At 51.8% G+C, this 115,343-nt stretch carries 102 protein-coding genes, 1 pseudogene and 1 other annotated feature (2 of these 104 cut by a window edge); of the genes and pseudogenes, 68 read left to right on the forward strand and 35 right to left on the reverse strand.

The genetic code is table 11. From position 1 onward, the window contains the following. The 8 genes in view from ACFOLF_RS21615 to ACFOLF_RS21650 are tightly spaced (at most 57 nt apart) and all read left to right on the forward strand, a layout consistent with a single transcriptional unit that may run on beyond the window. Positions 1–269, forward strand: partial view of an IucA/IucC family protein gene (locus ACFOLF_RS21615; protein ID WP_210045826.1) — the 3' portion only. The gene continues 1,558 nt to the left of window position 1, outside the view; only the last 269 of its 1,827 coding nucleotides appear in the window; the start codon falls outside the window, past its left edge; its stop codon occupies positions 267–269. Then, positions 266–2,137 carry an IucA/IucC family protein gene (locus ACFOLF_RS21620; protein WP_210045825.1) on the forward strand — a complete coding sequence of 624 codons (1,872 nt, stop codon included), beginning with the start codon at positions 266–268 and terminating at the stop codon, positions 2,135–2,137. The genes ACFOLF_RS21615 and ACFOLF_RS21620 overlap by 4 nt, the downstream gene beginning before the upstream one ends. Continuing rightward, on the forward strand, positions 2,131–2,931 hold the full coding sequence (locus ACFOLF_RS21625) for an HpcH/HpaI aldolase family protein (protein ID WP_210045824.1): 801 nt from the start codon (positions 2,131–2,133) through the stop codon (positions 2,929–2,931). Before ACFOLF_RS21620 ends, ACFOLF_RS21625 begins: the two co-directional genes overlap by 7 nt. Continuing rightward, on the forward strand, positions 2,928–4,166 hold the full coding sequence (locus ACFOLF_RS21630) for a type III PLP-dependent enzyme (protein WP_210045823.1): 1,239 nt from the start codon (positions 2,928–2,930) through the stop codon (positions 4,164–4,166). Before ACFOLF_RS21625 ends, ACFOLF_RS21630 begins: the two co-directional genes overlap by 4 nt. Beyond that, positions 4,163–6,139, forward strand: a complete 1,977-nt coding sequence (locus ACFOLF_RS21635; RefSeq protein WP_210045822.1) for an IucA/IucC family protein — start codon at positions 4,163–4,165, stop codon at positions 6,137–6,139. Before ACFOLF_RS21630 ends, ACFOLF_RS21635 begins: the two co-directional genes overlap by 4 nt. Before the next feature lie 42 nt (positions 6,140–6,181). Next, a complete protein-coding gene (locus tag ACFOLF_RS21640) occupies positions 6,182–7,813 on the forward strand; it encodes an AraC family transcriptional regulator (RefSeq protein WP_210045821.1) in 1,632 nt (543 codons plus the stop codon). A 57-nt stretch (positions 7,814–7,870) separates the two neighbouring features. After that, positions 7,871–8,500, forward strand: a complete 630-nt coding sequence (locus tag ACFOLF_RS21645; protein WP_210045820.1) for an RraA family protein — start codon at positions 7,871–7,873, stop codon at positions 8,498–8,500. After that, a complete protein-coding gene (locus ACFOLF_RS21650; protein WP_210045819.1) occupies positions 8,475–9,170 on the forward strand; it encodes a hypothetical protein in 696 nt (231 codons plus the stop codon). Before ACFOLF_RS21645 ends, ACFOLF_RS21650 begins: the two co-directional genes overlap by 26 nt. Positions 9,171–9,383: 213 nt before the next feature. On the opposite strand, the gene ACFOLF_RS21655 is transcribed toward ACFOLF_RS21650, so the two are convergent. Continuing rightward, the gene (locus ACFOLF_RS21655) at positions 9,384–10,001 is read right to left on the reverse strand and encodes an NAD(P)H-dependent oxidoreductase (RefSeq protein WP_210045818.1); all 618 of its coding nucleotides are present in this window, start codon (positions 9,999–10,001) and stop codon (positions 9,384–9,386) included. Positions 10,002–10,166: 165 nt separating this feature from the next. Between ACFOLF_RS21655 and ACFOLF_RS21660 the strand changes: the two genes are divergently transcribed. The 16 genes from ACFOLF_RS21660 (at position 10,167) to ACFOLF_RS21735 (ending at position 29,020) form a co-directional block, all read left to right on the forward strand. After that, positions 10,167–10,844 (forward strand): winged helix DNA-binding protein, encoded by a 678-nt coding sequence (locus ACFOLF_RS21660; RefSeq protein WP_210045817.1) that lies wholly within the window; start codon positions 10,167–10,169, stop codon positions 10,842–10,844. Positions 10,845–10,927: 83 nt separating this feature from the next. After that, positions 10,928–11,623 carry a response regulator transcription factor gene (locus tag ACFOLF_RS21665; RefSeq protein WP_210045816.1) on the forward strand — a complete coding sequence of 232 codons (696 nt, stop codon included), beginning with the start codon at positions 10,928–10,930 and terminating at the stop codon, positions 11,621–11,623. Between the two features lie 107 nt (positions 11,624–11,730). Continuing rightward, positions 11,731–12,651, forward strand: coding sequence for an ATP-binding cassette domain-containing protein (locus tag ACFOLF_RS21670; protein WP_210045815.1), 921 nt, complete (start codon positions 11,731–11,733; stop codon positions 12,649–12,651). After that, positions 12,648–13,406, forward strand: a complete 759-nt coding sequence (locus tag ACFOLF_RS21675) for an ABC transporter permease (protein ID WP_210045814.1) — start codon at positions 12,648–12,650, stop codon at positions 13,404–13,406. Before ACFOLF_RS21670 ends, ACFOLF_RS21675 begins: the two co-directional genes overlap by 4 nt. Before the next feature lie 15 nt (positions 13,407–13,421). Next, entirely contained in the window at positions 13,422–14,330 is a 909-nt protein-coding gene (locus ACFOLF_RS21680; RefSeq protein WP_379113706.1) for a sensor histidine kinase, read from the forward strand. Positions 14,331–14,925: 595 nt separating this feature from the next. Continuing rightward, positions 14,926–16,686 carry a peptide-binding protein gene (locus ACFOLF_RS21685; RefSeq protein WP_210045813.1) on the forward strand — a complete coding sequence of 587 codons (1,761 nt, stop codon included), beginning with the start codon at positions 14,926–14,928 and terminating at the stop codon, positions 16,684–16,686. A 75-nt stretch (positions 16,687–16,761) separates the two neighbouring features. Further along, entirely contained in the window at positions 16,762–17,733 is a 972-nt protein-coding gene (locus ACFOLF_RS21690; protein ID WP_210045812.1) for an ABC transporter permease, read from the forward strand. Beyond that, on the forward strand, positions 17,730–18,728 hold the full coding sequence (locus tag ACFOLF_RS21695; RefSeq protein WP_210045811.1) for an ABC transporter permease: 999 nt from the start codon (positions 17,730–17,732) through the stop codon (positions 18,726–18,728). The genes ACFOLF_RS21690 and ACFOLF_RS21695 overlap by 4 nt, the downstream gene beginning before the upstream one ends. Then, on the forward strand, positions 18,695–19,756 hold the full coding sequence (locus ACFOLF_RS21700; protein WP_210045810.1) for an ABC transporter ATP-binding protein: 1,062 nt from the start codon (positions 18,695–18,697) through the stop codon (positions 19,754–19,756). Before ACFOLF_RS21695 ends, ACFOLF_RS21700 begins: the two co-directional genes overlap by 34 nt. Positions 19,757–19,791: 35 nt before the next feature. Continuing rightward, a complete protein-coding gene (locus ACFOLF_RS21705) occupies positions 19,792–20,724 on the forward strand; it encodes an ABC transporter ATP-binding protein (protein WP_210045847.1) in 933 nt (310 codons plus the stop codon). Between the two features lie 610 nt (positions 20,725–21,334). Next, positions 21,335–22,978: an extracellular solute-binding protein gene (locus ACFOLF_RS21710; protein WP_210045809.1), complete on the forward strand. Its 1,644-nt coding sequence runs from the start codon at positions 21,335–21,337 to the stop codon at positions 22,976–22,978. A gap of 71 nt (positions 22,979–23,049) precedes the next feature. Then, the gene (locus tag ACFOLF_RS21715) at positions 23,050–23,940 is read left to right on the forward strand and encodes an ABC transporter permease (RefSeq protein ID WP_210045808.1); all 891 of its coding nucleotides are present in this window, start codon (positions 23,050–23,052) and stop codon (positions 23,938–23,940) included. Positions 23,941–23,957: 17 nt separating this feature from the next. Continuing rightward, entirely contained in the window at positions 23,958–24,851 is an 894-nt protein-coding gene (locus ACFOLF_RS21720; RefSeq protein ID WP_210045807.1) for a carbohydrate ABC transporter permease, read from the forward strand. Positions 24,852–24,953: 102 nt separating this feature from the next. Then, positions 24,954–26,336, forward strand: coding sequence for a response regulator transcription factor (locus tag ACFOLF_RS21725; protein ID WP_210045806.1), 1,383 nt, complete (start codon positions 24,954–24,956; stop codon positions 26,334–26,336). Then, positions 26,330–28,066 carry a cache domain-containing sensor histidine kinase gene (locus tag ACFOLF_RS21730; protein WP_210045805.1) on the forward strand — a complete coding sequence of 579 codons (1,737 nt, stop codon included), beginning with the start codon at positions 26,330–26,332 and terminating at the stop codon, positions 28,064–28,066. The genes ACFOLF_RS21725 and ACFOLF_RS21730 overlap by 7 nt, the downstream gene beginning before the upstream one ends. A gap of 78 nt (positions 28,067–28,144) precedes the next feature. After that, positions 28,145–29,020: a sugar phosphate isomerase/epimerase family protein gene (locus ACFOLF_RS21735; RefSeq protein ID WP_210045804.1), complete on the forward strand. Its 876-nt coding sequence runs from the start codon at positions 28,145–28,147 to the stop codon at positions 29,018–29,020. Positions 29,021–29,240: 220 nt separating this feature from the next. Here ACFOLF_RS21735 and ACFOLF_RS21740 read toward each other — a convergent pair whose 3' ends face one another. Next, on the reverse strand, positions 29,241–29,624 hold the full coding sequence (locus ACFOLF_RS21740) for an ArsR/SmtB family transcription factor (protein WP_210045803.1): 384 nt from the start codon (positions 29,622–29,624) through the stop codon (positions 29,241–29,243). Then, on the reverse strand, positions 29,611–30,036 hold the full coding sequence (locus ACFOLF_RS21745; protein ID WP_210045802.1) for an SRPBCC family protein: 426 nt from the start codon (positions 30,034–30,036) through the stop codon (positions 29,611–29,613). Before ACFOLF_RS21745 ends, ACFOLF_RS21740 begins: the two co-directional genes overlap by 14 nt. A gap of 220 nt (positions 30,037–30,256) precedes the next feature. Between ACFOLF_RS21745 and ACFOLF_RS21750 the strand changes: the two genes are divergently transcribed. From ACFOLF_RS21750 to ACFOLF_RS21790, 9 genes are all read left to right on the forward strand, one after another. After that, the gene (locus ACFOLF_RS21750) at positions 30,257–32,077 is read left to right on the forward strand and encodes a sensor histidine kinase (RefSeq protein WP_210045801.1); all 1,821 of its coding nucleotides are present in this window, start codon (positions 30,257–30,259) and stop codon (positions 32,075–32,077) included. Beyond that, positions 32,052–33,641, forward strand: a complete 1,590-nt coding sequence (locus ACFOLF_RS21755) for a response regulator (protein WP_210045800.1) — start codon at positions 32,052–32,054, stop codon at positions 33,639–33,641. The genes ACFOLF_RS21750 and ACFOLF_RS21755 overlap by 26 nt, the downstream gene beginning before the upstream one ends. Positions 33,642–33,957: 316 nt before the next feature. Further along, positions 33,958–34,503 (forward strand): hypothetical protein, encoded by a 546-nt coding sequence (locus ACFOLF_RS21760; protein ID WP_210045799.1) that lies wholly within the window; start codon positions 33,958–33,960, stop codon positions 34,501–34,503. Between the two features lie 202 nt (positions 34,504–34,705). Beyond that, on the forward strand, positions 34,706–35,116 hold the full coding sequence (locus ACFOLF_RS21765) for a MerR family transcriptional regulator (protein ID WP_210045798.1): 411 nt from the start codon (positions 34,706–34,708) through the stop codon (positions 35,114–35,116). A gap of 202 nt (positions 35,117–35,318) precedes the next feature. Then, positions 35,319–36,230 carry a carbohydrate ABC transporter permease gene (locus ACFOLF_RS21770; protein ID WP_210045797.1) on the forward strand — a complete coding sequence of 304 codons (912 nt, stop codon included), beginning with the start codon at positions 35,319–35,321 and terminating at the stop codon, positions 36,228–36,230. Between the two features lie 13 nt (positions 36,231–36,243). After that, positions 36,244–37,083 carry a carbohydrate ABC transporter permease gene (locus ACFOLF_RS21775; protein WP_210045796.1) on the forward strand — a complete coding sequence of 280 codons (840 nt, stop codon included), beginning with the start codon at positions 36,244–36,246 and terminating at the stop codon, positions 37,081–37,083. 108 nt (positions 37,084–37,191) lie between these two features. Further along, positions 37,192–38,577 (forward strand): extracellular solute-binding protein, encoded by a 1,386-nt coding sequence (locus tag ACFOLF_RS21780; RefSeq protein ID WP_210045795.1) that lies wholly within the window; start codon positions 37,192–37,194, stop codon positions 38,575–38,577. Positions 38,578–38,672: 95 nt separating this feature from the next. Continuing rightward, complete coding sequence (locus ACFOLF_RS21785; protein WP_379113704.1) at positions 38,673–40,328, forward strand: MGH1-like glycoside hydrolase domain-containing protein; 1,656 nt, start codon at positions 38,673–38,675, stop codon at positions 40,326–40,328. A gap of 26 nt (positions 40,329–40,354) precedes the next feature. Further along, on the forward strand, positions 40,355–41,245 hold the full coding sequence (locus ACFOLF_RS21790; protein WP_210045794.1) for a glycoside hydrolase family 43 protein: 891 nt from the start codon (positions 40,355–40,357) through the stop codon (positions 41,243–41,245). 98 nt (positions 41,246–41,343) lie between these two features. On the opposite strand, the gene ACFOLF_RS21795 is transcribed toward ACFOLF_RS21790, so the two are convergent. Next, positions 41,344–42,000 (reverse strand): nitroreductase family protein, encoded by a 657-nt coding sequence (locus ACFOLF_RS21795; RefSeq protein ID WP_210045793.1) that lies wholly within the window; start codon positions 41,998–42,000, stop codon positions 41,344–41,346. A 280-nt stretch (positions 42,001–42,280) separates the two neighbouring features. Then, entirely contained in the window at positions 42,281–42,868 is a 588-nt protein-coding gene (locus tag ACFOLF_RS21800) for a TetR/AcrR family transcriptional regulator (protein WP_210045792.1), read from the reverse strand. 242 nt (positions 42,869–43,110) lie between these two features. Here ACFOLF_RS21800 and ACFOLF_RS21805 point away from each other — a divergent pair, with 242 nt between their 5' ends. Further along, complete coding sequence (locus tag ACFOLF_RS21805; protein ID WP_210045791.1) at positions 43,111–43,860, forward strand: SDR family NAD(P)-dependent oxidoreductase; 750 nt, start codon at positions 43,111–43,113, stop codon at positions 43,858–43,860. Between the two features lie 242 nt (positions 43,861–44,102). Here ACFOLF_RS21805 and ACFOLF_RS21810 read toward each other — a convergent pair whose 3' ends face one another. The 4 genes from ACFOLF_RS21810 to ACFOLF_RS21825 all read right to left on the reverse strand — a co-directional run bounded on the left by ACFOLF_RS21810 (position 44,103) and on the right by ACFOLF_RS21825 (position 50,429). Continuing rightward, the gene (locus ACFOLF_RS21810) at positions 44,103–45,692 is read right to left on the reverse strand and encodes an ABC transporter substrate-binding protein (protein ID WP_210045790.1); all 1,590 of its coding nucleotides are present in this window, start codon (positions 45,690–45,692) and stop codon (positions 44,103–44,105) included. A 280-nt stretch (positions 45,693–45,972) separates the two neighbouring features. Beyond that, positions 45,973–46,863, reverse strand: coding sequence for a carbohydrate ABC transporter permease (locus ACFOLF_RS21815; RefSeq protein ID WP_210045788.1), 891 nt, complete (start codon positions 46,861–46,863; stop codon positions 45,973–45,975). 17 nt (positions 46,864–46,880) lie between these two features. Beyond that, positions 46,881–47,864, reverse strand: a complete 984-nt coding sequence (locus ACFOLF_RS21820) for an ABC transporter permease subunit (protein ID WP_210045787.1) — start codon at positions 47,862–47,864, stop codon at positions 46,881–46,883. Between the two features lie 228 nt (positions 47,865–48,092). Then, on the reverse strand, positions 48,093–50,429 hold the full coding sequence (locus ACFOLF_RS21825) for a helix-turn-helix domain-containing protein (RefSeq protein ID WP_210045786.1): 2,337 nt from the start codon (positions 50,427–50,429) through the stop codon (positions 48,093–48,095). A 308-nt stretch (positions 50,430–50,737) separates the two neighbouring features. On the opposite strand from ACFOLF_RS21825, the gene ACFOLF_RS21830 reads away from it, so the two are divergent. The 3 genes from ACFOLF_RS21830 (at position 50,738) to ACFOLF_RS21840 (ending at position 53,538) form a co-directional block, all read left to right on the forward strand. Further along, positions 50,738–52,822 (forward strand): right-handed parallel beta-helix repeat-containing protein, encoded by a 2,085-nt coding sequence (locus ACFOLF_RS21830; RefSeq protein WP_210045785.1) that lies wholly within the window; start codon positions 50,738–50,740, stop codon positions 52,820–52,822. Positions 52,823–53,011: 189 nt separating this feature from the next. Then, entirely contained in the window at positions 53,012–53,245 is a 234-nt protein-coding gene (locus tag ACFOLF_RS21835) for a helix-turn-helix transcriptional regulator (protein ID WP_210045784.1), read from the forward strand. Next, positions 53,242–53,538, forward strand: a complete 297-nt coding sequence (locus ACFOLF_RS21840) for a hypothetical protein (RefSeq protein WP_210045783.1) — start codon at positions 53,242–53,244, stop codon at positions 53,536–53,538. Before ACFOLF_RS21835 ends, ACFOLF_RS21840 begins: the two co-directional genes overlap by 4 nt. A 136-nt stretch (positions 53,539–53,674) precedes the next feature. Here ACFOLF_RS21840 and ACFOLF_RS21845 read toward each other — a convergent pair whose 3' ends face one another. Beyond that, positions 53,675–54,226 (reverse strand): GNAT family N-acetyltransferase, encoded by a 552-nt coding sequence (locus ACFOLF_RS21845; protein ID WP_210045782.1) that lies wholly within the window; start codon positions 54,224–54,226, stop codon positions 53,675–53,677. Positions 54,227–54,450: 224 nt separating this feature from the next. Here ACFOLF_RS21845 and ACFOLF_RS21850 point away from each other — a divergent pair, with 224 nt between their 5' ends. From ACFOLF_RS21850 to ACFOLF_RS21865, 4 genes are all read left to right on the forward strand, one after another. Beyond that, entirely contained in the window at positions 54,451–55,476 is a 1,026-nt protein-coding gene (locus ACFOLF_RS21850; protein WP_210045781.1) for a GyrI-like domain-containing protein, read from the forward strand. 134 nt (positions 55,477–55,610) lie between these two features. Further along, the gene (locus ACFOLF_RS21855; RefSeq protein ID WP_210045780.1) at positions 55,611–56,651 is read left to right on the forward strand and encodes a phosphotransferase enzyme family protein; all 1,041 of its coding nucleotides are present in this window, start codon (positions 55,611–55,613) and stop codon (positions 56,649–56,651) included. 180 nt (positions 56,652–56,831) lie between these two features. Beyond that, entirely contained in the window at positions 56,832–58,109 is a 1,278-nt protein-coding gene (locus ACFOLF_RS21860) for an MFS transporter (protein WP_379113702.1), read from the forward strand. A gap of 123 nt (positions 58,110–58,232) precedes the next feature. Continuing rightward, entirely contained in the window at positions 58,233–59,690 is a 1,458-nt protein-coding gene (locus tag ACFOLF_RS21865; protein WP_210045778.1) for a sensor histidine kinase, read from the forward strand. Between the two features lie 21 nt (positions 59,691–59,711). On the opposite strand, the gene ACFOLF_RS21870 is transcribed toward ACFOLF_RS21865, so the two are convergent. The 10 genes from ACFOLF_RS21870 to ACFOLF_RS21915 all read right to left on the reverse strand — a co-directional run bounded on the left by ACFOLF_RS21870 (position 59,712) and on the right by ACFOLF_RS21915 (position 70,038). Continuing rightward, entirely contained in the window at positions 59,712–60,953 is a 1,242-nt protein-coding gene (locus tag ACFOLF_RS21870; RefSeq protein WP_210045777.1) for an MFS transporter, read from the reverse strand. A 139-nt stretch (positions 60,954–61,092) separates the two neighbouring features. Next, on the reverse strand, positions 61,093–61,857 hold the full coding sequence (locus ACFOLF_RS21875) for a sugar phosphate isomerase/epimerase family protein (protein ID WP_210045776.1): 765 nt from the start codon (positions 61,855–61,857) through the stop codon (positions 61,093–61,095). A gap of 88 nt (positions 61,858–61,945) precedes the next feature. Beyond that, positions 61,946–63,103, reverse strand: coding sequence for a Gfo/Idh/MocA family protein (locus ACFOLF_RS21880; protein WP_210045775.1), 1,158 nt, complete (start codon positions 63,101–63,103; stop codon positions 61,946–61,948). Positions 63,104–63,137: 34 nt separating this feature from the next. Beyond that, on the reverse strand, positions 63,138–63,833 hold the full coding sequence (locus ACFOLF_RS21885) for a hypothetical protein (RefSeq protein WP_210045774.1): 696 nt from the start codon (positions 63,831–63,833) through the stop codon (positions 63,138–63,140). A gap of 29 nt (positions 63,834–63,862) precedes the next feature. After that, on the reverse strand, positions 63,863–64,747 hold the full coding sequence (locus ACFOLF_RS21890; protein ID WP_210045773.1) for an HAD family hydrolase: 885 nt from the start codon (positions 64,745–64,747) through the stop codon (positions 63,863–63,865). Further along, positions 64,719–65,885 (reverse strand): ABC transporter ATP-binding protein, encoded by a 1,167-nt coding sequence (locus ACFOLF_RS21895; RefSeq protein WP_210045772.1) that lies wholly within the window; start codon positions 65,883–65,885, stop codon positions 64,719–64,721. Before ACFOLF_RS21895 ends, ACFOLF_RS21890 begins: the two co-directional genes overlap by 29 nt. Before the next feature lie 13 nt (positions 65,886–65,898). Further along, a complete protein-coding gene (locus ACFOLF_RS21900) occupies positions 65,899–66,804 on the reverse strand; it encodes a carbohydrate ABC transporter permease (RefSeq protein ID WP_210045771.1) in 906 nt (301 codons plus the stop codon). A gap of 28 nt (positions 66,805–66,832) precedes the next feature. Further along, on the reverse strand, positions 66,833–67,783 hold the full coding sequence (locus ACFOLF_RS21905; protein ID WP_210045770.1) for a carbohydrate ABC transporter permease: 951 nt from the start codon (positions 67,781–67,783) through the stop codon (positions 66,833–66,835). A gap of 10 nt (positions 67,784–67,793) precedes the next feature. After that, entirely contained in the window at positions 67,794–69,260 is a 1,467-nt protein-coding gene (locus ACFOLF_RS21910; protein WP_210045769.1) for an ABC transporter substrate-binding protein, read from the reverse strand. A gap of 70 nt (positions 69,261–69,330) precedes the next feature. Further along, complete coding sequence (locus ACFOLF_RS21915) at positions 69,331–70,038, reverse strand: GntR family transcriptional regulator (protein ID WP_210045768.1); 708 nt, start codon at positions 70,036–70,038, stop codon at positions 69,331–69,333. A gap of 545 nt (positions 70,039–70,583) precedes the next feature. Between ACFOLF_RS21915 and ACFOLF_RS21920 the strand changes: the two genes are divergently transcribed. From ACFOLF_RS21920 to ACFOLF_RS21940, 5 genes are all read left to right on the forward strand, one after another. Next, entirely contained in the window at positions 70,584–72,725 is a 2,142-nt protein-coding gene (locus ACFOLF_RS21920) for an MGH1-like glycoside hydrolase domain-containing protein (RefSeq protein WP_210045767.1), read from the forward strand. Between the two features lie 158 nt (positions 72,726–72,883). After that, positions 72,884–73,870 (forward strand): ABC transporter permease, encoded by a 987-nt coding sequence (locus tag ACFOLF_RS21925; protein WP_210045766.1) that lies wholly within the window; start codon positions 72,884–72,886, stop codon positions 73,868–73,870. Between the two features lie 4 nt (positions 73,871–73,874). Next, complete coding sequence (locus tag ACFOLF_RS21930; protein ID WP_210045765.1) at positions 73,875–74,744, forward strand: carbohydrate ABC transporter permease; 870 nt, start codon at positions 73,875–73,877, stop codon at positions 74,742–74,744. A 216-nt stretch (positions 74,745–74,960) separates the two neighbouring features. Beyond that, the gene (locus tag ACFOLF_RS21935) at positions 74,961–76,502 is read left to right on the forward strand and encodes an extracellular solute-binding protein (protein WP_210045764.1); all 1,542 of its coding nucleotides are present in this window, start codon (positions 74,961–74,963) and stop codon (positions 76,500–76,502) included. Between the two features lie 150 nt (positions 76,503–76,652). Continuing rightward, complete coding sequence (locus ACFOLF_RS21940) at positions 76,653–78,935, forward strand: helix-turn-helix domain-containing protein (protein ID WP_210045763.1); 2,283 nt, start codon at positions 76,653–76,655, stop codon at positions 78,933–78,935. Positions 78,936–79,160: 225 nt separating this feature from the next. On the opposite strand, the gene ACFOLF_RS21945 is transcribed toward ACFOLF_RS21940, so the two are convergent. Both ACFOLF_RS21945 and ACFOLF_RS21950 read right to left on the reverse strand, forming a co-directional pair. Then, positions 79,161–80,198: a stalk domain-containing protein gene (locus ACFOLF_RS21945; RefSeq protein ID WP_210045762.1), complete on the reverse strand. Its 1,038-nt coding sequence runs from the start codon at positions 80,196–80,198 to the stop codon at positions 79,161–79,163. A gap of 151 nt (positions 80,199–80,349) precedes the next feature. Further along, positions 80,350–80,778: a hypothetical protein gene (locus ACFOLF_RS21950; RefSeq protein ID WP_210045761.1), complete on the reverse strand. Its 429-nt coding sequence runs from the start codon at positions 80,776–80,778 to the stop codon at positions 80,350–80,352. A 432-nt stretch (positions 80,779–81,210) separates the two neighbouring features. Between ACFOLF_RS21950 and ACFOLF_RS21955 the strand changes: the two genes are divergently transcribed. The 5 genes from ACFOLF_RS21955 to ACFOLF_RS21975 all read left to right on the forward strand — a co-directional run bounded on the left by ACFOLF_RS21955 (position 81,211) and on the right by ACFOLF_RS21975 (position 85,102). Further along, the gene (locus tag ACFOLF_RS21955) at positions 81,211–81,462 is read left to right on the forward strand and encodes a hypothetical protein (protein ID WP_210045760.1); all 252 of its coding nucleotides are present in this window, start codon (positions 81,211–81,213) and stop codon (positions 81,460–81,462) included. Positions 81,463–81,701: 239 nt separating this feature from the next. Beyond that, entirely contained in the window at positions 81,702–83,465 is a 1,764-nt protein-coding gene (locus ACFOLF_RS21960) for a stalk domain-containing protein (RefSeq protein ID WP_379219514.1), read from the forward strand. Continuing rightward, positions 83,434–83,679, forward strand: coding sequence for a hypothetical protein (locus ACFOLF_RS21965; protein ID WP_379219516.1), 246 nt, complete (start codon positions 83,434–83,436; stop codon positions 83,677–83,679). The genes ACFOLF_RS21960 and ACFOLF_RS21965 overlap by 32 nt, the downstream gene beginning before the upstream one ends. Before the next feature lie 46 nt (positions 83,680–83,725). Beyond that, the gene (locus ACFOLF_RS21970; RefSeq protein ID WP_210045758.1) at positions 83,726–84,088 is read left to right on the forward strand and encodes a hypothetical protein; all 363 of its coding nucleotides are present in this window, start codon (positions 83,726–83,728) and stop codon (positions 84,086–84,088) included. A 303-nt stretch (positions 84,089–84,391) separates the two neighbouring features. Continuing rightward, a complete protein-coding gene (locus ACFOLF_RS21975) occupies positions 84,392–85,102 on the forward strand; it encodes a sensor domain-containing protein (RefSeq protein WP_379113700.1) in 711 nt (236 codons plus the stop codon). 195 nt (positions 85,103–85,297) lie between these two features. Here the strand turns inward: ACFOLF_RS21975 and ACFOLF_RS21980 are convergent, their stop codons facing one another. Then, positions 85,298–86,503, reverse strand: a complete 1,206-nt coding sequence (locus ACFOLF_RS21980; RefSeq protein WP_379113698.1) for an epoxide hydrolase family protein — start codon at positions 86,501–86,503, stop codon at positions 85,298–85,300. A gap of 469 nt (positions 86,504–86,972) precedes the next feature. Between ACFOLF_RS21980 and ACFOLF_RS21985 the strand changes: the two genes are divergently transcribed. Then, complete coding sequence (locus ACFOLF_RS21985; protein WP_210045755.1) at positions 86,973–87,302, forward strand: antibiotic biosynthesis monooxygenase family protein; 330 nt, start codon at positions 86,973–86,975, stop codon at positions 87,300–87,302. Positions 87,303–87,571: 269 nt separating this feature from the next. Here the strand turns inward: ACFOLF_RS21985 and ACFOLF_RS21990 are convergent, their stop codons facing one another. Then, the gene (locus ACFOLF_RS21990) at positions 87,572–88,894 is read right to left on the reverse strand and encodes a hemolysin family protein (RefSeq protein ID WP_210045754.1); all 1,323 of its coding nucleotides are present in this window, start codon (positions 88,892–88,894) and stop codon (positions 87,572–87,574) included. A gap of 235 nt (positions 88,895–89,129) precedes the next feature. Here ACFOLF_RS21990 and ACFOLF_RS21995 point away from each other — a divergent pair, with 235 nt between their 5' ends. Then, entirely contained in the window at positions 89,130–89,903 is a 774-nt protein-coding gene (locus tag ACFOLF_RS21995; RefSeq protein ID WP_210045753.1) for a DUF1836 domain-containing protein, read from the forward strand. A gap of 13 nt (positions 89,904–89,916) precedes the next feature. Beyond that, positions 89,917–90,624, forward strand: coding sequence for a FadR/GntR family transcriptional regulator (locus tag ACFOLF_RS22000; RefSeq protein WP_210045752.1), 708 nt, complete (start codon positions 89,917–89,919; stop codon positions 90,622–90,624). A 149-nt stretch (positions 90,625–90,773) separates the two neighbouring features. Here ACFOLF_RS22000 and metG read toward each other — a convergent pair whose 3' ends face one another. The 4 genes from metG to ACFOLF_RS22020 all read right to left on the reverse strand — a co-directional run bounded on the left by metG (position 90,774) and on the right by ACFOLF_RS22020 (position 96,506). Next, a complete protein-coding gene (metG, locus tag ACFOLF_RS22005) occupies positions 90,774–92,414 on the reverse strand; it encodes a methionine--tRNA ligase (RefSeq protein WP_210045751.1) in 1,641 nt (546 codons plus the stop codon). Positions 92,415–92,455: 41 nt separating this feature from the next. Next, positions 92,456–92,716: a binding site (T-box leader), on the reverse strand. Between the two features lie 125 nt (positions 92,717–92,841). Then, positions 92,842–94,578, reverse strand: coding sequence for a M20/M25/M40 family metallo-hydrolase (locus ACFOLF_RS22010; RefSeq protein ID WP_210045750.1), 1,737 nt, complete (start codon positions 94,576–94,578; stop codon positions 92,842–92,844). A gap of 91 nt (positions 94,579–94,669) precedes the next feature. Next, a complete protein-coding gene (locus tag ACFOLF_RS22015; protein WP_210045749.1) occupies positions 94,670–95,812 on the reverse strand; it encodes a sensor histidine kinase in 1,143 nt (380 codons plus the stop codon). Then, positions 95,799–96,506, reverse strand: a complete 708-nt coding sequence (locus ACFOLF_RS22020) for a response regulator transcription factor (protein WP_379219518.1) — start codon at positions 96,504–96,506, stop codon at positions 95,799–95,801. The genes ACFOLF_RS22015 and ACFOLF_RS22020 overlap by 14 nt, the downstream gene beginning before the upstream one ends. A gap of 237 nt (positions 96,507–96,743) precedes the next feature. Here ACFOLF_RS22020 and ACFOLF_RS22025 point away from each other — a divergent pair, with 237 nt between their 5' ends. The 5 genes from ACFOLF_RS22025 to ACFOLF_RS22045 all read left to right on the forward strand — a co-directional run bounded on the left by ACFOLF_RS22025 (position 96,744) and on the right by ACFOLF_RS22045 (position 100,824). Then, on the forward strand, positions 96,744–97,073 hold the full coding sequence (locus ACFOLF_RS22025) for a PadR family transcriptional regulator (protein WP_379114524.1): 330 nt from the start codon (positions 96,744–96,746) through the stop codon (positions 97,071–97,073). A 14-nt stretch (positions 97,074–97,087) separates the two neighbouring features. Continuing rightward, entirely contained in the window at positions 97,088–97,951 is an 864-nt protein-coding gene (locus ACFOLF_RS22030; protein WP_379114509.1) for a pentapeptide repeat-containing protein, read from the forward strand. A 12-nt stretch (positions 97,952–97,963) separates the two neighbouring features. Then, on the forward strand, positions 97,964–98,725 hold the full coding sequence (locus ACFOLF_RS22035; RefSeq protein WP_210038575.1) for an ABC transporter ATP-binding protein: 762 nt from the start codon (positions 97,964–97,966) through the stop codon (positions 98,723–98,725). Then, positions 98,725–99,492: an ABC transporter permease gene (locus ACFOLF_RS22040; protein ID WP_210038576.1), complete on the forward strand. Its 768-nt coding sequence runs from the start codon at positions 98,725–98,727 to the stop codon at positions 99,490–99,492. Before ACFOLF_RS22035 ends, ACFOLF_RS22040 begins: the two co-directional genes overlap by 1 nt. Positions 99,493–99,567: 75 nt before the next feature. Further along, the gene (locus ACFOLF_RS22045) at positions 99,568–100,824 is read left to right on the forward strand and encodes a serine hydrolase domain-containing protein (protein WP_379113467.1); all 1,257 of its coding nucleotides are present in this window, start codon (positions 99,568–99,570) and stop codon (positions 100,822–100,824) included. Positions 100,825–101,159: 335 nt separating this feature from the next. Here ACFOLF_RS22045 and ACFOLF_RS22050 read toward each other — a convergent pair whose 3' ends face one another. Together ACFOLF_RS22050 and ACFOLF_RS22055 are read right to left on the reverse strand one after the other, a co-directional pair. After that, positions 101,160–101,675 carry a CBO0543 family protein gene (locus tag ACFOLF_RS22050; protein ID WP_379113469.1) on the reverse strand — a complete coding sequence of 172 codons (516 nt, stop codon included), beginning with the start codon at positions 101,673–101,675 and terminating at the stop codon, positions 101,160–101,162. Positions 101,676–101,819: 144 nt separating this feature from the next. After that, entirely contained in the window at positions 101,820–102,728 is a 909-nt protein-coding gene (locus ACFOLF_RS22055) for a LysR family transcriptional regulator (RefSeq protein WP_210038577.1), read from the reverse strand. A 124-nt stretch (positions 102,729–102,852) separates the two neighbouring features. Here ACFOLF_RS22055 and ACFOLF_RS22060 point away from each other — a divergent pair, with 124 nt between their 5' ends. Then, positions 102,853–103,680: an SDR family NAD(P)-dependent oxidoreductase gene (locus tag ACFOLF_RS22060; protein ID WP_210038578.1), complete on the forward strand. Its 828-nt coding sequence runs from the start codon at positions 102,853–102,855 to the stop codon at positions 103,678–103,680. 21 nt (positions 103,681–103,701) lie between these two features. Then, positions 103,702–103,851: pseudogene (locus tag ACFOLF_RS22065) on the forward strand (enolase C-terminal domain-like protein); the annotation flags it as partial. A gap of 239 nt (positions 103,852–104,090) precedes the next feature. On the opposite strand, the gene ACFOLF_RS22070 reads toward ACFOLF_RS22065, so the two are convergent. Beyond that, positions 104,091–105,083, reverse strand: a complete 993-nt coding sequence (locus ACFOLF_RS22070; RefSeq protein WP_210038579.1) for an AraC family transcriptional regulator — start codon at positions 105,081–105,083, stop codon at positions 104,091–104,093. A gap of 205 nt (positions 105,084–105,288) precedes the next feature. Between ACFOLF_RS22070 and ACFOLF_RS22075 the strand changes: the two genes are divergently transcribed. The 4 genes from ACFOLF_RS22075 to ACFOLF_RS22090 are packed head-to-tail and all read left to right on the forward strand — an operon-like array spanning position 105,289 to position 107,853. Next, entirely contained in the window at positions 105,289–106,359 is a 1,071-nt protein-coding gene (locus tag ACFOLF_RS22075; protein ID WP_210038580.1) for an SDR family oxidoreductase, read from the forward strand. Next, positions 106,356–106,868: an NAD-dependent epimerase/dehydratase family protein gene (locus ACFOLF_RS22080; protein ID WP_210038581.1), complete on the forward strand. Its 513-nt coding sequence runs from the start codon at positions 106,356–106,358 to the stop codon at positions 106,866–106,868. The genes ACFOLF_RS22075 and ACFOLF_RS22080 overlap by 4 nt, the downstream gene beginning before the upstream one ends. Next, on the forward strand, positions 106,862–107,659 hold the full coding sequence (locus tag ACFOLF_RS22085) for an SDR family NAD(P)-dependent oxidoreductase (protein WP_379113471.1): 798 nt from the start codon (positions 106,862–106,864) through the stop codon (positions 107,657–107,659). Before ACFOLF_RS22080 ends, ACFOLF_RS22085 begins: the two co-directional genes overlap by 7 nt. Then, a complete protein-coding gene (locus ACFOLF_RS22090) occupies positions 107,650–107,853 on the forward strand; it encodes a hypothetical protein (RefSeq protein ID WP_379113474.1) in 204 nt (67 codons plus the stop codon). Before ACFOLF_RS22085 ends, ACFOLF_RS22090 begins: the two co-directional genes overlap by 10 nt. 401 nt (positions 107,854–108,254) lie before the next feature. Here ACFOLF_RS22090 and ACFOLF_RS22095 read toward each other — a convergent pair whose 3' ends face one another. Further along, complete coding sequence (locus ACFOLF_RS22095) at positions 108,255–109,007, reverse strand: 3-oxoacyl-ACP reductase family protein (protein ID WP_210038582.1); 753 nt, start codon at positions 109,005–109,007, stop codon at positions 108,255–108,257. A gap of 253 nt (positions 109,008–109,260) precedes the next feature. On the opposite strand from ACFOLF_RS22095, the gene ACFOLF_RS22100 reads away from it, so the two are divergent. After that, positions 109,261–109,806: a TetR/AcrR family transcriptional regulator gene (locus tag ACFOLF_RS22100; protein WP_210038583.1), complete on the forward strand. Its 546-nt coding sequence runs from the start codon at positions 109,261–109,263 to the stop codon at positions 109,804–109,806. 106 nt (positions 109,807–109,912) lie between these two features. On the opposite strand, the gene ACFOLF_RS22105 is transcribed toward ACFOLF_RS22100, so the two are convergent. Beyond that, positions 109,913–110,509: a TetR/AcrR family transcriptional regulator gene (locus ACFOLF_RS22105; RefSeq protein WP_210038584.1), complete on the reverse strand. Its 597-nt coding sequence runs from the start codon at positions 110,507–110,509 to the stop codon at positions 109,913–109,915. A 230-nt stretch (positions 110,510–110,739) separates the two neighbouring features. On the opposite strand from ACFOLF_RS22105, the gene ACFOLF_RS22110 reads away from it, so the two are divergent. Then, on the forward strand, positions 110,740–111,462 hold the full coding sequence (locus ACFOLF_RS22110; RefSeq protein WP_210038585.1) for a DsbA family oxidoreductase: 723 nt from the start codon (positions 110,740–110,742) through the stop codon (positions 111,460–111,462). An 83-nt stretch (positions 111,463–111,545) separates the two neighbouring features. Continuing rightward, a complete protein-coding gene (locus ACFOLF_RS22115) occupies positions 111,546–112,667 on the forward strand; it encodes an NADH-dependent flavin oxidoreductase (protein ID WP_210038586.1) in 1,122 nt (373 codons plus the stop codon). A gap of 216 nt (positions 112,668–112,883) precedes the next feature. Here ACFOLF_RS22115 and ACFOLF_RS22120 read toward each other — a convergent pair whose 3' ends face one another. Both ACFOLF_RS22120 and ACFOLF_RS22125 read right to left on the reverse strand, forming a co-directional pair. Beyond that, on the reverse strand, positions 112,884–114,068 hold the full coding sequence (locus tag ACFOLF_RS22120; protein WP_210038587.1) for an MFS transporter: 1,185 nt from the start codon (positions 114,066–114,068) through the stop codon (positions 112,884–112,886). Between the two features lie 282 nt (positions 114,069–114,350). Beyond that, a protein-coding gene (locus tag ACFOLF_RS22125) for an S-layer homology domain-containing protein (RefSeq protein WP_210038588.1) crosses the window boundary here: on the reverse strand, positions 114,351–115,343 show its 3' portion. The gene runs 384 nt beyond the window's last position; only the last 993 of its 1,377 coding nucleotides appear in the window; its start codon lies off the right edge, out of view — the gene reads right to left on this strand; its stop codon occupies positions 114,351–114,353.

Genomic DNA, 115,343 nt, shown 5'->3' on the forward strand with positions numbered 1-115,343 from the left:
ATTTTGTGAATCATCTTGGCTCGCTTATTCATACCCTTGCCGCTTACGGGCAGGCCGATGAACGGCGTTATTGGGGAATTGTGCAGGAGCTGCTGCAGGAGGAGAAGCAGACGGCAAGCCGGGAACTGCTTTACTATCTGAACGATCTGCTGCTCAGTCCCCATCTGCCGGCCAAAGCTAATTTTACGAGCTGTTTCAAGTCCAGGGGAGAACGCCCCCTGTTTGTCCCGATACCGAATCCAATGAATATAAGCGGGGTGCAGGCATGATATCAACCGAAACGATAGATAAATTGCGTGATGCGGCAGGGGAAGGCCTGGTTCGGGCATTGGGCTCCGGGCACATGCTTCATGTCGAGCAGCGGATTATCCGCCAATTGATCCAGGCTCTGATCTATGAAGAGATTGTGATCTATGAGGAAATTGCGGCCAGCGACAGCAGCGGCCAGCCCGCAGTAGGCAGCCGGAGCGTGTTCAGGCTTCCGGGCAGAACAGAGGAAGGCGAGGCTGTGGCGTATGAAGCGCAAGGCCGGCGCATGGCCAGCTTCGGTCGGGTCCGTCTGGACGGCGTTCCGGTAAGACGGGTGCCGGGGGAAGGTGCAGCCATGAATGCGCAGCTCGGTCTGTTCGTCACCGAGGTGCTTGCGCAGGTTCAGCAGGGAGAGCGGCTGTCGCGGTTCATGGAGGAGCTTGCGCAGACGCTGCTGAAGGATGTGCAGGCCCAGGCTTTTGAACCGGTCATGAAGCTTGAGGGGGAGCAGCTAAGCTATGACGAGCTGGAGGGAAACATCAAGGATGGCCATCCCTATCATCCGTGCTATAAATCCAGAATCGGGTTTACGCTAGGCGATAATGCCGCTTATGGCCCTGAATTCAAGAGGCTGCACAGGCCCGTCTGGATTGCCATCGACCGCAGCAGCAGCCGCATAGCACATTCGGAGGATATCGGCTACGGGGAATATATCGGGCAGGAACTGGGCCGCGAGCAGTATGCCCTTTTTGGCTCCATAATTGCCGGTCAAGGAAGACAGGCGGAGGATTATTATTTCATGCCCGTCCACCCCTGGCAGTGGGCGAATATTATTATTCCACAGTTTCACAGAGCGCTGGCCGGGCAGGAGATCATCATGCTGGGGGAAAGCAGTGATCTCTACCGCCCGCAGCAGTCGATCCGGACGCTCGCCAACTTTACATCCAGGAGCAGGGCCTATCTCAAGCTGTCGCTGAGTATTACCAACACGTCCACCAGCCGCATCATGGCAGGCCACACGGTGCTGAATGGCCCGCTTATTACCGATTGGCTGCATGGCCTGATTCAGAACGACGCTTATGCCAGACAGCTGAATTTCGTTATTTTGCGGGAAGTGCTGGGCGTCACCTACGATTATGGGCAGCTGCCTGAGCATAACCGGAACAAGGCTTACGGCACGCTTGGCGCAGTATGGAGAGAGAGCCTCCATCATTATTTGCAAAAGGATGAGGATGCCGTTCCTTTCAACGGGCTGTGCCATGTGGAGCCGTCCGGCGTGCCGTTGATCGATCCCTGGATCCGGGCCTACGGCGTGGAGAACTGGACGGAGCAGATGCTCCGGGCTGCCGTTTCTCCGGTCATTCATATGCTCTATGCACATGGCATCGGCATGGAATCGCATGGACAGAATATCATTCTTCTCCATAAGCAGGGACTGCCGCAGCGGGTGGTGCTGAAGGATTTTCACGATGGCGTCCGCTTCTCGGTCTCGCATCTGACTGAGCCGGAGCGTTGTCCCGTTCTGAACCCGGAGCCGGCGAGCCATGCATTGGTTAATCCCAATTCCTTCATTAAGACCACCAGCCCTGCGGATGTCAGGGATTTCTCCTACGATGCTTTCTTCTTCATCTGCTTGTCGGAGCTTGCGATGTTTCTGGAGGAGCACTATCAGCTGGGGGAGGACCGCTTCTGGGCCGCAACGGCAAAAATCATTGTCGACTACCAGCAAAAGCATCCGCAGCACAAGGAAAGATACCGCTTGTTTGACCTATTCGAAGAAACGGTGCAGATCGAAGAGCTGACCAAAAGACGGCTGTTCGGCGATGGGGAATTCCGGTTCAGAGCGGGCCGCAACCCGCTTTACCCGTTCAGGCCGTCCTCATGCTGAGGTCCAACCGGTTAAAGGCCAAATTGCGCGCGGGTGAACGGGCATTCGGCTTGTTCGCTTCCATTCCGGCTCCGGTTGCGGTGGAAATGATCGGCTATGCCGGATTTGATTTTGTCATTATCGATATGGAGCATGTCATGGTCAATCCGGAGACGCTGGAAAATATGATACGGGCTGCGGAATCGGCCGGAATTACCGCATTGGTGCGAGTTCCCGAGGTACACCCGAAGCTGATTCTGCAGGTGCTGGACAGCGGAGCGCAGGGAATTGTCGTGCCGCATATGGAGAGCGCCGAACAGGCGGAGCGGCTCGTTCGGGCTGCCAAATACTGCCCCGAAGGCAGCCGCAGCATGAACAGCGGCAGACCCGGCATGTTCGGCAAGGTTGATCTCGTCGATTATATGCGCCGCGCGAACGGGGAGATTATGCTTGTTCCCATGATCGAAAGCCGTGAGGGCGTTGAGCGCGCAGCGGAAATTCTGGCTGTTCCCGGCATCGATATGGTGCTGGAGGGTGCGGCCGACCTGTCGCAATCCCTCGGCGTTCCCTGGCAGACCGGCGCCCGGGAAGTGAGAGAAGGGCTGAACGGGATTCTGCGTGCTGCCCGGGATCGGGGCGTTGCCTACTGCGCCATTCCCCGGGCTGAGGGGGATTACGAGTATTGGCGGGATAGAGGAGCATCGGCGTTTGTATTGGGGGATGAGCGGGGCATTGCTTTCCGGGCGCTGCAATCAAGGCTGAACGGGGTCAAAACCAGCAGCAGGGACCCGATTGGACAGGGGGAGAAATCATGAGCAATGCGGTATTGGACAGCGGGGTGGAAGCCGGCCTCAGAGAGCTGATTCAAGGGGGGAGCGGCCCTGTATGCTCCTTTATCTACGATTTGAACGCGCTGCGCAGGCATGTGCAGGGAATGGTCCGGGATATTCCGCAGCAGGAGGCCAGCTTGTTTTATGCCATTAAAGCCAATCCCGACCGCCGGATTCTGGAATGTCTGGCGCCTGTGGTGAACGGCTTCGAGGCGGCCTCGATCGGCGAGGTCCGCATGATCCGCGAGGTTTCCGCGGATATTCCGGTGCTGTTCGGCGGACCGGGGAAGAAGGACGCGGAGCTTGAGGAGGCAATGGAGCGCGGCGTGATGCTGATCCATGCGGAAAGCCTGCATGAGCTGCGCCGGATTGCCTGGATTGCGGAGCGGAGGGGGCAGATGGTGTCGGTGCTGCTGCGGATCAATCTGCATGAGGAGGTTCCGCTGGCGACCGTGACGATGGCCGGCCGCGCCACGCAGTTCGGCATGGACGAAGCGCAGGTGCCTGAAGCGATCGCGCTGCTGGGGACGCTGCCCCATGTGAAGCTGGAAGGCTTCCATATGCATTCGATATCCAATAACCTGGATGCGGTGCTGCATGCAAGGCTGGTTGCCACCTATTTGCAGCGGGTCAAGGGCTGGATCGGGCAGTTTGGGCTGTCAATCAAGTATGTCAATGCGGGCGGCGGCTTCGGGGTTTCCTATACCGAGCCCTTCCGCCATTTTGCATGGGAGATGTTCATGAGCGAGCTTCGGGGGGTGCTGGACGCGCACCGCATTCCGGGCGTCCGGCTGCTGTTCGAGCCCGGCCGTTATATGGTTGCGGAATGCGGTTATTATGCGGCCGAGATTATTGATTTGAAAACCAGCCACGGCAAGCATTATGGCATAATCCGGGGCGGAACCCATCATTTCCGGCTGCCGGCGTCCTGGAAGCATAATCATCCCTTTAAAGTAGTTCCGGCGAAACGCTGGGAATATCCTTTTGCAAGGCCTGAGCTGGTGCGAAGCAGGGTAACGATTGCCGGGGAGCTGTGTACGCCCAAGGATATACTTGCCGGGGATGTTCCGGTGGAGCGATTGCGGATCGGGGATATCCTGCTGTTTACGATTGCCGGAGCGTATGGCTGGACGATCTCGCATCATGATTTTCTCAGCCACCCCCATCCCGGGAGGCTGTATCTTGACAATGAATATGAAGGGGGAAAGGTAAGCGAATGAAATCGACAAGCACAGAGGAGAAGGCATTGGATACAGACGTCAAGGAGGCAAATGACGCCGGGGAGCAGGTAATGACCGATCTGATCAACAGTCTGCTGGCGGAAGGCTTCTGGGATCAAGCGGATGCGGAGGTGCTCTCCCGCAGGCAGTGGGAGGCGGTCGCCGGTAATGCCGCCGGGATGCCGGCGGCAGCAGCGCAGGCGGGACCGGATGATCCGCTGATGTACCGCTGGTGGACCGGCAGAGAAAGGGGCGAATATGTCTGCTTTCCGATCCGGGCCGCAGTCGTTCAGCCCTACCGTTATGTCAAGACGGGCGGCGTGTACCGAATTGGGACGGATACAGGCGGGACCGGAGCAGCCATAGAGCGCCTGAAGCCCGTTCGGCTGATGGAGCTGGTCATAAGGCTGTGTCTGGAGAAGGACAAGCGGGAGCAGGCAGGCGTGGGCCGTTTTCTGCAGCTGCTTGAGGAAACCGTCCGCCAGCTCTCATGGTCTCTGGGCAGCAGCATTCCGGGGCAGGATCTGCTGAGCCTGCCCCCGGCGGCCTTCTTCCAGCAGCTGGAGCGGTATGCTTCGCTGCGGGACAGGCCGTTCCATCCCGTGGCAAAAGCCAAGACGGGCCTTGCGCAGGAGGATTACCGCCGGTATATCGCGGAATTCGGCGGGGATATCTCCATGCGCTGGATCGCCGTAAGGCGGGAGTGCATCGTGGCCGGTTCGGGTGCCGCAGCCGCTGATCCTGCGGCCACTCCCGCAGAGCTGCTGCTCTCAGAGGCGGAACGCGGTCTTGTATACCGGGAAATGGCCCAAAGGGGGCTGCCGCCGGAAATGTTCATCGCCCTTCCCGTTCATCCCTGGCAAATGAGCATCCTTCCGCAGCAGCTTTCGTCGGCATTTGAAACGGGCAACTGTATCCCGCTGGATGCGGAAGCGGGCATATTCCAGGCGACCTCCTCTGTCAGGTCGCTTGCGCCGAAGGACGGAGGCCATCACTATGTGAAACTCCCGCTCAGCGTATTTTCATTGGGCGCTTCCCGCTATCTTCCGGCCGTCAAGCTGATGAACGGAGAGCGGGGACAGGGGCTGCTGTCGCAGGCGAAGGAGCGCGACGATGTGCTGGGGAAACGGCTGTTCCTGTGCGAGGAGACCAAGTGGTGGGGGTATATGCCCCAAGGCGGAAGTCTGTTCGACGATCCCCCGCGGCATCTGGGGGCCATGATCCGGACCTATCCGCCGGAGCTTGCCGCCGATTCCGGAGTGCGTCTGGTGCCGATGTCCGCGCTGGCAGCGCGAATGACTGGCGCTGACCGGCATTTCTTCGATGTCTGGATGAAGGTCCGCGGCCTGGAGGCCAATGAGGCTTCCGTCAGGAAGCTGTTCGGGGAAGTATGCGATGCCTTCTTCGATATCAATTTGCGCTTGTACCGGATCGGCCTGCTTCCGGAGATCCATGGGCAGAACAGTGTCCTGGTCTGGAAGGACGGGAGAATCGAAGGGATGCTGCTCCGCGATCACGACTCCGTCCGTCTTCATCTGCCGTGGCTTGCGGCGCAGGGTATTGGCGATCCGGAATACCGGATCAGACCGGGCTACTCCAACAGCCTGTATAACGAAACGCCGGAGAAGCTGCTGTTTTACATGCAGACTTTGGGCATCCAGGTCAATTTGTATTCCATTATCGATATGCTGTCCGCCATCTATTCCGTGGAAGAAAGAGCGTTGTGGCATACGCTGCAGGAGAGTCTGAAAGCAGCCATCCGGTCTCTTCCGTTCCAGGAGGAGGTCCGCTTACAAATGGAAGAGATTTTATTTGCCCGCCACGATTGGCCGCTCAAGCTTATCGTAAAGCCGCTGCTGGAACAGGAGGGCGTTCCCGGCAGCATGCCTTCGGGGAAAGGAATTGTGCAAAATCCTTTTCATCATCTGGATAAATCGGCACCTCTTCTATATAATGAGAATAATTCTCGTTAAATTGAGAACTATTCTCATTTAGTGGAGTGTGAGGCTTAAATCATGAAAAAGGATCACGACCGTTTCGAATTGTTCGCCTCCTATTTATACAAGCTGGAAGAGATAGAGCATGTCAGTGCGGGGCAATCTTTTTTTCAGCGTGAAGCCTCCATGCATACCCTGCTGCTGTTCAAGGAAGCAGCAGGGGAGATTATCGTCGACGGTCAAATCTGCGCTTTGCACCGGCAGAAGGTATTTCTTGCGGCTCCCGGCGCGAGCCTGAAGCTGGTCGTCGATCCGGGGCGGAGCACGGATTATTATCAAATACGGTTTCGCGCGGTGCAGGCTGCGGAGAATCGTTTCGTGCCTGTGGCGCTGGACGGTCCGATTGAGCTGGCTATTGCTATTTTTGAATTTCTGTCCGATAAGGCCGGGGAGATAGAGCGCAAGCTGCGCAGCAAGGATTCCTGGGACCGGATGAAGGCCAACATCCTCTTCCAGGAAATGATCTGCGTCTTGTTCAAGGATACGCTGCGCGAGCAAAGTCCTAGCCCGAACCAGACATTGGACCTGACGCTCGATTATATGGAACAGCATTACCATGAGGGGATTACCCGCAATAAACTCGCGGTTATGGCCGGGATGAGCGCGGATTATTATTCGCGCGCGTTCAAGAAGAAGGTCGGCAAAAGTCCGATGGAATATCTCACTGACATCCGTATCAATCAGGCGAAGCAGTCGCTGGTGCTTTCCCGCGATTCCTTCCGGACGATTGCCCACAGCGTCGGTTTCAGCGATGAATTTTATTTCAGCCGCAAATTCAAAGCAGCGACGGGACGCTCGCCCTCCGCGTATGTGAACAAGATCAAATATTCGGAGAAAATAGCCTCGCTGAAGCATTTATTGACAGGCCACCTCGTGGCGCTCGGCATTGAGCCCTACGCCGCTGTGATCAATAATGGATATCCCGTGACGACCCAGTTCCGCAATACGATCGCTATTGGCGGCTATAAGCCGGATCTGGAGAAGCTGATGACAGCCCAGCCGGATTTGATCGTTACCTGCGAATTCCGGGATTTTGAGAAATCGCAAAAGGAGAAAATGTTTGACCAGATCGCTCCGACTATCACCCTGCCGTTCTTCCAGGACTGGCGGATCCATTTTCAATCAGTCGCAAGAATTGTGGGCAAGGAGAAGGAAGCGGGGGAGTGGCTGGAGCGCTACGATTACAAGGCCGAGAGAACCCGCAAGCAGGTGAGCCGCAAAGTTGGCGATGAAACGATGCTGATCGTCGGTATCGGGGAGGATTCCCTCTGCATTTACGGCCAGCGCAATCTGGGCACGGTGCTGTATGGGGATTTGCAGTTGAATATGCCCGAGGGCGTAGCCGAGATCAGGCACTACAGGGAAATAACTCCGGAGGAGCTTGCGGGATATGACGCGGATCGGATTCTGTTGACCAGCCATAAGCATGACGGCACTCGGGAAATGGATGAGGCGATCCGCCGGCAGGCAGAGGCCCTGTTTGCCAGCAGGCGCTGGAAGGAGCTCAAAGCTGTGCGCGGCGGGAAGGTTTATGATATTTACAACACCAGGCATCTCTACACCTGCTATACGTCGCTGTCCCATGATTTGCTGCTGGATAAGACCAGTCAGCTGATCGGTTCCGATTCGTCCAGTCCGGCGAGATTATGACGGCGAACACGGTGAGGGAGTTATACAAGATGGATTGAAAAGAAAGGATGTGTATTCATGTTCCGTATCGAACCGAGGGTCCAGGGCGTAACCCCGGAGCTGTTGGAAATGTATGAGGCGGTCAGTCCGTCCACAATCGGACACTTTACCGATTTTGGTTTCATCCATGGACTGCAGCCCTTGTTTCGGCCAATTCAGCTTCTGGGCAATGCGGTCACGGTGCGTATTCCGCATCTGGATTCCACCGCGATTCGACACGCGCTGGAGCTAGCCAGGCCGGGCGACGTTCTGGTCGTCGACATGTCCGGCGATGACGACCGGGCGTGCTGGGGGGAATTCAGAACCTATGCGGCCATGGCCAAGCAAATTGCCGGCGTGGTCGTATCCGGCAGCGTCACCGATGTGCGCGCCATTACGAAGCTCGGCTTCCCCGTCTATTCCAGGGGCATCAGCGCCAAGACAACGCGTGCAATGGAGCTTGAAGGCGAGGTCAACACAACGGTCAGCGTAGCCGGCGTAAGTGTGCAGCCCGGAGATTTGGTCGTCGGCGACGATGACGGCCTGTTCGTCGTGAACCCCCGCGACGCCGGTGAAATCGGCCTCAAGGCGATCGAGAAGCAGCGCCGGGAGGAAGTGAAAAGGCGGGAGTACGGTTTTGTAAATGATACCGGCCCGGCTGGTATATAACTGTGGTGCCATGCTGCCGGATTTTCACCGGCATCTGACGATAAAGGATATTGGAGGGCAGGCCGTTTCCCCTGGGATACGCCTGCCCTTTATTTCAATTGATGCCAATAAGCTCTGTGAGAAACCTGATTTGCCGCCAAAGGCCTGTAAAAGTTGTTTTTTCTTATCGGAAATAATGGCATATTCGTGTTACACTAATGGTATTGAATTCCAGTACTGCAGCATATGTGTTACCAAGGCACCTTACGAAAGGATGATCTTTGTGTGGATGCTTCCTGTTGCCTCTTTACTTCTCGTCCTGACCTCCATGTTTATTTCCGTCCGGAGCAAAGAGGAGAGAGATCCTGTTTCCCCGAATTTTCTCATTTCGGTAAATGGGGTCTTTCTTTTTTTCCTCCTCGTTTTTCTGGTTTACTATGTTCAGGATGAGAGAATCATTACGGCCATTCCAGCAGTCTTTTATTGGTTTCTGATTGTGCTCGGTGCCGTCGTCGGACTGTTCTCGTCAGTGAGGAAATACATTCCCGGTTATATGACCTCTGCCGCTTTACTGTTGTTTACAGGATTTATTGCGATCTTTTCCGTGGGTATCCTGTTGATTGCCATGGCGTTAAGCGAATTGCTTATTGTCGCTTGCCTGCAATTTATGAAATTGAGAAGATCAGCCTGACTTCTGCTTCACAGCTATCCTCCAGTCTATACGGAGGGTAGTTTTTTTTGTTTTCTCGCAGTACTTTATCGTGTTAATGCTTGCTTGCATAAAGTTTTCTTTAAGATAGGGTAACAGGAGGAAGCTGCCGGGACCTTGGAAACTACTATGGTGAAAAAAACTTCTTCCTCTGTCAAGGGACGGGCCCCGACAGGCATCTCTTGTTAAAATGAATTACAATTGAGCGAACCGCTGCTCTGTTTTTATCAGATACTGCCGCCTTGTCTCCGGGCTGCGGTTTTTCATGCCTGTATAGTTGAACCAGCGAAGCTTGCGGATACCTATTTTGCGGAAAGTACCCCGGAATAGAATCTTGGTAACGGGATTTCCGAATAACCACCGGTAGATAAAGTCTGGAGTGCTCATTACGGTCAAGAGGGAAACTCCTTTAACATTGGGAAGCAGGCTGTGGAATGGTCTTCCCGGTTTGGTTTCCTTATAGATCGTGCCCTCTACGAATACCTTATCGAGGAATCCTTTGGTGAGAGCCGGCATCGTCTCCCACCAGACGGGAAAAATGAAGACAATATGATCCGCGGCAATAAGACGCCGCTGGTAATCGGCAGCGAGGGGGTCTGTGGTCTTCTTTTGCCGCCAGGAGGCAAGCTCTCCGGCGGACATGACGGGATTAAATCCGTCTGTAGCCAGATCGATAAGATCAATCTTATGGCCCTTGGCGGCAAGGCCCCGCATAACGGCTGCCAAGAGAGCCGCGGAATAGCTTCTGCGATGGGGAATATTCTCGGATGCGGACGCTCCGTACGGATGATCAAAGATAATGACGACATTCATATACAAATCTCCTCTTTGAATTATTGTTTCCAGTATATAAAATTGTATCACGGAAACAATAATACGTTTATATTTCTTTGCTGTCAATATTGTTTCCGGGAAACTTTATTTATTCCTGGCTGTTTGTTAAACTGGGCATAAGAAAAGCTTGCGAGGAGACCTTCCATGTTCCATTCTGCCGGTCATCTGCCTGACAAGGACATTCTAATAAAGAAATTGATCGAGACAATTCCCAAATTGCATAAGCGGTTTCAATCGGAGGATGACGAAGAAAAGGAGTGGTTGATCCGGAACTGCGACAATCCCGCGATCATTGATTTCCTCCAGGAATCCACGGTCATGATGCTTCACGTAATCGATGCCATTGGACATCTTGAGCCGGTGAATGGAGCTTCCATTTCCAGACAGTTTGGAATCCCCAAAGGCAGCGTGTCCAAGATCACCAGAAAATTAGTGCAGCAGCAAATTATCCGCACGGAATATCTTCTGGATAATAAGAAAGAAGTGCTCTTCCACACGACTCCCTTGGGCAAAGAAATATTTCAACTGCATCAAGGTCTGCATAAGCAGATGAATATAGGGATAACCCGTTTTCTCCAGAAATATGACGAGGCTGAATTGATATTTCTTATCCGGGGCTTTGAGGATACCCTGCAAGCATCGTGGGTAAATTCGGAACCCGGGGAATCAGAGCTTGAGAAAACACGCTCAACGACCCGGTATGAGTCAGAGAAAGACGGGGAAATGAATGCGATCGTAAACATGCTTAAACAACTGGATACCCGCAGCCTGAAAAAAGCAAAAACGATTCTCAATGATGTATTTTTCACCTCCTTTGATTAGTAAAGGGATCAAGAGAAAACTTGCTTCCCTGCGCTTGAAGGACGTCTCCAACAATCTCTCCCTCTAAAGGTGAACTGATTCCTATGGACAAAATGATACAAATCCTGGTGGTGGAGGATGATAACGACATCAACCAGCTGCTGTGCAATATTATAAGAAAAAGCGGTTATCTGCCCCAGCCGGCCTACTCCGGAACGGAAGCTCTGCTCTATCTGGACAAGCAGGCATGGCATATGGTGCTGCTTGATCTGATGCTCCCCGGCATGAGCGGCGAGGAGCTGCTGGCCCGGATTCATGAGCTTGGCCCTGTGCCGGTAATCGTGATTTCGGCCAAGGAGGAGCAGCGGACGAAGGTTGCCATGCTGCGGACCGGCGCGGACGATTATATTACGAAGCCCTTCGACATCGAGGAGGTATCGGCCCGGATTGACTCCCATCTGCGCAGATACAGGCGCGATTCAACGTCGGATGCACGAAGCCGTCAACTGGCCTATAAGTCGATTATTCTCGATCCGGAAGCAAAATCGGTTACTTTGGGCGCTGAGCTGCTGTCATTGACGGCAAGGGAATATGAAATACTGGCCCTCCTCATGTCTTCGCCCAAGAAGGTATTTACCAAGGCGAACGTGTATGAAAGCGTATGGGGAGAAGAGTTTTTCGGCGATGATAATACGATTAACGTCCATATGAGCAATCTGCGGAGCAAGCTGGCCAAAGCAAGTCCGAACGAGGAATTTATCGAGACGGTATGGGGAATGGGATACCGGCTTAAGCCCTGAATGGTTCATCCATTAAGCAGCTTAAGACTTTCTTAAGGATTGTCTTTAGCTCCTCTTATGTTTTCGTTTCTATACTTGAGCTATCACATAAGAGGAGGCCAGGAGGAATGAGTCAGTATCTGCTGCAAACCCATAATTTGACCAAGAGCTTCAAGGGCAGCAATGCCTTGGACAAAGTGAACCTGTCGATCAGGAAAGGGTCCATATACGGTTTTATCGGCCAGAACGGAGCTGGAAAGTCGACGCTGATTCGCATCGTGGCAGGGCTTGCTTTTCCCACTGAAGGCACGCTCGAGCTGTTCGGGGAGACTGGCGGAAGCGGGCTTGTGGCCGCGCGCAAGCGGATCGGGTCGATCATTGAAAGTCCGGCGTTGTTCCCCCAAATGACGGCGCATGAGAATGTCGAAGCGAACCGGCTGCTGCGGGGCATTCCGGGCAAAGAAAATGTGCGGAAAACGCTTGAAATTGTCGGGCTTGAGGGCACCGGCAGGAAAAAAGCGAAAAATTTCTCGCTGGGGATGAAGCAGCGGCTGGGTCTGGCGATAGCGCTTCTGGGCGACCCGGAGTTCCTTATTCTTGACGAGCCGACCAATGGTCTGGACCCTATGGGTGTGGTTGAAATGAGAGAGCTGCTTAAACGGTTGAACAGTGAAAGAGGCATCACGATTCTGATTTCCAGTCATATTCTCAGCGAGCTGTATCTGCTGGCCAGCCATTATGGGATTATTCATCACGGGCAGCTGCTGGAACAGCTGACGGCGAAGGAATTGAACGAGAAATGCCAGCAGTATGTGCACATTAAGGTGAATGATCCGGCCAAGGCGGCCTCGGTTATTCAGAACAAGCTTGCGACGACGGATTTTGAAGTGATGCCTGGCGGTGTTATCCGGTTGTACGCGCTTCTCGAACATCCCGGGAGAATCTCGACCGCGCTTGCGGCTTCGGGTCTGGAAATAGAAGAATTCATGCCGATGGGCGAGGATCTGGAGAGCTTCTTCACGAAGCGGATCGGGGGTGCGCGGACATGAGCAACCTGATTATGGCGGAATTGTTCAAGCTGCGCAAAGACCGCGCCTTCCGGATGCTGGTTTACCTGCTGCTCTTCATCGCGGCAGCTTACCCGATTATTATCTACATCGATAATCAATCAGACGGGGGAGTCGTTCACGGAGCGGATTTCTTTCTGGAGAGCATGGCTGGAAATACCTATATCATCAAATTCGGAACGGCCATTCTGGCTGGATTCTTCATCTCCAGCGAATACTCGACCGGTGTCATGAAAACCATCGCATCGTCGGGCAGCAGCCGGATCCGGATTTTTATAGCCAAGCTGTTTGGCTTCACGGTCGGGACTCTGGTCATCTCCATCATTTTTCCGATTGTCAGCACCTTGATCACCACTGTGTTGTCCGGCTTCGGTGAGCTGCCGGCGGAAGCTGCCGCCGGTTATATCCCGGGCACCATAGGATTGATGCTTCTTTATGCGGCTGCTTTTGCCGCTATAGCCGCATTGTTCGCGACGATCTTCACGGACAGCGGCAAGACGATCGGTTTCCTGATATTTTTATTTCTGATGATCGATTCCATTCTCCCCGGTTTGGGCCAATATGTTCATTTCCTGGGCACCATCTATGACTATTCGGTGTTCAAGCTGCTGCTCGAAATCACAAAATTTCATTTCGGGAGCGGTGAGCTGCTGGAGATCCTGCTGGTCCCAGTCCTGACGATTGCGGCATTCGGGTTGCTTGGCGTTCTGGTTTACCGGAGAAAAGAAATCAAATAGCAGGCGGAAAGGCGGATGAAGGGCATGCTCTATATCACGATCATCTCGGTTATAGCGGCGGCTGCCTGTTTAGTCCGCCTTTGGTTTGTGAAACGGGAAATGAAAAGGATGACAAGCAAGCTCAAAGCATACAATGATGGGCGGACAGGAAAAAAACTCGATTTGACGTTCTTCGATCGGCATATTGAATCCCTCGCGGCGGAGATTAACCGGCAGTCGGATCTCGTCGTGGAGGCGGAAGCGCAGCGAAGGCGTACCGAGAATGAGCTGAGGCAGGCGGTGGCCAATATTTCACATGATATCCGGACACCGCTTACGTCGATTTTCGGTTATATTCAGCTGTTGGAGTCGGATGAAATAACCGGAGAGGAAAAGCAGGAATATGTCGGCATCGTCAAAAACAGAACGAAGCGTCTGCAGGTGCTGTTGAATGATTTTTTTGAGCTGTCGGTTATTGAATCCCCGGATTACCCGATGAAGCATGAACGGCTGAGATTAAACATTCTGCTCCCGGATATCGTCACGGGCTTGTACGACCAGTTCAATGAATATCATATAACGCCGGATCTTCAGCTGCCGGAGTCCGATATCATCCTGTATGCGGACGAATCGGCCGTCAGGAGAGTTGCCGAGAACCTGCTCCTTAATACCATTAAACATACGAGCGGTCAGGTCAGGATTATTCTCCAGATGCGCCAGGGTATGGCCGTATTGACCATTGCCAATGAGGCCAGACATCTGACCGGCAGCGATCTGAATGTTTTATTCGACCGGTTCTACACAGCGGATCAGACAAGATCGGGCAAGGGAACAGGCCTTGGCTTATCCATTGCGCGAAGTCTGATGGAGAAGATGAATGGAAGCCTGAACGCCGAGCTGCAGGGCGGTCATTTGCTGATGATCTGCAAGTGGAAGCTGCCATAAATGAACGGACAGGGCGAATGACTGAAGTTAAATCAGTTATTTTTAGATTATTTAGAAAATTAAATTATTTCTATGGTAAACGTTCGTTAAATTTGGTATATTTCAGGAAAGTAATCCATTTTACAAGAGGCAAGGGAGAGATTATCAGCTAACCTGGTTACAAAAATCAATAGGGAAGAAAGGTGGCGGATAGTAAAATAGATAGCTCAGCAAGATTTTGTTGGAAGCATTGTTAACAAAATAGTAAGCGCTTACTTTTAGATCAACGATCCAACCTAAATGTTAGTTAAAATAACATATCTTAATGTTTTATATACTAATCTTATGAGGGATGACAGGCAGCCTTAGAATTGAGACAAATTTAATTGCATAATATGGCGTATTTTTGATTGGAAATTTATGTACAGCGTCTATTTTATATGATACATTATGTATCGGGGAGGAAAGGTGATACATAATGTTACATAAATGATAGGTTTATTTTTCTTTATGTTAGGTGTATGTAGTTTTTGTTTTTTATTTATTAAGGAGCGGAATGGCTCCAATTAGCCTCGGCGTAAGCCGGGAGTTTATTTACTATGAGGAGGTTTAATTTATGAAGAAAGTTACCCTATGGATGTCCTGCTTGTCCATTATTGCGCTTATTGGTATTCTGCTGGCGGGATGCACCAATTCCAACAGCCCGGCAAACTCCGAAACAACAGAACCGTCCACTACGGCCCCCGCAACCAATACAACTGACGAACCAGCCGCCCCGGCTGACAGCGCAGAAACCCCGGGTGCGCCTGTAGAAGGAGGAACGCTGACAATCAGCACGTTCTCCGATATCGTTTCCATAAACCCGCTGTACATTAATGATACGTCCTCCGGAGATATCGAAACCCTGATCTTTGCCAAGCTGTACGATCTGGACCGCAATGCCAATCTGGCGGTTGAGCCTTGGTCGCTTGGTGCCGAGCTGCCGAAAATCAGCGAGGATGGAAAAACATACACAGTCAAATTGAAAACAACGGCCAAATGGAGCGACGGACAGCCGATTACCGCCGACGATATCGTATATACCTACGATACGCTCCGCAATCCGGAAGCGGCATCACCGGGAATCAGCATGTACGATAAGATTGAATCCGTTACTAAAATAGATGATCAGACGGTCGATATTAAATTGAAGCAGGTCTATGCTCCTTTTCAATTCTCGCTATTTATCTCCATTCTTCCCGCACACATACTCAAAGATGTCCCCCTCAAGGATCTCAAGACGAATCCTTACGGAGTCGATCCCGCCAAAACGGTCACCAGCGGCCCGTGGAAATGGACCGAGTGGAAACAAGGCCAGTATATTACCCTTGAAGCAAATCCGGATTACTGGGGAGAAAAGAAGCCGCATATAGCCAAGATCATATACAAGATCTATGCGGATCAAAATACAGAGGTTCAAGCCCTGATCAAGGGCGATGTCCAAATGACGCAGGCCGTTCCGGTCACTCAAATCGATGCGGTCAAGGAGCATGACAACCTGAGCATCATCCTGGAGCCGGGTCCGACGTATGAATACGTGTCATTTAACTTTAAAGACGAGAATTTCCCGGACAACTATTCCCCGTTCAAAGGGCAAAAAACCCGGCAAGCCATCGCCTACGCCATTAATCGTCAAGGCATGGTAGACAATGTACTGAAGGGATCCGGAGGACTGATGAACTCGCCATTCCTGCCCGGGTCATGGGCAGATCCAGGCGATGAGGCGGTCAACTACACGTATGATGCAGAGAAGGCGAAGAGTCTGCTGGCAGAGGATGGCTGGGCGGCCGGGAAAGACGGGATACTGGAAAAAGACGGGCACCGCTTCTCCTTCGAGCTGCAATATAATGCGGGCAACAGCCGTCGCGAGCAGGTGGCGGCAGTCATTCAGCAGAACCTGAAGGATGTCGGGATTGAAGTCAAGCCCAAGGGCATCGATTTTGCCACCTGGATCGACCAGAATGTTACGCCAGGCAAGTTTCCGGCCGTTCTTCTGTCATGGTCCCTGTCCAACCCTGATCCGGATGCGGAGAGCATTTTCTCGTCCAAGTATTTCCCGCCAGCCGGGCAAAACAGCGGGTGGTACAAAAATGAGAAGCTGGATGAGTTGTGGGTGAAAGGGCAGCTGACGGTCGACCAAGCCGAGCGGACAAGTATTTATCACGAAATCGGCAAAGAAATCTCCACCGACCTGCCTTATGTGTTCCTGTATCAATACGGTCTTCCCCAAGGCGTAGATTCCACTACCGTTCATTGGGATGAGGAGGATCGTCCTGAATCTTCCCTGGCTTACGGGTACCTGTTCCACGCCATCAATTGGTGGTCTGACAAAAAGTAACCAAGCCAAGCAGCCAAAATGACAGGGGAAGGTAATATGATGCCTTCCCTTGTACAGGAATCGGGGGACGCTTCAATGACTGAGTATTTAATACGCCGCTTGCTGCAATCCGTCCTTGTGCTGTTCTTGATCTCGGTGCTGACCTTCGCCATGATCCATGCGGCACCGGGCGGACCGACCCAGGTGTTTCTCGGTCCCGGAATGTCGCCGGAGGCGGCAAAGATTCAGGCGCATAATCTGGGGCTTGACCGCTCCGTTCCCGTCCAATTTTTTATATGGCTTGGGAATTTGCTGCAGGGGGATCTCGGGCACACCTTCAAAAATCATATTCCAGTCGGCGATATTCTGTGGCCGACCGTGCTCAACACGATGGTACTGATGGGCTCGGCATGGTTTATTTCCTTGTTGATTGCCATTCCATGGGGGATTTATAACAGCACGGTCGAATATGGACTGTCCGATCACACAGCTTCCTTCATCTCGTATATCGGATTCGCCATGCCGACGTTCTGGTTTGGGATTCTGCTGCAGGAGTATTTCGCCGTTAAGCTGAATTGGCTGCCCTTGTCCGATATGTGGACGATGGGGATGGAAGGCAATCTCGGCAATTTGCTCCTTCACCTTGTACTTCCCGTGACCGTACTCGCGCTTGGATTTCTGGCCTCCTACTCCAAGTATGCCCGGTCCAGCATGCTGGAGGTCCTGAATCAGGATTATATCCGTACGGCCAGGGCCAAGGGATTAAAAGAACGCAGAGTCATTTTCCGCCATGCCTTGCGGAATGCTCTGATTCCGATTATTACAGTCCTCGGACTCGATCTGCCCATTCTGGTCGGGGGAGCCGTGCTGACGGAAAGTGTGTTCAATTGGCCCGGAATGGGCCGGCTGTTTGTCGAGATGGCGGTGGCAAGGGAATACTCCGTGCTGATGTCCATCACGCTGATCGTATCGGTCATCGTCGTTATCGGCAATCTTGCTGCGGATATCCTCTATGCTCTTGTAGATCCGAGGGTCCAGCTGGGACGGGAGGGAGGAGCCTCGTTATGATTGAAGTGGAGCACGGGAAGCCTCTCCCGCAAGGAAACTGGAATCCGGAGCCAAGACCGCCGGCAGATCTTCAAGATGCCTTGGTGGAAGCGCGCCCGCCGGGGCCATGGAGGGCAGCCTGGAAGAAATTTCTGCATAATCCGTTTGCCGTTACGGGGCTTGCGGTCCTGCTTCTGTTCATCCTGGCTGCTTTGCTGGCCAAATGGATCGCTCCTTATGATCCTACCCGGATTGACATGATGTTCCCTAACCTGCCGGCCGGTACGGACAATCATCTGCTGGGAACGGACGAGCTGGGAAGGGACATATTCTCCCGTTTGTTATACAGCAGCCGAATCTCGCTTTCGGTCGGATTTGCCGTTGCTTTCGTGTCCGTCGTGATCGGTACGCTGATTGGAGCGGTATCCGGGTATTTTGGCGGCTGGGTGGATACGATAGCCATGCGTCTGGTAGACGTCATGAATTCCATCCCCTCGCTGTTTCTCAATATATTGATTTTGGCTGTTTTTGGTTCGAAAATGTCCTACATGATCATGGTATTGGCCTTCACCAGCTGGATGGGGGTGGCGCGGCTTGTCCGGGGCAACTATCTCCAGCTGAGGGAGATGCAGTATGTGGAGGCGGCAAGGGCGACCGGCGTTAGCAGCTGGGGCATTATTTTCCGCCATCTTCTTCGCAATGCGTCCGCTCCGATCATTGTGACGGCCACGCTGATGGTAGGCGGAGCCATCCTGAGCGAATCGGCCTTATCCTACCTGGGCCTGGGCGTTCAGACGCCAGACACGAGCTGGGGGCTGATGCTCAGCAACGCGCAGGAATTTATGCTCGTTGATCCTATACAAGCCGTTTATCCCGGCCTGTGCATCCTGTTAGTCGTGCTGTCCGTGAATTTTATCGGGGATGGAATCCGCGACGGGCTGGACCCCAGGAAGACCACAATCCCGCGAAGGAGGCTGGACCAATGGCGGAAACAATACTTGAAATCCGGAATTTGACAACCGGTTTTCTGTCGGACCAGGGCATGGTCAAGGCAACGGACCGCGTCTCGCTCACTTTGGATAAAGGGCAGACTCTCTGTGTGGTAGGCGAATCGGGCAGCGGGAAAAGCGTCACCGCGCTCTCGGTCGTACGGCTCGTCGATTATGCCGGCGGGGTAATCATGGACGGTCAGATCCTATTTAACGGAGAGGATCTGGCACAGAAAAGGCAGAGCGAAATGCTGCGGATTCGCGGCAGCTTAATCGCCATGATATTCCAGGATCCGATGTCCGCGCTGAATCCCGTCTTCACGGTAGGGGACCAAATCGCGGAGGTTCTTCAGGCTCATAAGCATTTAAACCGGAAGGAAGCATGGCATAAAAGTGTGGAGATGCTTCGGCTGGTGGGCATTCCCGCTCCTGAAATACGTGCGAAACAGTATCCGTATGAAATGTCCGGCGGGATGTGCCAACGGGTCGTCATTGCCATGGCGCTCTCCTGCAATCCGCAATTGCTGATCGCGGATGAGCCGACGACGGCGCTTGATGTGACGGTGCAGGCACAGATTCTAGAGCTGCTTCTCCAATTAAAGCGGGAATTCCGGATGTCGATGCTGCTCATCACTCATGATATGGGAGTGGCGGCTGAAGTCGCGGACCGTATTGCGGTCATGTATGCGGGAACCGTTGTGGAAGAGGGGACGGTAGAGGAGATTTTCGGGCATCCCCGCCACCCCTATACGATGGGACTTCTGCGATCCATCCCTGGCATGGATGGGAATCGCGGAGAAGAATTATATACGATTAAGGGTGCCATTCCCCCCATCAGCAGGCTGCCTTCCGGCTGCCGTTTTCACTCCCGCTGTCCGTATGTGATGGAGACTTGCCGGGAAAAGGAGCCTCCTCTGCTGGAAACTGCAGCCGGGCATAAGGCCGCCTGCTGGCTCAGCGGTACGGTCGGAGCCACTCAGTCGGCCACTGCCGCAGAAGATCAGCAGGAGAGGGAAGCTGTGAATGGAACCGGGACGGAGGTGGGCCTTCCGTGAACCAGCCGTATTTGGTGGAAGCCAAGCATGTGAAGATGTATTATCCCATCAGGACCGGGCTGCTGAATCGCGTAGTTGGCCATGTGAAGGCGGTCGATGACGTTTCCTTCGGGATCCGGCCCGGCGAGACATTCGGTTTGGTCGGTGAATCGGGCTGCGGAAAATCCACATTGGCCCGGGTTTTGTTGAAGCTGAAGAAGGCGACCGGCGGAGAGATCCGGTTTGATGGTCAGAATATTCATGAGGTAGGCAGCCAGGATCTTCGCCGGCTCCGCGAGGGAATGCAGATTATTTTTCAAGATCCGTACAGCTCCTTGAATCCGCGCTTTCTGGTTCGGGATCTCATAGGCGAGCCTCTACGCATTCACCGGAGAATGTCGTCCAGAGAGAAGGATGACCGGGTCATGCAGCTGATGGAGCTGGTAGGGCTGGATGTCAGCCGGCGCAACCGGTACCCGCATGAGTTCTCAGGCGGACAGCGACAACGTATCGGCATCGCCCGCGCAATCGCGCTGAATCCCAAATTCATCATCGCGGACGAAGCGGTATCCGCATTGGATGTTTCCGTACAGTCTCAAGTGCTGAACCTGATGATGAAGCTGCAGAAGGAGCTGGGGCTGACTTATTTGTTTATTGCCCATGGACTTAATGTGGTGCGCCATATATCCAATCGCGTCGGTGTCATGTATTTGGGGAAAATGGTGGAGGTGGCCCCGACGGATGAGCTGTTTGCGCACCCGCTGCATCCTTACACGTCCGTGCTGCTTTCCGCTATTCCTCAGGCTGTGCTGCACCGCAAGAACGAACGGATTATTCTGCAGGGGGATGTGCCGTCTCCCGCCGATCCGCCTTCGGGCTGCCGGTTTCACCCGCGTTGTCCCATTGCCCGGGATCGCTGCAGAGTGGAGGAGCCTCTCCTCCAGTCTGCAGACGGGGAGAGACAGGTGGCTTGCCATTATCCGCTATGACCTTACGATCCACTTGCTTTTCCAATACTGAAGCAGTTGCCAAGGCAGGCAAGGCGAGGGGGATATCCGTATAATTGCAATTTCTTCACAGCAGATGCTGTAAAATCAAATGGTCTGCCTGAACTCCTATGGCTTACAGGAGCTCAGGCAGACCTTTCTTATGAGGGTGAAGCAGGACTTCATCCTCTTTGCGATTTTTGGTGATTAGAGGTATGAAGCAGAAGGTACTGAAGCGAATAATCTTTGACGAGAATGGTTATTGGGACAACGCAATAGCTGCTTTGGCGAAAAAAAAAGAACCGTCAGGGAATCGGATTATTCCCTGACGCTTTTTCTTAAAATATGAGAAAGTGTAAAATGTGGCCTCGCCTTTTCTGATTTTTCTGAGGGAAGAAGCTAACTTGCCCGTCAAAGGATGGCGAAGCCGGTTCTTCTTGCCCGATTATTTTCGATACTAGCTGCGTCTGCTATCATCTCCTCACCGGGCAAAGAAACGGTTGAAATTCCCCCCTGGTGTGACGAGATTCTCTCCCGGGTCCTTCCCTCCAGCCTCTATACTAACGTTAGGAAACCTTTAAATACGCATAAATTAACTAAGGGGGCAATCAGGTTGAATCGAAAATGGGTTGTTTTATTTATTGCAGTAATGATGGTGGCAACAACGGCTTGCGGCAGCAACAATAATGCGGATACAGACAAAAACGCAGGAAATTCGCAGGCGGACGAAGCAAGCGCGGGACCATTCACCGCCTACAAGGAGCCTGTAACGTTCTCGGTAGCCAAAGTGATCAATTCCAAAAATTCCGGGCTGCCTGCCGGAGAAACCTTCGACGACAATGCCTATTACCAATTTATGGAGAAGAAATTCAATATCAAGGTCGAGAATGATTGGCTGGTCGAAACGCCCGAAGCCTATCAGCAGAAAATATCGCTTGCCATCTCCACACGCGATTTGCCGGACGTGTTTTCCGTCAATGAGCAGCAGCTGAAGCAGCTCGTGGAAACGGAGCAGATTGCTGATTTGACCAGCGCTTATGAAACGACCGCCAGTCCGCTGGTCAAAGAAGTCTATGATTCCTATGATGATCGGGTGTTGTCCAAAGCAACCTTCGACGGCAAGCTGATGGCGCTTCCCTCCACCAATATTGGCGGCGAATTCAACCTGACCTGGATCAGAGCGGACTGGCTGGAGAAAGAAGGCCTTCAGCCTCCCAAGACACTGGATGATCTGATTGCGGTTGCCAAAGCTTTCGTAGAGAACGATCCGGATGGCAACGGCAAGAAAGATACGTATGGCTTCACAGGCGTGCCCGTATTGGCAGGGCTGAACACCAATCACGGATTTGATCCGATTCTCGGCGCCCTCCATGCCTACAAGGGTCAATGGATGAAGGATGCATCGGGTCAGATCGGTTACAGCTCGAACTTTCCAGAGATGAAGGCGGCGCTGGACAAGCTTCATCAGCTGTATGCGGATGGTCTGATTGACAAAGAGTTTATCGTCCGCAAGGATCCGAACGAGCTGGTCGCAGCAGGACAGGTGGGAATTGCTTTTGCGCCCTGGTGGTTTCCATACGGCGCCTTGAAGGATTCCGTCAAGAATGATTCCAAGGCGGAATGGGTTGCTTTTACCACGCCGCTTGACAAAGCCGGAAAGTTCAACACTTACGATCAGAATCCGTCGACTAATTTCATTGTGGTGAACAAGGATTACAAGCATCCCGAAGCGGTTGTGAAGGTGCTGAACGAGATGCTGGCCATAGGAAAAAATGTGGATCCTGATGCTGCCGATCTGTACAAAGGCATTGTGGTTGATTCCAGCGCCCTTCCCTTTTCGCTGGGTGTCGACTATGAAGATATCGTGTATCAAGGTTACTTGAAGCTGAAAGAGCTGATCGATTCCAAGGGTGAATCGGAGGCCAGCGGCGAAGTGCAGAAGTGGTATGAAGCCTGGAAAATCAATGAGGAATCGCCGAAGAAGGATCTTAGCGCCTGGAGTGAAGCGACCGCAAGGTATGTCGGCTCTGCGGTAGTGGAAGCAAGCGATATCAATATCACCCGCAGCGAGTTCTTCGGCACAACGAAGACGATGGAGAAGAAATGGGCCATTCTGCAAAAAATGGAGAATGAAGCTTTCCTGAAAATTATTGTGGGCGAAGCGCCTCTCGATTCCTTCGATCAATATGTAGCCGATTGGAAGAGCGCAGGCGGAGACGACATTGTCAAAGAGGTCCAGGAGGCCGCCAAGCAATAAAATTTCGCAAAAAGGCGTCAGGTCCGGGATCGGCGCCTTTTTACACAAAATTTGGATGACGGTGGTTAGCGATGAAAAACAAAAAGACCTATCTTCATTATCATGCGATGCTGCTTCCCGGCATGATTCTGCTGATTATTTTCAGCGTTCTTCCCATGCTGGGAATTGCCATTGCCTTTCAGGACTTCATACCGGGCAAATCGGTCTGGAAACAGGAATGGTCAGGCTTTGATAATTTTGATTTCATGTTTCATCTGAAGGATATCCGCAGTGTATTTATGAACACCCTGATTATTGCCGTTCTCAAGACGATTGCCAATCTGATCGTCCCGATTGTGTTTGCTCTTTTGCTTCATGAGGTACGCCTCAGCTGGTTTAAGCGCTGGGTGCAGACGATCGTTTACCTGCCGCATTTTATGTCCTGGGTCATTTTGTCGGGCGTGCTGGCATCCATCTTTTCACTGGATGGCGTCGTCAATCAACTGTTTGGTTTGTTTGGCTTCGAGGGCAGGATCTTCCTGGCCGACAATACCTGGTTCCGCGGTATTCTGGTTGGAAGCGATGTATGGAAGGAATTCGGATTTAATACGATCGTTTATTTGGCCGCACTTACGGCCATTAATCCGGCTTTGTACGAGGCTGTAGCTATTGACGGCGCGGGACGCATGCAGCGGCTGCTCCATATCACCCTGCCGGGTATTGCTCCGACGATTGTGCTGCTATCCACACTAAGCTTGGGAAATATATTGAATGCGGGCTTTGACCAGGTATTTAATTTATATAATCCGCTTGTTTATTCTTCAAGCGATATCATCGACACGTATGTCTATCGAATCGGTCTTCTGGAGCAGCAGTACGGTCTTGCGACCGCCGTTGGGCTGCTGAAATCGGTTGTCAGCATTATTCTCATCATTGTTTCGTATCTGTTAGCCGCCAGATTTGCCAAATACCGAATATTCTAGTTGGAAGGGAATCGATCATGGTAAGATCACAAACGTTATCCGTTCGGCTTGTCGACGCGGGAATCCTTATCTTTCTGGCTGTCGTCACCCTGCTGAGTCTATACCCGACCTGGTACACGGTAGTGCTTTCCTTCAGTGAGAAAGCATCGGCTAATGCGGGACTTGTTCGTTTCTTTCCTGTCGGGTTTAATCTGAGCTCCTACCAGATCGTGCTGGGGGATGAGAAATTTTTTACGGCCTTCGGCGTTTCCGTTAAGCGGGTGCTCCTGGGCGGGGCGATCAATTTTGCCGTTACGGTGCTGATGGCCTATCCGCTGTCCAAGCAGCCGAAACTGTTTCCCGGGCGCAATATCTATATGTGGTTTCTGGTTGTGTGCATGCTGTTTACTGCCGGGCTTATTCCATTGTTCATCGTTGTAACCACATTGGGCCTGCAGAACAGTATTTGGGCCCTGGTTCTCCCGACAGCGGTACCGGTGCTCAATGTCATTCTGGTGATGAATTTCTTCCGCAGCCTGCCCAAGGAATTGGAGGAGGCCGCGGTGGTCGATGGATCCGGCCCCTGGAAAACGCTTATCCTGATCTATCTGCCGCTCGCGCTGCCATCGCTGGCCACCGTTTCGTTGTTCAGCATCGTTAACCATTGGAATGCTTTTCTGGATGGCTTGATCTTCATGAACAGGCCGGAGCAGTATCCGCTCCAGACCTATATTCAACAGCTGGTCGTCAGGATCGATCCCGAGCTGATAAAAAGCTTAACCACCGAGCAGTTGATCAAGGTTATGAATACTTCCGAGAGAACCCTGAATGCGGCGAAGCTGGTCGTGGCGATGGTGCCGATTCTGATCATTTATCCTTTTTTGCAGCGTTATTTTGTACATGGAATTGTAATGGGCTCGGTAAAAGAGTGAGTTGGCGCCTCCTTGAAAATAAATGCGACTGTGGCTATGATAGCTAGAACAACCCATTCGACCTATTTCGCGGGCATTTGCATAAAGGAGTGAGAGCTAGCCATGATCAAGGCATTAATTGTGGATGACGAGAAATTAGTCAGAAAGGGCCTTATCACCACGACCCCGTGGGCTCGCTTTGGCATTGAGATTGTGGGTGAGGCAAGCAATGGAAAAGCAGCTTTGGCCTATTTGAGGAACCATGAGGTCGATTTGCTTATTGCCGATTTGACGATGCCCGTTATGGGAGGGCTCGAATTGATGAGAAGAGTCAAGCAGCAATACCCGAGCGTCTGGAGCGTTGTGCTGACCTGCCATCAGGAATTTGAGCATATTCAGGAATCCATGCGTGTCGGTGCCATCGATTATATCGTAAAGACGCAGCTCGAGAAGGAAAGCGTGGAGAAGGTGCTCTCCCGCATTACCGGCAGAATTCGCATGGAAGAAGCACACAGGGCGATAGCCCCGGTCCGGGAGAAAAAGGTTGGCGGCATTCTGGTCGATCTCTCGGTCTCCCCCTCACAGGCCCTTCCCGAAGAATCCGGTACGCACCGTTTCCTGGCTGTTGGCGTTGGGATGTGGCTTAGCCTGGATTGGGAAGAAAGCCAATTGAAGCAGCTCCATCAGAGTCTCTTGGGTTCAACAGAATTACGCCTGGTCATCGTCACGGATATGAAGGACAACCCTCTGCTTCAGCATAAAAAGTCGCTTCAGGCAGCTGTCTCCGCCACCTTGTTCTTTGAAGGCTCCGTCAACCAGACGGTTTATGAAATATCCCAGCAGCAGCTGCTGAATTTTCATAGGGGCGACAGAAATGAAGGGATGGAATCGTCTGTCTACCAGGAATGGGAGGCCCTGCACTGGGTTTATCAGGATGCGGTCTTTGAAAAGCTGCTCCAGGACAGCAAGCAGTCTATTCCCGACCGGACTCGTCTTCTCAACATCATTTATTCATCCATTTGCCCATGGCAGGAGATTTTCCCTGAGGGGATCCACCGGGAATACATGAAAGAATGCTATGCTTTGTTTTTTTGGGATGATCATGTGCGTTTCCTTGAGGCCATACGCAATGATTTGCTGAAAGGCATGCAGGCCTTTCCCTACTCCTTCGAAGTGATCGTCAGTATCGTGAAGGCGATCGGTTACATGCAGCAGCATGTTTCTGTCAGCCGTGACGAGCTGGCCGCTTTAGTCTTCATGAGCAGCGGGTATTTCAGCGAATGCTTCCAGATGCTGACGGGGAAGCCGTTCGGCAAATATTTGAAGGAACTCCGAATGGCTAAAGCAGGGAAGCTTCTCGCGCTCACCAGCATTCCCATGTATGCGGTCGCTTCGGAAGTGGGCTATAAGGATGAGAAATATTTCAGCAAATTGTTTCGCGATCACACGGGACAATATCCGACCGACTACCGCAAGAATCTCCTGAAGAGCGGGGACGCATGGTGAAGGGCGGAGGGAGTCAGGTCAAGCACCATTCGCTGAAGAATAGGCTGATTACGATACTGTTTCTCTATACGCTCATTCCGCTGCTGCTTTTGGGAATCGTATCCTATCTGTCGATCCAGAATATTTATCGCAACAAAATCGAGAGCGGGATTAACAACACGCTTGAAAATATATCGATCTCTCTGGAGAATACGCTGAGCAATATGGAATACGCCTCCTTGCAGCTGTCAGCGGAGGGCAGCGTAGGCCAGGACCTGTATGCGATGCTGTCCAACCCCAGTATCGTAGCGAAGTTTCGCAGCCAGCAGGAAATCCGCGCGAGCATGAACCTGATTAATTTTACCAATAAGGATTTAGGCTTGATGCTTTATTATTTTTCCGAGAACGGAACGGTAAATTTTGAGACTATGGCTGTCAATCAGGAATATCTCTTCAACCAGACGCTGCTTGCGCGGACTAAAGGGGGAGAATTTTACGGCCCTCATCAGACAGCCTATACATTCGGGAATAATCAGGTGTTTTCTTTTTTGCGTCCGGTTGATGTGACCAATTCGGATCAGAAGCCCATTTATATCTACGTGGAGACCAATCTGTCGTTGTTTGAAAAAATACTGGCCAAAGCCAAATACGGGATGCCCGTTGTCAATTATCTGACCAATGAGGATGGCATCATCGTCTATAGCGACGACGAAATGAAGTATCCGCTTGGAACGGCCGTAACGGATAACGCGCTTCATTCCACCATCCTGTTCAATAAGACCAGTGAGCAAGGCTGGACACTGGGGGTCGCCATTGAGCGTCATGCCTTTAATATTGAATTTCGCAAATGGCTCTACACCTATATGGGAACCGGTTTGCTGTGCCTGGCTTTGAGCGTGCTGCTTGCTTCCCTTGTATGGCGCATCGTATACCGGCCGTTAAAAAAAATACAAATGCAGCTGACGATTACGAATGAGGATCATTCGCCGGCCATAATCAAGATGACGGGCATCGTCGAATTTGATTCCCTGCTGAGAGAGTTTCAGAGCTCGCGGGATCATGTGCTTGTATTGTTCAAGGAGATTGAGGGCAAGGAAAGGGACAAGGCCCGTCTGGAAGTGGAGAAGCTGCTGTATCAGATCAATCCCCACTTTATTCACAATACCTTGAACACGATCCAATGGATTGCACGCATGAATAATCAGGAGGAAATCTATCGTTTGATTTCCATATTTACGCGAATTCTTCATCATAACCTGGGCAAGGAAGGCAGCTTTGTTCTGCTGCAGGACGAGATCAAGGCGATGCAGGATTACATTGCGCTGCAGGGTATACGGTACGACTGCACCTTTGATGTCCGAATCGCTATCGAGGAAGGCATTCATCATGCCTATGTGCCCCGTTTTATTTTACAGCCCTTATTGGAAAATGCCTTATATCATGGAATGGGCGAAGAAACGGGAGAAGGCGCCATAGAAGTCCGCATTCATGCGGATAGCAGCTACCTCTATATCAATGTATCCGACAGCGGCGCCGGGATGACCGAAGAGCAGGTAAACCTGCTGTTAAGCCCCGCGAAGGGCGGCGGCAGTCTGGGTTACGGAATCGGGCTGCAGTATGTATTCAGCATGATTAAGGTCTATTACGGGAATGAGGCCCAAATCGATATTGTCAGTAAAATCGATCAGGGTACGACGATTTTTTTGCGGCTTCCCTTGAATCAGCTTCAGGACAGGGGCTATTACGAGTGAGCAGCGTGAAGATTGGATGGGCAAGGAGCAGGGACATCGGCAGGCCATTCTGAAACAAAACCGGGAGGAATAAGCAGTATGTTAGCAAACAATAAGCTTGGTGTCATTGTTGACAGCTTTGGATTAGGCGTTCGAAAGGGTTTGCTTCGGGCAAAGGAGATTGGAGCGGACGGCGTGCAGATTTATGCGGTGGAAGGGGAAATGGACCCGGCGAATCTGAAGCCGGCTGACCGCAGGGAGCTGTGTGATTATTTTGCTTCTCATGGGATGGAGATCAGTGCGCTGTGCGGGGAGATGGGGGGCCACGGCTTCCAGGACAAGATCGTCAATCCCATGAAAATCGAGAAATCCAAGCGTATTCTTGACCTGGCTGTCGAGCTTGGTACGAATATCGTCACTACGCATATCGGTCCTGTTCCCGAAGATACGGAGAGCGAGGTTTACGAGGAAATGCAGAAGGCATGCGCGGAGTTGAACGGGTATGCCAACAGCCTGAATGCGTATTTTGCCATTGAGACGGGACCGGAATCGCCGGCGAATCTCAAACGATTTCTGGATTCGCTCGGTTCCCGCGGCGTAGCCGTCAACTATGACCCCGCCAATCTGGTAATGGTGAATGGGTATGATGCGGTCGAAGGGGTGAGGATTCTCAAGGATTATATTGTGCATACGCATGTAAAGGACGGCATCCGGTACAAGGAATTTGATTCACGGTATGTGTATGTGCCGCTGGGGTATGAGCCATGGGATTTGAAGGAAGTTTCGAAGCTGGTTTCCTCCGGGGAGTACTTCCGCGAGGTCGCGCTCGGTGAAGGGCAGGTAGACTTCAAGGCCTATTTTGCCGCTCTGGACGAGATAGGCTACAAGGGTTATGTGACCGTCGAGCGTGAAGTGGAAAACCCGGAAGCCGATATCCGCAAAGCGATTGATTTCATTAGGCAGTATCAGGTTTAGCAGGAACTCTTGTAGAATTCACCAACAGAGCCGATTATTATTCGGTACTTGATGAAGCCCATATAACCGGTGCTGCCGGGGGATTTACGGGACTGGCCACAGCCGCAGCGGATCGTTATTTGCCCATATCCAAAAGGAATGCCCGGACTCCTGCGATTTTACAGGAATTCAGGCATTCTTTGAGAAGATGCAGCCCTTCGAAGGAGAACCGGCCCTTCCGTTATTCCCCGCTCTGAGATTCTCCCGGAAGCGGTAGGTCGCCCTGCGCAGTATCTTCCTCCACATAACGCCGGAGCGCGGACATCTTGTTGTCCCAGTACCGCTCGTAATAGGCAAGCCATCGCTTCAGCTCCAGCAGGGGCTCGGGATCGAGCCGGTAGCGGGTCTCGCGGCCAACCTTCCGCTCGCGGAGCAGGCCGGCATCCGTCAGGATGCGAAGATGCTTGGATACCGCAGTCCGGGACATGGGATAATGTCCGGAAATGCTGGTGACGGGCATTTCCTTCCCGTCGAGCAGCATCAGCAGACTGCGGCGGGTAGGATCGGCGATCGCCTGGAATACATCATGCTTCGGGACGGATGCGGCCGCATCACGCTTCGACATATTTGCCCAATGCGGCGGTAAGACCCGCCCAGCCCTGAGCCATGTTCTCGCGGATCTGCGTGTGGGACTGGCCGAATTCGGTAACCTTGTCCACATCCCAGCCGCTATGGATCAGGGTGATTTCCGTCTTGCCTGCGAGATCGGCCAGCTCGAAGGTCAGCGTCCAGTCCTTGCCCCACAGGAAGGACAGGCGGTTCGGAGGATCGATCTCCGTTACTTTGCAGGGAGAGCTCCCGTATGGCCCTGCCTCCAGATGAAATTCATAACCTTCCTCCGGCTTGAAGTCATTAGGCATAAACCAGGCCGCGATTCCCTCCGATGTGGCAACGGCATCCCATACCTTCTGAATAGGCGCGTTAAATACATGCGTTTGCCGGATATCCGGCAGTGATCCTTGTGCGTTGTCATTCATGAGAAATCCTCCAATAGTGTTTTTTAAAAATAGGAAACTATTTGGTTTCGCTTTAACATTATATGACACCATTTAGTTTCGTGTCAATCACGGTATCCGAAGCCGATACTGAGCCTGTTTAACATGAACAATTCACCTGTCCGTTCCGAAAGAGGATTGCTTGATTGTGCCCGAATGGGTATTATAAGGCTTATTCGGGTTTACAGAGGGGCTGAAGGGATTGTTTTATTCCTTAAAGAACCGGCTGATCGCCATCTTTGTCCTGCTGCTTGTGTTCTCCGCAGGAACGATGTCGGTGCTGCTGTTCAATCAATCGCGTTCTATTATCCGGTCATATATTGAATCCTCCGCCCGGGAGAAGATGGATGAGTATGGTTCTTTTATCCACATGGCGCTGGTGCAAACCTATGATTTGTCCTCTATCGTCTTTAACAGCGACACGACGAAGGGCTGGAATGATGCGATGGCGGACAAGACGCTGAGCGAAGGCGAGAAGATGCTGTACAACATCGATTTGAGCAAGTTTCTGACCAAGACCATCAACAGCTATACAAGTGTATCCTCTGTATCGGTTTACCGGCAGGGGGGGCTTCGGATCAGCGCGGATAATCAGGTGGTGAAGGACAGCACGTTCATGTCCACGGACTGGTATCAGAACTTCAAGAATCACAGCGTGCAGTGGGTGTCGGCTCATAACGACCCGGATGAGCAGACCAGCATCAAGCCTTATCAGGTCGTCAGTCTGCTGCTGCCGATCGGCACCTTCGAGCCCTCGCTCTCGAAGAGCCTCATGAAAGTCAATGTAAAGTCGGACTTCTTGCTGGAGCCCTTAAACGGCATTCATCTTGGTGAAAGCGGTACGATTTTTCTGCTGGATGCGGAAGGAAAGCCTATTTTATCCCAGGATGAATATTACATGCATCAAGAAACGATTGCCCAGGTGGAGAACATCCGCAAGATGCCGTCGATTCAGGGCGTGGTTTATTTGCGCAATAAGTCCGGGTCTACTGATGTGCTCGTTTATAAAAAGCTGGAGCGCTACGACTGGATGCTGGTTGGCTTCGTTCCCGAGGGTGAGCTGTATGCCAAGCTGACCAAGCTCCGAACTTATATTATCGTTTTTACGACTTTATTATGTATTGCTGCCATATTGGTGGCAAGCTGGCTGTCTGTTGGCATAACGAAGCCGCTCTCCCGGCTGGCTTCGGCCATGCGTTCCATTCAATCAGGCGATTTCGACATGGCGGAGAACCGGATACCGCCGGAGAAGAGCATCCGCAATGAGGTCGGCTTCGTGACCGAAGCCTTCCGCAATATGGTCAGGCGGCTCAGGGATCATATCAAGACGGAGTTCGAGCTCAAGCTGCTCCGGCAGCAGGCGGAGTACAAGGCGCTGCTGATGCAGATCAACCCGCATTTTATCTTCAACACGCTGGAGCTTCTGACCAGTCTGTCCATGCAGAAGCGCACGGATGATACGGTTCATGTCATTGAGTCGCTGGGCAAAATGATGCGTTATTCGCTCAAAGTAAACCATGATACAATATCGCTCACGGAAGAGCTGACGTATTTGAACTACTACACGTCGATCCTGCAGATTCGTTTCCGCGAACGGTTGGAAATTAACATGATTAAGGAGGGGAAGCTGGATGATTTGCAGGTCATCAAGTTTATTCTGCAGCCCCTTGTGGAAAATGCCGTCAAATACGGCTTCCAGCACCGGAACGGCGCTGCTGTCCGCATCGGAATCCGCAGGGAGGGCATGCAGCTTGCGCTCTCCGTTGCAGATAACGGGCCGGGTATCCCGCCGGAGATCATCCAGCGGCTGCAGGCGGAATCCGCTTCGGTGCAGCTCGATCATGTGCTCAACAACGAAACCAGTCAGATCGGCCTGAGGAATGTGCTGATCCGCTGCCGCCTTTATTACGGAGCTCTCTTCAGCTTCAACATTGAATCCTATTATGGGCAAGGAACGACCATTACATTAATTTTGCCTGCACAGGAGGGAAACCCGGATGTATCGAGCATTGATCGTGGATGATGAACCGGACATCAGACTTGGCCTGCAGCTTAAGGTGGATTGGAACAGTCTGAATGCCACAGTCGCGGCGGAGGCCGCCAATGGAGCTGAAGCGCTGGAGAAGCTTCAACTGGAAGAGATCGATATTATGATTGCCGATATGAATATGCCGGTCATGAACGGGGTTTCCCTGCTGGAGGCCTGCAGCAGGCAGTTTCCCGCCCTTAAGGTCATTGTCGTGACAGGTTACGAAGATTTTCATTACGCCAAGGCGGCCCTGAAGAATCAGGCCCGGGATTATCTGCTGAAGCCGGTATCCAGGGAAGAACTGCTGACGGCGCTTACGCGTGTAATCGGCGAGCTGGATGACGAGCGCAAGGATGAAGATGAACAGAAGCTGGTCCAGTGGCGGCTTTCCCAGTATTTTAAGGAAATGAAGGAGCATTTTATCCTCTATATTGTCAAGGAGGAGCTGAAGCGGAAGGATGATGTGATCGAGCGTTCCAGACGCTTTGGGCTGGATGACTGGGATGAGAGGCGCGTGCGCTTCCTGACGGCAGGCCTTCGGGAGCGGTCGGTGCATAATGATGCGCAGCTGCGCACCCCGGATAAATTTCATATGCCCTTCGAAATGGTCTGCCGGGAATTCGCCCAAACGTATCCGGCTTCGGAACAGCCGCAGGTATTTCGCGATGCCAATTATCCGGGCCTGATGCATTTCATCCTGCCCGATGACGAGCATGGAATTGCTGTGTTCGCGGCTGCTTTACGCGCATGCATTGCGGAGCAGCTGGCGTTTGAGCCGACGATTGGCATCGGGCAGCCGGTTACGGGTTTCCAGTCCTGGAAGGAGGGCTGCATGTCTTCCCTGCTGGAGTGGAATTTCTCGCAGAACCGGATGGACCGCAAATCCGAAGAGCAGGGTGACGCCAAGGCGGTGCTGACCGAGGATATGTCGAAGGTGATTCACCGGTACATCATCAATGGAGAGCTGGGCGCTTTTGAGGAAACCATCCACAAGGAGCTCGCGGAGGCCTTCAGGCAATCCCAGGCGCGTTTTGTCAAATTGATTGTTCAATTTTATTTTCTGCTGGATGCTCTGGCTCACTCTGCAGGCGTCGAGCTTGCGGGCAGGGAGCAGCTGTGGATCAGGCCCGACCGTGTGCTGGAGTTCGATACGGTGGAGAAGGCGGAGAGCTTTCTCGTCGCATTAGGCAGCAAAATCCACAAGACCCAGGCGGATTCGGAGGATGCGGAGTTCTCCGTCGTGCAGGCGGCCCAGCAGTTCATCCATCAGAATTATATGGTCGAGCTTAATCTGAACATGCTGGCGGAACGCTTTAATTACAACCGTTCTTATTTCTCCGAGCTGTTCAAATCCAAGGTAGGCATAAGCTTCATCCAGTATGTGACGGAGGTGCGCATGGAGCAGGCTGTCAGGCTGCTGAAGGAGACAACGCTCGGTTTATGGGATATTGCCGAGTTGACCGGCTTCTCCAATGCAAGCTACTTCAGCTCCAAATTCAAGCGGATGTATGGGATTTCTCCTTCGGAGTTCCGGATTGCCAACCGGGGTAAGGATTGAGAGGGATGAGCCTGTTGTTCTAATTGGGGACCCGTAGTATTCTTTGAGGTTGCTGAGAACGTTAGCGTTTTGGTCATTCGTAATTCCTTTCTTCTTCGTGAAAATCAGAGCAAGGAATTCTGCGATTCTTAGCGCTATTAGGGGTCACTCTCGTCAGAGTGGCTTTTTTTATGTCGAATGAAAAGAAAGAAAATTTTACGACAATTTCCAACAAAAGAAAAGGACCTTAGTCTAATTATCAAGAGTAGTGAATAATGGCATTCTTACGTATAGATAGCCGGCCGGCTTCCGACAAATTTTGAGGGAAGTGATCGTTTTGTTGGTGTTAAAGAAGAAGTCTTTTTGGATTGCAATTGTTGCTGTTTCATTATTCGTTACATCCAGTTTCGTATATGGTGATAGTGTGAGTGAGAACCGTACGTTGGAGCAACGTAATCAGTCTTTAGAAGAGCAGGTAGCCAAACTGCAGAAGCTTTATCTGCCCTATCGAACTTATCCGGAATATAGAGATCATGCTAGTGGGTATTCTGAGTCAAGAAGCCCATTAGGTAATGTGATTTTTAAAGTACGCATGGTCATAAATCAAGAATTCTCAAATGAAGCATTTAAACTGGAGGATCATTTAAGTGATTTCTATATAAGCGTTGATGGTGAACCCTTTGTGAATAGTTCATCTGTTGAATCAACTGATGTTGCAGGAACTTTTAAAATCAAACCATATACTGGATACAACGGAGAAATTATTAATTACATCATTGAAATCATAACGAAAGAAGAAATTCCATTTACTTCTAAAATCAAAATAACAAGTAACGAAATGTTCCCGGACTACACATTAATCAAATATAAGAAAAGTTGGTAACTCTGGCATTTATTTTGCTCAGTGGGAATAATGGAATTCTCAAGTAGATAAACTGTCGTCCTAGAGGCGAGTGGACTCAAATTAACCGCCATTGGAGAATATATAATAACTTGACATGGAGTAAGCTCCATGGGGTAAGATGCAGATGGGAAAACGAACAAGTTAGCCGGAAACGTCAACAGGCAAAGGAGAGGGCCGAGTGATGGAGGAGCCAACATTTACAATCGCAGATATTTCCAAAAATACGGGTCTCAGTTACGATACAATCCGTTATTATGAGAAAATCGGGCTGCTGCCGCCTGCAAAGCGCAAGGATAACGGACAGCGGGAATACGACAAGCGCGATCTCGACCGTTTCATCTTCATTACCCATCTTAAACGGACTCATATGCCGCTGAAGGAAATTGAACGGTATATGACGATGGCATCCGATCAAAAATACTCAAGCTGCTACAGCGTGCTCTGTGAGCACAAACTCAGAATAGAGTCGGAATTGGCGGATATGAACGCTACTTTAGAAATCATGAAATACAAAATGGATCACTTTCAAGATATGATGAAGCGCTCAGGATTAAGCGCAGATGTGACTGAAGAGCAGGTTCATCATCGTTGACCGCGAAGCGAAAATATGGAACAGAGCAAGCAGCCCCGAACAATCCAACGTTCAGGGTTTTTTTTTCTGCAGCGGCAGCAACCTGAAAAAAACGATAGCGATATGCCGAAGAATTAGAATTCAATCCCGAAGCCATAATCCGTATGCTTGAATCATCGGATCGCCCGTTCGATCCATGTTGCGCAAGGAGGAGGCTTTTTTCATGCAAAAAACTCGTAAATCAGCCCTTTGGCGTCAGAACAGGACCGCATATCTATTTTTGCTTCCATGGCTGATCGGCTTCTTCTGTCTCACGCTTGGTCCCATGCTGGGCTCCTTGTTTTTGTCCTTGACCAAGTTCAATCTGCTCACGCCTCCCAAATGGCTGGGATTCGGGAACTATCAGGAAATTTTCACGAAAGACGATTCGTTCTACAACTCCTTATCGCTGACCTTCAAGTATGTGCTCTTCTCGGTGCCGCTCAAGCTGATCTTTGCTCTTCTGGTCGCAATGGCGCTCAACAAGGGAATCCGGGCATTGGGCATTTACCGGACCGTCTACTACATTCCTTCGCTGCTTGGCGGCAGTGTGGCCATTGCGATTGTATGGAGACGAATCTTCGAAGGAGACGGGCTGTTCAATCATTTTCTCGGCTGGTTCGGGATTCAGGGACCTTCCTGGATATCCAATCCGGATACGATCATGTACACGATTATTACGCTCTCGGTATGGCAGTTCGGATCGGCGATGGTCATCTTTATGGCCGGCCTGAAGCAGATACCCGGTGATTTGTACGAAGCGTCCGAGGTGGATGGCGCGGGCAAGACCCGGCAGTTCTTCCAGATCACGCTGCCCATGCTCTCGCCGGTTATTTTCTTTAATCTGGTGATGGGGCTCATCAATTCCTTCCAGGTGTTCACGCCCGGTTATGTGATCGGGGACGGACGGGGAGGTCCGATCGACTCGACATTGTATTATACGCTTTATCTATACCTGAAAGGCTTCTCGTTCTTCGAAATGGGTTATGCATCGGCACTGGCCTGGATCATGCTGGTCATTATCGGGGCATTCACGGCAATCGTATTCGTGACCTCGAAGTATTGGGTATTTTATGGAGACGATAAGGGAAAATAGGAGGTGATCACATATGGCAATGAAAAAAATATATGGTAGCATGAGCCGGCATGTTCTGATCATTGCGCTGGGACTGATTATGATGTATCCCGTGCTGTGGCTGCTGAGCAGCTCCTTCAAGCCTAATCAGCTGATCTTTTCTGACCCCGGCATCTGGCCCAAGCAGTTCACCCTGGATAATTACATCAACGGCTGGAAGGGATTGCAGGGGATTTCGTTCGGGCGGTTTTTCGCCAATTCGGCGATTATATCCGTCCTGTCGGTCTTGGGCAACGTCGTTACCTGCTCGCTGGCTGCCTTTGCTTTTGGCCGGCTGCATTTCAAGGGAAAGAGACTCTGGTTCAGCCTGATGCTCGTGACCATTATGCTTCCCTATCATGTTACGCTCGTGCCTCAATATGTTTTGTATAATCAATTTGAATGGATTAATACGTTCTTCCCGCTGATTGTTCCAAAATGGCTGGCAACGGATTCCTTCTTCATCCTGCTCATGATTCAATTCATCCGGGGCATTCCTGCTGAGCTGGATGAGAGCGCGACCATCGACGGCTGCGGTCCGGCACAGATTTATTTCAAAATCATTCTGCCGCTGCTGGTGCCGGCGCTCATCACAACCGCGATCTTCACCTTCATCTGGACATGGGATGACTTCTTCAGCCAGATGATTTATTTGAACCAGGTCAAGCTGTTTACCGTTCAGCTCGGCATCCGCTCCATGTTTGACCCGTCCGGATCATCGGATTGGGGCGCGCTGCTGGCGATGTCGGTGCTCTCCTTAATTCCGATCATGACCATATTCCTGTCGTTCCAGCGCCATTTTGTCGATGGGATCGCGACGACCGGTCTGAAATAAACCCAAATATAATAGATGCCAAGAGCCAACGAAATAGCATGTATTCATTCCGGAACTTGCATTACGATGAAAATGTAAGCGTTAAACAAATGAAGGGGGATAAACAAAATGAAGAAGCAATTATCGGTATTGATGCTTGCGCTGCTGGTGGTCGTGCTGACGGCCTGCTCCGGCGGTACGGGAGGCGGTCCCAACACGGGGAATGCGGGTAACACCGGAGATACCGGAAATACAGGAAATGCCGCGAATACAGGTGAGGACAATGCGGCAGACAACGGAGCTGCTGCAGGCAAGCAGGTCGAGCTGCGCATCATGTGGTGGGGCGACCAGAAGCGTGCCGACCGCACCAATGAAGCGCTCCGCAAATTTGAAGAGAAGAATCCCGGCATCAAGGTTGTCGGCGAGTTCTCCCCATCCTCCGGGTACTTCGACAAGCTTAATACCCAGCTTGCATCGGGAACGGCACCGGACGTATTCTTCCTCGGCGGCAATGTCGTGGATTATGCCAACAAGAATGTGCTGCTCGATCTTCAGCCCTATGTCGGCAAGCAGCTGAATCTGGACGACATGGATAAAGCGATGGTGGAGTACGGCACGATTAACGGCAAGCTTATCCATATCTCGGCAGGGGCAAATGCCCGCGGTGTGGTCGTAAATACCGAAATGTTCAAGAAAGCCGGGATGCCGGTTCCAACGGATGATTGGACCTGGGATCAATATATCGCGATCAGCAAGGAGCTGTCGGATAAGCTGGGCAAGGGATATTACGGTACGTATGATTTCACCGTTGACGGCATGGACATCGCTTTGAAGCAAAAAGGCAAACAGCTGTACGATATGGAAGCCGGCACGCTCGGTTTTGAGGAGAAGGATGCCGAAGGCTGGTTCTCTTTCTGGAACAAGGCTCATCAGACAGGCGGCGTTGTGCCGGCGGAGCTTCATGTATCCAATCCTCCGGGCGACACCAGTAAATCCTTGATCGTCACCGGCAAGGTTGCCATGGGGCTGATTCCCTCGAACCAATTTGCGGCTCATCAGAATTTGATCCAGGATCCGCTGACGCTGCTGCAGGTTCCAAAAGGCGACAAGGGCAGAGCGATCGTATTCGAATCCAGCCAGGGGATGTCCGGCTATGCCAAAACCAAGCACCCTGAGGAAGTGGCGAAGCTGATGGATTTCTGGATCAATGATCCTGATGCGGCTGCCATTCTGGGCAATGACCGCGGCGTGCCGGTTACGTCGAAAATGCGCGATCTGCTCTCGAAGGATGCTACGCCGATCGATCAAATCGTGTATGACTATACGAGCAAGGTTTCCGTAACGGCTGCAGAGGAGCAGGTTAAGGTCAGCTATAACCCTCCTGGCTTCACGGAATATTCCAAGCTTGCGGATTCCACTATGCTGGAGATCGGCTTCGGCCGGAAAAAGGTCGAGGAAGCCGTGAATGACTTCTATACCGGCGTCGTTAAAATTTTCAACAGCAACACGGAATAATAAGAAGATAAGGGCTGCTGCGCTGCAGCCTTTTCTTTTTATGGAGACCGGTGAAATGGCCGGACAAATCAATGAAAGAAATGAGGCGTTGGATCGTGGACAATGAGTTGCTGCTGGAGCGGCTTCGCACAACCAGTCCTGAGGAGCGGGCAGGGGAGCTTGGCAAGGCATCGGATCAACCGGTAATGGAGGAATGGACCCGCAGCGGCGTGAAATTCGCCGCATCGTCGCAAGGCTTCGAGGATGTCTATTACTCCGCTCTGCGCAAGCTTATGGACTGTATTGTGCCAACCGGCGGGGCTGATCCCGTTCTGCATGAGGGCGGCATATATTTGGGCTGCTGGCTGGAGAGCACGGGAACCATCAATGCGGAGCTGTTATCGAGATTTATCCCATCCGTATCGGAATCAACCTATCAGCTGTTCGCCGATTATCAGCTGGAGGACGGCTTGATGCCTTATAAGATTACGGGCCAAGGTCCGGCCTACAGACAGATTCAGCTGGTGACGCCGCTGGCCAGAAGCGTCTGGAATCATTACCTGCTTCATGGACGCAATAAGCAGTTTCTGGGCAAAATGTTCGGCGCCATGCAGCGCTATGACAAGTGGCTCGCCGTTTACCGGAATACCCGGGGAACCGGCTGCGTGGAGGCTTTCTCGACCTTTGATACCGGGCATGATCTGTCCCCGCGCTTCTGGCATATTCCCGATACGCCGCATCTGGACGACCCGAGGCAGTATAATCCCGATTCGCCGACGCTGCCTCTGTTGGCGCCGGATCTGACGGCCAATGTCTACTGCCAGCGCATGTATCTGGCGCGGATTGCAGAGGAGCTGGGAGAAACATCCGCTGCGGATTGGATCAGCCAAGCAGAGCAAAGCAAAGCGAGCTTGTTCAAGTATTGCTATGACGAGACGGATGCATTCTTCTATGATTTGGACAATAATGATCAATTTGTCCGCGTGCAGTCGGATGTTCTGCTGCGGGTTCTGGCCTGCGAGGTAGGAGACAGGGGTCTGTTCGATACCGCTCTGCGGCGATACCTGCTCAATTCAAGCAAATTCTTCGCTAAATACCCGTTCACTTCGATTGCGATGGACGATCCGAGATTTGATCCGTTCTCCAGCTATAACAGCTGGGGCGGCCCGTCCAATTTTCTCAGCCTGATCCGCACGGCGCATGCCTTCGAGCATCATCAGCGTTATGTGGAGCTGACCTGGGTGCTCTACCCGATTCTGGCGGCCATGTCCAATATGAAGCGCTTCTCCCAGGCGCTCAGCCCATGGACCGGAGAAGAAGGCTTCACCCAGACCTATTCCCCGGCCATTCTGTGCATGCTGGATTATGTGGAGCGGCTCTGCGGCATTCTGCCAAATCCGGACGGAGACATTTGGTTCACCGGACTGGTGCCTTATCCGCTTGACCACGGCGCTGAAGTCGCGAACGAAACGGCCTATTCGCGGACGATTGACGGGACGGAGTTTGAACTGCTCAATGCCCGCAGAGGCTGCACCGCTTACCGCAGCGGTGAAGCGTATATCCGTTTTCCATTCGGGATCAGGCTCGTGACGGACCGTGAGGGCAGGCTGAAGGCCGTCATCGGAATGAGCGTAAGAACGGTTGAAGGGACGCTCACCTATAAGGGGCGGGATTATTCGATTGCGGTAAAAGGCAACGAGCGGCTTGATTTCACGGACGGCGGATTTGCAAGCGTGTCGGATATCGGCGTTGTTATGCCGACCTACAGATAAGAAGACAGAACAAAGGAGTGGAGAGCGTGCTAAAGACGGAGGATATTCAAATCCGGGACCCGTTCATTGTGCCGGTTGAATCGGCAGGGACTTATTATATGTATGGCAGCACCGACAAGAATATTTGGGGCAAGGGTACCGGCTTTGACGTTTATGTGAGCCGGGATCTGGAGATGTGGGAGGGGCCGTTTCCGGTCTTCCGCCCGCCGGGCGATTTCTTCGCGGACAATAATTTCTGGGCGCCTGAGGTATACAGCTATCAGGGCCGTTATTATATGTTCGCCACCTTCCGGCGCAGGGATAATCAACTGCTCGGAACGGCGGTTCTTGCCGCCGACAGCATGATGGGACCCTTCCATCCGCATAGCGACGGACCGGTAACGCCAAGCGATTGGAGCTCGCTCGATGGTTCCCTGCACATCGATGAAGAGGGGCAGCCGTGGATGGTCTTCTGCCATGAATGGCAGCAGATTACCGACGGACAGGTATGCGCGGTCCGGCTTAGCGATGATTTGAAGCAGGCGCAGGGTGATCCTGTCCTGCTGTTCAGCGCTTCGGAAGCTCCCTGGACGACACCGCTTGCGTCCGACAAGGTGCTGGTGGGCGACAATTATGTGACAGATGGCCCGTACCTGTTCAAAGGCGAAGACGGCAGGCTCTTTATGCTGTGGGCCAGCTTTATCCATCGCAGCTATGCGCTCGGGATCGCCGTTTCTGCTTCCGGCAAGGTGACTGGACCATGGATGAACGAACCGGAGCCTCTCTACAGCAATGACGGCGGACACGGCATGCTTTTCCGCACCTTCGAAGGCAAGCTGATGCTGACGATCCATACCCCGAACAAAACGCCTCTTGAGAGGCCGATTTTCATCGAGGTTGAAGAGAGTAATGGCAAGCTCAGGGTAACAGGAAGCTAGCGTTAAGCACCTTCGGCTCCCCACATCAATAGTGGTTCTGAAGGTGCTCTATCTCCGTATCGGGATCCCATTGATTGCCTCATTCTTTGGACCCCTTTTTAGGATGGGAAAGACATATCATTCCAGCGTGTGACTTCATCTACAGACAATCGAATCGATGGAATTCCTTCTTTCGCAGCTTTCCCGATCGCAATCAGCAAGACAGAAACGTAACGCTCGCCAATTCTGAAAGCTTCTTTGAATTTATCCAGATCATAACCAGCCATTGGCACAGTATCGTAGCCCCTTGCTTTGGCAGCAAGCATTAATTGCATGGATACGAGGCCTCCGTCAATATAGGCATATTTGCTTTTGAGTTCGTAAGGAAACCCCTCATACATGTTTAATGTATTTCTGACTTTCCTTTCTTTTGCGCTCTCCGTCATATATCCGGCTTGAACCGTACGATCATAAATCGTATCCGTGTATTTAAAGTTCTCCAGATCACCCAGTACAGCAATGACAGCGGCAGCTTCGACAACCTGCTTTTGATTTAAGGCAATCGGAAGCAGCCTCTCTTTCAACGGTTGTGAGTCGATGACCAGAAAACGCCAGGATTGCAAATTAGTACCGGATGGAGCTTGAATGGCTTCTCCTAATAGTTCCTTGATCTCATCCCTTGAAATTTTGATTGTCGGGTCAAAGGTTCGGACGGCACGTCGTTCGCGCATTACCGTAGACAAAGGAATACTTTGCGAAGCAGATGTTGTTGACATTTAAAATTGATGCCTCCCTTTATGCAAGTGATTAATTCTGTAACGTTCACTAAATATATAGGACTCAGATTGAAATGTCAAACATTAATCCAAGCAAGATGTTTCCAAACTCGTTTCATCTCGCCAATGCGTTCATCATTAAACGGAAATAATGGACATTAGCCGCAATAAGTCAAGATACATCCGCCAAAGAAAGCAAATAAGGCCAGCCATGGTTTTTGGCTGACCTTATTATTGAGGTTTAATATAATCGTCCCAAAATGCTTGGCATTCGTCCCGTTTAGGATGGCCAAAGACGCAGAGCATTTGCTGTAATTCTCTGCAATTTTTCATGGCTTGCTCCAGCACCGGCCTGAACGGCCATTCCCTGGAATACTGTTGCATAGAAGCTGGCCAGTTCCTCAGCGTCGACTTCGACTGGAATTTCACCATTCTTTTTCGCTTGTTCAAAGCGCTCGCGAAGCGCATTTTCGCCGCCCGCACGGCGAGCGTTTAACTCCTGCCGGATCGCGTCGCCAGTCTCTCCAGAGGAAAGCGCACCCTGTACGGTTAAGCAGCCCAGAGGTGTAGCAGGGTTCGTAGTTGCTTTTGCGGCTCCATACAGCAGACTTTCCACAACCTGGCGTGCTGTCGGCTGTTCGAAAGCTTCACGCATATAAGCTGCCGGGCCTTCGGCATACCGGTCAAGAATTTTAAGAAACAATTCCTCTTTGTTGCCAAAAGCAGCATATAAGCTTGGAGTGTTAATCCCCATAGCTTCTGTCAAATCTGCCACAGACGTTCCTTCATACCCTTTTTGCCAAAACAAATGAAGTGCACAATCCAGAGCAGTTTCGGTATCGAAGGAACGGGGACGTCCTCTTGCCATAGATGTTCCCCTCCGTTTCTTTTTCTTATCGATATAGTACCAAAAGTCATTTCAAGAGTTCATTCTCTATATTGAATGGTTAGGCCACAGGAGTCAAGAATGTATAATTCGTACCCGTTATGCTCAACCTAGCTTTTAAATCCTCCCACTTGTGAGTGGATATATTTCCAGTTTGACAAAACCAAACCTCATGCTATATATTTAGCGAGCACTAAAAAATTGGATTGAGGGAGTGGTTAAGGATGTCAAACAAACTTACGGGTAAAGTTGCTATCGTTACAGGGGGTACTCGCGGTATTGGAGCAGCAGCAGCTCGGGCGCTGGCTGATCAAGGCGCAGATGTGGCAATCAGCTACGGTAAATCAGCTGAACAAGCTGAAGCTGTTGTACGTGAACTGCAAGCGAAAGGGGTTCGGGCGGCCGCGTTTAAAGCGGATCAAGCTGATCCATCTTCTGCTGAAGAGCTTGTGAAGGCAGTTGTCGAAAGGTTTGGCAGACTCGATATCCTTGTCAACAACGCTGGGGTTACCGTATTCGCTCCCATCGATAATCCGGAGAATAATGTGGCGGACTTCGATCGTCAATTGAACATTAACTTTAACAGTCCAGTTGCCGCAATTCGCGCCGCGATTAAAGTGATGGGTGAAGGCGGCCGTATCATAAGCATGGGTTCAGGCGTTGGTACACGTACAGGTTTCTCCGGTCTTGCCGACTACACGGCCACAAAATCCGCAATCGCTGGTTACAGCCGGGGCGCTGCCCGCGACTTGGCAGCGAAAGGCATAACAATAAATATTCTGCAGGCCGGATTTGTCGATACGGAGATGAATCCTGCCGACGGCCCGTTTGCTTCCCACTTCAATGCGACTACAGCTCTTGGCCGTTTTGCACGGCCGGAAGAAATCGCGGCTGGCATTGTATTCCTGGCTAGTCCGGAAGCTTCTTACGTTACGGGTACGGTATTGAACATCGATGGCGGTTACGGAGCGTAATCTGCATGAAATTGCCAGTCTTATTAATCACAACAAAGCCAACCGGTTAATACCCGGGTGGCTTTGTTATGTTTATCCAGAATTCAATTGTCTATTCATGAAAAGTTTAAGCAGAAGTCATTTCAGGCTGCCAATGCGCCTGATCAAAAGACGCGTTTGTCACTTGCGGCTATCGTAAGACGTTTCCGCATGCGCAGCCCGCTTTTTTCACCGGACATTTAGCACGTGAATGATTAACCTTACTAAAGACCTTTATCCGTCAGAAACGCTTCCCACTGTTTATCGGTTTCCTGATCGATTTTTTCCTGGCCCGATGCTTTCAGCTTATTGATATACTCCGGCACTTCCTTGGCAGGGTCGACCGCTCCGGTCTCGATGGCGACCTGGTATTCGTTATTGACCGCGAGCGTATTGGCAACCTCCGATTTGATGGCATCATCATTGCGGGAGAACCCGTAGGAGACAGGCACCAGCGCGCTTTCGTTCAGAGCGATTGTTTTCTCCCACACATCCGCAGCCTGAGGCGCTTTCAGATAAGCGTTGAATTGATTGCCGAACACCCAATCGACATTGGGCGCATAGCCGGAATCCTTAATCGGCTCGATGTAAGCATCGTCCTTCTTGGTATAGTGCGTGCCTTCGATACCGTTGCAGATCAGATTATAGAGATATTTATCGGTATTAAGCAAATTGATCAGCATCAAGGCGCGTTCCGGATTTTTGGAGGTTTTGCTGACAATATGCATGGCGCTGGCCACTCCGGTAAAGTAGGATTCGGAGAGCGGGACGCGGACGACCTCATTGCCGCCGTTATTGTTCATCTCATCGACTTCGCCGCCGGGCTTCGTCACGAAATCGAGAACAGCCGCAACATTGCCTTTTTTCTTCAAATCATTGATATTTCCGAGAATCGGAGCATCCTCGTTGATGTAGCCGGCTTGGTACCAGTCGTGCATGGTCGCATAGAAATCTTTCTTGTCCTCAATGGATTGCAGCGTCGGAATTGCTTTATAGGTCGCGTCGTCTTTTGCATACATGACTCCCAAGCCATCGCTGAATATAACATTGGGATCCACGTACAGGCCCCATGAGTTTTGAGCCATGCCCATCGGGATGACATCCGGCTCATTTTCCTTCACGGCTTTGAAGAAGGGCTCAAAATCCTTGTAGGAATGAATGGTGTTTACATCAAGGTCCAGATATTTATCGGCATAACGCTTCTGGATGACGAGACTTTTTTGCTTGGCGGCAATTTGGTAGACGGGGAATCCATATACCTTGCCGTCATTCGCCTTCAGATCCGGCCAGAATTTATCCGGGATGTTGGCGCGGGCTTCCGGTGCATAGTTGGAGATCATGTCATCGGTCAGCTCCAGGAAGGCGCCTTTATCAATATTCGGCTGGTAATTCAAGAGCCAGCCTCTTGCGCTCCAGGCAATATCGAATTCTTCGCCCGCTGCCATGATGGCGTTGAGTTTGGGCTCATATTCGTCAAAAGTGAGCGGTTTCAACTCGACGGTCGCGTTGATTTTCTCTTTGAGATATTTGTTGATTTCATCGTTGACCAGCTTCTGGTCCTTGCCCGGGGCGCTGGATACCGGATAGTAGAAGGTCAGCTTGGCTTCATCAAGCGCAGGAACCGCAGGTTCTTCATTCTTCTCCGTTGTCGTACCCGCGTTATTGGGAGTATTGGCGCTGTTCTTGGGCGTATCCGGCGTATTGGCGCCATTTGTCCCGCCGGAATTGTTGTTATTTCCGCATGCGGCCAGAACGGTGAAGCATAGAAGCAATGCGACGAGCTGTGCGGCCATTGATCTTTTTTTATTTTTCATCTGTAAACCCTCCATTTGTTATCGTTCGCCTATAGGAAAGATTGCTTTTTCCGCTTTCTCTATAGCTCTGGGGGAAGCGTTTCTTCTTGGAGCATAGCAGAAAGCAACCGCTTGCTGCTACAGAAATATAACCTGCCATTGCTTGCCCCGATCACCCCCTTCAAGTACCGGATTCACCGCGCCGACAGCTGTATTGTCCTTTTCTCGCACCGCTTGCAGCTCCCGGCGTGCGGTGTGGCGCTGCTGACGGCTGTACGAGCCACATTCGGCATTCTGTGTCCTAACCCTTAAGTGAACCGACCGCAATTCCTTTCACAAAATACTTCTGGAAGAACGGGAAGATTACCAGCATCGGCCCGCCTGCGAGAATCGCCATCGCCATCCTCACGGACAAGGTCGGGAAGTTGGCATACTGCAGCTTGCTGGCCGCCTCCGCTAGCGGGGAATTTGCCAGAAACTCGATCTGCGACAGGATGCGGACGAGCAGCAGCTGCAGCGGGATATACGTATCGTTGTCGATGAACAGCAGGGCATAATACCAATCGTTCCAATAAGCGAAAGCAATGAACAGGCCCAGGGTGGCAAGCGCCGGCGTCGACAGCGGAAGGATGATCCGGAAGAAAATCCGGTATTCGCCGGCGCCGTCCACCTTGGCCGATTCGATGATCTCCTTGGAGATCTTATCCAGGAAGCCCTTCATAATGAGAATGTTGAAGGGATTCAGCAGCAGGGGAATAATCAGGGAACCCAGTGTATTCTTGAGATGGAGATACTGGGTAATCAGGATGTAGTACGGAATAAGTCCGCCGCTGAACAGCATGGTGAAGAAGATGTAGAAGGTCATCGGCCGGTTGTAGCGGAAATCCCGGCGTGACATGGGATAGGCGGTCATGGCGGTCATCAGGAGCGATAATACCGTACCCACAACGGTTACCAGAATGGTCACGCCGTAGCCCTTGATCAGAACCTCCGGCTGCTCGAAGGAAATCCGGAAGGCCTCCAGGCTGAGCTGCCTGGGAATAAATTGATAGCCATGCTGGATAAGGCTTTGCTCGGAGGTGATCGATACGGCCACGACCAGTGCAAACGGCACCGCAATGAGGAAGCAGACCACGATGAAAAAGCTGTTGATGACGACGTTGGGCAGGTTAATGGTTTTTGAATTTGTCATATCGGTCGATGCTCCTTCTAAAACAACGCATTGTCTTTATCGATGCGGCGGACAAAATAATTGGCGGTTACGACCGTAATAAGTCCCACCACCGATTGCAGGAAACCAACAGCCGCTCCTGAGTTAATATCCCCGAGCTTGGTGAGCGCCCGGTAGACGTAGGTGTCAATGACATCCGTGGTCGGAAAATTGGGTCCGGCGTTGTTGGGCACGAAATAATGCAATCCGAAGTCGCCCCGGAAAATATTGCCCAGCCCCAAAATAAACAAAATAATAATGAGCGGCTTCAGCAGAGGCAGCGTAATGCGCAGCATCATCTGAACGCGGGATGCGCCGTCCAGCCTGGCGGCTTCGTAATAATCGGTGTTGATGCCGGTAATGCCCGCGTAATACACCAGTGTCGAGAAGCCGACGCCCTTCCAGACGGCGACCAGCGGCAGGATGAAGATCCACGGCGTGGTTTCCATGTACCAGTTATGCGTGGACAGCCCCAGGGATTCGAGTACCGTATTGAGGTAGCCGTTCTTCGTATCCAGGAAGGCGTTGGCGATATAGCCGACCAGAACCATGGAGATGAAGAAGGGGAGGAACATCGTCGTCTGGTAAATCTTGATCATCCGCCCCGACAATTCATTAAGCAGCAGGGCGAAAAGCAGGGCGACCACCGTTCCCAGTATGATGTATGAGATGTTGTAGAGCAGAGTATTGCGGATAATCCTCCAGGCATCCTGGGCTTTGAAGAGAAATTCGAAATTTTTGAGTCCCACCCATTTGCTGCCGAATATCCCCTGGTCATACCTGTAAAATTTGAAGGCCAGAATCAGTCCGATCATGGGAATGTAAGCAATGACGAATTTGAACAAAATGCCAGGCAGCGCCAGCAGCAGCAGCTCCCGGTTCTTCTTCAGATGCTTCCACTCGTTCGTGAACCATCGCCATCTGGCGGGCGGCGTCTTCTCCATCGTAAATCTCCTCCATCTGTCGTATAAGCTGTCGCTCATGCTGTTCATGCTCCCATCATGGCATGGCCGGGTATGGCGGATATATAATAAGATCTTCGAAAAGCTATACGGCGGGAGTGTACAATATTCGAATTCATGGATTTTCCTTGAAAATCAAGCTTTGGCCAAACTGCGGGTGCTCCGCGACCGGCAGTCCCCCCTGAATAAATAAAGCCCTCTGCCTGCTGGAAGCGCAGGACGAGAGGGCGTTGGATTTAGGATGGGGAATCAGGAAATCGATTTTTTCATCCGGTATTCTTTGGGCGTACTGCCGAACTTCCCTTTGAACAAACGGAAGAAGTAGCTCTGGTTGGCGTAGCCGCATTTCTCCATCACTTCCGCAATCGTAAAGCTGTCGTTCTGCAGCAGTATTTGTGCATGTCGCAGCCGCACGTCGTTCATGTATTCGGTGATGGATATTTTGAAGCTGTCCTTGAACAGCTTGCCGATATAGGCCGAGGTCAGCTTGACCGTGGAGGCGATGGACTGCTGGCTCAAATTGATATCGGCGTATTTCTGCTCGATTAATTCCTTGATGGTCTCAAGCACCATCTCATTTCGTTCCATATTGGAGGGCTTCTGGCCCTCGCATATTTTGGCGCATATGGACAGGAGGGAGATGTACATTTCCTCCAGTGTTTCACTCTCCTGGGGAATTTGTTGAATATAGTCCATATCCACATTAATCGCGGCAACGCGATTATTCATAATATCCGTAGTCGCGTTCTTGATAATCCAGCCCAGATTGGACACCGCCCGGAGCATATCGTCATACGGGAAGGCCGCAATCAGAGAGAAGGCCTTCTCCAGCTCGTTGCCAACCGCGGTCATCTGTCCTTTCTTCAAGGCTTCGGACAGCTTCTTCTCGATCGTATCCGGCAGGGACCTCTGCGTTCCGGCAAGATTCTCGCGGATATCCCCGGAGGTGATGATGGAGCCGCTCCCCTTTACAATGCTGTATGAGCTCAGCTGCAGCGCCTGGTTGTAAGCCGCCGAGATGAATGGGAACTGCGAGATAACTTCACTGATCCCGCAGGATAAGGAGAGATTATAGTACTGCTTGACCGTCTGCTGAATATCGCGGAGCAGCGGCGTGACGCGCTCGAAGATGGCTTCAATATCACTTTCGCTTCTGGACACGATCAGGACTACTTGATCTCCCCGCACCTCTACGGCTTCGCATGGATAAACCCCGGACATGATTTCCTGCGCAATGTTGACCATGGCGAAGCTGTAAAGCTTCTTGGATTCCCCTTTCGTATTCCGGTCATAAGCGGCGTACCGGTCGATTCTCAGCACGCAGACGAGGAGCTCATCCTTCAACGAGATATTCAGCTCATGCTTCTCGATCAGATGCTGCATATCGTTATGGGAGAACATCTGGGAGTCGGTCAGAAATTTGCGGATATAATATTTACTTACAATCTGCTCGGAGCTGATCTCCTGAAGCTTCTCCGAAAGACGCAAATATTGGTCGCTCATCAAGTGAAGTTCATCCCGGGAGCGGTGCTTGGACTGCCGCCCGCCCGTGGTGTGAAGATGAATCCGCTGGAGCATATTCTCGATAGGATGATACAGCTTATAGGACAGCCAGATCGACAAGCCAATGGACAGGAGGAGAAAAATACCGGCTATGACCAGCGATTTGACCCGGGTGCTCGTGACTTCCTCCATCAATTTGCCGTAGGACTGCACATAGAGAATGGTCCAGCCGCGGATGCTGTCATCCAGATAGGTAACCATGCTCTTGCTCCCGCCGATATCTCCGATAACGAAACCGGACGATTGCCTGGAGTTTTCCATGTCCCGGCTGAGCAGCTGTCCGATTTGCGTCTGGTTCTCCCCGGGGGAGGAGGCTTCATTATGATTCGACGAATATAAGCGGCCATCCTGAGCCTTGATATAAATCTGGCCCTGCTCGCGGCTGCTCACGATGTTCATTTTCTTCAGACTGTCGAATACCCAATCGGATTTGATGAACAGGATAATCGCGGATTGGGAGCTTGCGAAGGGCTTCAGGGAATCGGTCACAATGAAGGCGAAGGTATCGATCTGGCCATTCTCCGTCTCCAGGCTCATGGGAATCAACCGGGAGGTCGGAAGCGTATGGCTGGTATCGAGCAGCCAATTGCGGATTTTGGCTTTCATGATTCCGCCATCCAGCAGGAAGGTGCTTGTCGTGCCGTACAGCTCCGATTGCGAGTGATTATAGACGACCATGGAATGCAGGAAGGAGGAGCTCTCCAGAATATTGGTCATCTGCCGGTAGCTGCGGATCATGTCCATCTTGGGCAGGCCATCATTGAACATAAGGGAGATCAGCAGATTGTCGCGGTAAACAAAATTCGACAGATGGGTAATGATCTCATTCATATACGATAAATTATATTGAATTTGCGAGAGCACCTTCAGATTGGACTCCTCCTGGATGTTCTTCACCGATCGCTCCAGGATATAAGTATTGGTTACAGACAGGGCCGTCAGTACGATAACCATCGAGATCATAATGGAGAACATGACCCGCTGCAGGTATTTTTTGGATCGGTAAAATTCAAATATCTTCATTAACTATCAGCCCCCTTACCGTACGAAATATATTGTAACCGCTTTCCAGCCGGCTGTCATCGGAAGGATCAACAATATCGCGGGAAGACGGAAAATATGCAGGGATTCGAATATTGTACATGGGAATTGTACATCTTTTCGAAGATCGTATTCTATGATTGAACCGCTTAAATATGTCATGATGGCAGCAGCATGCAAATATTCGGACGATTGATGATAACGTGGAGCATGAGGGGGTCTGACTGGCAGCCAGGCGGCTTGCGGTGAATCCCGTTATGGGAGTCCGCTTAAGGGAGAGGGGAACAGCGATGACTGACGGAGCTAACGAGTTATATGTATCCGTATTTCATGGAGACGACGGCAATGCCGGCACGAAGGACAAGCCATTCCACAGCATTGAACGGGCCCGCGACGAGCTTCGTTCAAGAGCACAGGCTGGCAGCATAACGGGAAATGCCGTCGTGTGGATCGCCGGAGGCGATTACGAGCTTACAAGCCCTCTTCATTTTGATGAGCGGGATTCCGGCGGCGGCGGCGGGACCATTACTTACCGCAATGTGAGCGGAGAGCATCCGGTTCTGGTCGGGGGCCGGATTTTAGCGGAAGGGTGGTCACGCTACCGGGAAGGGATCTACCGCATTCATCTGGGAACCGGACATTCCTTTCATACCTTGTTCGAGAACGGAGTCCGATCGCATAAGGCCCGAAGTCCCAAAGCCGGCTATTATGCTGCAGCGGGCAATGGCAGGGGCAAGGGCGGCGGCGATTTCTCGTTTCACCCGGAGGATATGCCTGAACGGATCGATTGCAGCAGCGCGCAGGTGCATATCTGGCCGGGAGAAGGGGAATGGAACTGGTTCACGGAGACGAAGTCCGTGGCGGCAGTTGACTGGGATGAAGCCGTTATTTCGCTGAAGGAGCCGGCACCCTGGGGGATCGACCGCGGCTCCCGCTACCGGCTCCAGGGTGCGCTTGAGCTGCTGACCGAGCCGGGCGAATTCCACTTCGATGAACAGGCGGGGGAGCTATATTATTATCCCAGGAAGCTGCCGATTGAAGACCAGCGGATTGTTGTTCCATCAGTGAAGCGGGTCCTGGAGGTTAAGGGAAGCTCCTGTCAAGCCCCTGCAAGGAACCTGATATTCGAAGGCTTGTCGATTGAAGGGTCGGATTTTACGGATGAGTATCGTATGCCCCATAACAATTGCGAGTATCCGGAAGCGAGGGAAGGGCTTGTTTATATGGAAAATGCCGAGCATATCGCCGTTCTCGGCTGCCGTCTGCGGCATTCCGGCTTCAGCGGGGTCATGCTGAACGGAAGCTGCCGGAACAACCGCATCGAGGGGAATCTGATCGGGCATATCGGACATAATGGCATTTATCTGATTGGAGCCGAGCCGGGCGGCGGTCCGTTCAAGAATGCCGGAGAGTCGTACACGAACAAGCTTAACAGCATCCGGAACAACTGGATACGCAGCTGCGGAGAACTGGTCGGACATGGCTCGGGCATCCAATTGTACCAGAGCGGAGACAATTGTATTGTCCATAACCGCATCCATGACATGCCCCGCTACGGCATGTCGGTCAAAGGGCTCCGTTATCAATTGATGGAGGGCAGTTACTACAACGAGGAAGTAACGTGGGACAATCATTGGGATTTCCTCCATGCCCGCAATAATCTCATAGCCTGGAACGATATTTCCGATGTGATGAAGGACAGCCAGGATGGCGGCATGTTCGAGTCATGGGGGGCCGGAAGAGGCAACCGGATAATCGGGAATCGGTTCCACCACAGCGGGATTTATTTTTCCTTCGGATTTTGCATTTATCTGGACGACGCCTCGGATGATTATTTGATCGCTCATAATGTCATACATGATCTCTTCAGCGCGGGGAGCGGCGTATTGTGGTTTGTGATATTCGCCAAAGGCATCGGCAGCCGCATCGAGAATAACCTGCTTGTCCGCAACGATGCCAGGGCGGCGTTCGGCACGCAGGAGATGGCGGGGGAAGCGAACCGGGATATTGCCATAGTGCGCAACATCGCCTGTGATTCCGGGGAGCAGCTGTATCATTTTGTAAATTGGGACGACAGCCGCCTGCTGGAGGCGGATTATAATATCTTTTTCAGGGGCGGGCAGGAGCCGACAGTTACGGGAATCTACGGCGACGACAAGATGGGCCGTTCACCGGTGCCCTGGGAGGCATGGCGGAAGGTGATGGGAGGCAAATTCGATGCCCATACGTTGGAGGCAGATCCTCTGCTGCTTGAAAGCGAAGACGGAATGGAATTCCGATTGTCTGCGGATTCTCCGGCCTATGCTCTGGGCTGGGAGACGATAGATATAACCCGTATCGGGCTCACGGATGAATTTCCATTCGAGGAGAAATAGCGGAGTCGTGGCGAATGACAGCCTTCTCCGCATGCAGGCAGTTAATGAAAAAGATGAAAAACCCGAACCACCTGAAAACAGGTGGTTTTTTGAAATACAATTTGGTGTAAAGTTAGCTTTACATTAAGTTAAGTTTGTTTTACAATAAGTAAAGCAAACTTAACTTGCAGAAAGGAGATGAGACTAGAAATGGGGGAACAAAGCCGGCAATTAACCAACCGGATTGCCGTTTTAAGATCCGAAAGCAAAATGACCCAAAAAGATTTAGCTGAAAAGGCAGGGGTAAGCAGGCAGACCATCATATCGATTGAGAATAAAAAATACACCCCGTCCTTGACATTGGCTTTTGAAATTGCAAATGCGCTTGGGGCGGAAATAACGGAAGTGTTTCAATATGTAAACGATAATGGAGGAGATTCATGATGAATACGATAATAACGCTGACCAACGGTTTGGCTGGAATTGCTTTTTTTGTATTTGTAGGGCTTATTATTTTAGTTGCCAGAGAGGGAAAGGACGAGCGTGCAGCACTTTTAGGATATAAGCTTTTCAGCTTCTTATTTGTTTTCCTGCTTGGCGGTCTGTCCCTCATCATTTTGTATACAGGCTGGAGAGCGTTGGATTATAAGTTGCTGCGGGTTTGTATGACAACGTTAATGTCTTTAACGGTCGTTGTTGGTTTTGTTTATTGGCTGATTCTCCGCAGAAAATATTAGCGGGACAGGAGAACGCAACCATTTTGCTGCCGGGAGCATATAGCCTTAGCAGCTATCCGCCAATATAAAAGATGAAGGGCTGCCATTTGGCAACCCTCCCCGATTTGTCAACAGCGCTTGCAGGCGCCAAGCAACATCAGTATTTAAAATCTTCTTTTAACAGCCCCATGATAACGGTATCGTAGTATTTCCCATCAATATAGGCATCATTACGCAAACGCCCTTCGACAACAAAACCGCATTTTTCATAGGAACGGATTGCACGCATATTTCCACTCCAGGTATCGAGCTGCACACGATTGAGATTCATGGTTTGGAACAAATAGTGGATGAGCGCCTTCAAGGCATCCGATCCGTAGCCGTTGTTCCAATATTCTTTATCGCCTATTCCGATGCCTATCGTACAGCGCCGGGAGATAATGTTCAATTCCCTGTAAACAATCAAGCCGATATGCTTCGGATGCTCCCCGCGTGTATAGATGCTGAATTTCCCCTCTTCACGCTTGTCCAGATTTAGTATTGCTTTCTCATAAGAGCTTTCCAATTGCTCGGAGGGAATATGGCTAAAGCGAAACAGGCTGGTTCCTGACTCTAATTTTGCGGTTTCCTCATCGTTGCGCCATTCGTATGTTCGTTTAAAGTCTTCCAGCGACACAGGCCGCAATTCAACTTTCGTTCCCGTAATCAAAGGGGGGGACACCGTCCTTCTATTTGTTTTGTTGAGTATTATAGCTTCATGCAATGCCGCCAGTCAATTTGAGCCAGTCCACAGACCGATATTGGGAGATGAGCGGATAAAATTTCCTTTATCTCCGGATGATAACAGGAATTAACAAAATAAAGGCGAATGTATATTCGTATATTTACTGGCTATGACGATTAGGGCGATAAGCTCGGGCAGGGGGACGGGAAATGAGAAAACCGGAATGGGTGCGCAAGGACGGATTTCATTTGGTCGGGATTGAGCGTTATACGAGCGCAGGTCCACAAGCGATTCGCTTGGCATGGGATGAATTCCTCGACCGGATAGGGGAAATTCGGCATTCCGCCGAGCCGCAGGTCTTGTACGGGTATGAAGATTATACAAGAGACTTCAAGATGATTCCAGAGTCGTTCCCGCAATTTTATTATTTGGCGGGGCTGGAGGTGGAGAAGGCCGAAGATATTCCCAAAGGTATGGCAAGCAGGTATGTGCCTCCCGCGACGTATGCGCTGTTCCGGCACGAAGGTCCGCTTTCGGAGGTGGCAAGCGTGTTTCATTATATTTACCAGGAATGGCTGCCCTCGTCCGGATTTGAAATGGATCCCCGGGTGATGGGCGATTTCGAGCGTTACCCGATTCCTGTGACAGACAGGGAACGGGCCGTCGTGGACATTCATATTCCCGTCATTCCGGCTTCCTCGGAGGAAAGCCGGCGGGTCGAGATCGTCGAGCAGCCGGAGCTGAGAGCGGCGGTCATTCGCTCAGAGCGCAGCGGGCACGGTACTCGCCTGGCATGGGCAAAGCTCCGGGAGATACTCGGGGATCATCACGCACTGGAAGAAGCCGGGGAAGGACTCGTGTTCATACCCGAATGGCAGTGGGCAACAGGAGTCCGGGAATTGTGGACGGGCGTAAAGGTCGATTCATTCGACGGACTGCCTGGCGACCTGGACAGGTTGGAGCTGCCGGCCCGCTTGTATGCGCGGATTGCCGTGAAGGGCGGGCGCAGCGATATGGATGACGCATACGGCCATTTGAACGATTGGTTCACCGTATCCGGCTATAAGCGGGATACGGCAGAGGGCGTTTACGGCTTTGAGGCCAACCGGCTTGCGCCTGTCAATCCGTTCGAAATTCCGGCCGATTCGATCGAATGGTTTGATTACGATATCTATGCGCCGATCGCAAGCCCGGGCATCGACGCGCTGCAGGATCCAGGGCGTCGAGAAGGTTGAAGTAGGGAGGCAGCCTCCTTCACGGTTCCGCCGATAGGAGACCTTTTGGACTTGGGCAATTACTCGGGTGCGGCATCGTTCTGCTTAATCATGTACAATGGAAGATCGATGGAAGGCTGCCGCAAGGGGGCGTCATGCATCACAATCTAATCGTTGAAGGGACAGGTTTGCAGTTTATGACTCAAGATGTGGAAGAGAACTGGGCAGCGGAAATCGCGGTTCATCTTAAGAATCGGTTTGGACTATCGGTGAGGGAAGCGGCGCCAATCGATAAGGGCTGGCTCAACGTCAAGTGGAAGATGATAACGGACCAGGGACCGGTATTTGTCAAGTATTATCACCCGGAGCGCTACAAGCTGCATGCGCGTCCCGAGAGAAGAAGCGCAATCGAGAAGACGCTCCAGCTGCAGAACGGGCTGAGCGCCGCCGGAATACCATGTCCAGGGGTTTACCTTTTCAACGGGCAGTTCATACAGGAAACGCCTTCGGGCTTGTTTTATACGGTGCTGGATTGGGTGGACGGGTATACGGCTCAAGCCGGGTGCCTGAATGCCGCTCAAATGTTTGAATTAGGCGCGGCGGCCGGGCGAATGCATAAGTGGCTGCGGTCCGTACCGCCGTTGGACAAGCCTGCCTGGAAGCCGGACAAGGACGCCTATCTGAAAGAATGGCAGGACAACTGGGAAAAGGCGCAGGCGGCGGAAGATAAGATTGTGATGGAGTGGCTCAGGCGGTCACAGGCCATTGTATGGTCATTGGATTTTCGCATGTTTGAATCAAGCACGACGGGATGGCTGCACTGGGATTTGTGGGTGGATAACATGGTGCTGAATGAGCATGGATTGGCCGGTATTGTCGATTTTGACCGGATGTCGATGGCGTATCAGGAAATCGATGTGGCCCGTGCAGTCCTGTCGGGGGCTTTGCGGGACGGCCGGATGCGGATGGAGGCAGCCCGGGCGTTTATGGACGGGTACCGTGAACAATTGGAAGTGCCGCAAGGCACGCTCACCCGGGGGATGCGCATGCTTTACCTGATCGAATCCCTCTGGTGGCTCCGTACGGAGGTTCGCACGGAAAGCGGGCTGCGCGGGCTGCTTGGCCGGTTTATCGAAGAAATACATTGGATCGAGGATCATTGGACATCGCTTTCGGAGCAATTGGATACGGTGTGAATAATGACAAAGTATTTAATTAAATCAGTCCCTGGAAGGAGGAAAACAGGCAGAAGGAACGTATAATTAGGGATGGGGAAAAAGTGAGCTGTAAATAACCATATGTGGAAATATTCACAAGATCCCTGGATGAGTTTCCAATATATTTTAGGATATGAATGAATGAGGAGGTTAATAAGTTTGGATACACAACAGAAAGGCACTGCCGCGCCGAGTCTTCTCGGCAATCGTTTCCTGCAGACGATTCTATTATCCAATGTGCTGCTGCAGCTCGGCATTTGGGTACGTAATTTCGCGATTCTCCTGTACGTTGCGGATAGAACGAACAACGATCCGTACGCGATATCGCTGATCAGCATAGCGGAGTTCGCGCCTATTTTCGTATTTTCGTTCATCGGAGGCACGTTCGCCGACCGCTGGAAGCCAAAGCTGACCATGATCTGGTGCGACACGTTGTCTGCGGTATCGGTGTTCGTCGTGCTGCTGACCATTCATTTCGGATCCTGGCAATCCGTTTACCTGGTCGCATTTATCTCGGCCATTCTCTCGCAGTTCTCGCAGCCTTCAGGCATGCGGCTGTTCAAGCAGCATGTGCCGGAAGAGCAGCTGCAGCAAGGGATGGCATTGTTCCAGTCGCTGATGGCAATCTTCATGGTGCTTGGGCCGATGATTGGTACCTTTACTTACAGCACGTTTGGACTGGAAACGTCAATAGCCGTTATGGGCGTGGTCTTTTTGCTTTCCGCTCTCGTCCTGTTCCGCCTGCCCCAGGATAAGTCGGAGCCGCGGGCAGTGGCCGTAAAAGGTCAGTTCCGCAAAGAATTCGTCGAGGGCTTCCGTTATGTCTGGCAGAGTCAGGTGCTTCGGATGCTCGGATTGGCGTTCGTTCTGGCCGGTCTCGCCGTGGGCGTTGCCCAGGCGCTCAATCTGTTCATCGTCACGGAGCGGCTCGGCAGGGATAAGGAATTTCTGCAATACCTGCTGATGGTCAATGGTGTCGCCATGCTGATCGGCGGCGGGCTCGTAGCTGTTTTCGCGAAGCGTGTCGCACCGCAGCTCCTGCTTGCCATCGGCATGCTGGTTGGCGCCGTCTGCACGGTCATTGTCGGGTATTCGACGAGCGTGCCAATCACGCTTGCCGTGCAGTTTCTGAACGGGCTCGTATTCCCCTGCATTCATATCGGGATCAGCACGATGATCCTGAAATGGTCGCACGCCTCCATTGTCGGCCGGGTGAACGGGGTGCTGAATCCTATGTTCGTCGGCATGATGGTTGTCTCCATGTCTTTTGCCGGCGTGTTGAAGGATGCGTTCTCGCTGGTATCGATCTATACCGGCTCAGGCCTGCTGTTCCTTCTCGGCGCATTGGTCATGATGCCGATCATGAACCAGAAAGCACCGGAGCACGCGCAGGCGGGCCTGCCGGTCAAAGCCGAAATGGACATGGGAGCCGGTTGAGCAGTATATGGTGAATGTATGGAATGGAGGGGCTGCTTCGGAGCAGTTCCTCTTTTTTATGTTCTGTTAAGGCTGCTTTAAGTTAGGGGTTGGATAATAAAGGAAAAGCAATCGGAGGACTTTATGACAATCCGCTTGAGGTTGACTTTATTATACTCATGCATCCTGGCTTCCACCTTGCTCCTGTTTGGCGTTGCCTTATACAGCTTCTTACAGCTGTATATTTTTAACGATCTGAAGTCGTCGCTTAAGGCTCAAACCAATGCTTTTCAGGAAAACGCCCAATATAAACTGGAAGTTGACCCTTCAGGCTGGAATCTATCCATCCGGTTGGACAAATTCGATACGGTACAGACAGGTATGTATATCCAGGCGGTCAATCTGATCAATGGCGCTCAAGCAAGGTCAATAAACCTGGGAACGGTCGAGCTGCCCTTTTCCCATAAGACGCTTGACGAGAAGAAGCAGGGCTATTATGTCACTACAAAAGTCCAGCATTCGCTCTTCCTCATATATAATGATCCATTGATGCTTGACGATCACGTAGTTGGGGTCATACAGTCGGCCTATAATATAGGCGTTATAAGCAAATTTTTATCGATTTTGCGGTTTCTTCTCGTTTCCCTCTCGCTCCTGGTTGTAATCCTGGCTTCGTACATCGGGTGGCTGTCAGCCAGGCGGTCCCTGAAACCCATCTACACTTTAATAGAAGAGACGCAGCAAATCCAAAGCAGCGAAGATTTGGGCAAAAGAGTGCAATTTCAGAACGCCGCAGATGAAGTCAGTCTATTAAGCAAAACGATTAACGGAATGCTTGAACGCATTCAGACGAATTACGCCGAATTGGACAGATTATATGTGAATCAGCGCCGCTTTGTGGCAGATGCCTCCCATGAATTGAGAACTCCGCTCACGACGATTAGCGGAAATGCCGAGTTTCTTCAGAAAATATGGACGGCTTACAATGGAACGCCAAACCGGCTGACGGACAAAAATGAGATGGAGCTGTCTGTGGAGGCGCTTAACGACATCGTAGATGAAGCCAACCGAATGAGGAGATTGGTTAATGATCTTCTGCTCCTTGCAAGAGCGGATGCGGGGCAGCAAATACAAAAAAACAGCTTTGAAGTCAAGCCAATTGTAGAAGCCGTCGTAAGAAAAGCGCAATTAATCCCCAAATCGGTTCATTTCAGGGTAGAAAATATGGAGGTGCTGGAGGGTCTTTATCTTGCAGGCGATAAGGATTATCTTCAACAATTGCTGTTCCTGTTTCTTGACAATGCATTCAAATTCACCATGGAAGGCTGGGTTGAACTCCAATCCTCCGCGACAGCGGACCATATTGTCTTCACGATCAGGGATAGCGGCATCGGCATGGCAGCTCACGAGATTCCCCATGTATTTGAACGGTTTTATCGTGCCGATACCTCAAGAGGGGTTACGCCCGGTACGGGTCTTGGATTATCCATAGCCAAATGGATTCTCGATGAACACGAAGGCAGCGTCGAGGTCCTGAGCAATCCCGGCAAAGGCACTTCCTTCGTTATCCGTCTGCCGATTCTCCAAGGGCAGGCGGATTAAAATAAAGCAAGGCCGCGGCGTTTATGTCACGGCCTTGCTTTTGTTGACGGCAGCATCGGCTTCGGCGCTGCCGGTGATTGCCGGCTTGAAGGAGAATGTTCGGTTCCTGACCAGTACGGCAATGATCAGCATGCAGGTGCCATTGATCAGAAAAACGGCAGGAATGGAGATCAAATTGGCTAATAATCCGCCGGTCACCGGACCGAGCATCAATCCCATCTGGGTAGCCGATTGATTCAGGCTGAAGGCGCGGCCGCGAAAGCCGGAATCCGTCGCACGGACGATGGATGCGCTGATCGCAGGGTAGACGGCGGCAAAAAAGAAGCCGTAGACGAAGCGCAAAACCCCGAAGCTGACCAGGTCATGAAACGCGATTTGCAGCAAATTGCCGATGCCTCCGCCCGCCAATCCGATGAGGAGAACCTTCCCGTAGCCGATCCTTCCCCCGATTTTGCCCCATATCGGAGCGGCGATTAACGTCGCGATACCGACCGATGAGAAAATAATGCCTGAGCTGAGCGTGGCCGACCCTTCGGAGGCCCCCAGCTTCAGCACATACGCCGTCAACAGCGGCTCGATGATCATCACGGACGTGGAGACAGCCAGCGTTATGCCCAAAAGGACCATCAGTCCGCGGTTCGACGCGCCTTCCTTCAAGTCTGCGGATATTTTCCGCCGCGTGGTGGACGGCGTTATTTTAACCTCCTTCACCCAGATGATCGCGATGAAGAAGGCAATGAAGACAAGCCCGGACGAGACAATGAACGCTTCGCGATTGCCGATCCACTGGCTGACCAGACCACCGGCAAGAGGACCGATGATGCCTCCCGCAGCGGTAGAGGTGGACAAAATACCGAGCGCGTAGCCAGCATGGTTTTCCGGCGTGTTGGTTGCGACCAGGGCGACGGTAGCCGGAATATATCCCGCCAACAGACCTTCCAGAATACGCACGGCGATCAGCTCGTAAGGATTCTGCACGAGAAAATAGAGCAGATAGGTGGCGGTCAGGCAGATGCCCGCACGGATCATCATCGGCTTCCGTCCATAGCGGTCGGCAAGCGATCCCCAGAAAGGGGCAATCAGCGCGGCGGCGAGAAAGGTGATGGCAAAGGTAATGCCGGTCCAGGTTTCAAGGTGATCCTGCACGCCCAACTGATCGTGCAGGAAAATGGGAAGGAAGGGGATCGAAACGGAGTAAGCGGTGCTGACGAAGAAGGAGCCGACCCATAAGACCAACAGATTGCGCTTCCAGGAGAACGTCATGAGTAAACACTTCCGATCTGTAGCATTACTGTTATCTTATCATGTTCATACCCCGCGGCTGATAAAGTTCTGTTATCAAGGTGATCGAATTTTGTTATGAATCAGCATTTTCGGGCTTGAAAATGAAATATATCGGGTGTTAGTCAGCCCAACTGCTGAGGGTGCGATAGCTGACTGCCAGGCTCTCGAAAGGGTCTCCCGGACATTTATCCTGTTCTACGACATACCACTCTACGCCCGTCTCCCGGCATGCCTCGATAACGGCTGGCCAGTCCATATTTCCTTCGCCAATCTCTGCAAACACCTGCGTGTCGTCCACGATCGCCATATCCTTCAAATGTACGACCTTCATCCGCCCCTCAACCTTGCGGACCCATTTCACGGGATCGGCGCCTCCTGCTTGAACCCAGTACGTGTCCAGTTCAAAACCGACATGCGCGGCATCCGATGCATCCAGCAGCCACTCCAGACCAGGCTTGCCTTCAAATTTCTCAAATTCGAACTTATGATTATGATAAATCAGCTTAAGACCCGCCTCGGACAGCTTCGCGCCGATACCGGACAGAGTCCGGGCCATTTCCTGATAGCCTGCCAAGCCGGTTCTGAATTCGGCAGGCATCGATCCAATTCCAACGTAGCGGCAGCCCCAGGATTGGTGAACCTTCATAACGGACTCCAGATCATGAAGCAGCCAGTCAAATGGAACATGCGTTGCGCAAATCGTCAAACCGTGCCGCTGGCACATTTCCCGGACAGCCTCCGGCTCAATGGGGCCAATACCGGATACCTGCACCGCCTCATAACCGATCTCCTTGATCTTTTTGAGGGAAGCATCCAGATCCTCGGCAGTTTTCGTGAAATTACGCACTGTATATAATTGGGCGGCTATTTGGCTTTTTTTCATAATGGAAAACACTCCTCGGTTTCAATTTGTCCATCGGGGCGGAAAGGAGCAGCACAATTAAACGACGATAGATGGTTAAAACGTTGCGTTAAAGACCGGCAGGCTTGTCTGCTGTCTCCGGGCTTGTCTGCTTCTGGAAGCTGGACCCCGCGATACGCTTATTCAGCTCGGCCTCATGCAGATTCTCGTCAAATGGAAGATCGACCCAGCCGTCCAGCCAGGTGGACAGATGCATGGCGTTGGAAATCGTAAGCCCGGCAATTCCTTCCTCGCCGGGGGCAACCAGCTGCGCTCCATGCAGTACCGCATCCGTGAAATTCTGAAGGATGCCGGCATGCTCCGGGCTCGGACCTTGAGCAGGGATTTCGAACTTCCAGACCTCCGGCGAACCGAAGGAGCTGGTATTGCGTTTATTGAATTCGGTCTCCGATTCACGAAGCCGCCAGAAGGTCATTTTTCCGTCCTCGATGACGATTTTGCCGCGGTCGCCCGACACCTCCAGCCGGTTGGTGCCCGGAGCCTCCGACGTTGCCGTAATAAAGACGCCTGTAGCGCCGTTCTCATATTCCGCGTAGGCCGTCACATCATTCTCCACCTCGATATCGCGGTGCTTGCCCATCTGGCAGAATGCGCGAATCCGCGTCGGCATCATGCCGATGGTCCACTGCCACAGATCAAGCTGATGGGGACATTGATTGATCAGAACGCCGCCGCCCTCGCCGCCCCAGGTCGCACGCCAGGTTCCGGAATCGTAATAAGCCTGCGAGCGGTACCAGTTCGTAATGATCCAGTTGGTCCGGCGGATTTCCCCGAGCTCTCCGGAGGAGATCAATTCGCGGAGCTTCTGATAGAGCGGATTCATCCGCTGGTTGTAGACGATACCGAATTTTTTGCCGCTCTTCGCGGCGGTTTCATTCATTTCACGCACCTGTTTGACATAGACGCCTGCAGGCTTCTCGATCAGAACATGCATGCCCTTGCCAAAAGCCTTGATCGCTTCCGAAGGATGATCGTAATGCGGAGTGGCCACGATAACCGCATCCACGAGTCCGGAATCGATCATTGCCGTTGCATCTTCAAAAACCTTTACATCCGGCAGATACTCTTGGGCCAAATCGCGTTTGGACTCGACCAAGTCGCATACGGCTGTCAGCATGGCGCCTTTAATTTTACCGGCCTGCAGCAGCTTGATATGACCAGATCCCATGTTGCCAATCCCGATAATTCCATAACGAAGCTTGCTCATCTCATTTCCTACCTCCATCATTTCCTTGGAACCGTTATTTGCGGGGAGCCAGAAAAACAACGCCGACCTTGGCGCTCGTGATATCCGACCGGTCCGGACCCGGAATGATTTCGCTTATGCGGACGTCGTACTTGTCGTCCAGGCGGTTCAACCCGTCGTAGGCGACAATGGCTTCGCCCCGGATGGTGCCGTATAGAATCAGCTCCACGCCAAGCGGATCGTGAACCTTCTCGTTCTTATCCTTGATGGTGCCGCCCATATAGGCCTCATATTCGCCTGTGCATCCGCAATACGGGCATTCGTCGACATACGGATGGAACTTCTTGGGACGGTCTACCTCATAGTGCACGCTGGCAGCCACTTGATAATAGCGGCCCTCAGCAGTCTCGACCGGATTTCCCGCGTAAAGCGGGGAGTAATAAAACCGCAGATGCACGCAGTGATCGTGGCTTCTTGCGCCGTCCGGACCCAGATGAACGGGCTGAAGGCCCCGTCTGCGGGCAAACGCGTCGCAGCCCTCGCCTGTATGCGCATAGCCGAAATCATTGTACATGTCGGTGCATTCTTCAAGCAGCTGCATAACCAGAGTAATCGCAGCCCTGTAATTGGCTGCCAGCGACTCATGCACCAGAACCCAGATGTTGGGGTAGCGCGGAGCGGAGCTGGGGAATATCGTTCCCGGCGGCAGCTCGTATTCGGATAAAATCGCATGATTGGTAGGGGTCATCATCGTTGTCGCATCTCCTTTTAATTGTTTTGTCAGGTACCAGGCCATCCATGCCCGGACGGCCAGGTAGACTCCGCAAAATCAATGACATCAAGCAGCGCCGATTTCTCGTTGCTGCGGGCAAGCACATGCGCGGCGGCGGCCTTGACGACGGGATTGGCGTTCGCGACGGCAAACCCGTTGCGGACCGAGCCGATCATCTCTAGGTCGTTCAGATTATCTCCGACAGCGGCGAAGCCGTCCGCTTCCGCTCCGACCAGACGAATCATCGCCGACAAGGCAATGCTCTTGTTGATCCCGGAAGGCAGCACCTCAAGCAGCTGCCGCTCGGACTGGACGGTATTAAGCGGGATTGCGGATGCGGCTATTTGAAAGCTGATAATTTCGGCTTCTGGCCCTAGCAGCATAAGCTTGGTGACTTTGCCGGAGATGGACTCCATCCACAGCGGCGATGCCTTCTCAATGACGACGCCGTCCTTGCGCATCTGCTGCTTTACCTGCTCCGATATAGCTGTACTGAATATACCCTCCTGGTGAAACAGCAGCAGATCGAGGTGACCGGCGGTACCGGCCTCCTCGTACATGCGCATAACATGGCGGACTGCGGCCGGTTCCAGATAGTGCTCCGTCAGATAGGTGCCCGAGACCGGATCATAGATGCGGGCGCCGTTGAACAATATGACAGGTGATGTCACCTGAAGCAGTGAGATAAACGGCATGGCCGCGCTCAAGGTTCTTCCTGTAGCGAACGTGAAGCGTCCGCCCGATTGGGTGAAGCGGGCGATGCGCCGGACAAGCTCGGGAGGAATCTGCTGTCTGGAATCAAGCAGCGTACCGTCCAGATCGGAGACGATCCAGCGGATCGGGATGCTTTGCCCGGTTTGTTGATTAGAGGGAATAGGCTGCTTGTTTAACAAAAGGCATGTCTCCCGTTTCACTTATTTTCGGCTGTCCGCCCGCGGCGGGCAGCCTGAGGTTCTCGCCCGATTCCCGGTCGAACAAGTAGTAATCGGCGTCCAGCCGAATGGCGATTTCCTGATGCTCATCAAGAGATTCGGCCATATCGGCATACACCTTTATGGCTGTATCGCCAATCCGGATATGAACGAGGCGCTCTCTTCCGGTAAATTCAACCGAAGCGACTCTGCCTCTTAAATCGGTTTCCCGGAATTGCCCGGTGGCCGTGATCAGCGAGACCTGGTGGGGGCGGAAGGCAAGCCGCATCTGTTGACCCTGATGCAGAGCGCTGAGCCCGGACCCGCCATTGACGGGAATAGTCTGGCCTGTATCTGCTATCTGCAGGCAGCCGTCGGCGCTCCAGCTGCACATCAGCTCATTCATTGCGGGCATGCCGAGAAAATTGGCGACGAACCAGTTTGCAGGAGCGTTGTACAGCTGAAGCGGAGTGCCGATCTGCTGCAGTTCCCCGGCGTTCATCACGGCAATTTTGTCGGACATGGAGAGAGCTTCTTCCTGATCATGCGTGACCATAATGGTCGTAATGCCCAGCTCCTTCTGCAGCCGCCTGATTTCTTCGCGCATATTTCCCCGCAGATTGGCGTCCAGGCTGGACAAGGGCTCATCGAGCAGCAGCAGCCCCGGCCGTTTCACAACCGCCCGGGCAATGGCAACCCGCTGGCGTTGTCCGCCGGAGAGCTGGCCCGGCTTGCGCCGCAGATAATCGCTCATCTGCACCATCCGCGCCGCCTCTTCGGACCGCTGCATTCTTTCTCTGCGGGCAACGCCCATATTTTTCAGCGGGAATTCGATATTTTTCAGAACATTCATATTCGGATACAGCGCGGAATTCTGAAACACCATGCCGATTCGCCGATCCTTCGGCAGCACGTTGTTCACCCGGTGCCCGTCGAACAGGATATCTCCCTGCGTAGGCGGGAAGATGCCCGCAATCATCAGCAGCGTGGTGGACTTGCCGCAGCCGCTGGGGCCCAGAATCGTCATCAGCTCGCCGTCCTGCACCGACAGGCTCAGGTCCTTGACGGACGGAGCTTCCGCTTCGTAGCGTTTGGAAACATGCTGCAGTTCAATGCGCATGACGAAGCCTCCTTTACATTTTCATTCTCATCAGCGCGCGCTGGGAGAAGAAATACAGAATCAGGCATGGCAGCATATAGAAGCTGCCCACTGCCATCACGACGCCATAGCTTGCCGTGGACGTCTCCGAGAACAGACTCCGGACGATCAGCGAAAGCGTGTTGATATTGTCGTCAAACAAGAAAACCGAAACCATGATATACTCGCCCCAGCCGCTCAGAAAGGCGAACAGGGAGACCGCCACGATTCCCGGCCAGACGAGCGGCAGATAGACCGCCACGAACGTCTTGATCCGGCTGCTGCCGTCTACGCTGGAGGCCCATTCGAGCTCCTTGGGCACATCGTCGAAGAAGCCCTTGATAATCCAGGTCGACATGCCGAGTCCGGCAAAGCCCTTCAGCAGAATGATGCCGCCGAGCGTATTGATCAGCCCCAGCTCGTTGAGAATATAGAAGGAAGCGATCAGCGACGTCACGGCAGGGAAGGCGTGAGTAAGCATCGTGGAGTGCAGCAGTCCGTTCTTCCCCGGGAAATTGGCCCGGGAAATGACATAGCCCGCCATCAGGCCGGCAGACACCTCCAGCACGGAGGAGCCGACGGCAATAATCAGCGTATTGGCAAAAATGCCCCAGATGCTCGGATAGACCATGCCGTCAACCTTAAGCTCCGACCAGAGGAAGCTCCAGTTCTGAAAGGTAAAGCCATGCGGCATAATGCCGTTGACCATCTCGCCGCCGAATGAAATCAGAATAAGCCATACATAAATAAACAGCAGCGGTACCGTCACAATGGTCAACAGGACGATCGATAATAGATTGGGCAGTCCCCTGATGCGTCCGATCCGGACCGGCGGCGTAAAGCTCTCCGATCGAACCGGGCGAACCGGCAGTGTACCGGCTTCAACCGTTTTGCCTGGCATGATGTATAAAGCCTCCCTTCGTCGCCCGTCAGCGGGCGCCTCCCATTAATTTGCGGAAGCCGAACAACCGGTACGACACCACCATGGCAATGACAATGATGGGCAGTATGAACAGCGAGATTGCCGAGCCATAGCCAAAGTCCAATGTGAAGAATGCCGTATGGAAAGCGTAGAGCGCCCAGGTCTCCGAGCGGTTGGCCGGCCCGCCGTCGGTCAGCAGCAGGATGGATTCGTAGCTGGTGAGCAGGCCGAGCCCCTGCCATACCGCAAGAAAGGTAAGCGGCCACCGGAGGAAAGGAACGATCAGCTTCCATAGAATGCTCCATTCGGTGGCTCCATCCACGCGGGCTACATAGAAATAGGATTTGTCCACGGCCTGCAGCGCAGAAGAGAATACGATCATGGACAGCGTAGATCCCATGACTCCCGACAGCAGAATGTTGATCAGCATCGGGTATTTGTCCAGCCAGGCTACAGGCTCCCAGCCGTACCAGGCATTCATAATCGTATTCAGCACACCGTACTTGCTCGGGCTTAGAATCCATGTCCAGAGCAGCGCCTCGACCACGCCCGGCGATACGCGGGGAAGCAGCCAGATCGTTCTGAACAGGGAACCGACCGTCTGATTGCGCACATAATGGGTGGTCGTTACCGCAATGACAAATCCCCAGGCGATCTGTATGACCAGCGTCGATATGACGAACAGGACTGTATTGGCGATAATGAGCCCGACCTTGGGGTCGATCAGCGCTTTGCGGAAATTCGTCAGCCCGCTGAAATCAAAGCGCAGCGCCGAGTCCATCGAGGTGAAGGCGATCAGGATGACGATGACAGCTGTCGCGGCAAACAGGACGAATTGATTAAACAAAAACGGACTCAGCATCATTCCCGAGATGCCGTATTCCCGCAGCTTGCCGCGCAATCCCCCAGCTTCCTGCTGGGGGAATTGCGGTTTGGTATCGTTATGCATAGCGTTCATGCCGACCACATCACTTTACCGTAAATTTGTCAAGATTCAGCTTCATTTGCTCTTCCATCCACTTCACCGTTTCTTCGGGGCTTTTGCCTGAAGCGATGTTTTTGATGGCATCCGTATAAATTTTTGCGAATTTGGGCTGGTCGGGATCATTCGGAATAAATTTCGAATAGTTGATCAAATAGCTGTTGGCATTCAGCCATACGTTGTCCTTGATCTGCTCCTGACCCTCCTTTGTGAACGGAAGATGCGAGCTTTGCTCGTCATGCTCCTTCTGCAGCTCCGGCGCGCTGACATAGGTCAGCAGGCGTTTGGCCAGCTCCGGGTACTTCGTTTGCTTGCTGACGACGTATGTCCACGGTCCGGATACGGTGACGGGCTTGCCGCCTTTCTCCGTAGGAGGCATCAGCATGACGCCGATATTTTGCATAATGAAGTCCGTCGAAACGTTCCCCTGCGTTTTCTCCATGCCGCGCGTTCTCCATTTCGCTTCATCCCAGACGCCGGCGACCATGAACATCGATTCTCCGTTGATCATCGCCTTCAGGTTGTCGTCCTTGGGAGCTGCGAGCGCAGCTGCAGGCAGCACCTTGGAATCGAGCAGCTGTTTGATCCACTGCAGCGTATCGGTCATATGGGCTTTATCCAGCACATATTCAGCCTTCTCCTGGTCATACATCTCCACATTGTGACTGTAGAAGAGGAGAGCCAGGTCGCTCTGGCCGGTAGTCGGCACAAACCCGTTCTGGACAATCTTCTGGTCGACGGCGTCCTTGGCGATCTTGTCCATGTCGTCCATCGTGAATTCGCCCTTCTCGACCTTGCCCGGCAGCTCCGCGATCTGCTCGTCCGTCCAGCCAAGCTTCTTCAGCGCAGGCTTCCAGAAATAGACCGGGCGGGCTTCCGTATCCTGAATGACGCCCCAGACGCTCTTATCCCAGGTCACCGCATCCCAGTAGCCGGCAATCTGGTTTTTGAAGACGTCTTCTTTCTCAATTCCGTCGAGATTCAGCAGATAATCCCCGTCCGCCATCCAGCCGATATTGGAAAAGGTGGTCGCATAGATATCGGAGGCATTGCCCGATTTGGAGGCAAAGATGAAATTTTGCTTGAAATCCTCGTCTGCCAGCGGCTTAACGACGGCGTTGACCTTGACCCGCTGCTTGGCGTTTTCCTTTTCCAGCTGGGCATTGAGCATATCGGCAGCTTTAATGAAATTGTTCGCCCGGGCCGGAGCGGAGGAGTCGGGTGTCATGACTTCGATCGGCACGATTTCCACATCTCCGGTCGTCTGAACGATGTTTTCCTTCGTGCCGCCTGTATCGATATCCGAGGCCGTATTGGGGTTCTGGCCGCTTTCCACCTGCTTCGTATTGTTGGCTGTTTCCTGAACGGCCTGTCCGCATCCGGAAAGCAGCAGAGTCAGTACGGCAATAATTGCGGCAGTGTACTTCCAGTGAAGCATGGGCTGGATTTTCACGTAGCATTCTCCTCGACAAATGAATTTTGGACAATCGGATGCTCAGGCGATGAAATCGCGAAGACGAATCTCAGGTGCGCCTGACAAAAAAACGGATCATATCGTTGCGCATAAAGTCGTACGAGAGAAAGACCGGCGCCCCCTTGGGATCGTAATGGACCTGAATGAATTTCAGCAGGGGGGAATTGCTCATCTTCAGACGATACGGGAGCATGTCCTCGTCCGTCACGGCGCATATTTCCATCAGCGCCTCTGCGATCGTAATGCCATACTTCTGACTGAGGCATTTGGTCAATGAGCCGGGCTCGAACTTCTCCGGAAAATCGGCTCCCACAATACTTTGGGGAAGGATGTTTTTGGAGTAGACCACCGGCTCGCGGTTGGCCGTTCGAATCCGGTCGATGACAAATACGACGTCCTGGCTGTTCAGATCCAGCAGTTGAATCTCCTGCGCATCGGGCTTGCGTTTGAAAATCTGAACCTCCAGATCGCCTTCGGTCAAATTCGCGTTCCGAATCAGCTCGGTGATGCTGGAAAAGCGGTTGATGGTGCTTTTCATATGCTGGCCTTGACGCCGCACATAATAACCCGAACCCTGGATGCCGTGAATCCGCCCAAGCTCGATCAACTGCTTGAGTGATCTGCGGATCGTTTCCCGGCTTACTTCGAACCGGCTGCACAGCTCCTTCTCCGTCGGCAGTCTCTCGCCTTCATTGAAGAGTCCCTGATCAATTTCCCGGATGAGAGTAGCGCAGATATCTGAATAACGATTTGTCATAATGGACTCCATTCACTCCTTGCCGTGGCCACAACTTAGGATGATCACCTGTATTCAGCATAAGTGCAGAATGTTAGTAGGGAATAAAGAAAAGTGCGACGAATGCTAACTGCATGTAAAGCTTCGGTTAATTTGTCTATATAAATTTTTCCTTTTCTCCGGATGAAGTGCCTGTTTTCAAGGGAAATGGGGGTTTTGGTGAGCGTATGGGGGAATCCGGATCATAATTTGTCTAGAACAATTTTTGAGAAGGAGGTTTGATGCCGAAAGGGCAGCGGCATGACATGTTCAGCGCGGTGCAAGCCCGCATAACGTTCACGCCTGATTTCAACCCCCGCTTCACAGGCCGGAAATGAATGCTCCGCAAAAGAAATTGAATACGATGCGCCTTCAAAAGCCTCATCCCTCCGAGGAACGCCCAAACTGCCCCGGAAATGAATATCGACCTGAACCGGAACCGTCCTTACGATTAAGGAGGGCAATGTCCGCGCCATGAACATGTTCCCGCGGACAATGCAAACTGCAGTGTAAGGACCGGTGAAACGATGAATTTTCAATTGGATGACTTTGCTTTCGATTTGCGGGCGAGCCTCGCACCAGCCCATCATATCTGGGTGGGAAGCGGCCGAGGCACGGTCGCTCCCCTTGCCAATACTGCGGCAGGCGTGAAAGGCTTGTTCTCCCCACCGTTCGCGGCGCGCGACATTCAGCTGCTGCTGGATATCGAGGCCGACGGGCATGCGGTAAGCGATACCGGGAATTTGGGGAAGGGGGACTGCGGGCTGCTGTACGCAGGGGGCGAGTGGCGGCCGGACCGGATTACGCGCCGAGGCACGTATCATTATATGCACGAAGGCCGGCTCATCTCCTTATCCGTCCGGAGCAGTCTCGTACCGCTGGCGGACAGCGCCGGGTTTGTGCTGAGCGCGGCAATCGTCAACCGCACGGACCGGAGCATGCAGGTTGGCGTTAAGCCTCGTCTGACGCCGGGGCGCCTCCGCTTCCAGCCGCTGGACGACTGGGATTATGGGCACCCTGAGCCGGGAGAATCGGCGCAGATGATTGCCCCCGGTATTTGGGAGAATGAGGAAGTGCGGCTGACGCTGCTTCAGGATGATGAGCGGTCATCCCTGCTGGCTCCGGGTGAGGAAGCGGTATACCGCTTTTCCGTTGTACTGACGCGCTGCGGCGAGGAATGTCCGCCCGGAAGCTTGGCGGATTGGGAGAAACGGACGGAAGATGTCTGGCGGGAGCGTATTGAACGGATGTGCGGCTCCGTGCCCCGTCTGGAAAGCGATATTCCCGGGCTGGACGACTATTATAACCGTTCCCTTGCCAGCGGACTGGTCTGCCTGTGGGAGCATCCGGATTTCGCCATGTCGCCTTTCCCGGTTGTATCCGGCATGGAGGGAGCGGGAGTTTGCTGCTATCCGTGGGATACGGGCGGCTACGCGGGAAGAATGCTGGCCATGATGATCGGCAGCGGCAAAATGATTGAGCTGGCGACGCTTATGGCCAATAGCGGCATCGAGAGCCATTCGAGATTTTCGCCAAGCGGAGCCGGCAAGGACGTGCCCTATTCCTACAATATGTGGTCGTTCTTTAATCTGGTGTGGAGCAATATGCAGCAGAACGGCGAAGGACGACAGCTGTACGGGACGATGCACAGGCTGCTGCTGAGCGAGGAGGAGAGGTTTCCAGCCCGCTGGGAGCTGCTCGATTACGGCAGCCAGCATAATTTGCTGGAAATGAGAAGCGCCGCGCACGAGCATATCGTCGCAAGTCCCAATGCCGAGCGGGCCTGGTGCTATGATCTGCTGGCGGACCTGGCCGAACATCCGGATGTTCGGGGCAGCGGCGAAAATGCCCGTCCAGGCCGGAAAGCCGGGCAGATGGAAGCCGGGCAGATGGAAGCCGGGGAGGAAGAGGCTCAAGGGAACGCGCCGACCGGACAAGCCGCGGTCGAACAAGCGGCGTTATGGCGGGGCAAGGCGGAGCGGATCCGGCAGTCGATCCGGGATCATCTGTGGGATGAAGAGGCGGGGTGGTTCAATTGCGTCTACCCGGACGGGCATAAGGAACGGGTGTACACGATCCAGGCATACGATGCCCTGCGGATGGGCGTGTGCACCGAATCGATGAAGGAGGCGCTGCTGTCGCACCTGCGGGAAGGCGCGTTTCTCGCTCCTTATGGAGTAAGCAGCATATCGGCGGAAGATCCGCTGCATTATGAGTTGAACGATCCGGATTGGTCGGGTGGAGGCTGCTACACGGGAGAAGCATCCATGCTTGCCCTTATCTTATGGGAAACCGGCGAATCCGCGAAGGCTTGGGATGTCTTAAGGAGATTGCTATGGATGGGTCAACATTTGCCGTATTTCCCCCAGGAGCATTATTGCGACCGTCCGGCGGTGCCGGCTCATAAACGGGCGAACGTCATCGCCGGCCTGTCCGGCGCCGAAGCCATTTTGTTCGGGATGGCGGGTCTGCAGCCCGCACCGGACGGATCGCTTAAGGTATTTCCGCAGCCGCCCTCCGAGGGACGGGTTTCCATCACGGGATATGTGCACAGGGGACGCCGCATCGACATCCATATGAAGCCGGCTCATTGCGAGATCCTCTGCGACGGGACAACTGTCTATGAAGGCATGCCCGCATTAATCGTCATCCCATGCGGGACTGAATAGAAGATGATAAGCAAGTGGCAGAAAATGAATATTCCTGCCCGTTATATACCGCTTTTGCCTTTCATGCGGGCAACTGGGAACATAATGATTATCGACGGAAACGGAAGCCCGGCATTACGATGGGGGTGTCAACGTTTTCAGGGAAAGGTGGGTTCAAGATGAGAAGGGCAGCGGCTTCAAAGCCGGGGAACCGGGCGGACGGCAGCGCAATCTGGCCGCAACCGTCCGAACGGGGATATTTCAGGCAGCTGTTGCTGGATATTGGCAAGGAGAAACTGCTGTATGCCATGCTGCTTCCCGGCCTCTTATTTTTTGTGTTGTTCAAGTATCTGCCGATGCTTGGCGTCGTTATTGCATTTCAGGACTATCAGCCGTTCGCGGGCATTCTGCACAGCCAATGGGTCGGCTTGAAGCATTTCCAGCGCTTCTTCGCCGATCCGGCCTTCTGGATGCTGTTCCGCAATACACTGGTGCTGGCGGTGTACAATCTGCTCTTCTTCTTCCCGCTGCCTATTATATTGGCGCTTATGCTGAACGAGGTGCGGAAGCAGGCGTACAAGCGGATTGTGCAGACGGTCATTTACGTTCCGCATTTTATTTCATGGGTCGTCGTGGCCGGGTTGACCTACACGATGCTGACTACGGAAGGAGGGATTGTCAACGAAACGCTCGCTTCCATCGGCGGGGACAAAATCAACTTCCTGCTGAGCCCGGACTGGTTCCGCACAATGATCACCTCGCAGGTCATCTGGAAGGAAATGGGCTGGGGGACGGTTATTTTCCTGGCAGCGCTGGCTGGCGTCGACCTGCAGCAGTACGAAGCCGCACGCATCGACGGTGCCAACCGCTGGCAGCAATTATGGCATATCACGCTGCCCGCGCTCAAGACGACGATCGTGATCCTCCTTATTCTGCGGCTGGGCAGCTTTCTCGATTCGGGCTTCGAGCAAATTTTCCTGATGCTGAATTCCGGGAACCGCGACGTGGCGGAAGTGTTCGATACGTATGCCTATACGTCCGGCCTGCTCAATGCGCAGTTCAGCTACAGCACCACAGTCGGATTGTTCAAATCGGCCGTCAGCCTCATTCTCGTTCTGTCAGCCAATACGCTGGTGAAGAAATTCGGCGAGGAAGGGGTGTATTAGCTTGATGAATCGCACATGGGGCGGCAGAGCGTTCGACGCGGCCAATTATACGCTGCTGGCGGTTATCGGCCTTATTACCGTTCTGCCGTTTCTGTTTGTCATATCCGGTTCGCTGGTCAGCTCGGAGGAGCTGCTCGTCAAAAAAATCGTGTTTATTCCGACGAATATTTCATGGGATGCGTACCGGTTTATTTTTGCCACAAAAGTCATTTACCAAAGCTTGCTGAACACCGTGCTCATCACCGTCGTCGGAACCTTCATCAACCTCCTGATGACGACGCTGATGGCCTATCCGCTCTCCAAAAAAACGCTGCGCGGGCGAAGCAAGATCATGCTGCTTGTCGTATTTACGATGCTCTTCAACGGGGGCATCATTCCGACGTACCTCGTCGTCAAAAGCTTCAGCATGCTGGATACGTATTGGTCGCTCTGGATTCCGTCCGCGATCAGCGCGTTCAATCTGATCCTGCTGCGCAACTTCTTCCAGCAGCTTCCCGAAGGGCTGGAGGAATCGGCCAAAATCGACGGCTGCAACGAGCTGCGCATTCTATTCTCTATCGTGCTGCCGCTGTCGCTGCCGGCGATGGCCACCTTCGCGCTGTTTTATGCCGTAGGGCACTGGAATTCGTTCTTCAGCGCGGTTATTTATATCAACGATTCGAATATGTGGCCGATTCAGGTGTGGCTGCGGCAGATCGTCATGCTGTCGGCGGGCGGCTTCGGCGACGCCGGGGCGTTGTCGGAGGTCGTCGTTCCGCCGGAGAGCATCAAATATTCGGTTATCGTGGTGGCGGCGCTGCCGGTCCTTCTGCTTTATCCGCTGCTGCAGAAGCATTTTGCCAAGGGCGTACTGCTCGGTTCGGTAAAAGGATAACAGGCCTTTGAACATATGCGGGCTGTCTTATATGCAGCGGGAAGAAACGAACTGCGCCGCCGGTGGTCGGCGGCAGCCGTTTCTTCTTCCCTTATCGAATCTGCAAGTTTCACTTCTATAAATTTCTATAAGGTTTCAGGGAAGAAACGAACTGCACCGTTAAAAGTCGGCGGCGTCCGTTTCTTCTTATATAATTACAATAACGGAGGGTGTTCAATGAGAAAGACGAGAAGGTTGAAAATGAAAATGGCAGGCGCCGGCGTAGCTGCGATTGCGGCTCTGTCCCTGCTAAGCGCTTGCGGTGGAGAAGCGGGAAACAGCGGCAACAACGCTGCCGCACCAACCGGAGAAGCCGCTGCGCAGCCGGTCGGGATCAGCATGATGTCGCCGTTCTATTCCGCTCAGCCGCCGACGACGGACGATTCCAACGCCGCCTTCAAGGCGCTGCAGGAGAAACTGGGCGTTAAGCTGGATGTGACATTCATTCCCGGCACGACGTATAACGACAAGCTGAATGTGATGCTTGCTTCCGGCAATCTCCCGCAGGTGATGGTTGTGCTGGACAACAAGAATGCAGCCATCATCAACGCGGTCCGCTCCGGGGCTTTCTGGGAGATCGGCCCGTATATCAAGGATTATCCGAATTTGCAGAAATACTGGAACGACCAGATCGCCAACAATATTTCCGTCGACGGCAAAATTTACGGCATCTACCGCGACCGCCCGCTGGCGCGCAAAGGAGTTATATTCCGTCAGGACTGGCTCGACAATCTGGGGCTCCAGCAGCCGGAGAAGGTCGACGACTTGTATACGATTGCCAAGGCCTTTACTCTGGACGATCCGGACAAGAACGGCAAGAATGACACGTTCGGCCTGTCGCTGTCGGACGACAACCTGATGACGGATACGACCGTCGTGATCGAGACGGCGATGGGCGGCTTCAACCAGTGGGGCGTCAAGGACGGCAAGGTTACGCCGGACTTTATGACGGACGAATATATGGAAGCGCTTAAGCTGCTCAGGAAAATGTACGAGGAGAAGCTGCTCAACCAGGATTTCGGCGCGGTCAAGGGGACGAAGCTTCAGGACAACATCAATCAGGGCAAAGCGGGGTTGTATATCTCCAGCATCGACGACGCGAACGCCAAGCATTCGGATCTGTTCAAGCTGAATCCGGAGGCCAAGATTGATTTCGTGCTCGGGCTCGAGGGGCCGAGCGGCGACAAGCTGCCTGCGAACTCCGGCTATTCCGGCGTATTCATGTTCCCGAAATCCAGCGTCAAGACGGAAGAGGATCTGAAGCAGATCCTGACGTATTTCGACAAAAACATGGATCCGGAAGTCTTGAAGCTGTTTGCATTCGGGGTGGAAGGCGTACATTATAAAACGGAGAACGGAAATCCGGTATTCACGAACGAACAGCTGTGGAAGGATCAGGTCGATACGCTGAGCCAGCTCCGCATCGCGCCTTCGGACCTGACGTTTCCGACCGAATCGGACGTGATGAAGAAAGTGAAGCAGCTGTATAAGGACAATGTGCCGAATGCAGTGCCAAGCGTGATCGAGCCGTTCATCTCCCCGACTAATTCGGAGATCGGCGCAGAGCTGGTCAAGGTGATCAACGATGCCCGCGTCAAATTCATCATGGGCGATATCGATGAAGCCGGCTTCGCCAAAGCGACGGAAGAATGGCGTAAACAAGGCGGCGACAAGATCATCGACGAATTTACCCAGGCCTACAATAGCGTGCAAAAATAATAACGTCGCGGCTTTCCGCCAAGGCGCCTCCTATATCGGACCCGTCCGGTCGGGAGGCGCCGCATGAGCCGACATTCCCGCGGTATTGCGGCCTTGCAGGCAAGAATGCTCGGGAAAGACCGTCAGACATGAGCGGCGGAGGCTTCATTTATGAAATTGTATGCATCTTCTTTTTTGTCCAGGCTCTTATGGTTCAGCTTGCTGCTAGGGACGTTCCCGGTCATTGTACTGGGGGCTTTTTCCTATTTCAAAGCGTCTGAAACCGTGCAGACGAAAGTATACGAGAGCAATCAGCAGCAGCTGCAGCAGACAGAATCGCAGATCGAGCAGATGCTCCGTCTCGTCGATTATTCGGCCATCCAATTTATGAATCAAACGGTCGTAACGTCCGCCCTGCGGGGAGAGCTGCACAGTAATAGCAGCGGGGTCCGCACGGTGAAGGAACTGCTTGAGTCGATGAGCAAGCAGCAAAGCAATGAGCTCGGCATGATGAGCATGCAGCTGATCAGTCTGGCGAGCGGCTGGTCGGTCGACGGCACGGGACTGTCCGGGCTGTCTGCGGAGGAGCTGAAAGGCTACGGGAGCTGGGTCCGCGATCCGAGAACCTCCTTCTGGATGGCCGGTCCGACGAGCGTCAGGCTGATCAAAAAGATTCCCGCTTATTCCGCGAACCCTACGGGACTGCTTATATTCTCCGTTCCGGCATACGAGGTCAACAAGCTGATCAGCAGCGATACGAAGCTTGGCAAGGTGCTGGTGATGGACGAAGAGCGTCATGTTATTTCCGGCAATGACGGCGGACTGCCGGACAATCAGCTGGAGGAGCCGCCCCTCGGCGGGGAACCGGATGTGCCGGGAGCGGAGTACGGGTTCTATAAGTCCCGCATCGGACAGGAGCGGGTAGGGGTAAGCTACCGCAAATCGTCCTACAACGGCTGGGTATATACGTCTATCGTTTCGATCGACGAGCTCAACAAGGAGGCACGGGATATCGGCTGGTTCACCTTGTACCTGTGTCTGGGCATATTGGCCGCCGCTCTGCTCATTTCGTATCTCGGCTCCAGAAAAATGTACCGGCCGATCCGGAACCTGTACGAAATTGTGCGGAATTCGCCGGATACAGACAGGACAACTGCGACAAGTGATGAATTCGTCCTGATCAATGAACGGTTTCGCGGACTGCTGCAGCAGGAATCCCGTCTGCTGCAGGAGGTACAGGGACAATCCCGCAATGTGAAGGAATATTTTGTATTCAAGCTGTTTCAGAGCGATATGACCAAGACGGAAATCCGCGACAGGCTGCTGCTGTTCGGCGATCCTTTGAACTGGAGCGGCATGTGCGTGATGGCGGTCCAGATCGATACGCTGTCGGATACGCGTTTCCGCGAACAGGACATGGACCTGCTGCTGTTTGCCGTCAATAACATCGTAGCCGAGCTGGTGGCAGCGGAGCGGAGACTGCCGCCCGTGGTGATGGGAGAATCCCAGATCACGCTGCTGGGCGGCACGGAGTCCGACCCTCTGCGGTTCAAGGATCAGCTCGACTCGCTGGCGCAGCAAATCATGAAGACGATCGACAGCTTCCTGGGGCTGAAGATCAGCATCGGTTTCAGCCGGGTCTTTGCCGATATCAAGCAAATCCGTCATGCTTACGGGGAAGCACTTACTGCGCTCAAATACCGGATGAAGCTGGGCGCGGAATCCATTCTGTTCATCGGTGACGTGCAGCCGGAGCAGGGCTTGCCGCAGCATTATCCCGATGCCCTCGAACGCGAGCTGCTTGACGCGCTGAAGCTTGCGGACCGGGAACAGGCTTTCGGGCTGCTGCCCCGATTGATCGAGGCAATCGCCGTCGATGACCGGACGCATGAGGAATATTTCATGTCATTTGTACGTCTGCTGCTGCAGATGCTGCAGGCTTTCAAGGAAGCCGGGGTGCATCCCGGCCGGTTGAACATGACGGAGCAGTCCCTGTTCATTCATCTGTTTCAATTGAGGACGGTCAGGGAGGTGGAGCTGTGGTTTCGGCATGAGGTGATGGGTCCGCTGCTTCAGCACCTCGAGCAGCGGCGCGAGGAGCAGTATCAGAGCATTTCCAGCGGAATCGTCCACATTATCGAAACCGGCTTCGACACCGATCTTACGCTGGAGGTTTGCGCCAAGCGGATGAACTACAGCCCGAATTATTTGAGCAAGGTATTCCGCAAGGAAACGGGCGTTAATTTCAGCGATTATTTGGCGGAATACCGCATGAGAATGGCGCAGCAGTGGCTGACCGAAACGGATATGAAGATAGCGGAAATCGCCGAAAAGCTGAAATACAACACGCCAGCCAACTTTATTCGCTATTTCCGCAAACTGGAGGGCATAACACCGGGCCAATACCGGGAAAAGCATTTGAATAAAACAACAAGCGGCTTCCGGCACCAGTAAAACCCCTGAGGTACGATATTCCATGGCATATGAACGGACATGATCGTTGAACTTCCAAGGGCTTGCCGCACGGCAGGCCCTTCCCTTGGCTTTACCTGTGGGGCAGAAATACTGCATGCAACGGAAACCAAAAAGGCCGGGAAACGATTTTACCCGTTTCCCGGCCATAGTTAATTTGCAGGTTCTGATGGCGTAATCAAGCGTTTCTTCTTGCCAGGAAAGCGTTTAGAATAATCTCCTGGCCGTGACAAAACGTTTTTTCCACTTTTCATCGAAATCCTCGAAGTGAACGCCCTGCTCTTTCGAATAAGTATGAAGAACACGGCCGTCTCCCGCATAGATGCCTACATGCCCGATATCGAGCCCGCGGGCACTGAAGAACAGAAGATCGCCTTTGCGCAGCTCGTCAATTCCGACCTTGTTTCCCTCCAGAGCCTGGTCGTAGGAGACTCGCGGCAGATCGATGGATAATGCTTCGCTGAAAACATACCGGACAAAAGAGGAGCAATCGAAAGTGTCGGTCTGGCCGGAGGCGGCTCCGAACTCGTAAGGGGTCCCCAGAAATTTGGATCCGAAGGCGAGCAGCTCATCCGCTTGCTTATCGGCTAGCGCCGGGCTCGTATAATCGGTATACAGCGGTTTGGCCGAAATGAAACCGACAGTATTATCCTGGGCCTGCACTTCCAGCCAATCGGCGTTTATTTCCCGGATGACGTGGATTCTCTCGTTTTTTGAAAGCATTCGGATGAGAGGGGAATCCGTATCTTTCCCGGGAGAAACGCGCAGGTTGACGCCGTATTCGATCGTGGTTTCATAATCATGTACGGATGAAATCGTAATTGAACGTGAATATTCATGCCATTTAACGAGATTCCCCAGCGTTTCGCTAATAAATCGAAGGGGAACCATGGTAGATCCGTCGATAATTTTGCCGGATACGGGCAGCTCCAGCCTTACTTGATTTTTATAAGCGGTTTTTTCTCCAATTTTGTATGTAAGGATGGCTCCGTCTTTATTCGCAGTAACCGTTTGCGTACTCGTATCCCAGGAAATTTTTGCGCCCTCAGCCTCGAAAATTGAGCGCATGGGAACGAAACTGTAGCCCCCTTCAATAACCGGCGCAGTCTGAAAGGACAGCGGATGCCCATCCAGAAATACAGAAGGCGGCGGATTCGTCTCGGCATGGACCGGCCCTGCATGGACCAGCATCATACTCATAAGCGCTGATGCAGCGCCTGTAAGGAAGCAATTTCTAATCTTCATGTTCAGACTCCTCTTCCAGAGTTTTCTTTTGCAATGTATAAACGCAGCCGCAGGACGTTTGTTTCTATCCAATTATTGGAATAAAGAAAAAAGGCCGGGCAACGATTTTAATCGCTGCCGGCCTGGGTTGAAATAAATGAGTAAGAATGGCTTAATAAAGCGTTTCTTCCGTGATGTTGTAATAGCCGGTAAGGTTATTGGAAGTGGTCAGAACGATTTTTGCGCTTGCGTATCTTGCAAAGGTATTTTTTGTAAAACGAATTTGTGTCCCGTTATTGATGATCTCCGCTTTAAAATCCCCCGCAGAGCCGATTGTTGGGATCACCGTTATCGAAGTAATATTTTGCTGGAAGTTAACAGGAAGATTTCTTGTTTCCGGGGAAACAAGCAGCCTGACGTCACCGAGATGAAACTGAATGTTAATGGGCACATGCGGAATCGTCAGGATCGGGCCAACTCCTCCTCCTCTTAAGGCAGACGACGAATCAGCTGCGGCACTTGCGGCTGCCGGCATGCTCAACATTGCGACTGCGGCCAAAGCAATTCCGGACTTTTTGATTGTTTTACGTAGATTTCTCACGATTAATATTCCTCCATGATTTCGTTTATTTGGTGTGGACCTCTTCCTCACAAGATTGAATAATAACGGATCCAAGTGAAGTCGGATATACTCAAAAATCCAAGTATATACATGACAGAGACAGGAATGGTCCTAATTTATGGGAATTACCGCAACTTTTCTATATCAAAATCGTCTCAAGAATCGATATTCATGCAGATTAACCAAACAGCTTTCCTGTATGTGCAACATGCCTCCATCTCGAAGCGTCATAGCTATTAATATGGGGGGATTATCCATGAAAAAAAATATCGTTTTGATGGCAATATGTTTCATTATTTCAGGGTGCTTGAATGAGAAGACCATTACTTTGGTGCAGATCCAAGGTCTGTTCGAAAAGCATGGAATTCCTTTATCCGAGCCCACGGAACCAAACACGGAGAGTGTTTTTCAATGACTTTGAACGGTGTCGCGCCTGAGCTTTTTATAATAAATGGCGATCAGTTAATCAGTGTTTACGTCTATTCCTCCAGCGATGGGGTTAAGAGGGGAATAAAGGATTTTGAGGATAAGACGGCAACGGCGGATGTGGTAGCTCACGGCCGATATCAAGCTGCAAATGTGCTTCTTATTTATGACTACGGAAGCTCCTTCAAAGACGATCGGGTTGAACTTGTGGTAAGGGATATGAAGACTCTTGCATAATAATGCGAGTTTAAACAAGTTACTATCATGAATCGCCGCGGCAGCAGCTTATTCAATGAGATTAAGTTCTTATGGCGTTTATCGTACAAGTATTCGCTTCATGATGATCATAAAAATGGAAGCCATTCCATTTCTTACGCAACTTTTACCTGACAGCAAGCGTTAAACATGTCATGGAAGCTTGCTGGTGTCTTTTGCCCGGGTGGATCCGTAATTCAGAGAATTGAAGGAGATAAAAAATGAAAACGTTTAAATCAATAAGGTGGCTGCTTATTTTATCTTTCCTGATCATGCCGTTTGCGAACGTCTCCCATTCAACCGTATCGGCTGCAGAAGAAATGTCGGATACGGTTATCCTTCAAATGAACAGCAAGGTTATGGTTCATAATGGCGTCACCATGAATTCGGCCCAGCCGGTCACAGTGCAAAATGGCACAACATTCATCACACTGAGCTCGATCTCTGCGCTTTACGGTTACAAGGTCTCCTATAATGCGGCCACCAAAGAAATTACGGCCGCTAACGATTATCACGATCTTATCTTCAAAATCGGCAGCACGATTGTCTACGGAGACGGCCTGCCTGTCAAGATTGCCATTGCTCCCTATATCCTGAACGGTTCCCTGATGGTTCCGGTCCGGACATGGTCGAATCTGGCTGAGAGCACACTGGTCTTAAGCGGCAAGCAAATTACGCTTTCCTGGAATGTGCTCAAGCAGCCTACGGCGGATTTTGCCGTCGAGCCGGGCGAAATCATCGCAGGGGAGACGGTAGTGAACTATATCGACAAGTCCACGAACCCAAGCAGCCAGCCCTACGTGCAGGACTTTTACACCGGAAGAATGGATGTTTTCCCTGCTGCCGGTTCCTATACGATTACAAGGCAGGTTCAGGATGTGAATGGCTTGTGGAGCGAGCCGTACTCGGTCACGGTTGAGGTTCAGCCGCAGAATATGCCTCCGGTCGCAAGCTTCACGACGGATAAGCAGGAGTATCGGCTTGGCGAGAAAATCAACTATACGGATCTAAGCACAGATGATAGCAATGAAATCGTCCGCAGAACCTGGACCGGCGATGATGACGTGTTTTTCGAGCCCGGGCTTAAGACCGTCACATTGGAAGTGCAGGATGCCAAGGGACTGACCCATTCTGTGACACAGACGATCAATGTCACGGATGAAGTGCTCTATACGCAGGATGAATACTATAAGCTGTTTGCGGAGCCAGGCGTCAAGTTCCCCATGGAGAGCAAAAATGTTCTGGATTACCCTTCATTGCCCTACAAAATTCAGGATGAAGGATCCCAGTTTGTCCGCAGCAACAGCCCCGAGGTTCTTGAGGGAGAAGGAATAGCCTATGTTTCGCAGTTGACGGGGCAGGTTCGCTTCATGTTTCATAACATTAACAAAATCGGTTACCCGGTAAAGATTTATCTTGTCGCGACCAATAATAACAGCTCGTCGGTTACCGTAAGCACAGGATCGGTCGGTATTGGCGGACCGGATCCCTATGTGGATAAATCCGGCAAGATGGCGGTCCTGCGCTATATGAATTCACTGGTTGCCCGGCCGGCGCCGACAACAACAACGATCAAGCCGGGGCAATCCGTCACCCTGCTTCCGGAAATATCCAGGATTCCCTTGAAGCAAAGCGATGTCTTCACCGCTTACGCAGATTTGTATGCGGACAAAGAGCTGACCTACCGCGTGGTGGTCGTGGCATCCTCCAAGGACCCGATTCAAGAGATACCAAACTTGAGTATTCTGGAGCGCAACGATGTTCATGTTCGCGGTACGTTCAACAAAGCGAACCGGGCTATCGAGATGTCCGATACATTGGGCGAAGAGCCGGAGGTCATTATGCTCGGCGACCGTAAGATGGACACCTATACGGATGGAATTGACGAAATTACGGGTCAGCTTGAGCTGAATACCGGCAATTTTGGCGTTCTGTACAAGATGCGGCTGCAGCATGTGGCCCCCCCATACCCTGATTGCGCTTAATCCACGTGGCGGCATATATACCGGAGCCTTTATCGTCAATGGCCAGGTCGTCCAGGCGGCTAACGACGGCGCGCTGAAGGACAACGGTCAAGCCGTTGCGCTGTACCGGACGGGCGATTCCGAGGAATCGGTTGAAATCGTGTTTACGATTGCAGCAGGAAGCAATACGCCGATCGCCATGCTGTTCCTGCCGATGCCAGCCAAACGCTTGTAGGTTAACGAGCGCTGCTGAGATTCATTCAAATTCAGGAGGGATGACCGTGAAAGCCGTTAAACTTCGTCCATTCATTCCATCAGGCCAGGATTATACGCTTGCGCAGCGATTTTTTGAGGATCTTGGTTTCGAGAAAGTGTACTCCAATGACGGATTGAGCATCTTCCGGATGGGGGAACAGGAATTTTTTCTGCAGAATTTCCATAATCAGGAGTTTCAGGAGAATTTCATGGTAGAGCTGATTGTCGAGGATCTTGATGGCTGGTGGACGCATATACAAGCAGTTGTCCGCGAGAACAATTATCCTGTTAAAATAAAAGAGCCGACAATCTATCCATGGGGAAAACGTGAAATCAACTTAATTGATCTATCCGGTGTTTGCTGGCATATTTCGGAGGCAACCAAATAGAATTCACCCAGGCGGTGAGTTAAGGTGAGGAGTCCAGGAATTCTTGGGCTCCTTGTTGTTTTGCACCGCATCCCCGTGGGCTATGAAGATATTCAATATTCCAGGAAATCTTTAAATCGATCAAGGGGGTTGCGCCAATGCAGTACCGGGGGAAATGAACTAGCTGACAAATAATGGAGGAGGCAGTTTGCAGATGCGGAACTGGACTTAGGTCTGGTCTACTTTCCATCCGCAAGCGGATGCTCACAGCTGGCTCTCGGGGCTACAATGGAAGCAACGAAACGAGAAAGCGTGGTTATGACAATGAAAAAGCAAAACGCCGTCAAGGCTTGGAAAATGCTCGTCATGGCACTCCCGAAAGGAATTGCGGCATTTGTAGTCGCAATTGTCGGTCTGTCAGTGGGCCTGCCGCTATTGGTCATTTTGATTGGCCTGCCGCTTTTGTCGGCGACACTGGTCCTGTGCCGCCGCTTCATGAAAGAGGAAGCCAGCTACACGAAAGCCTGGCTCAACAAGGCCGATCATCATTCCGCTCCCGCAGTGACGGAGCCTGTTTCCGGGCAGAAGGGCTGGCTGGCGCTGCTGTCTCCATTCAGAGAGGGACAATCTTATCGGGGCATCGTCTACAGCATCCTTCAGCTCCCAATCGGCATAGCGGCGTTCACGACCGCAATCGTGCTGCCTGTAACGGCCTTCGCAGTTATGCTGTCCCCGCTCGCTTATGAGGTGAGTATCCGATTGTTCGATTTCAATTTATTCCCCGATGCATGGATGATGGACCGCTTGAACATTGATTTGTCGTCGGCTCAGCGCTCATGGATTGCCGGGGGCGTTGGCCTGATATTCGTGCTGCTGCAGCCCATGATACTGAGGAATTTGGGCCGCTGGTATGCCTCATGGGTTCAGAATGTGGCCGGACCGGAAGCCTGGCAGCACCAGAACCTGGGGGAGTTTGCCGGCGATGAGATGACGCTAATGGCAGATGAGGCACGGGAAATCCGCTTGCATGCTTAAGTTAAAGAACAGCGCCAGTTTTGGACTCGATTATGTCCGAAGCTGCCGCTGTTTTTTTGCTGAAACCGCCCCAATGTTTCTTCACAGCGGCAAAAGAGACCGCATTTTGCCAACTCTCCAATCGAAATTCAAATCGATGTCGCGTGTGGCGTGGGACGACGAGCACCCGTGCGCGCGTATTCCACCTGACTCCGATTAGCGTAGCGATTTGAATCCCGCGCGGAGTTCTGCAGCAAAAAGCTGTGGCTGCTCCCACGCCGCGAAGTGTCCGCCCTTGTCGAGCCTGTTGAAATACATGAGCTTGGGATACGCCCGCTCCGTCCAACTCCGCGGGGCCTGATAGAGCTCGTAAGGAAAGACGCTCACGGCAACCGGGATGGAGACGCCCTTGACGGCGAAGAAGGAGAACTTGTTTTCCCAATAGAGACGAGCCGAAGAAATCGCCGTGTTCGTCAGCCAGTAGAGCGTGATGTTGTCGAGGACATCGTCCCGCGTAAGACCTCCGGGGTGTCCGGCAAAGGCTTGAGAGATCAGCTCCAGACTACGCGCGTCATGGTCAAGCATAAAGGCTGCCAAGCCGACGGGCGAATCCGCAAGTCCAGTCAGCGTCTGCGGGCGCGTACCCATCATCTGGGCATAGCCGATGTGCTTGTATACGAAGTCCAGCTGCCGGGACGCGCGCCTCTCGTCATCTGAGAGACCGGAGGGCAGCGGGTTGCCGGACTGGAGCGCCTTATCAATATCGGGCGGAACTACGCCAGGCATATTGGAGTGAATGCCTACCAGTCCCGGAGGCGCCTGTACACCCATCAAATCCGTGATAATCGCACCCCAGTCGCCGCCCTGTGCCACATACTTCGTGTATCCCAGTCGCTTCATCAGCTCTGTCCAGGCTTGTGCGATGCGGACGGGACCCCAGCCGGTCGTAGTCGGCTTGCCTGAAAACCCGTAGCCGGGCATCGACGGAATTACCAGATGGAAAGCGTCCGATGCCTTCGCGCCATGTGCCGTGGGATTGGTAAGCGGATCGACAATCTTCAGCATCTCGATGATCGAGCCTGGCCATCCATGCGTGATGATGAGCGGCAAAGCATCTTTATGCTTCGAGCGAACGTGAATGAAGTGAATGTCCAGCCCGTCGATCTCGGTGATGAACTGCGGCAGGGCGTTCAGCTTCGCCTCGCACTTGCGCCAATCGTAATCCGACGCCCAATAGCGCGCGAGTTCCTGAATCGTCGAGAGCTGCACACCTTGAGATGCATCCGCGACCGTTTCCCGATCAGGCCATTTTGTCGCGTATATGCGCCTGCGCAATTCGGTAAGTTCCGCTTCCGGAACATTCACATAAAACGGACCCCGAATGGCGTTCTTATCTGTAGGCAAGGATAGCTTTGTCGGCATACTCGGTCGCCAATGTGCCATTGGTTGCCCCGCATACACGTGGCGGGATAATCCTGCGTAAGGTATGGCTGGCTGCCCAGGAGACATGGGGTAAGATATTTTCATATAAGGCTGACGGAATGGATGAAAGAAGGGGCTTCCAAAAACTCCAAAGCCAAACGGGTTTCCTAAACCTCCTTGCCCAAAGTCTCCGAAGCCTCCGTGAATACCCATATTTGTTGTCCTCCATTTATGATGGTAATAGACATTTGACCTTGTATTGTATGGGCTTCTGTCATAATCAGTTCGTATTAAGCTGTTAATTGGGCTTTTCCGATTCAAATTATGACTTGCCTGGAACAGCGAGCGGGCACCTTATTGACATCCTGTTACAGGATCTTTTAGACGGACTAGAATGTATAAAATGGCGACATGGAGCTAAAGATTAGCAGAGCGTAAGTTTACGAAAATATTAATAAAGGAGTTAATTATGACTCATATATCAATGAATAATCGCGTTGTTACCCTGATCAATGTGTTCACAGTTGATCCCGAAAATCAGGAACGTCTGGTCGAGTTACTTACCCGTGCAACAGAAGTCTCCGTTCGACACGCTGCCGGATTTATTTCTTGCAGTCTCCATCGAAGCACAGATGGGAATAAAGTTACAATGTATGCTCAATGGAGAAGTGCGGAAGATTACCAAGCTATGCGAAATGACCCTAAACCACTTCCGTATCTTCAGGAAGCATTGACTATAGCTTCGTTTGATCCGGGGATGTATGAAGTCGTCAAAACATTTGAACCCTCCAATGAATAGGGAGCCCGCCAGTGTTATAGCGAAAATATAAGCACCGCCATGTGAAAAATCACATGGCGGTTTTCATTTATGAGCTTATTAATTTCTTTCTGTGACTCCTGCATCCGGTTAGTCCGTTAAGCAAAACGGATACGATTATTATTCGTCCATGGCAGACCGGCAAGCTGTCGACAATGCTTTCCGGTGAAATTCGTAAGGAATGGCCAGAAATTCACCAGCCCGCCCATCCATGATGGACGGGCTGGTTTATTCCAATCCTCTAGGGGATTCTAAAGCGAGGCCTCTTCGATAAGCTCCGGATGTTGATAAGCGCGGTGATGATGAATCTCGATTCTCATAATCCGGTTCTTTACCTTCTCCCGGATGATGAAGCTCAGCTCGTCGAAACGCCACTCCACATTCTCTTTGAGCTCCGGCTGCCTGCTGTACAACCAGCCGCCTATGGAATCGACATCGTCATGCTCAAGATCGGTTCCGAGCAGCCGGTTGATCTCGGTTATGAGCACCACACCCTCTACCAGGAAGCGGTTCTCGCCCAGAGTCTCAATTTCCTTCTTCTCGTCGCTGTCGAATTCATCGCGGATTTCGCCCACGATCTCTTCAATGATATCTTCAATTGTAATCAATCCCGAGGTGCCTCCGTATTCATCCACCAGCATGGCGATATGGACGCGCTCTTTTTGCATTTTCTTAAGCAGGGTATCCACGGGCATGACCTCGGGAATCGACATGACGGGTTGAAGCAGCGTGCTGAAATCAAAGGATGGATTATTATCATATTTCAGGAAAAACTGCTTGGTATTGATGGTTCCGATAATATGATCCTTATTGTCCATGGCAACGGGAAAACGGGTATATTGTTCTTTCTTAATAATTGCGAGATTCTCGGAAAGCGTCTTGTTGGCATATAAGCAGACCATGTCGGTGCGCGGTATCATAATTTCCCGGGCCAGCAGCTCGTCGAAGGCGAAAATCCGGTTCACATAACCGAATTCCGCTTTGTTGATTTTACCGCTCTGATAGCTGTCCGAGAGAATGATGCGGATTTCTTCTTCCGAATGGGCTTCTTCATGCTCACTGGCCGGCTTCATGCCGAATAAGCGGACCAATCCGTTAGCTGAGCCGTTCAGCAGCCAAATGAAAGGATACATCACTTTATGGAAAAAAATGATAAGCGGCGCCACGACAACCGTGATCTGCTCCGCTTTTTGAATCGCGAGTGTCTTGGGCGCGAGTTCGCCGATGACGACATGCAGATAGGTCATAACCGCAAGCGCAATAATCATGGAGAGTACGTGGCTGAGGCCGTCACCGACAGCCAGCCGGTCGAATAGGGGATGGAGCAGCTTCTCTACCGTAGGCTCACCGAGCCAGCCGAGACCCAGAGCGGTTATGGTAATACCGAGCTGACAGGCGGACAAGTAGGCGTCCAGGTGGCTTGTTACTTTTTGCACAGCCAGAGCGTTCTTCTTACCCTCAAGCACCATCTGATCGACCCGGCTTCCGCGCAGCTTAATGATCGCGAATTCGGTAGCCACGAAGAATGCGGTGAGAATAATCAATAAAGCGATCAATAAGAAATTCAGAGCCATAACAACCTTCCTTCGTTTTGAACAATTCATATTAGTAGTTCTTATGAACTTATTTTACAGGGTTTCCGTACAAACTACAAAGTCATGAATGGCTCATATCTGCTGATATGGGTCAGATAACCTCCGGGATTGTCATATAACAAGGGTCATTCCTCCATTAATTCACTTTGACACAACCGTACGCGAGTTTTATGATGAGCTTTAGAAGAACGATTCGAATGGTTGAGGTGTTAGTATGGAAACATTATCTTTTACCCGCAAGGAGATGGCTGAGCTTCTTCTTTCGATAAATAAACAATCTGCGCGTTCGCCGCTGACTATTCTACAGGAGACATGGATTGCCCATTATCAAAGGGAGAAGGCCCAGGGGATCTCCATGACGGCTTTCGTCTCCACAACGCTTCCTCCCGTAATCGAGCGGATGATCAAGTCGGATATGAACCCGGCTCTGTCTCTTCATGATATCGTATCCCTGGGATCGCAAATTGAGTACACCCATTTTTCCGTCACATCGGTACAGAACTGGGTGAAACGGGATTTTAAGGACTTTATTGGTTTGGCTGAAGAGGGGAAGAAATATTCCCTGCAGCAGGCTTCCCTGTTTTTTATTATCGAGGATTTGAGATCTGCCCTGGATTACGAAGCGATCCGCAAGCTGTTCGAGATCGTGTTCCCTGTTCAGGGGGCTAATGAACATCATCCGCAGCTGATTGCTCCATTGGATTTCTATGCCGCTTATGCCGAGCTGTTCGAGGAGCTGGACGAGCGTTACCGGACATATGAAGGCGGGCGGAACGATATGGTGTACAAATGGGACCAAATGATCCATGAACTCTCCCGGGAATTCGTATCCCGCAAGGAGTCTTTCACCGATGCACAGAAGGAAGCCTTGCAAAATGCGCTCCATGTCGCGCTGATCTCCGTGCATACGTCCTGCTTCCATTCGCTTGCGCGGCGCTATTTGAACGGTATGGTATTTATGAACGGATTGAACGAGATGAAGCCATGAAAGAGCGTGAAAGATGAAGAAGAAGCTGATTTATGAAGTGGTATATGACGAAATCAAACGGCGGATTGAAGAGGGAATATGGAAGCCGGGCGAGCGCATTCCCACATTGGAGGATATTTCGGAGGAGCTTCAGGTGGGGATTTCCTCTGTCCGCGAAGCGGTGCGGATACTCGGCAAGCAGAAGATTCTGACCGTTGAGCAGGGAAGAGGAACCTTCATCAGCGAGCAGATTCCCGGCAATCCGAACCGCTATCTGGCGGCGATGGAACGGGCCTCGTGGATGCAGCTGACGGAAGCGCGTCTGGTTATCGAACCGGAGCTCGCAGCTCTTGCGGCAGAGAAAGCCGCCCCGGAGGACAGGGATGCCATCTTGAAAAGCGCCCAAGCGATGCAGCGCAAGGTGAAGGCCGGGAAGCCTTTTCTCAAGGAGGATATTGAGTTCCATGATCTCATTGCCAAAGCTTCGCGTAATGAAATTCTGATCAATATGATTCATATGGTCGGGGATGTGCTGCTGGACAGCCGGCGCCATACGATGCGGATTCCCGGCATGCATGAGAAAGCCTCGTCCTACCATTACCTGATCGCGCAGGCGATTGTACAGCAAAATCCCCAGCAGGCCAGGGAGCTGATGAAGCTGCATCTGGTTGATATGCGGGATCAATGGGATCCCGAGACTGATGTCGAACAGGACAAGCAGGCTATGGCTCGTTTCCCGTAGGGAAGAAGAGAGGAAGGGAGAAGCCGATTCTCCTTGGCTGACATGGAAGAAAGCCATTCGGTATCAAATAATCGCCTTGTCCTTGATGGGAGGACAGGGCGATTTATTGGAGCGCGGCCGCAAAGCTCTTCTTTTCGGGTGGATGACAACTACAATTTTTGTTTTTCCAATAAACTTGTTTCTTCTTCAATCTGACTAATGTCAATACGCTGGAACAATAACTTCAGGTTTTGGATTTTTCGGTTGGCTGGAACTGTTGTCAATCTCCAAACCGGTTGTTCCAGTGTCAGGAACTTTCTTATTTCTTCACAAGAGAAGGGGATGAACGGGTGCAGCAGATTGGACAGATTCACTATAATTTGCACGCATATATTCAGTGTATAACCACACGCTTCCCGGTTTTCCTTAATCTGTGCCCATGGCTTTTGTTCATCAAAGAATTTGTTTGCTCGGCGAACGCAAGTAAAAATCAGATCAATGGCTTCCTTTAGACGACCTTCTTCGATTAAGGCCCCGGACTCAAGATACAACTCCTCCATTATTTTCTTCCATTCTTCACTAAGATTACCTTCTGGAACGCATCCTTCAAAGGACTTGTCGATAAAAGCCAATGTACGATTAACAAGGTTTCCAAATGCGCCAAGCAATTCGCCATTATGGCTGTGGATGAACTCCCTCCAGGAAAAATCAGTATCCCGGTTCTCAGGACCGTTTGCGATCAAAAAATAACGAATGGAATCTGGTTGATAGCGACGCATAATATCCGGTACCCATACCGCCCAATTACTGCTTGTCGAAAACTTTTTCCCTTCCAGGGTCATGTACTCACATGAAATAATCCGATCTGGCAAATGGAGCCCCCCTGCTCCCAGGAGCAGTGCCGGCCAGACCACTGTATGGAAAGGAATATTATCTTTCCCATGTACATAATAAGCGGTTATATTCTCCTTCCCTTCCTTCCAGAATGATTCCCAGCTGCCGCCTGTCTCAGCAGCCCACTGCTTGCTTGCCGATAAGTAGCCGCTGACCGCCTCAATCCAAACGTAGATTTTTTTTTCTTCGAACCCGTCAACCGGAACATCAACACCCCAAGTCAAGTCCCGGGTTACAGCACGATCTTGAAGACCTTCTTTTAAGTATCGTCCAGTTAACTGTACAGCATTTTCTTTCCATCCTTGGGCTTGTTTTGCATACTCGCTCAATTCGGCCTGGAATCGTGAGAGCGCAAAGTAATAATGCTCTGTTGGACGCTCAATAGGGGGGTTCCCACAAATCTTGCAGGTCTTGTCTGACAGGTCTGCAGGATCTAACAAAGTCGAACAATAATCACATTGATCGCCTCTGGCACGGTTCCCGCAAACGGGGCAGGTACCCTCAACGTATCGATCCGGCAAGAAGCGTTGATCGGTTTCACAATAAGTCTGCTGTATTGTCTTTTTGTATAAATATCCATTTTTCAATAGTTGCAAGAACATTTCTTGAACCAATTGATGGTGAAAAACTTGATCAGTACGTGTGTACAAATCATAAGTAAACCCCAGCTGCTTAAAGCACTCGGCAAACTCCAGATGAAATCGATCCGCAATATCCCCCGGGGAGACACCCTCTTGAAGGGCCTGAACGGCGACCGGTGTGCCATGGCAGTCGCTGCCCGAAACGTATAACACGTCTTCTCCCTTCGAACGAAAATAACGTGCCAGTACATCTCCTGGGAGTAAGCTTGCCAACCGTCCCAGATGCAATGAACCGTTCGCATACGGCCATGCTCCGCCAATAAAAATATTTGTCATTAAGACTCCTCCTTTTTTGACAAACAAAAAAACCCTCATCCCGAAGGGACGAGAGTTGTGCTCACGTGGTTCCACCCAATTTTATCAATGCCTTGCGGCATTAACCTCTTCAAGTACGACGCGTTTGCGTTTATACCCTAGCACGGTAACGGGTGCGGGTTCCGGCGCAACCTACAACCGCATGAGGCTTCGATGCGCAGCTCCGAGACCATATTCCCAAGGTTATTCTTTACCCCTTTTCAGCAACCGGGGCTCTCTGTAAAAGACATCACCAGGGTACTCTTTCTCTTCTTAGCTTTTTTCACAATATTCAAGTTATTTGTAATAATACTTTTTATAATTTTCAAAGTCAAGGTTATTATACGGCTTCCCACTGCAGGTGTTTTAGTGCATCACAACTGAGTTATCATGCCCAAAATCATCATATTTATAAACGGGGGATAGTTTCCTTTCTCTCCTCGGACAACAACACAGCGGATAATCTGTACTTCGCTGCAAAAATTACGGATACAATAGAAACCGGAACGACACTCAAAGCGACAACCACCGGTGCAGCAGGCAGCATAAACATCACATAGACCAGCCAGCATACCGGTACATACAGCAGCAATATTCCTGCGCCGAGCACAGTCGATGCGATCATCCGGCCAATCGGATACCGATCCAAAACTGCGACAATCATCATCACCAGCGTCGGTAACGTAAACAGGTAACTGATTTCATAGAACAAGACCGTGGTTCCGACGATCAGCAGCACTTGAATCGGCAGCACACTTGCGATCCCTTCGGCAAGCGATCGTTTTTGCATCCGGAAGAACCATATTGCGAGAGCGCCCAAGCCATGCGCCAAGGCTATGCAAAGAAAAACCGCATCATTGTTTGTTGATTCGCCGAGCCCCATCGTTTGGGTACATAATGAGACGATCCCCCAGCCCAGCAAGCCCATCGCGACCATCGTACCAAGCAGCCAGCCCGTGCCGCCGGCGATTTGGCGAAGCGTAACCTTGCCACGCCGAATCTGAATAATCAGCCAAGCTAATGAAGCCAACGCTGCACATACCGACAGGATATAGGCAGCAATGTCGCTCATGACCACGAGATTGCCGGTCAGCAATGTGAAAAACACGCTATCCCGGTTAGAGCCGCTGTCCTGGAATTGCGCTTGCCCGCTATAGTCGGCCATTTCCAAGGCTGTCTGCAGAAAGTTATAAGCCGTTCCGCGATGCAAATTTTCAAAGCTGTCCGACGGCTGATGGTAATGCTCTACGCCCTCCGCCACGGCAAAATTAAGTCCCGGATATCCCGCCTCCAAGAAACGGGTCAAATCTGTGCCATTCGGCATTTTGCGGTACAACCCGGTTGTGAACGAAAAAGCCAGGGGGCGTGAACTCGCGGATTGAAAATGCCGCAACAAATCATAGTTTGACGTAGACGTTTCAAACATGAGCAGTCCGCCGCGATTCCCGCGCGCATCGAAGTTAAGGACAAGATCGATCTTGCTTTGAAGCTCCGGATGCGACTTCACAAACGCTTTCGCGCCTAGCGCGCTTTCTTCCTCCCCATCCGTAAATAAAAAATAGAGGTCGTTTTTCAAATCGGGCCTTCTCGATTGTTCGCGCAATGCTTCCAGCATCGCGCTTACGGAAACCATATCGTCAGCCGTGCCGGGAGTGTTGACCTCGCTGTCGTAATGGGCGAGCATCAATAAGCCGCGATCCGTGCCGGGCGCATCCAGTTTGACCCAGATATTGTTTAAAACCAATCCGTCCTTTTCTTCTGAAGGGGCTTTTTTATGATTGATGCCTTCTAAAGCTCCTGAAGGCGGTGTCTTCCGAATGCTTCGGTTTCCCATCGCCGGACCGTCTTGAGCAAGACGTTCGGCTTTCATATCCGCAGATGTGTATATTTCCTGATCGACATTCGCTTCCAGCCCCATATCGCGGATTTGCGCCAATAGATAAGTCCGTACCTGGTCAAGCTCCTTGGAACCGGATGGATGCGGTGCGACTGTCATGGCTTGCAAATGGGCAAGCATCCGTTGATAAGCCAAATAATCGGCACTGGATTGAGATGGCGGCGATGGCGGCCGCGTTTGTGCAAAACCTGTCCAAATTCCGACCACAAATACGATAAGCATAAGCAAAATCGAACTTTTTTTTACCATTTTTTTGTATCCCTCCTGTGAACTGAAGCATGCTCTCACTATAATTCAAGGAAGGTTAACTCAAGGTTAAGAAGACAGCCCGCCGAGAAAGTCAGCGGTCCGCTTTATTTTGAGGCTTCGGCAGCCGGATTACGATAGTCGTGGACACATCGGCCACGCTATGCACCTGGATTTCACCTCCGTGCTTTTCGATGACCATCTTCACGATGGAGAGCCCCAAGCCACTGCCTCCAAGCTCTCTCGAGCGCGATTTGTCTACGCAGTAGAACGGATCGAAAATTTTATCGATCTGATCCTCCGGTATGCCGATCCCCGTATCAAGGATCGTAATTCGGGTGTTGACCGCGTTCTCCGCCGCAGCGATAATGATGACTCCATTTGGCTTGTTATATTTGACCGCGTTATGAATCATATTGTAAAAAGCTCTGTACAAGAGATGCTTATCGCCGTGCAGCAGCACGCCGGCGGTACGGTTTTCGATGCGAATGTTTTTACTTTGAATAGGCTGCAGGAGCTCGTCAATAATATTTGCGAACATGTCCGCAGCTTCGATTTTCTCGCTTTCCGCGATATTCTGTCCGGCGTTCAGCTTCAGCAGGTCATTCACCAAAACGTTGAGACGCTGCGCGTTTTTAAGCGTGTCCTCCAGCGTTTCCTTATACTCGTCGACCGTAGGATGATCGTCAAGCTGGAGCACCTCGATGTTTGCGATCATGGCGGCGAGCGGCGTTTTGAGTTCATGCGCGGCATTGGCCGAGAAATTTTTGTGCGCGACAAACACTTTCTCCAATTTGTGGATCATCCGGTTAAAAGACCGGCTCAGCTTGGAAACCTCGTCATTGGACGAAGGCACCCCGACCTGCCGGAACAAGTTGTTTTCGTCGATTTCCCCGATCTCCTTGCTTAAATCCGTTACAGGCTTCAAGGCTCTTCCCGCAATCAGATAGGTTAAGCAGGTTCCTATAGCAATGACCAATACAGCGCTAATAATACCGACGGCTGTAAAGTCGTTATTCCTCTCAATCGCTGCCGTTTTAAGCTTTGGGACGTCAACCTTATAAATCTGTTTATTCCTTTCAATCGCTGCCGTTTTAAGCATTGGGACGTCAGTCTTATAGATCTTTCGTGCGGCATAGATCGAAGTCATCATCAGCACGATCGAAGCAATGATCAATATCAGCGCCATTAATAGGGTCAGCCGCAGCCGCAGCGGAAGATGGTTAAACCGGGCCATACTGCACCTCCGCGATGAAATAGCCGAGCCCTCTTGCGTTTTTGACGATTTCCTGTTTCCCAAGGTGGAGGGCAAGCTTCTTCTTGAGCGAATTGATGTGTACCTTAAAGGAGTTGGAAAATAAGTCGGTTTGACTGTCCCACACGTGCTCGATTATCTCTTCCGCGCCTACGATTTTATCCTTGTGCATCATCAGATACTCGAGGATGCCGTATTCTTTCTTGGTTAAGTCAATCAACTGATTTCGAACGTATACCTGCTTTAACGCGGTATCGATTTGTAAATCTCCATGTGCGATTCGCGTATCCGTCAGGATGAATTTTCGGCGAAGCAGCGCGCGAAGCCTCGCTTCAAGCTCCTTGAAGTGAAACGGCTTCGCCATATAATCGTTGGCGCCGGTGTCGAGCCCCGCGATCTTGTCCTCCACCTCGGAACGCGCGGACAGGATGAGCACCTTGATTTCCTGGTTGTTCTTGCGAATTTCCGTCAGAACATCAATACCATCTATTTTCGGCAGATTCAAATCAAGCACGATCGCATCGTACTCATTGACCTGGGCGAGCTGTAAGGCTTTTTCTCCGTCCGGTGCGGCATCCACCGCGTATCCGAATTTTCTCAGCCCTGTGCCGATTGCTTTTTGCATCGATAAGTCATCCTCGACAACCAATACTTTCAGTTCCATCATCCCCCGCATTTCAATTTGATCATGATAGCTCAAGACTGGTTAAATTACGGTTAATTTTTTGCCTTACTGTTAAAGTAATAGCCATTAGATTGAGAATTATCAAGACCTAAAATAAAATAAAGGGTTTTACATATTATGCATGACTAATATGTGGAACCCTTACTTTTCAACCAAAGTACCTAATTTAAAATATTACCTTGACAGTCAAAGTAGTATGTCGTATTATACAGATGCGGAGGTGATGAGATGAGCGAGAACAAAATTACATCCGACCTGCTGCGCGGGCATACCGATACGATGATTTTACGGCTCTTATCCGAAGCGGACCGCTACGGGTACGAGATTGTCAAGCTGATTGCCGAGCGCTCAGGCGGCGAGTATGAATTAAAGGAAGCCACGATGTACTCCAGCGTCAAGCGGCTTGAGGTGGACGAGGATATCGAGTGGTATTGGGGCGATGAATCCCAGGGTGGACGGCGTAAATATTTCAGGATTACCGAAAAGGGCAAGGCTGCTTACGCCCGCAACAAGGGCAACTGGGAGTACGCAAAGCGCGTGCTTGAAAACTTATTATAAGGAGTGTTGAGATTATGAATGAGAAATTGACAAACTATTTGAACGGCGTGTTTGCACCCTACGATGAGGTAAAAAGCGTCACCGAATTAAAGACGGACCTGCTCTCCGATTTGCAGGAGCGGTTCCGTGAACTCAAAGCCGAGGGCAAGGATGATGAAACCGCTTTTGAAATGACGATTGAAAGCATCGGCGACATTGAGCAAACGGTACTGGAAGTCGCTAACCTCTCCCGCTCGCTGGAGCGGCAGGTGGTGACAAACTTTAACGGAAGCAACCTGGCGAAAAGCGACTTTGCAGGCGTTACGGCCCATAAAGGACAGTTTAAAGGCAGCGCGATGCACGGATCCGACTTTGCAGGCGCGGACTTGACAGGCAGTTCGTTTAAGGGCAGCGACGTGCGTGAAGCCAATTTTGACGGCGCGAACCTGACGGACTGCAGCCTATCTGCCCTTGACCTGGCAAATGCAAGCTTCAATAAGACGATCCTTGTACGAACCAATTTCAGCAAGTCGTGGCTTGTCGGAGCCAAATTCACAGGCGTAAAACTGACCGACGTCAAGCTGGACGCGACCTACCTCAGTAAAACAATCTTTGAAAACTGTATCTTTGATGGCGTGGAGTTCAATTCTTCCGATCTGGGAGGGCTGTGTTTTGACGGGCAAACCTTTATCGGCGTCAAGTTTGACAAGTCGGCACTGAACGAAGTTTCGTTTAAGGGCGCAACACTCAAGAACGTGTCTTTTCCAACGTCTTCGTGGTCCAAAAGATATTACCGTGTTATCAAAACCATTTGCTTTGACGGCGCAGTCATGGATAAGCTGACCTATGCCGCCCTTAAAGGCATGGATGCCGATTTGTCCAAGGTTACCGTTCGATAAGGAGGGGAAAATATGCCAACCACATCCATTCAGGTAAAAGGACTGCAAAAATCCTACAAGCAGCTTCAAGTCTTAAAGGGCGTAGATTTCGAGGTGGAAAAGGGCCGTATTTTCGCCCTCCTCGGCTCCAACGGGGCGGGCAAGACCACGGTTGTCAAAATCCTCACCACGCTGCTCAAGCCAGACAGCGGAACCGCCGCCGTAAACGGATTCGATGTTGCGTCCAAACCCGACAATGTGCGGCAGGTAATCAGTCTGACCGGGCAATTTGCCGCCGTGGACGAAATGTTGACCGGACGGGAAAATCTGACCATGATTGCCAAGCTGCGATACCTCAAAAATCCGCGTCAGGTTGCAGACGACTTGCTTCAACGCCTCGGCTTGACAGACGCCGCCGACCGCAGGGCGTCTACGTATTCGGGCGGGATGCGCCGCAGGCTCGACATCGCCTTGAGCCTTGTGGGAAAACCGTCGATCATTTTCCTCGACGAGCCGACCACCGGGCTTGACCCCGAGGCGCGCATCGAGGTTTGGAAGATTGTCAAGGAGCTTGCCGGCGGCGGCACGACGGTCCTCCTGACCACGCAGTATCTGGAGGAAGCGGAGCAGCTTGCCGACCGAATTGCCATTCTGCACGAGGGCAGGATTATCGCCAGCGGCACGCTCTCGGAGCTTAAAAAGCTGTTCCCCTCCGCAAAGGTGGAGTATGTTGAAAAACAGCCGACATTGGAAGAGATATTCCTCTCCATCGTCGGCAAAAAGGAGGCGAAGTAATGGAGGCGTCAAAAAATCATTTCTTCACCGATATTAGCGTGATGCTCGGGCGTTCCATGCGCCATATTTTCCGCAGTATGGACACCATCATCACGGTCTGCATCACGCCGATTGCGATGATGCTGCTGTTCGTCTATGTGCTTGGCGGCGCCATCCAAACCGGTACGGATAACTATGTGAACTACCTGTTGCCCGGTATCCTGCTGATTGCGATTGCAAGCGGCATATCCTATACGGCTTACCGCCTGTTTTTGGATAAGCAGCGGGGCATCATTGAGCGGTTTCACACCATGCCGATTTCACGTTCCGCCTTGCTTTGGGGGCATGTGCTCACCTCGCTGGTATCCAACGCCCTATCGGTTCTCGTCATCATTCTCGTAGCGCTCGTTATGGGCTTTCGTTCGCCGGCGGGGATAGTGTCATGGCTTGCAGTAGCCGGCATACTCGTATTGTTTACGCTGGCCTTGACCTGGGTCGCGGCGATTGCCGGACTGTCCGCCAAAACGGTGGAAGGCGCAAGTGCGTTTTCCTACCCGATTATCTTCCTGCCGTTTATTAGCTCGGCGTTTGTGCCGACCGAGTCGATGCCGAAGGTCGTTCGCGCCTTTGCCGAAAACCAGCCGGTGACCTCGATCGTGGAAGCCATTCGTGCGCTGCTGTCGGGTCAGCCGGTGGGCAATGATATATGGGTCGCTCTTGCGTGGTGCGTCGGGATTTTGCTTGTGGCCTACTACTTTGCGATGAGGGTGTATAAGAAGCGGGTGTGAAATAATTCAAGAAGGAAGCTGCAGGACATATCTCGATTCTGATTACCGGATAAAAAGGAAAGAGAGGGAAATCAAATGCAAAAGATTACAACAGAAGATTTGAGTTCGTCAGAAAATATGAAGGATGTTGTTGGCTTCTCCGAAACAGGGCTGCCCAGAATGCGCGAGGTGCTGGCACGGCATGTCGAGTCCGGGAAGATTCCCGGGCTGGTCGCTCTGGTCAGCCGCGGCGGCCAGACGCATGTCGAAGCGATCGGGACGATGCGCCATGATGGTGGCGCGCCGATGCGCCGGGACACGATCTTCCGGATGGCATCTACGTCCAAGCCGGTCACGATGGCGGCGGCGATGGTCCTTCTCGATGAGTGCCGGCTGCGGCTCGATGACCCGGTAGATCCGTGGCTGCCCGAACTCGCCGACCGACGGGTGCTGAAACGGGCCGACGGCCCGCTGGAGGACACCGTGCCGGCGCGGCGGCCGATCACCGTACGGGACCTGCTGACCTCCACGTTCGGGCTCGGAGTGGATTTCGCGTTGATGGACTCCCCGATCAGGGCCGCGACCTTCGAGCGGACCGACTACAGCGTGGTATCCGGGCCGGCGCCCGGGCCGGACGAGTGGATGCGCCGCCTTGGCGAGCTGCCGCTGTCGTACCAGCCCGGAGAGCGGTGGCAGTACGACCTCAGCAACGAGGTAGTCGGCGTGCTTGTCGCCAGGGTCGCGGGCCAGTCGTTGGAGACGTTCCTGCGCGAACGTATCCTCGATCCGCTGGGGATGAAGGATACCGGTTTCCACGTGCCCGCCGGCAAGATCGACCGGCTGCCGACCCTGTACGGGCCCGACCCGCAGACCGGAGAGTTCATCGTGTGGGACGAGGCGGCAGGCGGAAGGCTCAGCCAGCCTCCGGCGTTCCAGGGCGGCGGCGGTGGGCTGGTCTCCACCGTCGACGACTACCACGTCTACTTCCAGATGCTGCTGAATCACGGGATGCACGGGAGCGAACGGATCTTATCCCGGCCCGCCGTCGAGCTGATGACCACCAATCGCCTCACGCCCGAGCAACAAGCTGCCCGGGACGCCATGTACAGGAACTCGTTCGGTCAATCGCAGCATGGCGGCTGGGGCTTCGGGATGGCGGTGCGCACCTATCGTGGAGACTACGCCTCCATCGGCCAGTTCGGCTGGGACGGCGGTACCGGCACCTCGACCTACGCCGACCCGGACAAACAGCTCACCGGAATCCTGCTCACCCAGGTCGGGGTGTCCACTGCGGATTCCGTGCATCTTATCCACGACTTCTGGACCACAGTCTATCAGGCAATCGAAGACTGACAACGAGCCCGCGCCTGGTATGCCCGTCCTCAATCCACGACACCCAACGGTCAGCCCCCTGGCGGCCGATTGGAAGCAAAAGTTGCCTTTGTACTTTGCTTAGACGGCTTCACAGATATAAAAATTGCGGTTGGCTAGATATAACCGTGTGACTTCTTCCATTCCTTTGTAAAAAAAAGACCGATATCTATTTCAAATCGGTCTGTTATCCATTTATTGGTCAAATCAGGGTTCGTCGTTCGCTTGCTGGTTGCCGGTGACCTCGATCGAGAGGCTATCCGTGCGCTGCTCTCAGGTCAGCCGGTGGGCCATGATATATGGGTCGCTCCCAATCATCATTTAATCGAAACCCTGAATATGACCAGTATTGCAATAGCAAGCGGTATGGAGATCGTGTAGGCTAGTAATGGCCGGGAAAAATGTAATCGAAGCAACGTGAACATGATCATATTGAATAAAACGGAATAAAGCATGGTCCAACCGTTAAAATGTTTAATCGCCCCACAAAACAAATAAAATACCTCGATTAACGAATAAACGATTACCCAAAATCCAATCCATAATATTGACTTGCCGACTCCGTTTGGGAATAAACCAAGGTATATCAGCGTGGTAGATGCAAAGCACACCAAACAGCATAGTTCGACACCTAAATAACTATGAATTGGCGGCCAGGGCTGATGCTGCCATAGCGGATAACTGCTTGTCAGCACCATATAAATAACGTCCCCAAGCAAGAAATACAAAATGGTCGAATGATATTTTTGCCAATGTCTCCAATCTCCCCAGCGCCATGCCGCAAGTATGAATATTATGTCCAAAGCAATGAAAGGCATTTGATCATACTCCATATTTCTGAAATTTTAGTTTAAACGTTATAGTAGTTCTCTAATCAATCTGTATGTATACGGGCTTCATCCTTCAGCGCACTATGCCTCCGCTTGATTTGAACTCATTCATTTGTACGTGTCCGTCATTTACGGTAGTTGTAACGGCTAGCTTTGGGGAGAGCCAGGTGCCGGTTCAAATACATCCTTAACCACATCAATGAAAGCTTCTATCGCAGGCGACAACCATTTATCCTTATGCCGCAGCATCTGGGTCACGACATGAAGATCAGGCATTTCCCAGGGCAGAGAGACAAGCTCGCCCCGCTCAAGCTCCGCTTTTACAGCCATATCGGGCAGAAAAGCAATGCCCATACCCGTCATAGCACAGTGTTTAATCGCTTCTGCACTGAAAAACTCCAAGCTTGTGATACCATCGATTCCCCTTCTCTCAATAGATCGATCAAATAAAGTCCGATAGGTACAGCCTTTCTCCGTCAGCAGAAATACCTCTTCTTGCAAATCCTGGACTTGAAGTCTTGTTCGATCCGCGAGCGGATGGTGCGGTGCTGCAAGAAGATGAAATAATTCATTGTGTAAAGCAGTTGAAACAAGTCTCGGAGCCCTCACCTGTTCATCCAGAATAAAGACAAGGTCTGTCTGCCCGTCATATAGGCTATTTACCAATCGTTCATTGGGGATGGGACGAAAGTTGAACCGAATACCAGGGTGTTTAGTGCGAAAAGCATGAAATAGCAGAGGCAACCGATAGGCGCAAAGAATCTCACTTCCGCTAATCGTAATGGTCCCCGTAATGTCCTCATTTTTTTGTAATGCCAGCCGGGCTTCGTCCAGGTCATTCATGATTTTCTCGGTATGCCACAAAAATTTCCTGCCCGCTTCTGTCAACGCAATTTGTTTGCCTAATCGGTCAATCAGAGGAACGCCCAGCTCCTCTTCCAAAGCTTGAATTTGCATGGTTACATTAGAAGGCACATAATTGAGCGCCTCTGCTGCCCGGGAGAAATTCAATGTCGAGGCAACGGTGCGAAATGTAACAAGGTGACGTATTTCCATTATTGAGCGCTCCTTTATTCAAAATTATTGAATGATAACATCAAAATGATTCAATTTTATTGGAAGTCACCTTATATTATACTATTTACGTGCAAGAGTTATCGCATGTAAAAGGAGATATGGCATGACAAAGACCTATGTGATTACAGGTGGAACAGATGGTATCGGTGCAGCCGTCGCCCGCGCGCTGTTTTGGAGGGGAGACCATGTCATAGTGATCGGAACGGACCCGAAGAAGGGTGACCGGCTCATCCAGGAGGCGTCCAGTGCGCCAGGAAGCGCAGCCTTCGTCCCGGCAGATCTCAGTCTGATGTCGAGCACCAAGCGCACCGTCAGCGAAGTGATCGAGGCCTATCCCCAAATAGACGGCCTTGTTATGTGCGCTCGTTATTTCCGGACGTACCGGTCAGTGACCTCCGAAGGATTCGAAGACAACTTTGCGCTTTTCTATCTGAGTCGCGTTCTCTTTAGCTACGGGCTGCTCGACGCCCTCGAGAGAGCGGATAACCCGGTTATCGTAAACGTGTCCGGTCCAGGCCACGAAACACCGATAGATTGGGAAGATCTGCAGAGCGCCCGGCAATACGATGGTGTGAAAGCGATGTTCATGACCGGGCGGTTCAATGATCTGCTCGGGGTCACCTTCGCCAAACGCCATGGCGAGGGCCCGGTCAGGTATGTGCTGTTCCACCCGGGAACGACATCGACGAGCTTCGCCGGCGAGTTCGATGCTCCGACGGCGGCATATATCGAACAGCAGAAGAGGCTGGCCAAACCTGCTGCCGATGTCGTACCTCCGATCGTCCGCCTCCTTGACGATCCACCCAAGGAACCGCTCAGCGCATTTAATATGTACACTGAGCTTAGTGTTCGAAGCAGTCTGTTCTCACCAGGGTCGGCGGCTCGCCTCGCGGACATTACGGCTGAGCTGCTGGAGCACGTTGCGAAATGACAATCGTTTAACCATGCCATGTGTCAGACTGATGCCGGTATGGCGGAAGCCTACGATGTGGCTGTAGCGCCGCATTGTCCGCTCGGTCCGATTACGCTGGGCGCATCGCTGCAGCTTGATTTTTGTACGCCCAATGCGTTCATTCAGGAGCAAAGCCTCGGCGTCCACTATACCGCTTGGAAAATCCGGCCGCGCATGCAATAACGCCTTAGCTGGTGGCAACTAAAAAACATCTGTCCTATTAATATTTAATGATATTGAACACAAGGCTGTTTGATGATTTTTTAGCTCCCGCCTGGAGCTATATCGTTTATGCCAAAAGAACCTCCCCCCACTTGTGCAGTGGATTCGGAGGTTCTTTTGTTGCGAAATAGGGGACTAACATTTTCGGTGAAAACCGGTTACGGAACTTATCGAAAGGAAAGAATCCCGCTTTTTTCAAGCAAGTCTGCCGCCGAATGCTTTTTCAATGCTTTTATATCCTGAAGCGGAGGAAGGCCAAATAGCCGCCGGTATTCCCGGCTGAATTGCGATGAACTTTCATAACCGACTTCCACAGCGGCGGTCGTGGCATCCATGGAGCCGCTTAACATGAGGCGTCTTGCTTCCTGAAGGCGGAGCTGCTTCTGATACTGCAAGGGACCCATTGTCGTAATGGTTTTGAACTTATGATGCAGTCCCGAGACGCTCATGTTGATTGCTTTCGCAAGTTCTTCTACGGTAAAGGAACGGGCGAAATTTTCCTTGATCCAGGAGATGGCTTTGCCGACTCCGTCGGCTTGCTGGTCGAAGAACACCTGCTGGAAAAATAAATGCCCGTAATTTCCCGACAGAAGCCTGAATATCATTTCCCGCTTAATAAACCCCGACAAATAGCGAACTTCTTCTTCCGGCTTGTCGATCAGCTTCAGCAGCCGTATAAACACATCCAGCAGGTCGGTATCGGATGCTCCGATGAAGGCTCCAATATTCGCCTTTTTGTCACGCGGACTTACCTTTACCTGAGCTTCCGTAATGACAGAAGCGATTTCTTGGGTCGTAAAGTCAATTCTCAGTCCGATGTAAGGATATTCTTGCGCTGCGCCATTAACTTGGGCAGATGCAGGCAAATCAATCATAGAGATGAGAAAATCGCCTGCGCCGGCATGAACAATATGCGACCCCAAATGAACCTTCTTGGTCCCTTGCAGGATAAGACAAAATGATGGAGCCAGCACGACGGGAATCGGCGGAGTTTGATGACTATACCGGCTAATCGAAAGAAACGGAATGAGGGTTTGATGCCGGCCGTCCGCGGTGGTCAGTTTTTCTGTCATCGCCACAATCTGCTCCAACCGATTGCTCGGAATCGAGCTGCCCCCTTCATTTAATAAAGAAGGGAATTTGGATTCTTCCTTCAACATATGAGGCTCACCCCTTTGTCCTGAATTATATCGCTTTTCGTTCCCGAAACAAAAAGGATTCATGTAGTAAATAATTGCAGTAAGCAGTTTTAGGCAACTTTTTGGCAGGAATGGTCATGCCGGATTCTTCTTTGTAAAAGATAATAGCACTAAGGACATGATCAGTCATCCTATCCTTATCAATATCCAAAGGAGGGTTTCGGCTATGACAGCAAAACAACTTGCGAATGCTCTGCTGGCAGAGGAAGCGGCCAACACCAGCCCGAACGAGCCGGTCGAGACGGTTTTGGTAACGGGAGGCAGCGGCTTTGTCGCAAGCTGGTGTATCGTCGAGCTCTTAAGGCGCGGATATGCGGTGCGCGCCACCGTGCGAAGCCTGACGAAGGAGCAATCGGTAAGGGCGGCCATTTCCGCCGCAGTCGATCCAGGCAATCGCCTGGGCTTCTATGCCGCTGATCTGACTTCGGATGCCGGATGGGAGCAAGCAGTAGCAGAATGCGACTATGTGCTTCATGTGGCCTCGCCTCTCGGCGGGGCCAGTCTCGACGATCCGGAAGCATTGATCGCGGCCGCCCGCGACGGAACGCTGCGAGTATTGCGCGCCGCTTCCAGGGCGGGGGTCAAGCGCGTGGTCATGACATCCTCGTGTGCCGCCGCCACCCCGTCGCTGTACAGCGAAGCCGGTGTCATCGACGAGTCCCTCTGGAGCGACCCCGGGAACAAGAGCTTCGATGCCTACCGGAGGTCCAAGACGGTATCCGAGCTGGCTGCGTGGCAGTTCATCGAAGAGTATGGCGGTCCGACCACGTTAACAACGATTCTGCCGGGTGCGGTGTTTGGCCCCGTGCTAACGGGGGATAACCTGGGCTCCGTACAGGTAATTGGCCGTCTCTTGCAAGGGCGTATCCCCGGCACTCCCCGACTGGGATTCGAAATTGTGGATGTGCGCGATCTGGCCGATATGCATATACGTGCGATGACTTCAAGCGCGGCAGCCGGGCAGCGGTTCATTGCAGTCGGTGATTTCATGTGGATGAGCGACATCTCGCAGACATTGCGGTCGAATCTCGGAGGGGCGGCAAGCAAAGTTCCGGTGCGAAAACTTCCGGATTTCGTGCTTCGGCTGCTCTCCCTGTTCGATCCCTCGCTTCGTGCGGTAACGCCAATGCTGGGGCGAAAATATCGCCACACGTCAGAAAAGGCGAAACGATTGCTGGAATGGCACTCGCGGCCGTCCGCCGTGACCGTCGTTGACTGCGCCGAGAGTCTGTTATGAGGATTATTTTGACCGGTGCGACCGGATTTGTGGGCGGCGAGGTGTTAAAACAGGCCTTGGAGGATTCTTCCATCACAGGCATCATGACGCTGACCAGACGTCCGCTGGGAGTCACGCATCCAAAGCTGGAGGATGTTATTCTGCAGGATTTCCTCGACTATTCCCGTATCAAGGCATCACTCAAGGCCGACGCCTGCATCTGGTGCCTGGGTGTTTCGCAAACCGCTGTGAGCAGAGAAGAGTACATTAAAATTACATTTGATTACGCCGTAATGGCCGCGCGAGCGATGTTTTCCGAAAATCCGCACATGCGCTTTTGTTTCCTGAGCGGTTCGCGTGCCGATCAGGAAGAGAAAAGCAGGGTTCTCTATGGCAGGATCAAGGGCCGTACGGAGAGGGAGCTTGGAGGACTGAGTCCAAATGTATATCATTTTCGGCCTGCTTTTATAAGGCACACTAGCCGTACATTCACTGCACATCCGATTTCAAGGAGGATCTCTATATGTTGACAAAGCAATTTCCTATTCATTCCGGTTTTGGAGCCGCCTCAACCACGGACGACGTCATGGCAGGCATCGACCTCACAGATAAAATCGTCATCGTCACCGGCGGTTATTCCGGTATCGGCCTGGAAACTACTCGCGCTCTGACTTCGGCAGGGGCTGCGGTCATTGTGCCTGCACGCGATGTAAGCAAGGCGAAGGAAGCACTGGCGGGGATCGGCGGCGTGGAGGTTGAAGAAATGGATTTATTGATTCCAGCCTCGATCGATGCCTTCGCCGAAAGGTTTCTTGCATCCCACCGCCCGCTGCATATCCTGGTGAACAGCGCTGCTGTCGCAGGCATCCCTCTCCTGCATGACACACGCGGCTATGAAGTCCAATTTGCCACTAATCATTTGGGTCATTTTCAGCTAGCGGCGCGGCTCTGGCCGGCACTCCGCCAGGCACAAGGCGCGCGGGTGGTCACGTTATCGGCGTATGCGCACAGCCGGTCGCCTGTCGTTTTTGAAGATATCCATTTTGAGCGCCGCGACTATATCCCTTGGTCAGGTTATGGCCAGTCGAAGACGGCGAATATACTCTTCACGGTTGAGCTGGACAAGCGGGGGGAAGCGGATGGCATACGTGCGTTCGCCCTTCATCCTGGAAGCATTGTCGAGACGGGCCTGTCAAGGCATCTGTCGGAGGAGCAGCTGCGGGCATTTGGCGTCATTGACGAGGAGGGGAAGCCAATTCTCGATCCGTCGAAGAACCTGAAAACCGTCAAGCAGGGAGCGGCGACCGGTGTATGGCGATAAGTCCGGAGCTCGACGGCAAGGGCGGCGTCTATTGTGAAAACTGTGAAATTGCCATGCTGGCGGACGGGAAGGATGCAGTTAACCGGGCCCCATCGGCGAATCTTGGCGTGATGCCTCATGCGGTTGACCCCGATGCTGCCGCCCGCTTGTGGAGCCTGAGCGAGCAGCTGGTATTTGGAGCAAAGCAGGCATAATTCGTAAGCTGTGTATCCGGTGAACGGAAGAAACTTTAACAGGAATGGTAAAAAGGATTGAAGTGCACCCTTTAGAATAGTCATTGGATAAAACCCCCAAGGGATCCGATGAATTCTAGCGGGTGTACTTTTTTTAAAATGGAAGCATCTTGCTGCGCCGCCGAAGGATAGCGAAGCCGTTTCTTCTTGTATAGCAATTATACGTCAGAATTGAGATTGCTTCCTGTTTTACCATCACAGAAGGTGCAAAGAAAATGAAGCTGGCACCGGTTAAGTACCAGGCGCCAGCTTGCTTTTTACTGTATACCAAATGGGATCTTGACCCATTCGATATAGTCAGGTTTTCATGTTATTTTACAATAATACCGGCAAGCTTATTCGTTAAAGTCTTCGATCCGCCTTTAGATTACGACACCGCCATCTACATTGATGGTCGCCCCTGTAATGAAACTGGCTTCGGGCGAGGCGAGATAAGCGACCATACTTGCGATTTCGGAAGCTTTGCCGTACCGCCCCAGCGAAATCATCCCTTTGGCGAGCGATGCGTAAGGTCCATCTGCCGGGTTCATATCCGTGTCGACCGGTCCCGGTTGAATATTATTTACCGTAACGCCTTTTGGAGCCAGATCACGGGCCAGACCGCGCGTCAATCCGGCCACAGCAGCCTTGTTTGCAGCGTACAGGCTGTTTCCGGGGATGGGATTCCAGGAGGCATTAATACTGCCAATATTAATAATGCGGCCTCCTTCTTTCATTTGTGGCCCTGCGGCTTGGATCGCCACGAACACCGCCCTGAAATTTATGGCCGCCATCTGGTCGAATTCTTCGATCGTAACCTCATCGTAAGGCTTCACATTGGCGATGCCTGCATTGTTCACTACAATATCGATGGCGCCCAATACGCTGATCGTTTCCGCGACGGCACCTTTTACAGCATCGACATTGGCGCTGTCGGCACGAACGGCCAAGGCGGTGCCGCCGGCTTCCTGAATTTCCCGAACCAGTTCTTCCGCTTTATTTTGCGCGCTGACATAGGTGAAGGCTACGGATGCCCCCTCGCTTGCAAGTCTCCTTACAATCGCCGCGCCAATGCTGCGGGATCCGCCCGTTACGAATGCGATTTTACCGGATAGAGGTTTGTTTAAAACGGTCATTTTAACATCTCCTTTTTAGTTTCTGCTGCGTTACTATGATTAATAAATTGCGGGTTCGCTCTCCAACAGGCTTTCTCCTTTCTTTATAATTAAACGGTAATCCAATAATAAACCTTGATGTATTAATGAACATCTGTCTATAATTATAAACGGATACAAAAAGCATGCAATTGTTAGATGAGCGTGATTTGTCAATTAGTGAACAATCGCTTGAGTATTGTTTATTATTTTCAGAAAGTCTGGTGGTCCTTTAATGTCTAAAGTGGATAGAAGAATTCTCAAAACGCAAGAAGCGTTAAAAAAAGCGGTTATTGAACTGATGTCCGAGAAAAATTTTGATGCCATTACGATACAGGATATCTCCGATAGGGCAGATGTGAGTCGCGGGACCATCTACCTTCATTATTTGGATAAATATGATTTGCTCGATAAGCTTATAGAGACACATATCAATGAGCTCCGGAAAAAGTGCACAGCGGCAGCTGATATGGATTTTATAAGCGGGTCACCGCTCTGGACCGAATATTTTGAACGAAATTATTTATTCTTTTCGATGATGTTAGCGAGTAAAGGAGCTCCTTATTTTCGTACCCGGTTTCTTGACTTTCTTGTCGAGCAGTTCAGGAAAGAGGTGGATGTAACCAAAGGGAAAAACCAGGGATTACATGAGGATGCTTTTGTCAGGTTTGTTGCATCGGCTTACGTAGGGGTAGTGGAATGGTGGTTCATGAATGAAAAGCCAATCCCGCATCAGGTCTTGGCAGAACAACTGGGGGTATTGTTGGAGAGGAATCTGTAAGCTGTATGACATATAAGGAACAAGCACAAATAATCCCGTCACCAGACGGGATTATTTATATGGCTTATATGAGCTGCAAACCTTGCAGCGTCTAGGTTAACGCTGGTCAAGTCAACTGCCCGTTTTGGGGGACGGCACTCACCAACTGGGAAAAATTTTTTTTGAAGATGTCCCATAATTGCTGCGCCATCATTTCCGGAGAGAGCGGCATTTTATTTTTAATCCACCATTCCACGACTCCGACGAAAGCAGACGCCATATATTGAATGACAACCTCTTTGTTATCCCCATGGTTCACTTCCCCGGTCTTCAATCGCTCGGTAATTCCATTTTTGACCATCAGGATCAACTGCTCCTGAAAACAAGTTATACCTTTATTGCTTAGCATGGAGGAATAGAATAAATAATGTTTTTCAAAATATTGAAACATCGGCAGCGGGGAATTGATAACATCCAATTTTTCCTCGCCAGGCTTCGATAACGTGCAAAACTCCAGCATATGACTCAAATGATCCTTTATACATTTGTCGAGCAAATCATATTTGTCCGTATAGTGGAGATAAAGTGTCCCCCTGTTAAGATTCGCTTTTTCCGAGATGTCATTGATCGTAATGTTTTCGAAGTTCTTCTCGGACATCAACTCAATTAGAGCGTTACTGATGGCTTCCCTCGTTTTCATTATTCTTCTGTCGACTTTAGGCATGATGGCGGATCACCGTCCTTTGATGATTATGAACAAAAACAAATCATATGTTGATTAGTTGACAAAAGCCGGTTTTTTAACGATTGAGATTTTGTTGCGACTCTTTATAATATAAATCAATACATGTTAATTAATCAATTGTTGTTAATTAATCGATGACTGTTGATTAAATGAATCGGCAGCATTCATACATGTAGAGTTATTCCAAATCACAGGAGAGAGGCGAAGGAATGATGAAAATAGAGGTCTGGTCAGATATCATGTGCCCGTTGTGCTATATAGGCAAAACAAATTTGGAAACAGCCCTAGAACAATTTGAACATAAGGCTGAAGTCGAACTCGTTTACAGACCGTTCCAGCTGTTCCCGAATGCTCCGAGCAACACCGGCAAAGATTATTACACCTGGACAGCCGAAATTCATGGCGGAGGGATGTCCACTGATTATGTGAGAGAAGGAAATAAAACGGTGGTCAAGATGGGCAAAGATGTTGGCCTTACCTATAATCTCGACACATTGATTCCATCAAATACGTCAGATGCTCTCCGCGTGGCCGTTTATGCGCAGGAACAGGGTAAAGCAGGAGAGTGGATGGCTCAGGTTTATAAAGCCTATTTTACCGATTCGCTGGATATCGGCGATCACGAAACACTTGCCAGACTTGCTGGCGAGAGCGGCCTTGATGCCCAAGAGGTTCTTGATATGCTGTCCAGCGATAAATACAAGGATACGGTAAAGAAAGAGCGGCAGCATGGGTCCGGGATAGGGATTACAGGCACACCTTTCTATATCATCAATGATAAGTATGCTGTTTCCGGAGTACGGCCAAGCGGCGTGTTCCTGGAGCTGCTTGAACAAGTGTGGAGAGAAGAACATCCTTTGCAGATGCTTGACTCAGGTCCAGATGGCGATTCCGAGGGCGGCCTCTGCGGGGACGGAGTTTGCAAGATTTAACTTGATTTGTGAAACAGAGGCATCTGATGGGGAGGCTCCAACATCCGCTCAGAACTAATTTATCGAAAAGGAGACAACAAAACATGAATCCGGCTTATAAACCCATAGTTGAACCATTTACTTTCCCTTCGGGAGTACAGCTTAAGAACCGCGTATTAATGGCGCCGATGACAAACTCTTCCTCTCTTGAGGATGGAGGCGTGTCAGAGCAAGAATTGGATTATTATCGTGTGCGTTCAGGCGGAGTAGGTGCGGTTATTACAGCGAGCAGCCATGTTTCGCCAGAAGGGAAGGCTTTTATTAATGAAATTGGCGTATATGATGACTCTTTAATACCTGGATTGAAAAAACTGTCAAGTACGATTCAAGGACAGGGGGCTAAAGCGATTTTACAGATTTACCATGCGGGGAGAATGGCCTCGCCTGAGCTTACAGGCGGCAAACAGCCAATAAGCCCAAGCGCTGCAGCCTCAGAACGTCCGGGTTCGGTTGTTCCAAGAGAAATGACGGAAGAAAATATCAAGGATATGATTAAAGCCTTTGGGGAAGCAACCCGCAGAGCAATCGAAGCAGGTTTTGACGGCGTGGAGATTCAGGGCTCAAATACGTACCTGGTTCAGCAATTCTTCTCCCCTCATTCCAACCGCCGGTCTGACCAGTGGGGAGGTACGATTGAAAAAAGAATGACATTTCCGCTTGCCATAATCGACAGCGTAAAACAGGCAGTTGCTGTTCATGCCCAAAATCCGTTCATTGTCGGATATAGATTGTCGCCTGAAGAAAGAGAAAACCCGGGTATAACCATGGAAGATACGCTCCAATTGGTTGACGTTTTGGCCCGGCAAAAGCTGGACTACCTTCATGTCTCCGTACGAGGTTTTTGGGATGGATCAATGCGGGATGAGACGGATACGAAATCACGTGTTCTGCTCATCCAGGAACGGGCAGGCAGCCGTGTACCCGTAATCGGGGTTGGCGAATTATCTTTACCGGAAGATGTTAATAAGGCGCTGAACGCCGGGGTACCTCTATTAGCTTTAGCGCATGCCATCATTATGGAACCGAAATGGGTTGAAAAGGTTCTGAACGATCAAGAAAACGAGATTAGAACGACCCTGCCCAGAACGGCTCAAAAAGACCTGACCATACCGGACGCATTATGGAACATGCTTATTAACGTACCTGGATGGTTTCCGGTTGTTTAAGGGTTCTGACTGAGCCAGCCTCGGGCAGAAACATTTTCCAAGCATGTTTTACAAAGACAAGGCCATCCTGCAAAGGATGGCCTTATTTGAATAATAAGAAAGCATAAAATTTGACCTGTACTTGCTTATATTATTGAGGAAAGCAACTTACTGCGCCACAAAAAGGAAGGCGGCTGCCGTTTCTTCTTCATTGCTGTTTTTTAAACGGATTAAGTATCAGACCGCTTTGCCAAGCTGTGTTCTGGACTGTACACGGTGGTGAAGCACATAGTAGACAACGCCCGACAGAATAACCAGAAGTCCGGCGATGTGGTACATGGTTTCATAATGGGTATGCTGGGCAACCACGCCAAGGACATAGGAACCGATCCCGTAGCCCAGGTCGAACATGAGGAAGAAGGTGCCCGTCGCAAGTCCGCTGCGGCCGCTTGGAGCCGAGCGGAGCGCCACGGTCTGGAAGCAGGGAATAATGGCGCCGTGGCCAAGCCCGATTACAGCTCCCGATAACAGGAAGACGGCCGGAGAATGCGCACTGCCCAGGATCAGCATGCCGATAACGAACAAGGCAATGCCGGGATAAGCCAGCACATGCTCGCCGTAGCGGTCGAATATTTTGCCGATAATGGGGCGGGGAAGCACAATCATAACGGCAAAGACGACGAAAAAGTAACTCGCGACCTCGGTCAGATCGATTTCTTTGGCAAAGACGGAAATGAAAGAAGTCAGCGAGCTGTATGAGAACGCAAGGACGAATCCCGCAAGCGATACCGGCAGCGCCTTGGCTTCCACAATGGAGGACCAGCTCAAGCTGAAAGGCTTGTTCTTGACTGACGCCTCCTTCGGAGCTTCCTTCGTCAGGAAGCCGAAAAGCAGCGAGAAGGCGGTCAGACAGATGCACACGATGAAAAGCACCGTGTAATTGGCCTGATGAACCAGCGTCAGCCCAAGGAACGGCCCGATGACCATCGCCAGGCTCATGAACATGCTGAAGTACCCGATGCCTTCCCCTTTGCGAGCGGCGGGAATCAGCTCTGCGGCCATCGCCCCGGTCATGGTGGAGGACATGCCGTAGCTTCCCCCATGTATGGCTCTGAGCGCGAGCAGAAGAAGCAGGCTGTGGATAGCGGGATACAGCAGGGTGCTTGCGAAAAATAAAGCGAGCGAAAGAACAGCGGCAATCTTGCCGTAGCGGTCCACCCACTGGCCGGCGAGTGGCCGCATAATAACAGCCGCAAGAACATATACGGTAATGACCAGCCCCATCTGCTGGCCGCTTGCGGACAGGCGCTCCGACACGTACTGGGGCAGCGTGGTTGCAAGCATGTAGAAATTCAAAAAAATAAAAAAGCTGCTGAGGCAGATGGCTACGAAATCCCTGGTCCATATTTTGTGATGATTCATGCTGTTCATACTCCTTCTTAAGGCTTCATCTATTCCAGATAACTTGGCAACAAGGGCGTCATCATTTTATCTTAACACAGGATCGGGATCGCCTGCCTGATGATTGTGGAGGAAATAAAAACAAACATCCCGCCGCTGCCGGGTGGGCAGTGACGGGATGCCTTGTTTTATTGAACTATAAGAAAGTATGAAATTCCATCATACTTTGCTTATGTTCTGAGGGAAGAAACTAACTTTACCGCCAAAGGACGGTTTCTGCCATTTCTTCTTACAGGAGAATGTTTATTTAAAATCGTCGCCCTTCAGGTAGCTGTAGAACGGTCTGTCCACCCAGAAGGTCGAGGTAGTGATGTCAATGGCCGGATCAATCGCCTTGAATCCTTGGACAATCGCTGCGGACTGTTCGTTCAGGGAGAAGGACTGCGCATAATAGAAGCCGCTGCCGGTAATTTTGTTGTTGGTGATGAGATCGTAATCTTTCAGCTTGGTTTGGGTATAATAGAGCGGCTGCCACCAGGAAGCGGCAATCAGTCCAGGCTCGTCGTCACTGTCTTTCTTGGCATAAGCAAGCACGACTGGCTGGAAGCGCTGCTTGTCGGCGGCTGTTGCGAATTCGAACGAAATATCATATTCCTTGGCGGATGCGATATAGTTGCCGTTCTCCAGCTTCTTGTAGTGGTTATCGTGATCCGGCGCAGGCTCGCCCCATTCCAGCAAATGAACGAAGGCGGAGGTTTTAGGCTCGAACTGGACCTTGGCCTGTAGTCCTTCGCTGCGCAGCAGTCCGATCAGCTGCACCGCATGCTGAATATCGGAGTGGCCGTATGTAATCGTCAGCGAGTCAATGAAATTCGGATCGTAACGGGAGTCCTTCAGATTATAGCCCGTTACGAGACCCTTCTCCAGCGCACCGTTAACAATCGTTTCCAGTTCGGGAGCCTCAATTACATCGGAGGTCGAGTAAGCGTCAATCAGCTTCGCATAAATATCCGAATCGCCGGTCAAACCAATATAGTGCTCATAGAGGCCCTTGCTTACCAGCACTTGACCCAGAAGCTGTTCAAGGAATGTCTTCGATGCCAGTGCGCCGGGCTTGAGCTCGCCATAAAGCGAAGGCGCCACGAGACCGGTGTCCACAGCAGCAGCGATTTCCTGTGCAGCGGTTTCTGACTGGAAAGCATCCGGCTTCAAATGAAGCTTGTTCAGCGCGGCAGCGGTCTTCGCTTCCGGATAGGTATAGGCCAATTCCTTTAATCCGGCTGCTTTCAAGGCGAT

Origin of the sequence: Paenibacillus sepulcri, from assembly GCF_042647105.1 — a bacterium.
In the GTDB taxonomy this organism is placed as follows: Bacteria; Bacillota; Bacilli; order Paenibacillales; family Paenibacillaceae; genus Paenibacillus_Z; species Paenibacillus_Z sepulcri.

What these genes read in the sequence shown, in the direction of transcription:
- ACFOLF_RS21620 (WP_210045825.1), top strand. Translation starts at nt 266, where the DNA reads ATGATATCAACCGAAACGATAGATAAATTGCGTGATGCGGCAGGGGAA.
- ACFOLF_RS21625 (WP_210045824.1), top strand. Translation starts at nt 2,131, where the DNA reads ATGCTGAGGTCCAACCGGTTAAAGGCCAAATTGCGCGCGGGTGAACGG.
- ACFOLF_RS21630 (WP_210045823.1), top strand. Translation starts at nt 2,928, where the DNA reads ATGAGCAATGCGGTATTGGACAGCGGGGTGGAAGCCGGCCTCAGAGAG.
- ACFOLF_RS21635 (WP_210045822.1), top strand. Translation starts at nt 4,163, where the DNA reads ATGAAATCGACAAGCACAGAGGAGAAGGCATTGGATACAGACGTCAAG.
- ACFOLF_RS21640 (WP_210045821.1), top strand. Translation starts at nt 6,182, where the DNA reads ATGAAAAAGGATCACGACCGTTTCGAATTGTTCGCCTCCTATTTATAC.
- ACFOLF_RS21645 (WP_210045820.1), top strand. Translation starts at nt 7,871, where the DNA reads ATGTTCCGTATCGAACCGAGGGTCCAGGGCGTAACCCCGGAGCTGTTG.
- ACFOLF_RS21650 (WP_210045819.1), top strand. Translation starts at nt 8,475, where the DNA reads ATGATACCGGCCCGGCTGGTATATAACTGTGGTGCCATGCTGCCGGAT.
- ACFOLF_RS21655 (WP_210045818.1), bottom strand. Translation starts at nt 10,001, where the DNA reads ATGAATGTCGTCATTATCTTTGATCATCCGTACGGAGCGTCCGCATCC.
- ACFOLF_RS21660 (WP_210045817.1), top strand. Translation starts at nt 10,167, where the DNA reads ATGTTCCATTCTGCCGGTCATCTGCCTGACAAGGACATTCTAATAAAG.
- ACFOLF_RS21665 (WP_210045816.1), top strand. Translation starts at nt 10,928, where the DNA reads ATGGACAAAATGATACAAATCCTGGTGGTGGAGGATGATAACGACATC.
- ACFOLF_RS21670 (WP_210045815.1), top strand. Translation starts at nt 11,731, where the DNA reads ATGAGTCAGTATCTGCTGCAAACCCATAATTTGACCAAGAGCTTCAAG.
- ACFOLF_RS21675 (WP_210045814.1), top strand. Translation starts at nt 12,648, where the DNA reads ATGAGCAACCTGATTATGGCGGAATTGTTCAAGCTGCGCAAAGACCGC.
- ACFOLF_RS21680 (WP_379113706.1), top strand. Translation starts at nt 13,422, where the DNA reads ATGAAGGGCATGCTCTATATCACGATCATCTCGGTTATAGCGGCGGCT.
- ACFOLF_RS21685 (WP_210045813.1), top strand. Translation starts at nt 14,926, where the DNA reads ATGAAGAAAGTTACCCTATGGATGTCCTGCTTGTCCATTATTGCGCTT.
- ACFOLF_RS21690 (WP_210045812.1), top strand. Translation starts at nt 16,762, where the DNA reads ATGACTGAGTATTTAATACGCCGCTTGCTGCAATCCGTCCTTGTGCTG.
- ACFOLF_RS21695 (WP_210045811.1), top strand. Translation starts at nt 17,730, where the DNA reads ATGATTGAAGTGGAGCACGGGAAGCCTCTCCCGCAAGGAAACTGGAAT.
- ACFOLF_RS21700 (WP_210045810.1), top strand. Translation starts at nt 18,695, where the DNA reads ATGGCGGAAACAATACTTGAAATCCGGAATTTGACAACCGGTTTTCTG.
- ACFOLF_RS21705 (WP_210045847.1), top strand. Translation starts at nt 19,792, where the DNA reads ATGTATTATCCCATCAGGACCGGGCTGCTGAATCGCGTAGTTGGCCAT.
- ACFOLF_RS21715 (WP_210045808.1), top strand. Translation starts at nt 23,050, where the DNA reads ATGAAAAACAAAAAGACCTATCTTCATTATCATGCGATGCTGCTTCCC.
- ACFOLF_RS21720 (WP_210045807.1), top strand. Translation starts at nt 23,958, where the DNA reads ATGGTAAGATCACAAACGTTATCCGTTCGGCTTGTCGACGCGGGAATC.
- ACFOLF_RS21725 (WP_210045806.1), top strand. Translation starts at nt 24,954, where the DNA reads ATGATCAAGGCATTAATTGTGGATGACGAGAAATTAGTCAGAAAGGGC.
- ACFOLF_RS21730 (WP_210045805.1), top strand. Translation starts at nt 26,330, where the DNA reads ATGGTGAAGGGCGGAGGGAGTCAGGTCAAGCACCATTCGCTGAAGAAT.
- ACFOLF_RS21735 (WP_210045804.1), top strand. Translation starts at nt 28,145, where the DNA reads ATGTTAGCAAACAATAAGCTTGGTGTCATTGTTGACAGCTTTGGATTA.
- ACFOLF_RS21740 (WP_210045803.1), bottom strand. Translation starts at nt 29,624, where the DNA reads ATGTCGAAGCGTGATGCGGCCGCATCCGTCCCGAAGCATGATGTATTC.
- ACFOLF_RS21745 (WP_210045802.1), bottom strand. Translation starts at nt 30,036, where the DNA reads ATGAATGACAACGCACAAGGATCACTGCCGGATATCCGGCAAACGCAT.
- ACFOLF_RS21755 (WP_210045800.1), top strand. Translation starts at nt 32,052, where the DNA reads ATGTATCGAGCATTGATCGTGGATGATGAACCGGACATCAGACTTGGC.
- ACFOLF_RS21765 (WP_210045798.1), top strand. Translation starts at nt 34,706, where the DNA reads ATGGAGGAGCCAACATTTACAATCGCAGATATTTCCAAAAATACGGGT.
- ACFOLF_RS21770 (WP_210045797.1), top strand. Translation starts at nt 35,319, where the DNA reads ATGCAAAAAACTCGTAAATCAGCCCTTTGGCGTCAGAACAGGACCGCA.
- ACFOLF_RS21775 (WP_210045796.1), top strand. Translation starts at nt 36,244, where the DNA reads ATGGCAATGAAAAAAATATATGGTAGCATGAGCCGGCATGTTCTGATC.
- ACFOLF_RS21780 (WP_210045795.1), top strand. Translation starts at nt 37,192, where the DNA reads ATGAAGAAGCAATTATCGGTATTGATGCTTGCGCTGCTGGTGGTCGTG.
- ACFOLF_RS21795 (WP_210045793.1), bottom strand. Translation starts at nt 42,000, where the DNA reads ATGTCAACAACATCTGCTTCGCAAAGTATTCCTTTGTCTACGGTAATG.
- ACFOLF_RS21800 (WP_210045792.1), bottom strand. Translation starts at nt 42,868, where the DNA reads ATGGCAAGAGGACGTCCCCGTTCCTTCGATACCGAAACTGCTCTGGAT.
- ACFOLF_RS21805 (WP_210045791.1), top strand. Translation starts at nt 43,111, where the DNA reads ATGTCAAACAAACTTACGGGTAAAGTTGCTATCGTTACAGGGGGTACT.
- ACFOLF_RS21810 (WP_210045790.1), bottom strand. Translation starts at nt 45,692, where the DNA reads ATGAAAAATAAAAAAAGATCAATGGCCGCACAGCTCGTCGCATTGCTT.
- ACFOLF_RS21815 (WP_210045788.1), bottom strand. Translation starts at nt 46,863, where the DNA reads ATGACAAATTCAAAAACCATTAACCTGCCCAACGTCGTCATCAACAGC.
- ACFOLF_RS21820 (WP_210045787.1), bottom strand. Translation starts at nt 47,864, where the DNA reads ATGAGCGACAGCTTATACGACAGATGGAGGAGATTTACGATGGAGAAG.
- ACFOLF_RS21825 (WP_210045786.1), bottom strand. Translation starts at nt 50,429, where the DNA reads ATGAAGATATTTGAATTTTACCGATCCAAAAAATACCTGCAGCGGGTC.
- ACFOLF_RS21830 (WP_210045785.1), top strand. Translation starts at nt 50,738, where the DNA reads ATGACTGACGGAGCTAACGAGTTATATGTATCCGTATTTCATGGAGAC.
- ACFOLF_RS21835 (WP_210045784.1), top strand. Translation starts at nt 53,012, where the DNA reads ATGGGGGAACAAAGCCGGCAATTAACCAACCGGATTGCCGTTTTAAGA.
- ACFOLF_RS21840 (WP_210045783.1), top strand. Translation starts at nt 53,242, where the DNA reads ATGATGAATACGATAATAACGCTGACCAACGGTTTGGCTGGAATTGCT.
- ACFOLF_RS21850 (WP_210045781.1), top strand. Translation starts at nt 54,451, where the DNA reads ATGAGAAAACCGGAATGGGTGCGCAAGGACGGATTTCATTTGGTCGGG.
- ACFOLF_RS21855 (WP_210045780.1), top strand. Translation starts at nt 55,611, where the DNA reads ATGCATCACAATCTAATCGTTGAAGGGACAGGTTTGCAGTTTATGACT.
- ACFOLF_RS21865 (WP_210045778.1), top strand. Translation starts at nt 58,233, where the DNA reads ATGACAATCCGCTTGAGGTTGACTTTATTATACTCATGCATCCTGGCT.
- ACFOLF_RS21870 (WP_210045777.1), bottom strand. Translation starts at nt 60,953, where the DNA reads ATGACGTTCTCCTGGAAGCGCAATCTGTTGGTCTTATGGGTCGGCTCC.
- ACFOLF_RS21875 (WP_210045776.1), bottom strand. Translation starts at nt 61,857, where the DNA reads ATGAAAAAAAGCCAAATAGCCGCCCAATTATATACAGTGCGTAATTTC.
- ACFOLF_RS21880 (WP_210045775.1), bottom strand. Translation starts at nt 63,103, where the DNA reads ATGAGCAAGCTTCGTTATGGAATTATCGGGATTGGCAACATGGGATCT.
- ACFOLF_RS21885 (WP_210045774.1), bottom strand. Translation starts at nt 63,833, where the DNA reads ATGATGACCCCTACCAATCATGCGATTTTATCCGAATACGAGCTGCCG.
- ACFOLF_RS21895 (WP_210045772.1), bottom strand. Translation starts at nt 65,885, where the DNA reads ATGCGCATTGAACTGCAGCATGTTTCCAAACGCTACGAAGCGGAAGCT.
- ACFOLF_RS21900 (WP_210045771.1), bottom strand. Translation starts at nt 66,804, where the DNA reads ATGCCAGGCAAAACGGTTGAAGCCGGTACACTGCCGGTTCGCCCGGTT.
- ACFOLF_RS21905 (WP_210045770.1), bottom strand. Translation starts at nt 67,783, where the DNA reads ATGAACGCTATGCATAACGATACCAAACCGCAATTCCCCCAGCAGGAA.
- ACFOLF_RS21915 (WP_210045768.1), bottom strand. Translation starts at nt 70,038, where the DNA reads ATGACAAATCGTTATTCAGATATCTGCGCTACTCTCATCCGGGAAATT.
- ACFOLF_RS21920 (WP_210045767.1), top strand. Translation starts at nt 70,584, where the DNA reads ATGAATTTTCAATTGGATGACTTTGCTTTCGATTTGCGGGCGAGCCTC.
- ACFOLF_RS21925 (WP_210045766.1), top strand. Translation starts at nt 72,884, where the DNA reads ATGAGAAGGGCAGCGGCTTCAAAGCCGGGGAACCGGGCGGACGGCAGC.
- ACFOLF_RS21930 (WP_210045765.1), top strand. Translation starts at nt 73,875, where the DNA reads ATGAATCGCACATGGGGCGGCAGAGCGTTCGACGCGGCCAATTATACG.
- ACFOLF_RS21935 (WP_210045764.1), top strand. Translation starts at nt 74,961, where the DNA reads ATGAGAAAGACGAGAAGGTTGAAAATGAAAATGGCAGGCGCCGGCGTA.
- ACFOLF_RS21940 (WP_210045763.1), top strand. Translation starts at nt 76,653, where the DNA reads ATGAAATTGTATGCATCTTCTTTTTTGTCCAGGCTCTTATGGTTCAGC.
- ACFOLF_RS21945 (WP_210045762.1), bottom strand. Translation starts at nt 80,198, where the DNA reads ATGAAGATTAGAAATTGCTTCCTTACAGGCGCTGCATCAGCGCTTATG.
- ACFOLF_RS21955 (WP_210045760.1), top strand. Translation starts at nt 81,211, where the DNA reads ATGACTTTGAACGGTGTCGCGCCTGAGCTTTTTATAATAAATGGCGAT.
- ACFOLF_RS21960 (WP_379219514.1), top strand. Translation starts at nt 81,702, where the DNA reads ATGAAAACGTTTAAATCAATAAGGTGGCTGCTTATTTTATCTTTCCTG.
- ACFOLF_RS21965 (WP_379219516.1), top strand. Translation starts at nt 83,434, where the DNA reads ATGTGGCCCCCCCATACCCTGATTGCGCTTAATCCACGTGGCGGCATA.
- ACFOLF_RS21975 (WP_379113700.1), top strand. Translation starts at nt 84,392, where the DNA reads ATGAAAAAGCAAAACGCCGTCAAGGCTTGGAAAATGCTCGTCATGGCA.
- ACFOLF_RS21980 (WP_379113698.1), bottom strand. Translation starts at nt 86,503, where the DNA reads ATGCCGACAAAGCTATCCTTGCCTACAGATAAGAACGCCATTCGGGGT.
- ACFOLF_RS21985 (WP_210045755.1), top strand. Translation starts at nt 86,973, where the DNA reads ATGACTCATATATCAATGAATAATCGCGTTGTTACCCTGATCAATGTG.
- ACFOLF_RS21990 (WP_210045754.1), bottom strand. Translation starts at nt 88,894, where the DNA reads ATGGCTCTGAATTTCTTATTGATCGCTTTATTGATTATTCTCACCGCA.
- ACFOLF_RS21995 (WP_210045753.1), top strand. Translation starts at nt 89,130, where the DNA reads ATGGAAACATTATCTTTTACCCGCAAGGAGATGGCTGAGCTTCTTCTT.
- ACFOLF_RS22000 (WP_210045752.1), top strand. Translation starts at nt 89,917, where the DNA reads ATGAAGAAGAAGCTGATTTATGAAGTGGTATATGACGAAATCAAACGG.
- metG (WP_210045751.1), bottom strand. Translation starts at nt 92,414, where the DNA reads ATGACAAATATTTTTATTGGCGGAGCATGGCCGTATGCGAACGGTTCA.
- ACFOLF_RS22010 (WP_210045750.1), bottom strand. Translation starts at nt 94,578, where the DNA reads ATGGTAAAAAAAAGTTCGATTTTGCTTATGCTTATCGTATTTGTGGTC.
- ACFOLF_RS22015 (WP_210045749.1), bottom strand. Translation starts at nt 95,812, where the DNA reads ATGGCCCGGTTTAACCATCTTCCGCTGCGGCTGCGGCTGACCCTATTA.
- ACFOLF_RS22020 (WP_379219518.1), bottom strand. Translation starts at nt 96,506, where the DNA reads ATGCGGGGGATGATGGAACTGAAAGTATTGGTTGTCGAGGATGACTTA.
- ACFOLF_RS22025 (WP_379114524.1), top strand. Translation starts at nt 96,744, where the DNA reads ATGAGCGAGAACAAAATTACATCCGACCTGCTGCGCGGGCATACCGAT.
- ACFOLF_RS22030 (WP_379114509.1), top strand. Translation starts at nt 97,088, where the DNA reads ATGAATGAGAAATTGACAAACTATTTGAACGGCGTGTTTGCACCCTAC.
- ACFOLF_RS22035 (WP_210038575.1), top strand. Translation starts at nt 97,964, where the DNA reads ATGCCAACCACATCCATTCAGGTAAAAGGACTGCAAAAATCCTACAAG.
- ACFOLF_RS22040 (WP_210038576.1), top strand. Translation starts at nt 98,725, where the DNA reads ATGGAGGCGTCAAAAAATCATTTCTTCACCGATATTAGCGTGATGCTC.
- ACFOLF_RS22045 (WP_379113467.1), top strand. Translation starts at nt 99,568, where the DNA reads ATGCAAAAGATTACAACAGAAGATTTGAGTTCGTCAGAAAATATGAAG.
- ACFOLF_RS22050 (WP_379113469.1), bottom strand. Translation starts at nt 101,675, where the DNA reads ATGGAGTATGATCAAATGCCTTTCATTGCTTTGGACATAATATTCATA.
- ACFOLF_RS22055 (WP_210038577.1), bottom strand. Translation starts at nt 102,728, where the DNA reads ATGGAAATACGTCACCTTGTTACATTTCGCACCGTTGCCTCGACATTG.
- ACFOLF_RS22060 (WP_210038578.1), top strand. Translation starts at nt 102,853, where the DNA reads ATGACAAAGACCTATGTGATTACAGGTGGAACAGATGGTATCGGTGCA.
- ACFOLF_RS22070 (WP_210038579.1), bottom strand. Translation starts at nt 105,083, where the DNA reads ATGTTGAAGGAAGAATCCAAATTCCCTTCTTTATTAAATGAAGGGGGC.
- ACFOLF_RS22075 (WP_210038580.1), top strand. Translation starts at nt 105,289, where the DNA reads ATGACAGCAAAACAACTTGCGAATGCTCTGCTGGCAGAGGAAGCGGCC.
- ACFOLF_RS22080 (WP_210038581.1), top strand. Translation starts at nt 106,356, where the DNA reads ATGAGGATTATTTTGACCGGTGCGACCGGATTTGTGGGCGGCGAGGTG.
- ACFOLF_RS22085 (WP_379113471.1), top strand. Translation starts at nt 106,862, where the DNA reads ATGTTGACAAAGCAATTTCCTATTCATTCCGGTTTTGGAGCCGCCTCA.
- ACFOLF_RS22090 (WP_379113474.1), top strand. Translation starts at nt 107,650, where the DNA reads ATGGCGATAAGTCCGGAGCTCGACGGCAAGGGCGGCGTCTATTGTGAA.
- ACFOLF_RS22095 (WP_210038582.1), bottom strand. Translation starts at nt 109,007, where the DNA reads ATGACCGTTTTAAACAAACCTCTATCCGGTAAAATCGCATTCGTAACG.
- ACFOLF_RS22100 (WP_210038583.1), top strand. Translation starts at nt 109,261, where the DNA reads ATGTCTAAAGTGGATAGAAGAATTCTCAAAACGCAAGAAGCGTTAAAA.
- ACFOLF_RS22105 (WP_210038584.1), bottom strand. Translation starts at nt 110,509, where the DNA reads ATGCCTAAAGTCGACAGAAGAATAATGAAAACGAGGGAAGCCATCAGT.
- ACFOLF_RS22110 (WP_210038585.1), top strand. Translation starts at nt 110,740, where the DNA reads ATGATGAAAATAGAGGTCTGGTCAGATATCATGTGCCCGTTGTGCTAT.
- ACFOLF_RS22115 (WP_210038586.1), top strand. Translation starts at nt 111,546, where the DNA reads ATGAATCCGGCTTATAAACCCATAGTTGAACCATTTACTTTCCCTTCG.
- ACFOLF_RS22120 (WP_210038587.1), bottom strand. Translation starts at nt 114,068, where the DNA reads ATGAATCATCACAAAATATGGACCAGGGATTTCGTAGCCATCTGCCTC.